Genomic DNA, 114,541 nt, shown 5'->3' with positions numbered 1-114,541 from the left:
TAAGACAAAGGTACAGCCGGAACGCGGAAGCAGGTATTTTCTGCCGGTTCAGGCTATTTTCTCCACACTTGGCAAACCAGCCTGCCTATCCTGCCAAACTTTGTTGAGCCGCGGCTGCAACACCCAGAGACCAACCGGCCAGAATAAGAACAGCAGCAATGTGCCGAAATATGAGCCAAATTCCGGTTCGCGCTGCTTCTCAATAGCAACCAAGCTCACTGCTAAAAACCAAGGGCCATGCAGCTGTGCGAAGATTATATAAAGCAGTGCTACTGCTGGTAAACCAGCCGCTTGGAAACTACGCTCATCGGTTAAGATGATAACGGCAGCCCGGGCTACAACTCCTACGGCCACATCGATGAGAAACCAGGTCAGATTATACTCAGCCTTTCGGGGCAAAAAAGGGAAAAGCGAATTACCTATCAAGGCAAGCCAAGCGGAAAAAATACAATACCCTATTGCACTTAATGTGGCCGAGGCCAACGTGGAATCTTCGATGGTCAGGTTTCCTACCAGCATTAAGAGCATAGTACCCAAAAACACCTGCCAGTGCTTGACCCGAAGCGTAAAATCACCCATTTGAATACGTATTTAAAAATAAAAGCAGCCCCAAGATGAGGCTGCTTTTTCATGCTTTACAATTCATGAAGCTTTACTTCCCTCCTGCCGTCTTGCGGTTGGCTTCGGGCCGGGTCTTGGCCTCCGGCGTGCCGGGCTTGAGCAGGGCAGCGTAGCGCGGGGCATCGTTGATGACCTGCATGGCGGTGAGAATATTCGGGTCGTCGTCGAAGCTGGCCTCGATGCTGCCTTTCTGGAAGTAGTAGCGCGACACGATTTCCTGCTCCAGTAGCTCCCGGATTTCGGGCTTAAAGCGGGTCAGGTCATTGCTCTTATTGGTCGACACCTTCTTGCGAATGGCTTCGATTTCGGCTTTCACGTCGTCGAAGTGCTTTTCCTCCTTGGCTTTTTTCACCAGGTCAGTCAGGCTCTTTTCCACGTCGGTGCTGTAGTTGATGTCCTTACCGTTGAGGTACTGCACAAACTTCTGGTAGTCGGCATCCGAAAGCTGAAACTCCCGGGCTGAGGCAATGGTCGGGTGTTCGGCCCGGTAGCGGGTGGCGAAGTCGAACAGGTAGTTTTTCTGCAGCAATACCCGGGTGATGTCAGCAATTTCCTTTTCCTGTACTTCCACGTCGGGCGCCACGCCGCCGCCGTCGTACACGATACGGCCGCTCTGGGTTTTGAAAGCCGTACGCAGCGAGTCCGGAAACTTGCCCAGCGTCCCGTCGTCGGCGCGGTGGGCATAGTCGATTTCCTGAATACAGCGGCCGCTAGGAATGTAGTATTTGGCCGTCGTCACTTTCAGCTGGGAGTTGTAGCTCAGCGGCCGGGTAGCCTGCACCAGGCCCTTGCCGAAAGTCCGCTCCCCAACCACCACGGCCCGGTCGTAGTCCTGCAGTACGCCCGACACGATTTCGGAGGCCGAGGCCGAACGGCTGCTGGTGATAATGACCACCGGAATCTGGGTATCGAGCGGAGCGTCGAGGGCCTTGTAGGTTTTATTCCACTCCGTGACTTTACCCTTGGTGCTCACCACATCGGTGCCTTTATCGACGAAGACGTTGGAGATGTTTACTGCTTCGTTGAGCAAGCCGCCGGGGTTGTCACGAATATCGAACACGATTTTCTTGGCGCCCATTTCCTTGAGCTTGCCCACGGCCATGCGCACTTCCTTGCCGGCATCCACGGTGAAGCTGCCGAGCTGGAAATATCCCACGTCGCCCGACAACATGCCGTAGTACGGTACATTGTCAACCTGAATTTTGTCGCGGGTAATGTTGAGCTCCATCGGCTTTTCCTGCCCGTAGCGGGTCACTTCCAGCTTCACGGTCGAGTTGGCCTGCCCCTTGAGCAGCTTGCTGATGTCGGAGTTGTTTTTCTTCTCCACGTTCACCCCGTTGATGCTCAAAATCTCATCACCGGGCAGCAAACCAGCTTTTTGGGCCGGGTAGCCTTCGTAGGCGCTCTGTACAATGGTTTTACCGCCGCGCTTCACCACTACCGCCCCAATGCCACCGTACTGCCCGGTAGTCATGGTGCGAAAGTCCTCAATATCGTCCTCGGGAATGTAGTTGGTGTACGGGTCCAGGGATTTGAGCATGGCGTCAATCCCGGTCTTGACCAGCTTGGCGGGCGTCACCTCGTCCACGTAAAACGTGTTTACCTCCTTAAATAGGGTCGCGAAAATGTCCAGGTTCTTGGCAATTTCGAAGTACCGCTCATTATCTGAGGCGGTCCGGAAGGAGGCGAGCAGCGCGGCGCCGCCGAGAAGCAAGCCAGTAACGGTAGTTTTACGCATATAAATGGCTAGAAGCGAGAAAAGTAGCTTACAAGACAGACCCAGCCGCAGGCGCGGGGGTTGCATCGGCTAACAAACGCTCTAGCCCTGAAATTAATTTTTTTTCTACCAGCGCGAAAGGCTTTTTTTCCTTGCCCGTGTAGATAATAGCCATCGTACCCACCGGATGCCCACCGGGAGCTTCCAACAGCCGGTACTTATTGAGCCGGTAAGCTTCGCGCATCAGGCGCTTGAGGTAGTTGCGGTCGACGGCGCGCTTGAAGCTGCGCTTGGACACACTGACGAGCACCTGCGGCGGGGCCGAGGTAGGCGCCGGGGCCGGCAGCCACACAATGCGCAGGGGGTATAAACCAAAAGAAGAACCCCGGCCGAAAAGCTCCTCAATGAGCTTTTTCCGGCACAAGTGTTCTTCTTTCGGAAACGAATATGAACGCGCCCCGGCATCTGAGCCGAGAAAGGCGACACGGCGGGCGCCGTCAGCGGGTTAGCGCTTATGTTTTCCTTCGTCAGATACGGTCAGGCGCTTACGGCCTTTGGCACGACGACGGGCCAGCACGCTGCGGCCATTAGCGGATTCCATACGTGAACGGAAGCCGTGCTTGTTGCGGCGCTTGCGCTGCGAGGGCTGAAAAGTACGTTTCATGATATTGTAAGAGACTCAGTGACAGGTATGGCCGGCAAAGGTAAGACCTTGATTTGGAAAAGGCAATGCCTTGGGCAGCTTTTTACGGTTAATTCGCAAAAAGTCAGTGCCGGACAAGGCAAAGATAGGCATCTACCCGCTGTCTTTTGTTGCGTAGAACAGATAATATAAAGCGCAGTGGTTCCCGCGCGATACCCGTAGCTTTGCACCTGTTTCCGTACTGCTTTCCATGATTCACTACTACGTCTCGTTCGAGAATCCGCTTACCTTTTACCTGCAGGTGCAAATGACCCTGGAAGTGGCCGCTACGGCCACTGGGCCCCTGGAGCTGCAGTTGCCGGCTTGGCGGCCGGGTCGCTACGAGCTGCAGAACTTTGCCCAGAAAGTGCAGGCCGTAGTAGTGGAAGACGCCGCCACCAACGAGTCCTTACCTTACCGCAAGCTTACCAAAGACCGGTGGCAGGTAACGGGCGCCGCGGGCCGCACCGTACGGGTACGCTACAGCTTCTACGCTCACCAGATGGATGCGGGCGGCTCCTGGCTCGACGAGTCGCAGCTGTACCTCAATGGGGTGCAATGCTTTATGTACGCCGAAGGTCGGCAGGCCGAAACCTGCCAGCTGCAGCTAGCCTTGCCCGACGGATGGCAGATTGCCTGCGGCCTGCCCCAGAGTGCCCCCAACACGCTTCAGGCCAAGAATTTTGACGAGCTGGTAGACGCTCCGCTGATTGCCAGCCCCACGCTGGTGCAGCAGACCTACGCCGTGCAGGGTATTCCCTTTTCCATCTGGATACAGGGTGAGTGCACGCCCGACTGGCCCCGGCTGCTGCGCGACTTTGCGGCATTCTCGGAAGAACAACTGGCTTTGTTTGGCGGCTTTCCGGTGCAGGACTACCATTTCCTGAATCAGATTCTGCCCTACAAGCACTACCACGGCGTGGAGCACATGAACTCGACGGTGATTGTGCTAGGCCCCGCCGAGTTGCTCATGACCGAAGGACTGTACAAGGAGTTTCTGGGCGTGAGCTGCCACGAGCTGTTTCACACCTGGAACATCAAGAGCATCCGGCCGGCCGAAATGCAGCCGTACGACTTTACCCGGGAAAATTACTTCCGGACCTGTTTCATTGCCGAGGGCATCACAACCTATTACGGTGAGTATCTGCTGGCCCGCAGCAACGTGCGCACGGCCGAGCAGTACTTTGCCGAACTCAACACCGTACTGCGCAAGCACTACGACGACTACGGCCGCTTTAATTTATCATTGGCCGATGCCTCCATGGACCTGTGGCTGGATGGCTACAAGCCCGGCGTGCCCGACCGAAAGGTATCGGTATACCACAAGGGCGCACTGGTAGCCCTGCTGCTGGACCTCACGCTGCGCCGCCTGAGCAACCACCAGCGCAGCCTCGACGACGTGATGCGCCGGCTGTACGAGGAGTTTGGCCTCACCGGCGTCGGCTATACCGAGGACGACTACATCCGCATCGTGACGGAAGTAGCCGGGCGCGACATGAAGACGTACTTCGACAAGTTCATTTACGGCACGGCCCCGCTGGAAGAGCCGCTCGACAAGGCCTTAAGCTTTGTGGGCTGCACCCTGCACGCCGAGCCGAATGTATCGGTGGCGGAGGGCGTGTTTGGCTTCCGGGCAGTGGTCAAGAACGAGCGGACTGAGGTTACCGACATCCTGCCCGGTTCTCCGGCTGCTGCCGCTCTGACCGTGGACGACGAAATTGTGGCCGTAAACGGGCGGCGGGTGGATATGAACCTGCAAAGTTTACTGGCTAACAATGCAACCAGCTACGAAATCAGCGTGTTCCGGCAAAACCGGCTGCTGACCGTGACGCTGACGGGCAGCCCCGAGCAACAGTTCTGGCAGAAGTATTCAGTGGAAAAGCTGCCCACGGCTACGCCCGAGCAGCAGGCCAGCTTCCGCCAGTGGCTTAAGCAGGGTTTTTAAGCGCCGCGTTTTTACCATCAAGTTCATGTTACGGCTTCGGGCCCTGCTTTTACTGGTTTCTCCGCACTTTTTGCTGTGGAGCTGTTCTTTTCGTGGCCCTACCGAGCGAATGCAACCCAGTGTGCCTACCTCGGCCCCGGTAGTGCCCCTGCCCCGCCCACGCCGCCGCGCATCTACCGCCTGGGTCACCTCGACACCCTGGTGCAATTGCCTGGGCGCGTCCTGAGTATTCATCAGGGCTCCCGCAACGTGTACGAGAAGCTGCCCTACAAAACCTGGCTGCCGCCCGAGCCCGAAACCGAAGAGCAGGAAATCGACTTGGAAGCCGAAGAGCGGCAGCGCCTGCGTACGGCCGGCCCCACGGTAAAACGAGTAGGCAAAACCCTGATTCTCCGCCCCACGGCCACCAAGCAGCCATTGCGCTTGGTCAATAATCCGGTAGAAGACTACGATAAGAACGTCAGCTACGAATACGTAGGCAGCCTGCCCGAAATCAAGCAGTGGCTGCTCTCGGTCCACCTTTACGAAGGGGGCTACTTCCTGCTGATAGACCAGCGCACCGGCCGCCGCACCCGGATCTGGAGCCCGCCGGCGGTGGCTCCGGATGGCCGCCATTTCGTGTGCGGCAATTCCGACGTGCTGGCCCGTTACGAGCCCAGTGGCCTACAGGTATGGCACGTGGACGGCCCGAAGCTGGAAAAGCTCTGGGAGCGGCAAACGGAGTGGGGCGTCACCGGTCCGCGCTGGCTCGATAATAAAACTATTCTCTTCGAGCAGGACTTTTTCGACAACGGCGACGTGGATACCCGCGTGGTGCGCATGAAGGTGGTACCATAGCAGTAGGCTAAGTTCGGCCACCGAATTCCTATACTTGCCGCATGCTATTCCCTTCTATACGCCCCTACTGGGTGTTGGCACTCGTGCTGCTGAGCAGTTGTAGCCAAGACCAACCCGCGGCCACCACTGCCGAAGCTCCGCCCGCGGCAGCACCGACGCCAGCAGCCACCCCTCCCCCACCCGCACCCGCCGTGGGGCTAACCTCGGCCGATGTAGTCAAAGCCACCGGGCACGATACGCTGCGCATGAGGACAGGCCAGGTGGTAGCCGTGCAACCCGCCAACCTAGCCACCTGGCAACAGACTAAGCCCGATGCCCTGCCTGCCCCACCCGATTCGGTGGATTCGCCCACGATGGCGCAAACCGGTGGCCGGGTTCAACGCACGGGGCTAAACCTGACGTTCCGGGCAGCCAACGGCCGCACCGTGGTTATGCAGGATGACACGACTGATAGCGAGAATGCCGTGGCGTACCTGTACTGGGGCCAATTGCCTGCTGTCCATCAGTGGGTTGTCAACGTGGGACTATGGGAAGGCCGGTACGTGGTATTGATTGACCAACGGACCGGCAAGCGCACCGACGTCTGGGGCCGGCCCATTGCGTCGCCCGACGGCCGGTACATCCTGGCTAGCAACGCCGACCTGGCCGCTGCCTTCGACCCCAACGGCTTGCAGCTGTTGCAGCTCACGGCCAATGGCCCCAAGCTTATGTGGCAGCGCGAGCTTATCAACTGGGGCCCAACCGAGGCCCGCTGGCGGCCCGACGGCACCGTCGTGGTGCAGCAGGAGTTCGGGCCTACCGAGGCCGAGGCCGACTTACCACCCCGCTACGTAACGCTCCGGCTGCCGCTAGCGCCACAACCTTAAAAACAAACAGGCCCGGTCGACATGTCGACCGGGCCTGTTTTATTCGGTATAGACTCCAGACTTACTTAGAGTCGAACTGGCTTGGGTTAGGATTATGACGAGGCTTGTTGGCCTGCGTGGTCCGCTCCTCTTCACTGTCGCCACCGCCGGGCGCGTTGCTCCGGGTATGGTTGCCAGCTTGGTCGAGGCCGTTTTGGTTTACATTCTGTACTTGAGTACCTCCGCTCTTGGAATGAGCCCGGGTTTCGGGGTCCACGGGGGCAGGATTAGCTTCTACGTTCTCGGGGCCATTTGGCGTACCGGACCGCTTTTCTGATTTCTCGGAGTTGGTAGGCGCTTTATCTTGATGCTTGCTCATGGCAGTAAGGGCTTAGGTGAGAAGGTTCTTGCTGTATTGTACCCGCCCGGCTGAGAATTGGTTGTGCTGAAGAGGACATAAAAAAACCGGCCGGTCCATGACTGGACCGGCCGGTTCTGGCAGATAATGTCGATTTGGGTAAGCTTAGGCCGGCATGGCCGACGTAGCCGGAATTACTTCCACCAGGTCCGCAAACTGCTTCTCCCGGGCTTCGATATGCTCTTTGGTCAGGTTCAGCAGACGCTCCGTGCCGAACTTCTCTACGCAGAAAGAGGCCATGGCCGAGCCGTGAATTACGGCGCGCTTCATGTTGTCGAAGCTGATGTCGTCGGTGGCGGCCAGGTAGCCGATGAAGCCGCCCGCGAAGGTGTCGCCGGCGCCGGTGGGGTCAAATACTTCCTCCAGGGGCAGGGCCGGGGCAAAGAAGATTTTGTTTTTGTGGAACAGCAAAGCGCCGTGCTCCCCTTTCTTGATAATGAGGAACTTAGGCCCGAAGCCCATGATTTTCTTGGCGGCTTTCACCAGGGAATACTCCCCGCTGAGTTGCCGGGCTTCCTCGTCGTTGATGCTGAGCACGTCCACCATTTCGATGGTGGCCAGCAAGTCGTCCAGGGCCACGTCCATCCAGAAGTTCATCGTGTCCATCACGATAAGCTTGGGGCGGTTCACAAGGCGCTGAATCACGAGGCGCTGCACCGCGGGGCCAGGTTGCCCAGCATCAGGTACTTGCAATCCTGGTAGGAATCAGGGATGATGGGGTCGAAATCGGCCAGTACGTTGAGCTCCGTAGTCAGGGTCTCGCGCGAGTTCAAATCGGTGGAGTACTTACCCGACCAGAAAAAGGACTTCTCCCCTTCCTTGATTTGCAGGCCTTCCGTGTCAACGCCGTGCTCCTGCAGCAGCAGGATGTCGGATTGGGGAAAATCGTCGCCGACAACGGCAACCAGCTTCACGGGCTTCAGCGAATAAGAAGCCGAAAGACTGATGTAGGTGGCCGCGCCACCAATGATTTTGTCGGTTTTGCCAAAGGGCGTTTCCAGGGCGTCGAACGCTACAGAACCGATTACGACCAAACTCATAGTCAGGGGAATAAGTGGGTTTTCAGCGAAATGCTGTTGGGTGCACAACGGCACAAAGAACAAAAAAGTCCCCGGAAATTTCTCTCCGGGACTTCCGTGTGGGTAAATAATGGGGCTCGAACCCACGACCTTCGGAATCACAATCCGACGCTCTAACCAGCTGAGCTATATCTACCAGGTTGGTATTGCAGTCACAAAAGTAAAGGTTGCGCGGTGATTTGCAAATAAATATTGGCGTTTTTTTGTCTTCCTCTGCCTGCCAGTTAGTTATATAATGAGTTACAGGCCGTTTGCTGGCTATATTACCCGTACCTTTGCCCTCCCATTAGGAATTTTTGCCATGTCTGATACCCCGCAGCCGCTCACTTTTGCCGATTTCAAGCTCAATAAACAGCTTCTCAATGCCGTAGCGGAAGCCGGTTTTGAGCAGCCTACGCCCGTGCAGGAGCAAACTATTCCGCTGCTGCTGGCGGGCCACGACGTACTGGGCATTGCCCAGACCGGCACGGGCAAGACGGCTGCCTTCGGCCTGCCCCTGCTGATGAAGGTAAAATACGCCCAGGGTACGCACCCGCGCGGCCTGATTCTGGCTCCCACCCGGGAGCTGGCCATGCAGATTGAGACCCACCTGAAAAAGATGGCCGTCTACACCGACCTGCGGATTCTGGCCATCTACGGTGGCCTGGGGCCCAAAACCCAGATTGAAACCCTGGCCGCGGGCGTCGATATCCTGATTGCCACGCCCGGCCGCCTGATGGAGCTTTACCTGAAGGGCGCCGTAATATTTAAGGAGCTCAAGACCCTGGTGCTGGACGAGGCCGACAAGATGATGGATATGGGCTTTATGCCTCAGATTCGGGCTATTCTGGAAGTTATTCCGCGCAAGCGCCAGAACGCGCTATTTTCGGCCACCATGCCCGAGCGGGTGGTAAGGCTGAGCGAGGAGTTTCTGGAGTTTCCGATGCGGGTGGAAGTGACACCGGCCGCCACCTCGGCCCAGAACGTGTCGCAGACCATCTACCGGGTGCCCAACTTGCTGACCAAGATTAACCTCTTGGGCTACCTCTTCAAGGATGCCGAGACCTTTAACCGGGTCATGATTTTTTGCCGCACCAAGGAGCACGCCGACAACGTGGCGCACTTCCTGGGCCGCAAAGTGGCAGGCGAAGTACGAGCCATTCATGGCAACAAGGGCCAGAACGTGCGCATCAACTCCATGGAAGCTTTCCGCAACGGGGAGCTGCGCTTCCTGGTAGCCACCGACGTAGCGGCCCGCGGCATCGATGTGCCCCAGGTTAGCCACGTTATCAACTTCGACGTGCCGCTGGTGTACGACGACTACGTGCACCGCATTGGGCGCACGGGGCGGGCCCAGCACACGGGCGCAGCCATTACCTTCGCCAACGAGGCTGAAATGCACCACATCGGCCGCATCGAGGAGCTTATCAACCAACCCATTCCGGAGCTGCCCCTGCCGCCCGATGTGAAGGTGATGGACACCATGTTTGACGAAAAGCAGAGCATGGCCCGCGAAATTGACGACCGGCGCAAGAAGCTGGACCCCGAGTACCAGGGCGCATTTCACGATAAGGTGACGCCGCTGCAGAAGGGTATTGACAAGCGCACCGGCCTACCCTACGTGGAAGGCCCGAACCGCAGCCAGAAAGGCAAGAAAAAGCGGGCCTCACCGGGCCGCAGCCAGTCGCCGGCGGCCAAGGGCGCGGCTAAGCTGCGCAACGCCCGCCGCAGCCGCTAGCACTCGGCCCAGTAGCAAATACAAAAGGCCCCAACCACTGTGGTTGGGGCCTTTTGGTTGCAATAGGATGTGGGTCGGTTAGTTGCGGACTACGCGCTTTACGATGGCGCCTTCGCTGGTTTGGAGGCGCACAGTGTACACGCCCGATTTCAAGCCGCTCAAGTCGAGCTGGGTGCTGAGCTTACCGGCCTGGGGCTGCACGCTAAAGCGCTGCACCAGCTGACCCAGGGCATTGCGTACTTCGCCGCTGGCCGCTTCAGCCTTGGCCACGCCGCCAACTTCCAGCGTAACTACGCCGCTGGCCGGGTTGGGGTACAGGGCGGTCTGGGCTTCCAAAGCCGCGTTGCGGGCTGCCAGCGTAATGGTCTGGAAGCTGGAGTAGCTGTCCTTGAAGCTATTCACATACTGACTGGTAGCATCATCGAAAGACTGCTGCACCCGGCGGAGCATGACGTTGCTGGAATTGTAAGCGTAGAAAGACCGGTTGCCGTCCATTTGCTCCCAGGCATTGTTGGTCCAGGAATCGTATGTATACGTAAGCGGATTACCCTGGCTATCATAGGTTTCCGTGGTACGACGGTAGTTAAACCACGCGTTGATATTAAATACCTCTTTAATCTCAACGTAGTTGCCGTTGGCACCATAGGTTAGGGTGTAGCGGTTTTCGTCCACGAAAGCGGTGCCATCGAAGGTCTGCTCCCGGTACGAAGCAGGACGGTTACTGGCGTAATCATACCACACGATATCCACAATACGCTCGTCATTCTGCCAGGCTCCGGCGTTCCACTCTTCGTAGAGCAAGGCGCTCAGCTGCCCATTGGTGTAGGTGTACGAAATTCGGTCGGTATTCTCGTACGCCCCGTTTTCCAGCTCCTTGAGGATGACCTGCGTAATCTGTCCGGCTGCGTTGTAGGAGTAAACCGACTGATAAGCGTTGCGGGTTACCCAGGCGTTGTTTACCCAGTCTTGGGTCTCGTACAGCGTTTCGTTGCCGTAGGAGTCGAAGGTGGTCAGGTAGCGGTTATCGTTGAGCCAGGCATTGTTGGTCCAGTCCTGACGGGTATAGCTGGTTTCCTTGCCCTGGGCATTATAGCTATACAGAGTGCGGCTGTAGGCCACTGCCGTTGCCGAATCCTGATCGACCTGCTGAGTCAGGAGGCCCTGGGAGTTGTAGGTGTTAATTCGCTTGCCACCCACTTGCCAGCGGTTGATAGTAGTATCCCAATAGTATTCTACCTCCTGACCCGGGCGCACCACGGTGGCGTTGATGCCGCGGGCGGCCGCTGCGGGGCGGTCAGCAGTCGGGTGCTTTGGGGTAAGCAGGGTCATAAGGTGGCTGCGGTTTTTGGCAGCGGCCGTCTGGGCCTGCACTTCAACAGAGGCCAGGGTAAGAAGTCCGAGTAGGCTTAAAAAAATCTTTTGCGGAGAAGTGGGCATAAGGCAAGTAGGTTTGAGAAAAAGTGCAATAGGAAAAGTCCGGAAAGACTCACTCAAACAGTTGTATTACAGCAACTCTTGAGTTAAGCCAGTCGACAAAATTACCTCGCTCAGCCTAGCCTCCGCAATACCTAGAAGTGGGTATTTTCAACCCTGTAACGCACAAAAAAGCCTTACTACCGGAGCAGTAAGGCTTTTCTTTAAAGACAGTCCACGCTTAGTGGTGAAAAAAGGGCAGGTGACTAAACCGGACCGTGAGCGTGGTCAGAATGGAGCCCCAGAACACGGCGCTCCAGAGCATGTGCAACAGGATGCGCCAGCGGGGCACGTGCAGCTGGGTGGCAATGACGGTGCCGCCAATAGGACTGAACAGGACCGGCGTCAAAAACGCAATGCCGGGCATGCCGAAGCGGCGGAAAATACTCACGATGCGGCGGCTGCGCTTGGTAAACAGCGGCTTGCCCTTCGTTTCGCGGCGCTGGCGCTGGTGCAGGGCCCACATGCGCCCCACCCCCGACACGACGACCACCGTGGTCATCATGCCCGCCACGGTCAGGCCCAGGGTTTGAAAGAAGTTGAGACCCAGCGACACGCCCGCCAGCGGGCCGCCGAAGAACTTCACCATGCTCAGCAGGAAAACGGAGGCGTATTTGGCAAAATGAGGCAACACGGCGTTTTCGGGGCTAGAAGGAAACTACTGGTGGTAAAGATACGAGGTAACCACCAGCCGGTATAGTTCCGCCAGGTTACGCGGCCATTACAATTTGCTGCCGTACGACAGGTCGCCGGCGTCGCCCAGGCCGGGTACGATGTAGGCGTGCTCGTTGAGGTGGTCGTCGACGGCCGCTACCCAGAGTGTGGCTTCGGGAATCTCGCGGGTTACGTAGTCGACGCCCTCGGGCGAGGCAATGACGGCGGCAATGTGCACCTGCCGGGGCTGACCAAAGCGCAGCATGGCCCGGTAGGTTTGCACCAGGGACTTGCCACTGGCCAGCATCGGGTCGGCCAGAATCAGCACCCGCTCGTCCAGGTTGGGCGCCGAGAGGTAATCGACCTGCACCCGCACCTGGGAGGTGCCTTCGATGCGGTAAGCCGCGGCAAACGCGCTGGGCGACTGGTCGAAGTAGTTCAGAAAGCCCTGATGAAACGGCAGGCCGGCGCGCAGCACGGTGGCCAGCACTGGAAAGTCGCGCAGCTGCTTGCTGCTGGACGAGGCCAGGGGCGTTTGCACCACTTTTTCGGTGTAGCTAAGCTGGGAGCTGATGCGGTAGGCAATGATTTCGCCCAGGCGCTGCAGGTTGCGGCGGAAGCGCAGACTGTCGCGTTGCACGTCTACGTCGCGGAGCTCGGCCAGAAAGTGGTTGGCAATAGACGGCTCGGCGCACACAATACGGACGCGGTCGGCAGAGCTTGCGGAGGGAGTGTTTAGCGTTTCCATGACAGATACCAGGGCTGGCGGGTAAGGGTGAGGGCGGCGTAGGGAACGGGCCGGGCCCCGAAGTTGGCAAAAAAACGGGCAATTGACGGAATCATGCCCCCTTCGAAGTCGAGCACGAGGCCGGGCGTGGCGGCATAGGCCTGAATCATATAGTCGAGCAGCAGCAGGGGCGCCGCGGCTTTTTTGCCGGCCGGGGAGGCTGCCGCAAACAGATAGATGATGACCCGCGGGGTTACTACGAACAAAGCCCCGGCCAACAACTCCCGGGTAGCAGGCTCCCGCACTTCCAGAACCCGAACCTGCCCCAGGCTTTGCAGATTCATTGTGAGCTGCGCCAGCTGCTGGTAGTGGCGGGGCTTCAGGCTGGCTACTTCCCCACCCTTGTGCTGCCGAAACAACTGGAGCAGCGCCTCGGCCGAGTGGGTTTCCCCAACCTGCAGCGGCTGCTCCAATTGCTGATTGATGCGCAGGCGGCGGCGGTAGTCGGCCGCGTAGCCTTTGAGCAGGGTTTCGTAGCCAGCATCCAGGGGCAGGCAGTACGTTTGCCGCCAGCTCAGGTCAAAGCCGGGCGGTGCTGCCGGAAATTCGTTGCCGCTGTTGGCCTGCAGATACAGCCGGGCGTAGCGGCCGACGGCCACAGCCAGGTACTCGGCCACGCTCCGGTATTGGCTGCTGGTAGTAGTCAGCAAGCCCAGCTGCTGGGTGAAGGGCGGCTGAAACCCCTCCCGCCCCCAGGGCCGGCGCTTCACCGGCAGCGGCAGCACCGACCGATACTGCCCCGAGGCCTCATCCAGCTCGACTACGGCGTCCCAGCGGCCTGCCGTAGCCCGTAGCCAGGCGCTCTGCGCGTACGGTACTGCTTCCTCGGCCGTCGCCACGCAGGCATCCCAGGCGGGGAGGTCAAGTTGGGTGAAGCGCAAAAAGCGAAGAACAGGCACGGACGGCTACGCAGAATGATAACGGCTGCAAAGCTAGGGGCATTCGGTGAGGCGGCGGCACTGGGCCGGCAGCCGAGCGGAGAAATCCTTTTAAAGCGCAAATTCCGTAATTCGCCAACTCCTACCCGCTTACTGCGTAGGTTTGCCCCGCCGGGCCTCCGAACGGAAGCGTAGCCTCCTGCTTGTATGAAAAAACTACTCCTTACTGTGCTCCCGGCTTTGAGCCTGCTGGCCCAGAACTCGCTGGCGCAAACTGCCCCCCCACCTGCTACTGAGCCCACCAAGGACAACGTCTGGATGATTTACGATCATCCGGTGCCCCGGCGCCGATAGAGCCCAACCTGCGCTCTGCCATGCAGGGCGTCAACTACGTGCCGCTCGATCAGGATACGTACCGGCTGATTGACCGCTATGCCATTAAGTACGGGGCCGACACCTTGCACGACCCCTACACGGCTGTGCGGCCCTACCACCGCAAAGGCGTGGCCCGCCTGGCGCAGCGCGTGCTGCTCGACAGCGGCGCTGCTTCCCTTTCGGCGGCCGACCGCTTCAATGCGGAATACCTGATGCGCGACAACTGGAACTACCTGCCCCAGGCCCAGTACGCCGATTTGAACCGCAGCAAACGGCCGCTGTTCAACACCTTTTACCAGAACCAGAGCGACTTCTACAACGTCAAGACCGAGGATTTCACCTTGCGCCTGAACCCGGTACTGCTGCTGCAGGTGGGCAAAGACAACCAGAGCGACGGTCTGCGCTACGTGAATACCCGCGGCATCCAGCTTGAGGGCACCATCGACCAGCGCCTAGGCTTTTACACCTTCCTGGCCGACAACCAGCAGGCCGTACCCCAGTACGTGCAAACCCGCATCCAGCGAGACCAAATCGTGCCGCACGAGGGCTATTGGAAGTACTTCAAGACGGAAGGCGGCAGCCAGTACGATTTCTTCACGGCCCGGGGCGGTATTACCTACGCGGCCGGCAAGCACGTGAACCTGCAACTGGCCCACGACCGGAACTTCATCGGCAACGGCTACCGCTCCCTGATTTTGTCGGACTACAGCGCCCCGTATTTCTTTCTGAAGGTGAATACCCGCGTCTGGAAGTTCAACTACCAGAACCTGTTTGCCGAGCTGACGGCCCAGCGGGAAATTGCCGACCAGGTGTACCCCAAAAAGTACATGGCCCTGCACCACCTCAGCTTCGACGTGACGCCCGACTTCAACATCGGCGTGTTTGAAAGCACCATTCTGGGCGGCCGCAACCCCGAGCCCGACACGGTGTATGCCAACGGCAAAGTTATTCCGGGCCGCCGGGCCCGGGGCTTCGAGCTGCAATACCTGAACCCGGTTATTTTCTACCGGGCCGTCGAGCAGAACGTAGGCTCGGCCGATAACGCCATCCTGGGTCTGGACTTTAAGTGGAACATCAAGCGCCGCGGCCAGATTTACGGCCAACTGGTACTGGATGAGTTTAAGATCAGCGAAATCCGGGCCGGCAACGGCTGGTGGGCCAACAAGCAGGCTTTCCAGCTGGGCGGCAAGTACATCGACGTGGCCGGCATTCAGAACCTGGACCTGCAGGTCGAGTTCAACTACATTCGGCCCTACACCTACCAGCACGAGGACAGCTACACCAACTACCAGCACTATCAGCAGCCCCTGGCCCACCCCATGGGCGCCAACCTCTACGAGCTGCTGGGCGTGCTGAGCTACCAGCCCCTGCCCCGTCTGAACCTGGTGGGCAAAGCCTTTTATACCAAGCAGGGCCTGGATAACGTGGCGGGCGTGGACCCGCAGCCCAACTACGGCGGCAACGTGCTCAAGCCCTATACCACCCGCGTGACGGAATATGGCAACAGCGTAGGTCAGGGCAACACCACCAACCTGCTGCACGCCGACCTGACGGCCAGCTACATGCTTAAGCACAACCTGTGGCTGGATGCCAAGCAGATTGTGCGTTACCAGACCGGCAACGAGGGAGCCGCCGGCAACGGCACCGAGGCCTTCACTTCGGTTTCGTTGCGTTGGAACATGCCCCAGCGCCTGCACGAGTTTTAAGCCGATTGACCAAGGCGTAAAAAGCCGGTGTAGCTATCCTGGTGGTAGGCTACACCGGCTTTTTTATTAGTCTGAATCGGTTGGCTTAGCTCGTTACGCGCAGCGTATTGCCGGTCTGCGTCACCGTGTACTTCTTCAGGGCGCGCTCCGCCGGGCCGTTGGCCACCGTGCCGTTGGGGTTGAACAGGGAGCCGTGGTTGGGGCAGCGAAACATGCTGGAGCTGGCCTGAAACACGAGGGTCGTTCCTTCGTGGGTGCAGGGCGCCTGCACGGCAATGTAGCTGCCATCGGTGAGCCGGGCCACAATTACCGCACTGTTGGCACCATACACGTAGCCTTTTTGCGGGTCGTTGAGGGCCGCGTTGGCTGGCTCGGTCAGGTCCAAGGTGAAGTCGACGCCAGTGGAGCCCGTCGGGCCGCCCTGACCGGGGGCCGGAGCCGGGTTGTCGTCTTTGCTGCCCGAGCAGCCGCCCAGGCAGCCGGTGGCCAGCACAGCGGCGGCGCCCAGGCCGAAGAGCTGGATAAATTCTTTGCGTTCCATGAAAGTGAGGCAGAAAAAGGCTGGAAAAGCCGTGGTGGAGAATAAGAGCGGTTCTGCCCCTCTACTCGCAGGCAAGCCCCCGAAAGGTTGCCTGGGCTACAACCCGAATCCGGGGTTACCTTTGCGGCTTCTACTTTCCGGCTTGCTTCGCTATGTCTGCCACTACGCTTCTCTACCGGCCCGTTAATCAGCAGGAGCTGGACTTAATTGCCGCTTCTAACTGGCAGCATTTTCCGCCCCGCTTGCCCGAACAGCCCATCTTTTACCCCGTGCTCAACGAGGAGTACGCCGCCCAGATCAGCCGCGACTGGAACGTGCCCTTCTACGGCGTGGGCTACGTAGTGCGCTTCGCCGTCGACTCGGCCTACCTGCACAAGTTTCCGGTGCAGAACGTGGGCAACCCGCAGCACAACGAGCTCTGGGTGCCGGCCGAGCAGCTGGAGGAGTTCAACCAGCATATTCGCGGCCCGATTGAAGTAATTTCCGAGTTCCGCCGTCCTGCCTAGCGTAACGCCTGCCCCGCTTCCCTGATGAAGACCTACCTCCGCATTCTGCAGTACGCCCGGCCCCTGGCCAATACGGTACCGCTCTACCTGCTCTACACCATCTTCGGCATCTTCTTCGGCATCGGCAACCTGGCCCTGGTCATTCCGATGCTGAACGTGCTGTTCGAAACCACCAACAAGCTCAGCGCCCCACTCGCCTGCCCGAGTTTGCCCTCACCCTCGACTACGTCACGGGCACGTTCAACTACTTTTTTGCCCAGGTAATTGCCGAGCACGGCAAGCTGGGCGCCTTGCTGTTCGTGTGCCTGGTGCTGATTACCTCGGTCTTTTTCAGCAACGTGTTCCGCTACCTGAGCTTACGACTGGCAGCCCGGGTGCGGGCCCGCGTTATCCGCAACCTGCGCCGCGACCTGTACCACCGCATCATTCAGCTCCAGCTGGGCTACTTTGCCTCCGAGCGGAAAGGGGACCTGATGTCGCGCTTTACCAACGACGTGCAGGAAGTTGAAATTTCGGTCGTCAACACCCTACAGGCTGTCGTGCGCGACCCGCTGACCATCGTGGGCTACTTCGTGGTGCTGTTCTATATGTCGGTCAAGCTCACGCTATTCACCCTGATTCTGCTGCCCTTGTCGGGCGGTATCATTGCGACTCTCTCCAAGCGCCTGCGCACCCAGGCCAAAACCAGCCAGAGCACCCTGGGCACCATGCTCTCGGTGATTGACGAAACCCTGGGCGGCATCCGGGTTATCAAGGCCTTCAATGCCCAGGACTACATCAAGGGCAAGTTTGAGCAGCAAAACGACCAGTACGCCCAAGCCTCCCGCCGCATCGACAACATCCGGGACCTGGCCTCGCCGTTTTCGGAGTTTGCCGGCGTGATGGTGGTGGCGGGCCTGCTTTATTTCGGCGGCACCCTGATTCTGGGCGGTACTTCCACCCTGCAGGCTGCATCCTTTATCACCTATATCATCATGTTTTCGCAGGTGCTCACCCCGGCCAAGTCCCTGTCGTCGTCGTTTGGCAACATCCAGCGCGGCCTGGTGGCCGGCGAGCGGGTGCTGAGCATTATCGACACCGAGCCCGCCATTCGCGACAAGCCCGACGCCCAGGTTTTGCCCGCCTTCCAGCACCAGATTGAGCTACGCAACCTGCAGTTCAGCTACGGAGCCGCACCCGTGCTGCAGGACATCAATCTGGTTATTCCCAAGGGCAAAACCGTGGCCCTGGTGGGTCCTTCGGGCGGCGGCAAAAGTACCCTGGCCGACTTGCTGCCCCGCTTCTATGACCCCACCGGCGGGCAGATTCTCATTGATGGCCACGAGGTGCGCGACTGTACCATCCACTCCGTGCGCGACCAGATGGGCGTGGTAACCCAGGAAAGCATCCTGTTCAACGACACGATTCTGAACAACATCCGCTTCAACACCCAGGCCACCGACGAGCAGGTCATCGAAGCGGCTAAAATCGCTAATGCTCACGAGTTTATCATCCAGGCCCCCGACGGCTACCAGACCTTTATTGGCGACCGGGGCAGCCGGCTTTCGGGCGGGCAGCGCCAGCGGCTGAGCATTGCTAGGGCCATCCTGCGCAACCCGCCCATCCTGATTCTGGACGAAGCCACCTCGGCCCTCGACACCGAATCGGAGAAGCTGGTACAGGAAGCCCTGACCCGCCTGATGCAGAACCGCACCTCACTGGTCATTGCTCACCGCCTGAGCACCATTCAGCACGCCGACGAAATCGTGGTGCTGCAGCAAGGGCGCATCGTGGAGCGCGGCACCCACGAGGAGCTGCTACGGCGCGACGGTGGCGTGTACCAGCGTCTTAATTCGATGCAAAGCAACGGTGTATTGCCGTAGCCGCGGGCTATAATCAGAGAGGGAAATATAGGCCGGGCCAACTGTAAGGGCCCGGCTTGCGTTTATGCCGACAGCAGCCGGCCGACGCCCCCGCAGGGAGCCGCCACCGGCTTTTTCCGGACTTCTAGCTCTTTCCTCCTATGCTTGCTCTCAAACGAATTGTTACCGTGCTGGTCATGGTGTATTTGCTGCTGGCCTTGCTGTTCATCTTCAGCCCCGCCACCCGCGACACCTTCGCCTCGACCTTCAACCTCAGTGGTGACGCTGGCCTGACCGCGTTTTACTACACCCTGTTCATCATTGGCGCCATCCTGCTGGCTTTGCACCTGATTACCGAAAACATGGACAGCGCCCTGCTGCGCCGCGAAACGACGGTACTCAACGGCAAAATAAACGAGCTCAAGGCCAAGCTTTACGACCACCAGATTGACCAGCGTGAGCGGGAATTTCAGCAGCGCACCGTGACTACCACCACGACTGCCGCTCCGGTAGCTCCTGCTCCTACCACGGTGTACCAGTCGGGCCCGGTAGCACCCGCCCCGGTATATATCGACTCGGCCATTCCGACCACGCACAGCGGTACGGTCACCACGGCTCACGATATAAACCAGACTGGTTATCAGCAGACTGACCCCAATCTTACGAACGCGCCGGCCCAGCGGCCGCAAAGCAGCATTCCACCCGCTTCAGCTGCCGACCTAGACAATCGTCCGACGGTGTAACTTTGCAGCGTGACTGCACTCCTAACTGACCTCATCCGCGCTGAGCTGACCGAAGCGCGCACCGTGCTCGACCGTTTTCTGGCGGACCCCGAAAACCTGTCGCGCATCGAACAAGCGGCTCGCCTGATGGCGGACAGCTTGAAGCAACACGGCAAGATCCTGAGCTGTGGCAACGGCGGCTCCCTCTGCGACGCCCAGCACTTCGCCGAAGAGCTGAGCGGCCGTTACCGCCTCGACCGACCCGCCCTGGGCGCCATTGCCCTTACCGAAGCGTCGCACATGAGCTGCGTAGCCAACGACTACGGCTATGAGCACGTGTTCAGCCGCTACGTGCAGGCCCTGGGCCGCCCCGGCGACGTGCTGCTGGCCATCAGCACCAGCGGTAACTCGCCCAACGTGCTGCGCGCTGCCGAGGCGGCTAAGGCCTGCGGCATGACCGTCGTAAGCCTCACCGGCAAGGACGGCGGCCAGCTGGCAACTCTGAGCGACGTGGAAATCCGGGCCCCGCACAGCGGCTTTGCCGACCGGATTCAGGAAATTCACATCAAGGCCATTCACATCTTGATTATGCTCATCGAGCAGCTGGTAGCCGACGAAAAGTAGACGGCAAACCCGGCGCAGTACTTTTCACTGATGCAAGAAAAAGCCAGCTCTGTTCAGGGCTGGCTTTTTCCGTGTTACGTCATCGTAACTTCTTCTATCTTAGCTCCACAATTACCTATCGACTTATTTTTATCTACTATGCTTACCAAGACGTATGGCTCGGCCGTGCAGGGCGTCAACGCCAATACCATTACCATTGAAGTAGTCGTTTCCCAGGGCACCAACTTTTACGTGGTAGGTTTGCCCGACAATGCCATCAAGGAAAGCCAGCAGCGCATCGAAGCAGCCCTGAAAATGCGGGGCTACCGCATGCCCCGCACCAAGGTGGTAGTCAATATGGCCCCGGCCGACATCCGCAAGGAAGGCTCCGCCTACGATTTGCCTATTGCTCTGGGCATTCTGCACGCCTCCCAGCAGCTGACCACCGAGCGGCTCGGCGAGTACATCATTATGGGCGAGCTAGCTCTGGACGGGGAACTGCGGCCCATTCGCGGGGTGCTTCCCATTGCCATCCAGGCCCGCAAGGAAGGATTCAAGGGCTTCATTCTACCCCGCGCCAATGCCCAGGAAGCGGCCATTGTGAATAACCTCGACGTGATTCCGGTGGAAAACATGCAGCAGGCCATCGACTTCTTCGAAGGCCGGCTGGCCATTGAACCACTGCTGCTCGACACCCGCACTGTGTTCCAAAGCACGGCCAACCAGTACGCCGCCGACTTTGCCGACGTGCAGGGTCAGGAAAACATCAAGCGGGCCTTGGAAATAGCGGCGGCCGGCGGCCACAACGTCATCATGATTGGGCCGCCCGGAGCGGGCAAAACCATGCTGGCTAAGCGCCTGCCCAGCATTCTGCCGGCCCTCTCCATTCAGGAAGCCCTAGAAACTACCAAGATTCACTCCGTGGCGGGCAAGCTTGGGGCTAATGCTTCTCTGCTCACCAGCCGGCCGTTTCGCTCCCCGCACCACACCATTTCCGACGTGGCCCTGGTGGGCGGCGGAGGCAATCCGCAGCCGGGCGAAATCTCCCTGGCTCACAACGGCGTGCTGTTCCTGGACGAATTGCCCGAGTTTAAGCGCACCGTGCTGGAAGTGATGCGCCAGCCGCTGGAGGAGCGCCGCGTCACGATTTCCCGGGCCAAGGTCAGCATTGACTTTCCCTCGAACTTCATGCTCATTGCCAGCATGAACCCCTGCCCCTGCGGCTACTACAACCACCCCGAAAAGGAGTGCGTGTGCGGCCCCGGCGTAGTGCAACGCTACCTCAACAAAGTCAGCGGCCCACTCCTCGACCGGATTGACCTGCACGTGGAAGTCACGCCCGTCACCTTCGACCAGATGGCCGAAACGCGCAAGACCGAGACCAGCGAAAATATTCAGCAGCGCGTCGAAAAGGCCCGGGAAGTGCAGACGGTGCGCTTTCGGGAGTTTCCCGAGATTCATTCCAACGCCATGATGCCTTCGCAGATGGTCAAGGAACTGTGCCAGATCAACGAGGGGGCCGGGCCCTGCTCAAGACCGCCATGGAGCGTCTGGGCCTCTCAGCTCGCGCCTACGACCGGATTCTGAAAGTGGCCCGCACCATTGCCGACCTGGGCGGCTCCGATGATATCCGGCTGGAACACCTGGCCGAGGCCATTCAGTACCGCTCCCTCGACCGGGAAGGTTGGGCCGGCTAAGCCGTTGTTCGAAACAGCGCGGTTGGGCCAGCAGCAACGAAAAACGCCTCACCTGCATGGTGCAAGTGAGGCGTTTTTCGTTGCTGCTGGCACCTTCCAGTCCCTATTTCCAGGGCTTGTCCTTAAGGGCAGCGTTATCAGCCTGTTCGGGCACAGCGTTTTTGCTTGTTTCTTGCCCCTATTCAACCATTAGCCGCCCCGTGTATTGGCCGCCTTGCCCATTGGTGGCGCGCACTACATACCACCCAGGCGCCACGTCGCGCAGTGATATGCTGGCATTGGTATCTACAGTGGTGGCATGAACAGTACGACCCACCGCATCCAGCAATTGAACCCGAGTGCCGACAGCCAGGCCAGGTAGTGTCACCTGATTTGTCGCCGGATTCGGATAGAGGCTTAATGCGGACGGCTGAAGAGCTTTAGTCGCTAGCACGGCCGTGCCCAAGGTGGCTAGAAAGGTAGAGGGAGAGAAGCGAGGCAGCGTGAGCGAAAGTGAGCCAAATCGGCTACTAGTTGCAATACGCCCCATCACGGACAGATTGCCTTGAGGGTTGAAAAACAACAGCTGCCCCTGGTCAAGACCACCCCGCCGGCTTGCTGAACCCACCGAACTTGACCCTGCGGGGTATAGGCCGCCACGGCAATGTCCCTTTCATTTGTGCTGCTCATAGCCAGAGTACCAAAAGTTGCTTGACCCTCAAAATTGCCCGTAACATAGGGAGCCCCAGCGCCATCTACTGTCACATCATACCATTTATCGCGCCCAGCGCCACCACTAGCCTGTACCCATTGCATCACTCCCTGAGCCGAGTATTTGACTAAGTAGCTATCCGTAGCGCCCGTACTCAGCGCGGAAAGCGGGCCAAATGTCGCAGAACCGGTGAAGCTGCCTACCAAATAGATATTATCGGCTGCGTCTACTGTGGCCGCATTTATCTCATCATTTCCTGCCCCGCCATATTGCTGTACCCATTCCAGAGCACCCTGCGGATTGTACTTGGCTATTATACAGTCTCTTTCGCCCCGGCTCACTAGCTCCACCGAGTTAGCGAATAGGGATTTTTGATAAAAATTACTCAAAATATACGCCGTGCCGCTGGGCGTTACGGCAAGCGTTGGGTAGGCCTTGTCCCCGTTGCCACTGGAATAAACCGAATAGGCAAAGGCATGATTTAAAGAAACCACCGCCCCGTAGCTGCCGAAAAACGAGCCAAGAATACCCCTCCCGCACCAACCCCAGGATAGATGACAGGCGGTAGAGTTGCTGAACCAATAGTTAACGTAGAGCCATACTGGCCGGTCAGGTAGACATTGCTATTTGCATCAAGAGCTAAACCCGTTCCCCCCGTATAACCTAGAATTTTGTCACTGCTCTGCTGCGCCCACTCTGGTGTACCTTGGGGCGAGTAACGGATCAGGTACATTTTCGTGACCTGGTAAGGGCCGGCTGTTAGCGTCAGATTATTGCCCAGGGATATGTCTTTTGTGAAAGAGCCCGTAACATAGGCATTACCAGCCGCATCAACCACAACGTCTGAGGCTGTATCGTCGCCGGTGGAAGCAATTTTATTTGTCCAGAGCAGCGTACCACTGGAGCTGAATTTGGATATGTACGCATCAAATCCCCATGGGCTATTACTGATATAGCCCACTTGGTATAGGTTGCCAGCTGCATCGGAGGCAGTGACCAAATTATCCGAGGAGTAGGCTGGACTAATAGCGTTTACACTTTGCCAGGACGGAGTAACTTGAGCTGTAGCGCTCAAACGAAAAAAAAGGCCGACCAGTAGCAAGCTGGCATAACGCCACACAGAAAAAGAGGGAGTACGCATAGGGAGAACAATAGAATGAAGCAGTACAATGATTTACTAAGCAGGCAGGAGGATAAAGTAATCGTCAGGCCTCAAGGCATGCTTGAAGGATTAACTGAATTCTGAATACCGTTGCAGCGCAGCAAATATATACCGTAATATACCCAACGCAACTAGTGGAGGCAGTGCGCTCCGGCTTGAAAATCAGGCCTTCTGTACAGTGTATTCTACCTGACGCCCGATGATAATCTACGGTTGATTTAAACCTGATTACCTTACCCAAAAGGCTAAAAATAAGAGAACATGTGGCGGGTCAAACAAGGGCGGGAAAGTCTAATTCCTTCGCTTGCATGAAAGTATATTCTCGGGCATATAGTGGTAAAATACACAAATTCAGTATTTGCTTTGAGTTAATAAAGCAACAACTTGTCTCCGCTAAGGATAGCATATGTAGTGCTGAGGTATTGATGAGCAGAAGCGGCGGCAGATGAATAAGGCGTGGGGCTAAAACTCTGAAAGCGGTTAAACAATAGTTAACAAATCATGTGGACCTCTTCCCGTGCGCGCTTACGCCGCCTGGAGGCAACCTAACACCAGCCGCCTTTGCCCTCCTCCCACTTCCCCTTGGTGGCCCGCTACTACGACCAGATGCAGCACGAGCCCGCGTACCACCGCCTACTACGCCCCTTTTTACCGGGTGCTCATACCCATTGTGCTGGCCAAAAAGAAGCAGCCCAGGAACTACCGCGTGGTTCCTGGGCTGCTTGCCACCGGAGAGTGGCGGCCCGCCAGCTGAGACGAGCGGAATAAAGAGCTAAAGTTAGGTTGGATTATGCTTGCAAAGCAATTGGTTACGCGAACCATAATTATTTTTTGATGGCGAAAAGAATGACAAAAGTGCTTCGTTTAGCCCGTTAGGTCGAAAATAAAATTTGAGAAAAGCGGCGCGAAAAAAAATCAACATTGCCGATGAGTTGCCGAGCGTAACAATGCCGTATTTTTGCAGCATGCTTCAACCAAAAAACTTGTTGATGAAGCGCGGGGAGTCTCTGCTCGGCAGGGAACCGCGAGTAGACCGGAAGGTCTTTGCCGCCATCGGTTTTCCCGATTTTGCCTCTGGCATTTCCGTTGTTTTTTCTAAGTGTTGCCCCGTTACCGTTTCGGATTCCGAAACGGTTTTTTTATGTCCGTTGAATTCGTCGACTGCTACCCCGCAGCCAGTTCATACCCCACCCGGACGCCAACATTCTCGCCGCCAACTGTGGCGGCTACCAGCGCCTGGACCTACTCCAGCAGCCAGTTGCTCCATCAGGGGTTATGGCCGATAAGACTTCCCATTGTCCGTTTTAGCTAGACAACCTCACTATTCCTCAACTCCGGTATGGCACGTAAAGACCTGCTCGACATTGCATCCCTTCACCGTGAGGAAATCGAGTTCCTGCTCGACCAATCCACGTCCTTTAAAAAGCTGTTCACCCACTCGGTGAAGAAAATCCCGGCCCTCGAAGGCAAGTCCGTGCTCATGCTGTTCTACGAGGCCAGCACCCGGACGCACTCCTCCTTCGAAGTTGCGGCCAAACGCCTCTCGGCGGAGGTAACGAATTTCGACGTCGCCCATTCCTCCATCACCAAGGGCGAATCGGTGCGCGAGACGATTGAGACGCTCCAAGCCATGCGCACCGATTACATCGTTGTGCGCCACAGTCATCCCGGCCTGCCCGGCATGATTGCCCGCCAAACCACGGCTTCAGTCATCAATGCCGGCGACGGGGCCCACGAGCATCCCACCCAGGCCCTGCTGGACGCCTTCACCATCAAGGAAAAATTTCCCGACCCTCGGGGCAAAAAAGTCCTCATCATTGGGGATATTCTTCACTCCCGCGTCGCGCGCTCTACCAGCACCCTGCTGCAAAAGCTGGGCGTCGAAGTCGCTTACCTGGGTCCGGGCTCCCTGGTGCCCAAGTATGTCCCGGCATCCATCCCTCGCTTCACCGACTACGAGGCGGCCATGGCCTGGGCGCCCGATGTGGTGTACCTGCTGCGCGTGCAGATGGAGCGCCAGGACGTGCAGTTTTTCCCCAGCGTCCGCGAATACCACCGGGTCTACGGCATCACCACCGCCCGGCTGGCGGAAATCCGCGACAAAGGTCTCTACATCATGCACCCCGGCCCCGTAAACCGGGGGGTTGAGCTGTGCGACGCCGTTATGGACTATGAGCGCAGCCTGATTACCAACCAGGTCGAAAACGGCATCTCCATCCGCATGGCTGTGCTCGACTGGCTCACGCCGGGCGGAGAATTCCCGCGGCAGGAATCATATGTCGCCCAACAGCAAGTCAGCTCGAAGGTGATTATGCCCTAAATGCCGGACGCGGCTGGTTCCGCCCGTCTATTTTCGTCTTCAATAGTCCGAATATCCTTTCCACTTTTGCCATTTACAGCACTCCCAAATCCATGCTCCTCCTTCAAAATGCCCGCATCGCCTCCGAAAACTCACCCGTACTGCTCGAAGGCGACGTCCTGATTGTCGAAGGAAAAATCCAGGAAATCGGCAGCAGCCTAGCCCTTCCCGAGGGTGCCCGCGCCATTGATGCGCGCGGCCGGGTTCTGATGCCGGCCATGTTTGATGCTCACGTCCATTTTCGCGCCCCTGGGTTTGAAAACAAGGAGACCATCACCACGGGTAGCGAAGCGGCCATCAACGGCGGCATTACCGGCGTGGTCATGATGCCCAATACCCGCCCGGCCCTCGACTCGGCAACTGCGGTGGCTACCGTGCTGGAAAACGCCAAGGACCGGGCCCGTATTCCGGTGTATACCTCTGGCTGCGTCACCAAAAACCGCGAGGGCAAGGAACTGGCGGAAATCGAGGGCATGCGTGAGCTCGGAGTGAAAATGCTCACCGACGACGGCGATACCACAGCCGACCCGGCAGTGCTGCTGCGGGCGATGCAGTACGCCACCGAATTCGGGATGTTTTTCGCCAGCCACTGCGAGGTGCCGGAGCTGGCCGGGCCCCGCGCCCTGAACGAAGGAGTAATGAGCTACCGGCTCGGAATCAAGGGCTCGCCGGCCTGCGCCGAGGAAATCATCATCGACCGCGACATTCGCCTAGCCCGGGCGGCGGGCGCGCACGTGCACATCCAACACGTGTCCAGCAAGCTCGGTATGGAAACCATCCGCTGGTGGAAATCCCGCGGCGATGTGAAGGTGACGGCGGAAGTAGCTCCGCACCACCTGCTATTCACCGACGAGCACATCGGCGACTACGACACCAACTATAAAATGAACCCGCCGCTACGCACGCAGGCCGATTGTGATGCGCTGCTCGAGGGGCTCAAGGAAGGTGTATTCGATATTATTGCCACCGACCACGCGCCGCACACGCCTTTTGAAAAAGCCCAGGATTTTATCAGCGCCCCCAACGGCATTACCGGCCTGGACACGGCCCTGGTGTCGCTTTATCACTTCTTCGTCGAGCCCGGAAAACTCGGGTGGGACCTGGTAGTGAAGCGTTACTCGGCGGAGCCCCGCCGCCTGATGGGCCTGCCGGTACCCACCATCGAAGTCGGCCAAGAAGTTAACTGCGTCCTGTTCGATACCGAAGCGGAAACAACCTTCACGCGGGAATTCATGAAGTCGAAATCCCAGAACACACCCTTCATCGACCAGACGTTGAAAGGCCGAGTAGACCTAGTGATTTTAGGCACGGAAATCCTGCTGGAGCGCTAACCGTTAGTTGCGCCAAGGCCTGTATTTTCAGGATTCGCCTCATATTTCGGCCAGCGCTTGTGCCGCGGTAGTAGCTTTGCGGTGGTAAAGGATTTTTATCCATTGCCCGTTTCACCAACAGCAATGCGCAGTCCAACCGCTGGCTGTCCGGACGCGGTTTTTATTGACCATTCGGGCCTGCCCAGCCCCTATACCAGATTCCAATGAGTACCCTTCTCCCCTCCGACACTCCTAGCCTGAGCACCACCCCGGTCACGCCCCTGATCGGCGTGGTGATGGGCTCCAGCAGCGACTGGGACACCATGCAGCATGCCGTGCAGATTCTCGCGCAGTTTGGCGTGGCCCACGAAGCGCGCGTGGTGTCGGCCCACCGCATGCCCGACGACTTGTTTGCCTATGCCGAACAAGCTGGCCCGCGCGGCTTGCAGGCTATCATCGCTGGTGCGGGCGGGGCGGCCCACCTGCCAGGCATGATGGCCGCCAAAACCACGGTGCCCGTGCTGGGAGTGCCGGTGGCCAGCCGCCATTTGCAGGGAGTAGATTCGCTGCATAGCATCGTGCAAATGCCTAAAGGGGTGCCCGTAGCTACGTTTGCGATTGGTAATGCCGGGGCGGCAAATGCGGCCTTATTCGCCGTCAGCCTGCTGGCCTTGCACGACCCTGGCCTGGCAACCAAGCTGCAGGCGTTTCGCGCCGAACAAACCGAAGCCGCTCGCGCTATGACCTTGCCGTTATGAGTGCCGATATGCACGTTACAGCCATGAGCCCAATTTATCCGGGCAGTGTGGACGCCGCGGGCCAGCGGGCCACCCTGGGCGTGCTGGGGGGCGGGCAGTTGGGCCGCATGTTTGTGCATGCCGCTCAGCGCCTAGGCTACTTCACCGCCGTGCTGGAGCCCGATGTACAAAGCCCGGCTGGGCTGGTAAGTCACCACCACATCCAGACCGACTACAACGACCCGGCTGGGCTGGCTCAATTGGCCCAACTGTGCCAGGCCATTACCACCGAGTTTGAAAACGTGCCGGCCCAGGCCTTGCAAACGCTGGCGCAAACCCGCCCCGTGGCACCTGGTGCGGCCGTGGTGGGCATTGCCCAAAACCGCATCGAGGAAAAAGCTCACTTCGCTGCCTGCGCTGACCTATCGGGGGTGAGTTGTGCGCCCTACGCGGTGATTGAAACGCTGGCTCAGCTGCAAGCCATTCAGACTGACCAGGCGGATTTGCTGCCCGGCATCCTGAAAACCGCGCGCATGGGCTACGACGGCAAGGGCCAGGTCCGCGTCAAAACTGCTGCTGAACTGGCTGCTGCCTGGGCGGAGTTGGGTAGCGTCGCCTGCGTGCTGGAAAAGATGCTGCCGCTAACTGCCGAGTGCTCGGTGCTGGTAGCGCGCGGCTGGGACGGGCAAGTGGTCAGCTTCGCCCCGCAGCGCAACGTGCATGTCGAGGGTATTTTGGCCGTGACCCACGCCTACGAGGGAAATATGCCAGCTGCCCTGGCAACCAGGGCCCGCGAGGCGGCTGTGTCCATCGCGCAACATCTGGACTACGTCGGGGTGCTGTGCGTCGAGTTCTTTGTGGTGGATGACGGCAGTGAGCACGGCGGCTTGGTAGTTAACGAGATGGCCCCACGCCCGCACAACAGCGGCCACTACACCCTGGACGCCTGCGACGCGTCGCAGTTCGACCTACAGGTCCATGCAATGGCTGGCTTGCCCCTGCCACAGCCGCGTCAGCATTCCCCGGCCATTATGCTCAATCTGCTGGGTGAGGTGTGGTTTGACGCCAACGGTCAACCGCAGGAGCCGGACTGGCGCTCCGTGCTGAGCCTGCCGGGCACGCACCTGCACCTGTACGGCAAGTTACAGGCGCGCGCAGGCCGTAAGATGGGGCACCTGACCATTACCGGCCCGGATGTCGACAGTGTTAAAACTGTGGCACAGCAGGCCGCTGGTCTGCTCAGCTTGCCGGGGCTGGACGCCATCTAGGCGCTATATTTCACTCTTAACCGATTGGTTATCTTATTACTATCCAGCCTAGCTTGCCCGAGGAACGCTCTAAGGGTTCAGGCACCATACTGGCCTGCGGAGTTAGCTAAGGTGTTTGCTTGCTGAAATTTACAGCCCGGAACATTACAGAAACGGGATTGAAAGACTTGGTCAAGCATTCGAATGCGCCTATTGTGCCCGGGCTATAATACCCATATGGCATTTCAACAAGCAGTGTGGCAGGCCTTGGGTACCATTCCGTACGGCTTGACCCTTCAAGCTATTGCGCTACAGCAACCGGGTGCAATTGGGCCGTGGCTATTGCCAATGACTTGAATTGGGTTACTACCGTGATACCCTGTCACCGATCATCAGCTCGGCAGGGAAATTAGCTGGCTATAGTATGGGCGTATGAAGAAAAAATAGTTGTTGGGTTCAGAAGCTCAGTATGGAGCGGGATAGTCCCACGCCTGCCGACTATAGTTAGTGCTCCCGCTGTACTCATACGTACAACAGGTGCGGTCTATGTCCAAATTGAAATGAATACAATAGTCAGGCATAAGCAGGTAAGAGCAGCGGTGTGGACTCACACGTGCAAAACACCCTTTATTGCCTGATGTGCCGATAATCGCCACCGCGCTGTATCTGTTCAGCACAACACCACTTACACCCAGGCCCTGTAACAAAAAACCTCGACTGCATGTTGCAATCGAGGTTTTTGGTGATCCCGCTGGGATTCGAACCCAGGACCCATACATTAAAAGTGTATTGCTCTACCAGCTGAGCTACAGAATCGGGACCCGATAGCGAATTGTGATTCGCGTTTCGGGGTTGCAAAAGTGGGATAAACGCGGCTATTGTGCAAGTTCTGAGCTTTCAAGTTTAGTTTTTTCTTACCTACCCAACCGTAGCCAGCTTATTATCAGGCAAATAAATTTTACAGAAAACTTATCAAACCAGCTCGGGCGGGAGGCAGTATTGTAGCGAAATAAGTAAGAGCTTTGCAGCCGGATACCTTGCGGCCTGCTATGTACAAAGCCTTGCTCAAACCCCTGCTTTTCCAGCTTGATGCGGAGCAGGCCCACCATTTTGTCTTCAATAATCTCAAGCGAAGCTACCGGCTGCCCGGCACGCCGGCCCTACTGCGCAGCCTCTACGATTTTGAGCATCCCGCGCTGGGTAGAGAGGTTTTTGGCTTGACGTTTCGCAACCCCGTGGGACTGGCGGCAGGCTTCGATAAGAATGCCGAATTGACCGACGAGCTGGCCGCCCTGGGCTTTGGCTTCGTGGAAATCGGGACGGTGACGCCCCGGGCCCAGCCGGGCAACCCGACCCCGCGCCTGTTTCGGCTCCAGCAAGACGGGGCGCTAATCAACCGGATGGGCTTTAACAACGAAGGTGCCGCGGCGGCCGCGCAGCGCCTGCGGCAGCGGCGCTCCGGCATTATTATCGGCGGCAACATCGGCAAGAACAAGGATACACCCAACGAGCAGGCCGCGGCCGATTACATTGCCAGCTTTGAAACCTTGTTTGATACGGTCGACTACTTCGTGGTCAATGTCAGCTCGCCCAACACGCCCAATCTGCGGCAGCTACAGGAAAAAGAGCCCCTGATTCGGCTGTTGCAGCAGGTGCAGGAAGTAAACCTGGCCAAGGCGAAGCCCAAGCCGCTGCTGCTCAAAATTGCGCCCGACCTTACCGACGGCCAGCTCAACGACATCCTGACCATTGCGGCCGAAACCAAGCTCAGCGGCCTAGTGGCAACCAACACCACCATTGCCCGCGACGAGCTGCGTACTTCCGCCACGCAGCTTACTTCTATTGGGGCTGGCGGACTGAGCGGCCGGCCGCTGCGCCAGCGCGCTACCGACGTCATCCGCTACCTGCACCGGCATTCTGAGGGCGCGCTACCCATCATTGGGGTAGGCGGTATTGCTTCTGCTGCCGATGCCCTGGAAAAGCTGCAGGCCGGCGCAACCCTGGTGCAGCTTTACACCGGATTCATCTACGAAGGACCGGCCCTGGTAAAGCGCATCAATCAGGCGCTGGTAGCCAATTCGTAGCAGCTGATGGCTGGCTAGCTTAAAGTTTTACGCCCAGCTTGAGCTCCACTACGTCCGCCGAGCCACGGTGCACTTTCAGGTCGGCCGCGCCCCAGAGCTGCCGGGTAAACTGGTATTTGAGCCCTATCCGTTCGTAGTAGAACTTATTGGATTTGTAGGGATTGTACACGTAAAATCCCAGGTGCGACACCACAGCCAAGCGGCCAAACAGCAGCTCGTGCCCGAAGAACACGCCGGCTTTTTTCACGTCGGGCAGCTTTTCCCCAACCCGGGTTGTATCACGCAATTGCGCCAGCAATGACCGGTCGTAGAAGCCCTCGGCCCCAGCACCAGGTTGCTTTTGCGGTTGATGCGCCGCCCGGCGGCCACCGTCACCGACTGCACCGTGTACTTACGGCGGTCCGACTCGTTGCGCTGCTTAAAGCCCAGGCTGGTGCTCAAATCCAGAAAGTTGTGGCCTACCTCCTCGGGCTCAGCCGTAGGCCCGGAGCTGAGTGGGCGGAACGGGCGCTGCTGGTGGTAATTGAGCCCCACAAACACGGTGGGCAGGTTGATGCCGAAGTTGGGCTTGGTGGTGGCACCATTCGAGTAATGGTTGAGCCCAACGCCCAGTAGCAGGCCGTACTGAGAGGCCAGAGCCACATCGTATTCCAGGCGCATCTGCAGCGTGGCATTCAGACGCGAGCTGACGATGTTGTTCTTATGATTGGTGGCCTGGTCGAAGCGGATTGGAAAAAACCCGACGCCGGTACCAATGCGGAAATTCAGCTCCTGCCGGGCCGAGCGGTAAAAGGGCTTGTTGAGGTAGATAGTAGCCGCGTACGACTTGCCCAGTATCGGATTATGATAATCGTAGTACACTAGGGCCAGGCCTACTTTGGGGTATTTATACCAGGCGTGCCAGGGCTCCCGCCCGTTGGTTTGCCGCTGCAGATTCAGCTCCAGGCCGGTGGGATGCGAGGCGACCAGGTGCTTTACCGAAGGCGTGTGGCCGATAATGAAGCTGCCCTGCGCGTAGGCGCCCAAAATCAGCGGGGGCCGGGCATCGGTGGCCACGGGCTGCTGAGCCCAGCCGATGGTACCACGGAGTAGTAAAGCTCCGAGCAAACCGTAGCGAATCATCATAGAAAAGGTATAGCCAAGCTCCTCCAAAAGTAGCTAAACCCGAGCAAGCTCCGATGGAAACGTCGGATTATTCTGTGGCCCGCAACAACCTGACCCCGTTGAGTTTTCCCGGAAACGGATTAATTATCATTGGGTTAATTCTAAAGTAATTCTGGGCTCGGCCGCAACAAACCTAGTGGCCTTTACGCTATTAGGCCTATATCACCATTTTTCAAAGCGTGTTTTTCACTTGAAACCACACTCTTTCCACCCCACCTTATTCGTCTCTCCTGCCATGAAAAAGTATCTAACCATTGCCGCTGTTGCTCTAGCCGCTACTTCTGCCACTCAAGCCCAAGATTCCGGTGGATTCCGCCTCGGAGTTAAAGTAGGTGGTACCTATTCTAATATCTCAGGCGACAATGTGTCGCAAATTACGGGTGCTGGCTACAACAGCGAATTAGGTAGCTACAAAGTAGGCTACAACGCCGGTATCAGCGCCAGCATTCCGCTGAGCAGCGACGGGTTCTTCTCCTTCGCTCCCGAACTGCTGTATAACCGCAAAGGCTACGAAATCGAGACCCAATCGACGGACGGCGCTACGCTGGCTGCCTACCCCGGCGCTACCAAAGTAGAGCAGGAGCAGCAGCGCGTACTGCACTACCTCGATGTGCCCCTGTTGGCTAAAATCAACGCCGGCGGCCTATTCTTCGAGCTGGGCCCGCAGGTAAGCTACCTGTTTGGCTCCAAAACGAAGTCTCAGACGACCATCAAGTATCAGGACGGCACTAAGAACAAGACGGACGACGCCAACCAGGGCTTCCTGGACTACACCGGCCTGTCCCGCGACGAGGCCGACAAGTCTGACCTGGCTCAGTTCGACATCAGCGGCGTGGCCGGCCTGGGCTACCAGAGCGAAGGCGGCCTGAGCGTAGGCCTGCGCTATGCCCGTGGCTTCAACTCCCTGATTGATTCGAAGGACACTAAGAACGAAGCTAAGGCCTTCAACAACGCCTTTACCCTGCAGCTGGGCTACTTGCTTCCCCTGGGCAAATAAGGTTTTGTTAACCGCTTGAAAAAGTGGCTGTCCAGCTTGGGCAGCCACTTTTTTTGTTTGTATTCCAGCCTTACTGCGCACTTTTGCGTTTCAGGGCACATTTCGGGGTTGCTAACGCAGCCTTACTGCTCTACTCCTAACTCTTCTGCTGCCATGAAAAAGTCATCCTCCCTGCTGCTTTCCCTTCTGCTGGCCACCGGCCTGACTACTGCCGCCCAAGCCCAGATTCGGGTTGGCGTTAAAGCCGGCGTAAACCTGTCGAATTTTTCGAATCAGTCGACCCTGGATAACGGGGGCCTGGAGTCCAAGTACCTGCTCAACGGCTTGGGCGGCGTGATGCTGAACGCGCCCCTCACCAATGATGGCTTTTTCTCTATCCAGCCCGAGTTGCTGTACTCGGGCAAGGGCAACAAAGTAGAAGGACCAACCGGCAACGCTACCCTACGGATGCACTACCTCGACTTGCCCATCCTGGCCAGAATCAACGCCAGCGGCCTGATCCTCGAGGCTGGCCCACAAGTGAGCTACCTGCTGGCTGTGAAAGATGAGCGCAACATAGGGAACCTGGGCGTGACCAACACCAGCCTGGATGGCTACAACCGCACCGAGCTGGGCTACGTGGTGGGTTTGGGCTACGAGTTGGAGAGTGGCCTGGGCCTGGGCATCCGCTATAATGGCGGCCTCTCGAAAGTGGTTCAGGAGTCGGCTACCCAGGTGCGTAGCAACAAGCTTACCTCCGTGATTCAGTTTCAGGTAGGCTACCTCTTCTCCCTCGACTAACGAACTCAGCGCTTTAGGAAAAGCCTCGTTTCAACCCTGGAACGAGGCTTTTTGCGTTATCTGATTTCGCAGGCTCAACCATTCTGGCATATTTTTCGCCTGGGCTGAACCAACAAGTTCCTTGTACCTCAACCCTTACTTACCATGAAAAAGACCGTAATTGCCTTAGCATCTTTGCTATCGGTCGCGACGATTAGCGCTTCCCGCGCCCAGGGTGTTCGCCTGGGGCTCCGGGCTGGTGCCAATTACTCCAACCTCGCCGGCGACGTCCAGAACGAAAGTACCTACAACAACAAGATTGGCTTTCTGGGCGGTGTAATGCTTAACGCGGCCCTGAGCGACGACGAGTTCCTGTCGGTGCAGCCCGAAATTCTGTTTTCCCAGAAAGGCTTCGAAAACAAGCCCACTGAATATAAAAGCATCACGAATTCCATGCAGAAGCGTGAAGGCAAGGTAAACTACAACTACCTCGACGTGCCGGTGCTGTTCAAGATCAACGCCAGCGGCTTGGTGTTCGAGGCTGGCCCGCAGTACTCCTACCTGCTTAGCGTGAAGGACGAAACGACGGTAACTACTACCTCAGGGCTTACCGGCAACACGAGAACGACTACAACGCACGATCAGAAGGACCTCAGCAACCTGAACCGCAACGAACTGGGCTATGTGGCCGGCATTGGCTACCAGGCTGAGAATGGGGTAAGCCTAAACCTGCGCTACACCGGAGCCTTCAGCGACTTCGTGAAGAGCGACGACGGCAAGTACTTCGAAGGCGACCTGAGCAATGCCCGCCAGTCGGCGGTGCAGCTTTCGCTGGGCTACCTGATTCCGAGTAAATAAACCGCTTCCTAACGGCTTAGGCCCGGCTTTTTCTCGGAAAGGCCGGGCTTTTTCGTGGGCCCGGCATGCACCCGGGGCCAAACTCTGCTTAGCTTTACTCCCCTGCACCGGGCCCGGGCACAGCCGATTCTACTTCTCGTCCATGAATAAAGCTTTTCTGATTGTCTCCACCCTGCTGCTGGCAGCCGGCACCAGCCAGGCCCAGGTGCTGCGCGTCGGGCTCAAATTTGGAGGCAACGTGTCGAATGCCGTGGGCTACGACGCTAATAAAAGCAACTGGCGGGTGGGCGGCCACGGTGGCCTGATGGCTCAACTGCGGCCTAGCTTCTTGCCCAAGTGGGGCCTGCAAACCGAAGCCTTGTACACCATGAAGGGCGACAACTCGCTGCAGAACGGCCCCAGCCTGATGACCCACCTCGCCTACCTCGATATACCGGTGCTGCTGCAGTACCACTGGGACGATATTTTCTTTGAGGCCGGGCCCCAGGCCAGCTACCTGCTCAGCGCCACGCCGGCCAACCCCACGCTGAAACTGCTGGGCACGTCGAGTTTTCAGCAGTGGTGCTACGGCTTTGCGGCGGGCTTTGGCTATCAGGATAAGTCCGGGGTGCAGATTGGCTGGCGCTACAATGCCGACCTGACGAACGCGCGCAAGCGGGAGCTGCTGCAACTGGACGCCGGCGCCAACGGTGAACCAGCTGCCGAAGCCAGACAGGTGCGGCTGCGCAACAGCGTGATGGAGCTGTATCTGGGCTACAATGTAGGCACGGGCCAGCTGGGTGGTGCCGTGGTCGATGCTGGCACGGGTATCGGGCGCGGACTTAAGTTTGTGTTCTTCACCGGCCCCCGCCGACTGCTATTTGGTAGGAAAAAGTCAGCCGCGCCCGCCGAAACCCCGGCTGCTCCGGCAACGGCGCCGGCTCCAGCGGCTTCGCCGAAGCCAGTCACGGCGCCGGCAACTACGCCCAAGCCCTAGGAAGCGCAGCCTTGGCCATCCATCCTCTAAAATGTGCGGAGTGTTCTAAAGTAAAAAGCCCTTTCTCGTCGCAACGGGAAAGGGCTTTCTGGTAAAAGGCAACTTTGTGCTGCGAAGAGGACGGATTGCTTCGGCATACGCCTCGCAATGACACAAACTCCTTAAATCAAAGTCTCACCATTTCACAACCTCACCATCTCACTACTTCACCATTGCGGCGGCGTAGTTGCGGTAGAAGTGCGGGATGGTTTCGATGCCCTTCAGGAAGTTGAAGACGCCGTAGTGCTCGTTGGGCGAGTGAATGGCGTCGGAGTCGAGGCCGAAGCCGAGCAGTACCGTGTCCAGGCCCAGCTCCGACTTGAACATGGCCACAATCGGGATGGAGCCACCGCCACGGGTGGGGATGGGGCGCTTGCCGAAGGTGGTTTCCATGGCATCGGCAGCAGCTTTGTAGGCTACCGAGTCGGTGGGCGTTACCACGGGCTCGCCGCCGTGGTGAGGCTTTACCTTCACCGTTACGCTGGCCGGGGCAATGCTTTCGAAGTGCTTCTGAAACAGGGCCGTGATTTCGTCGGAGGTCTGGTGGGGCACTAGGCGCATCGAGATTTTGGCGTAGGCCTTGGAGGCAATAACGGTTTTGGCACCTTCGCCGGTGTAGCCGCCCCAGATGCCGTTGACGTCCAGCGTGGGCCGGATGCTGACGCGCTCCGGGGTGCTGTAGCCCTTCTCGCCGTGGATGTCGGTCAGGCCGATGCTTTGCTTGAACTCGTCGTCGGAGTGCGGAGCCTTGGCCATTTCGGCGCGCTCCTCGGCCGAAAGCTCGTCCACGTTGTCGTAGAAGCCGGGAATGGTAATGTGGTTGTTCTCGTCGTGCAGGGAGGCAATCATCTTGCACAGGATGTTGATGGGGTTAGCCACCGCCCCGCCGTAGAGGCCCGAGTGCAGGTCGCGGTTGGGGCCGGTTACTTCCACTTCGTGGTAGCTCAGGCCGCGCAAGCCCACCTCAATGCTGGGCGTGTCGTTGGCAATCATGCCGGTATCCGAAATCAGGATGACGTCGGCTTTGAGCTTCTCCTTGTTTTCGCGCACGAAGATGCCCAGGTTGTTGGAGCCAATTTCCTCTTCGCCCTCAATCATCACCTTCACGTTGCAGGGCACGCCGCCTTCCTGCATCAGCACTTCGAAGGCCTTCACGTGCATGTATACCTGGCCTTTGTCGTCGCAGGCGCCGCGGGCGTAGATCTTGCCGTCCTTGATAACGGGGTCGAAGGGGCCGGACGTCCACAGCTCATAGGGGTCGGCGGGCTGCACGTCGTAGTGCCCGTACACGAGCACCGTGGGCAGGCTGGGGTCAATGATTTTCTCGCCGTAGACGATGGGGTTGCCGGCCGTCTGGCACAGCTCCACGTTTTCGATACCCACTTCTTCGAGGCGGGTTTTGAGGTATTCGGCGGCGCGCAGCACGTCGCCGTGAAACTTAGGATCGGCCGAAACCGAGGGAATACGCAGCCAGTCGAGCAGTTCGCTCAGAAAACGCTCTTGGTTGCTTTCGAGGTAAGAAGCCATGCAGGAAGGATTAGACAAGATGGGATGGTGACGTAAAAGTAACACGCCCGCGCTGGAAAGCGGCAAGCTCTGGCGTCAGGCAAACTACTGCTGACCACCGGCCCGTAAACGAACTAACAAACACTAGTATTTTTACCCGACGAGCTTGTATTTTAGCTCGTTAAAAGGCTAAAATACCTCGCCCAAAGTTGCCGTATCACGTACTCTTACTGAGAGCTACGTCATTACCTTCCTCAACCAGCCACCGGTTTATCCAGCCTTGGTTCTTAAGCTGGACCGTTGAGCGGAGGTACTGAGAGGTTGGTTTCACCAGGCCCGCTCCGGGCGACGCTTCACCGTTAATCCCCTCTGCCATGATCCGGCTTATTTTAGTTGACGACCATAAAATCATTCGCGACGGACTGCGGTCCCTGCTGGCTGCTGAGCCAACCCTGGACGTGGTCGGCGAAGCCGGCGACGGAGCCGAGCTGCTCAGCCTGCTGCCCACCACTGCGGCCGACGTAGTGCTGCTGGACGTGAACATGCCCATTCTGGACGGGTATGCCACGGCCGCCCGCTTGCGTGAGGAGTATCCCGAAATCCGGGTGCTGGCTTTGTCCATGCTCAACGATGAAAACCACGTGGGGCGCATGCTCGACAGCGGGGCCCACGGCTACGTGCTCAAGTCGGCGGGCAAGCTGGAGATATTCCAGGCCATTGAGGCCGTAATGGCCGGTGGGCGCTACCTGGGTTCCGAAATCGGGATGAGCCTGCTTACTAAGGCCCTACAGGCGCCCACGGCCCCGGAAGCGCCCAAGTCGGGCGGGCTTTCAAAGCGGGAGCTGGAAGTACTGCAGCTTATTGCTGATGGAATGACCAATGCCGAAATTGCCGACAAGCTCTTTACCAGCAAGCGCACCATTGAAACCCACCGCCAGAACATCATTGAGAAAACCCAGGCCAAGAACACCGCCGCCCTGATTCGGTACGCCGCCCGCAATGGCCTGCTGCAATAAGCCACCCTCAGTGCCCCAGTACCCCGCCCCCATTGCCTCCTTTCCCTGCAACAAGCCCTAACCCCAGCCGTGGCCCACACCTATGAGCGAACTGGATTTGACCTGGCCTTCAAGTTCCGACCACCGCGGCACTCCCCTGCGTGAAGCCCAGGGGCGGCAGCTCCTTACCCAAACCACCGACGGCAAGACCCCAGAGCAGGTACAGGAGCTGGTGCAGCAGCTGCAGGAATATCAGCTGGAGCTGGAGCAGCAGAATCATGAGTTGCTCCAGGCTCAACAGGAAGCCCAGACCGCCCGGGCCCGCTACGAAAACCTGTATAACGTGGCGCCCCTGGGCTACGTGACCCTCGACGAGCAGGGCCTGATTCAGCAGCTCAACCCGCGGGTAAGCCGCTACTTCCGGACCCAGGCCGAGGAATTGCTGGGGCGGCGGTTTTTGGTATTTGTCGTGGAAAGCTACCGGGCCGCCTTCCAGACGTTTTTTCAGGCCACCTTGGCCAGTGCCCCCGACGTGAACCACACGCTGAAGGTGCAGCTGCACGCGGCCGACGGCACCGTCTTCGATGCCCGCCTCGACGCCATGGCCGCCCCGATGCCCACGGCCAGCCCGGCTGCCGCATAGCCCTGGACGATATTTCAACCCTGCAGCAGGCCATCCGGCAGCGGCGGGAGCACCAGGAAAGCTTAAACCGGGCCCTCACGGCCAGCCAGCAGGGCGTTTGGGAATGGAGCTTTGCCAGCAACGAGCTGCGCTGGGACCAGCGGGCCCAGGCCTGTTTTGGCCGCACCCACGACCCCAACCCGGTGCCGTTTGACGTGCTGGCTCAGGCCATCCACCCCGACGACCGGAGCAGCGTGCGCCAGGCTTTGTACGCCTGCGTGCACCACCACGCCCAGCTCGACCTCACCCACCGCGTGCTGTGGCCCGACGGCTCGGTGCACTACGTAGCGGCCTACGGCCACGTGGTGCCCGATGCCCTGGGCCGGCCGCTGTGCCTGAGCGGGCTGATGCACGACGTGACGGCCCGCTACGCCGCCGAGGAGGAGCTGCGCCAGGAGCGCAATTTCGTGCGCAGCCTGCTCGACCACAGCACCGACGGTATCCTGTCTTTCGACCAGCAGGGCCGCATTACGGCCTGGAACAAGGCCATGGAAAAGCTCAGCGGCCAACCTGAGGCCCAGATGCTGACCCAGTACCTGTTCGACCATGTGCCCTTCCCGCCCGACTCGGCCCCGGGCCAGGTGATACAGCAACTGATGGCCGGAGAGGCCGAGCCCGCACCCACCTGTCGTTTACCCCCGCCGCCCCGAGCACCAGCAGTACGACATCACCGCCATTCCACTGCCCCCGCCACCCGAGTCGACCGGGGCGGCCTGCTGATTCTCCGCGACGTGACGGAGCTGAACCGCCTGCAGGCCGCCGCTACCGACGCCCAGCTGCGGCAGCAGCGCGAGGTACTGCGGGCCGTGCTGGTAGCTCAGGAAGAAGAGCGGCGCCGCATTTCGGAAGCCCTGCACAACGGTATCGGCCAGCTGCTATTTGCCGCCAAGCTCAATCTGGAGCACCAGCTGCTCACGCCCGCGGCCCCCGACAAAGTGCTGCCGCTGCTCAACGAAGCCATCCGGGCCACCCGCGTGGTTTCCTTCGAGCTGACGCCCATTGTGCTGGAAGATTTCGGGCTGCAAACGGCCTTGCAAAAGCTCACCCAGCACCTGCCGCCCAGGCAGCTTCAGCTGTATACCCACCTGCAGGGCCTGGAGCAGCGCCGCCCCCACGAGCTGGACCTGGCTATCTACCGAATTGTACAGGAGCTGGTCAATAACACGCTCAAGCACGCCCGTACTACTGAAGCTACCCTACACGTGGCCCACGAAGATGGACAAGTGTACCTGAGCATGGAAGACAACGGCGTGGGCTTCACACCGACGACTACCACGGAGCTGCCCAAAACCCTGGGCCTGGCTACCATCCGCAACCGGGTGGCGCTGTTTGGGGGCACCATGCAGCTAACCTCCCGCCCCGGCTGGGGTACCATCGTTACTGTTACGCTGCCGGTGCAGTAGTAGCGAGGTGTCGTTGTAGGCCGCTCCGAGGTGCCGCTGAGCCAATATAGGGAAGTGAATCCTGAACCTACCCACAGCACGCACACTAGTAGCTCATCTGCTCAAGAATAAATGAGTTAATGATTTGGTTTCAGCCAAGCTGTGACGTGGGGTTGTCATGGCCGGTTTACGACGGGGCTTTACCACACGTCCTGCGACGCATACCCCAGCCACACCACCAGGCAAGTAATAAGCAGAGCCAGCACGCTACGGTACTGGCCGCGGATGCCGGCCAGCACGGCCAGCCCGCCCACGGGCAGCAGGTAGAGAGCCGCCAGCCGCCCCAGATTCACGACTTCGTAGCTCCAGGTACCGGGGTCAAAAATAAGCAGCAGGCCCAGCCAGACAGCATTGAACAGTAGCCCCAGCAAAACAAGCCCCACCACTCCCTCGGGGGTGCTCCCTCTACTTTACTGGTCCAGGTGGTAGCTCCCAAAAGCCCCGTGAACAAGACAAATGCCAGTGGTCCGCCCACAATCAGGCCGGCTGCCTGGGGAATCACGGAGTCGCCCAGCGCGTAAGCCGAGTGGCAGGCCCCGAGCAGAAAGGCAGTAGCAAGCAGACGCCGAACGGGCGTTGGGCTGAGCATCTAGTCAGCTTTATTTGCGCCCAAACAGCGGCACGCGGCTCTCGGTGCCGGCCCGCAGGCGGCCGATGTTGGCGCGGTGGGTGTAAATCAGCAGCACGGCCAGCACGAAGCCGAAGCCTAGCAGCAGGTTGTTATCGGGCCGGAACGGGGCAGCAGCTGCAGGAAAGCAAAGGCTACCCCAGCCGACATGGAAGCCAGGGACACGTAGCGAAACAAAAACAGCATCAAGAGGAAGACCAGGATGCAGACGCCTACCGTGCCGGGAGCAATGGCCAGCATCATGCCCAGCACCGTAGCCACGCCCTTGCCCCCGCGAAACTGGGCGAAGACCGGGTAAATGTGCCCTATGACGGCCAGGGCCCGCAGGCCAGCTGGAAGTACAGCAACTGGTCGGGCCGGATGGCACCCTGGTGAAGCATCACAGTGGCCATCATGGTAGCGGCCCAGCCCTTGAGCACGTCGATGGCCATGACCACCGAGCCCGGCTTTTTGCCCAGCACCCGGAACGTGTTGGTGGCACCGGCGTTGCCCGAGCCGTGCTCCCGGATATCGAGGCCGAAAAAACGGCGGCCCACCCAGAGGGCGGTAGGAATAGAGCCGAGCAGGTAAGCGGCCACAAGCAGGGCCAGAACGAGGGGTAGATTCATAGGAAAAGGGCGGTGCGGCCAAATATAAGAGGCTTCTGCAGGCTTCTACGCAATTCTTCGGCGGGGCGCTGCTCAGCTGGCCGCCCCAAAATCCCAAAACGCCATGTCGAGCGGAGCGAGACATCTTGCGTGCTGATGGCTGATTGGTAACTCTACGTCGGCACGCGAGATGTCTCGCTCCGCTCGACATGACGTTCCAAAACCTTCGTTCTAAAAAACAGCCCCGCGCCGGAGACCGGGCGGGGCTGTGGGTAGCAGTAAGAGCAGGGAAGCTTAGGAGTCGCCGAAGGGGTCTTCTTCGCCCTTTTTCTTCTTTTTCTCGGCCTCTTTGGCTTTTTTCTCTTCCTCTTTCTTGAGTCGTTCGGCTTCTTTGGCTTTGGCCGCTTCCTCTTTCTTCATCTGGGCGGCCGTCTTGCCTTCATCTACCGGCGCATCGGTAGGAGCCGTAGCTGCCGCATCGTCCTTCTTCTTCTTTTTACCGGTATCCTCAGCCGGAGCGGCTGCTGGGTCAGTGTCGGTATCGAAGGCGGCGTCCTTCTTTTTCTTCTTTTTGCCAGTATCTTCTACCGGAGCATCGGCCGCAGGCTGGCTACCCTCATCAAAGGCGGCCTCATCCTTGGCTTTCTTTTTCTTCTTCTTGTCTTCCATGAAGTCGAAGCTTCCTTCGCTTACCGGGCGAGCTGGCGCGGCCTTGGGTTTGCTGTTGTCGCCGAGGTAATCCTTGCGGAAGTGACGCACGAAAAGGTCTTTTTCCTGCTCGTCGCCGAGGTAGAAGCCGTACTGGGTGGCCGTGTTGTAGTCGCCCTTGGCCTTGAAGCCGATGATTTCGTCGTAGGAGCCGTGCTGGGCTTTAGTCAGCAGTACGTTGTTGGAGTAGCGGATGTGGTACCAGGTCTGGGGTTCGGCCTCCAGGTACATTTCTACCGCGTCGCCGGTGGTTTCCTTCTTGATTTCGATGTAGCCGTCAATCTGGGCGTTGATGTCCTTCTTGCCCACGCTCACCAGGCCAATCTTGCCCACCGAATACCAGGCCTTGAACTTCTCCGACCAACGCAGGTCTACCTTGCTCAACACCAGCGTGTGCAGGAACTTCGGCGACACTTTCTGCAGGGGGTGTAGCCACCCTTACGGTCCATGTAGCTCTGCACGCCCTTGCTGCCAATAAATTCGCCCATCTTGTACATCAGAGCCGGGGAGCCGTCCAGGGCTTCGGTCAAGCCCTTGGTGTTGGTGGCCATATCGGTGCCCATAGCCTCCACCGCCTTTTCGGGCATGTTGATGTCGAAGGTCATGAACGTGTCGAGGCGGTAGATGCTGCTGTCGGGCTTGGCATAGCCCACGGCCGCCGACTGCACGTTGTAGTCCTTGTTGGAATTGAGCAGCTGCACCTTGCCACGGAAGTCGAAGGCGCCAGTGGAGTCGTGCAGAGTCAGTACGCTGCCTTCGTACACGTTGGGGTCGGCCAGGTCGTTGCGGGTGATGGTGTAGTTGCCCTTCTTGGCGTCGAAGCTCAGCGTACCGTCCACCTGGAAGATGTTCATGTCGGTAATGCCGGGCTTAGCGGCCACGAACAGCGGGTACACCTTGGCCGTAGCGTCGGATAGGAACAAGCCGGAAAGCATCGGCGTGCCGTCGTCAGTTTTGGGCGACATGAGCTTGATGCGAATGCCCTTGGGGTCAATACTATCCTGCACGGCAAACCACTCAGCCGACGCCGCATTCTTGCTGAACTCCAGGCGGCTCTGCCCGTCGAAGGTAAAGCCCCGCTTCTGCGAGTTCAGGTTCACGGCCCCGCGGTAAGCAATGCGGGGGCGAGGTGGAACTTGTCGGTGGCCTGAATGGTGGCTACGGCCGTGGTGGGCGGTGCGAACGGGGTGTTGCTGTCGTCATCTTTCTTCTTCAAGATGCTTTTAGCGCCTCCCTTGCCTGCCAAAGCCTTGCCCCGGCCGCCCAGTACCGCCGCCGAGTCCACGGCGAAGTTGGTAAACTTGATGGCGAAGGAGTCGGCTGAGGCGTTCTTGTAGCTGTACAGCGCATTACCCACGAAGGACGTGCGCGACTGAACCTTGATTTCGCCCTTGTACAGGTTGTGGTACTTGGCCAGGGTGTCCATCGTGATGCGCGCGTTCTGGAAGGCCCGCATCTGGGCGCCGGCCATTACGTACACCTTGTTGCTGTCGGGCTCAATCCAGGCGTCGGCCGCGGCAATGTAGGGCACGCCACCGGCAATGAGGCGGTAGCGGTTCAAGTCGTACTGACCGGTGCTGGCCCGGAATTTCAAGCCTTTCTGCTCGGGCTTGGTGGAGTAGAAATAGGAGCGCGAGGAGTCGGCCCCGGCGGCTACGCGCATCTGCACGATTTTCTTCTTGAAGTCCCACTTACCGCCGCTCAGCGTGGTGCGGTACTCCGAATACGGCAGGTCGATGCTGGCCTTGCTGCCTTCCTCGCGGGAGAAGTCGGCGTAGCCCTGCTTGATGTTGTACTGGAAGGCTACCTCGTTGGCCGTCAGGGCGGGCTTATTGGCCTCCGCCGACTTAATGCTCAGCGTTGACTTCTTGCCCGAGTAGCTGGTAGGCTTAAACAAGAACTGGCGGGAGCGGATAAACGACTGGGGACCGTCCATGCGGCCGTCGCCAAACAGGCCGGTCGGCGTCAGAATGGCGGTGCCTTTGTAGTTGTAGTCGCCGGCGTAGAACTTCATGGCCTGACCGTCGCGCGGGGTGCTCAAGTACATGGAGTCGGCTTTTACCACCCACTTCATCTGGTAGCCGGGCAAGAGCGAAACTTTGGCATATTCAACCCCATTGAGCGGGCCCTGGGCAATGGTGGCGGTTTTACCCACCGTCACGACCGAGTCTTTGTAGAAGATGAACTGGTCGCTAAACAGGTCGCCGGTCAGGTATTTCATTTCGCCCACGCCCTGAATACCGCGGTTGCTCATCGTGACTTTGTTGAACAGCCGGGCCTTGCCGCCATACACGGGGAAGCCTTCCTTGGGCACGTCATACACGAAGCCCAGGGAGCCGTCGTCCTGCAGGCTCAGCTTGGTCTTGAATTGAGGCATAATGTTGCCCGACACGAAGGTGCCCTTGAAGCCCACGGCCGAGCGGTTCTTGTTGTTCAGGGAGTCAATCTTGAACGGCGGGATGTCAAAGTAAATCGTCGTATCGTAGGCGCCGCCCAGTACTTCGGGCTTGTTGAAGAACACGTAGGCGCCGGTTGAGGCATCGAACGAGGGGAAGGCGCCCAGCTTCTTACGGCCCGACTTGTTGTTGGGCGCGTTGATGTAGAGGCGGCCGGCCGAGTTGCGGTTCTTGTTGGTCAGGGTGAAGTCGGTTTCCTTACGAGCCTTCATCACCGAGCCCTTGGTGCCCTTGCCCTTCACAATGATGGAGTCAATCTTGACCAGATCCACGTAGAAGCCGTCGTAGTCGAACTTAAACTCCTTGCCTTTGAAGATAAAGGCAGATGCCACCACGGTACCATTAAAGAGCACCCCGCGGTTTTTCTGAATCCGGATGATGCTGCTGTCGGGCTTCACAAACACCGTCACCGAGTCGTCGGAGAAGTTGAAGCGGTCCACGCCGCGCACAATCAGGTCGTTGGTAGCCAGGTTGAGCGTAGCGTTCTTGCCCGAGGGCGACAGGGAGCGAATGGCAATGTGGTCATAGTCCTTGCGGCCCCGCGACGAATTGACGTAGTGCATGGCCTTGGGCAGGAGCACCACCTGTTCGGTTTGGGGTTCCACTGCACATAGCCGTCCTTGGCCAGGCCAGCCACGGCGGAGCGCACGTTGGGCACTTTCACCTTCATGGCGGTGGCCACATCCTGCACCGTAAAGGTTTTGGCGTTGCCGTTCTGCTGGCTGTAGCCCACTACCATTTGCAGCGGGTGGAGCTTGTTGATGCCCTTGATCTGCTGGTAGCGGGTATTGGTGTAGAATTCGCGGGACTCGAAGTTGGCCGTCACCTGGTTTTTAGCCGTCAGGATGGCCAGGTTGATGTAGGGCGTCTTGAGCGGCCAGGTCAGCAGCTCCGTCGCAATTTCCATCTGGTGGTAGGAGTCCGTATAGGGCGTGGTTTTGTAGAGGCCGTCTTCCCGGGCCAGCTGCAGCACCTGCCGGGCTTTAGAATAGCGCAGCTTCACGCCCGGGTGGGTCAATGAGTCGCTCTTGTCCTGGAAGATGGTCACGGCGGCGCGGTCGGCCGAAATCAGCGTGTCGCCCAGCAGATAGGCCCGCGACGAGGCCCGGAACTTGGTCTTCCCGTCCACGTCCACGATAATGCGCGAGAGGCTGCCATCGAGCGAGGCGCTGAGCGTGCGGGCCCCGGCCAGCGAGAAGCCCCGAAGTAGCGGATATTTTCGCCGATGTTCTTAACGCGGGCATCGTTGGTGAGGGAAATAAAGCGCGGGTAGCCGGTATCGGCAGCCCCCGTTTTCTTTTTGATGCTCTTGTAGGCAAAAGCGCCCCGGATAGGCGCCTCCAGCACCGCCGGATACGTCAGGGTTACGGGCTCAGCGGTAAATTCCGCCTTGGTCATATCGAAGTCGTAGTTGACGAAGTCGGCCGTCACCAAGTTCTGCTTGATGGACCACACGTATTGCCCACCCCGCCCGATAAAGCGGTTGGTGCCGGGTACTACTACACCGCTGGTTTTGCGGATAAAGATAGAGTCGCCGGCGGTGGCCATAAACAGGTCAGCATCCTTGAGCAGCAGCACCGGGCCGCGGGTGGTAGGCGCTACATAGTTGTCGTAGTAGACCGGGGCGGGCTCATTCGTGGGCTCAGGCTCGGGCGCTACGGCAGGAGCCGTGCCTTTGGCGGCGGGAGCTTTGGCCACCGGCTTTTTCTTGGGCGTACCCCAGCCGTCGTCGGCGCCGGTGTCCCATACCGAGCCGGTGTCCCAGCCGTCGCTACTTTTCTTCTTGGGCGCCGGCTTAGCGGCGGGCTTGGCAGCCGGGGTGGTTGTATTCAGGGCCGGCCCCGTTACCACGGCCGCGGCAGGAGCTGCCGGGCTGGGCGCGGGTTCGGGCTGGGGCATGTCGGTTTCGTTGTAGGCGAAGCTAAACGTGCCGCCCACCGCACGCAGGGTGCTATAGCGGGAGTTGTACAGCGTTTTGGTGTCCAGGAACTGGCCCGCACTCACCAAGAATTTCTCGGCATTGCCCAGCTGTTCCCGGTTCACGGTTTTCACCACTACTTCCAGGAACTCGTCCATCTGCTTGTCGGAGAAGCTCTGCACGGTGGCTCCACCCACAACGCCCTGGAAGAAGCCGCTGATGGCCGGGTAGGGCTTGTATTTGCGCAGCAGCATTTGCTGCGCAATTTCCACAATGCGCCCCTGCTGGGTGGCTGTGAGCTTGTTGCTGGCCCACAGCTGCTGCAGCTTGGCCCCAATGGCTTTGGCCTGGGCATTGTTGGCCGCCACCATCATCGACTGCACGTCGATGATGAACTGCTCGGGCTCCTTGGACAGCTTACCCGTGAATTTGGGCAATACTGGGGCAGCCGGGGCGGTAGCCGGCTGCTTGGAGGGAGTTTTCGGTTGTTGGGCCCAGGCGGGGGTACTCAGCCCCAACACCACCGCGCATAGCCACCCAAAAGCAAGTTGCTTCATACTTTTTCCGTCAAGACCTACTAAGACGGCTACAATTTCGTGAAAATCGCCGAAACCCAGTTATTCTTGGTTCGGTGTGATTGATAGACCAATGCGTGTTTCGTCGCTTCGGCTTCAATCTTGGATAAATCCTCTTGGTAAAAACCACTGAATAAAATAGGACGCCCCTGCGGCAGCAAGGCTGCATAAGCGTGCATATCCTCCAGCAGGACGTTGCGGTTAATGTTGGCCAGAATGATGTCAAACGGCGCTTCACCTTCCAACACCTCTACTCCGCCCAGGCGGCACTCAATATTCGTGCAGTTATTTTCGGCGGCGTTGTCGGCGGCATTTTCTACGGTCCAGGGCTCCACGTCCACGGCCAGCACTTCGGCGGCACCCAGGTGCACGGCCATGATGGCCAGAATGCCCGTGCCGCAGCCCATATCCAGCACCCGCTTGCCATTATGGTCAATGTCAAGCTGGTTTTCAATCATCAGGGCCGTGGTTTCGTGGTGGCCGGTGCCAAAGGACATGCGGGGCATAATCACGATTTCGTATTCCAGGCCCTCGGGCTTCTCGTGGAATGGGGCCCGCACCGACACCCGGTCGGCAATAATCAGGGGCTGGAAATTCTTTTCCCACTCGGCATTCCAGTTCTGGCGAGTAATGACGCGGTGGTCGTAGCCCAACTCGCCCAGACCTTCGTAGCGCGACATTACTTCGGCCACGGCATCGGGGTTGAAGTCGCCCTCACCGATGTAGGCGCAGAACCCTTCGTCGTTATCCTCGAAGGTGTCGTAGCCGACTTCGGCCAGTTCAGCTACCAGAATATCAGCAAGTTCACGGGGGCTTGTACGCGTACTTCTACAAAATCCATCTTATTGAGTTGTTGAGGCAGGAAAAGCCGAAAAGGCTTTGGTGAATAAGATGGCAAGTTCGCACGAAAAAACCGGTGCGCCGCAACCAAGCTCCTTATTACCAGTGCTGGGCAACAGCAAAGGCGAGCTGATGGGTTCCGTCGGGCCATACGCACCGGGGCCACCTAATTTTGCCCTGTCATATTTAGTAATATAAATACTCGTTTATTTACCACGCCATTTCCCGGCAGCCATGTTCCATTCCTTTCCATTCACATGAAACGCACTATCCTTTCCGTAGCCTGCCTCACCTTGGCGGGCAGTGTGGCCTTATTCGGCTGCAAGGCCAAAACCGCCGAAGCCGACGCCACCGACGCCGCTGCTACCACCGAAACAACTGCCACTGCTCCGACGGAAACTACCGCGGCGGCTCCGACAGAAGCTGCCGCTACCACCGCGGCGGGCACCTTCGACATTAATACCGTACCGGTTACCAGCGCCAATCTGGGCACCTGGCCCTACCTGAGCGCCCTGAAGGGCTACAAAACCAACTACGACAGCGACAGTGTCGGCTTCGACTTTGACCGGGCTTATGTGTATGACGGTAAGAACATTGTAGCGGTAGAAGGTAAGATTGTAAGCCGCCGCTTCCGTCCCGCCGACTCTGATAAGCCCGCCTCGGAGCTGATGATGCAACGCAACTACGAAAACCTGGTGAAAAGCCTGGGCGGCACGAAGGTCTTCTCGGGAGAAGTACCCGAGGATGCCATCAAAAAAATTGGCGAGACTGAGTACCTCAAGCACGATAACGATATTACCCGGGCAGCCGACACCTACGTTATCCGGCAGAAAGACAAGGAGGTATGGGTGCAGGTGCAGCCCACCGGCTCTGACTACGTGCTAAATGTCATCGAAAAAGCCGCCATGCCCCAGCAGGCCGGCGTGGTGGGAGCCACGGAGCTAAAAAAAAACTAGATACCGAGGGTAAAGCCACCATCTACGTCAACTTCGATACCGACAAGGCCAGCATCAAACCCGAGTCGGAAGCCGCGGTGGCGGAGGTGGTAAAGCTGCTGCAGCAAAACCCCGCGCTGCGGCTCTCGGTGGAGGGCCACACGGATAACACCGGCGCGGCAGCTCACAACCGGCAGCTGTCCGAAGCCCGGGCCCAGGCCGTGGTAGCCGCCCTGACCAGCCAGCAAATTGCCAGCAGCCGCCTGCGGGCCGCTGGCTTCGGCCCCGACAAGCCCATTGCCGACAACGGCACCGAGGCGGGCAAAGCCCAAAACCGCCGGGTGGAATTAGTGAAGATTTAGGCTTTTGGGCCAACTAAAAAGCCCGTTCCAACTGCTTGGAACGGGCTTTTTTGGTTTATACCAACTTTACTTACTGCTTGCGGCAGCCGGCAAACGACCGGGACTTGGTGTAGTAAATGTAGAAGTCGGCCAGGGCGCGCTTGTCGGTTACGAAGAGCACGTAGTCGGCGAAGTCGCGGGTGGGCGTCTGGTACCAGAAGCCGGCCTTATCGGCAAACAGCTTGTTGTCCTCCTGATACACCAGCAAATCAGCAAAGGCTTCGTCGGGCTCCAGATACACCGTGGCAAAACAGTAGCTGCGGCGGTTGGGGTCGGTTTCGAGGTAGATGGAGCCGTAAATCCGGCAGGGGTCAATGGAGCCGACCGGCGCTGCCGCCGGAGCCACAAAGGGCACGGGCAAAGCCGGGCGAAACGGATTCAGGGCCAGCAAGCCGGATAGCAGCAGGGAAGCAAGCATAGGGTGAGAGCTGAGAAGACAAAGCCTAAGACGGAGAAGCAGCCGTAAGCCAGAAGCGTGCCGCTACAACCACCCGAACGGTAGTCTAAGTTCTAGGCTCTGACTTCTCAGCTCTAAAGCCTTTAGAACGACTTGATAATCTCGGTGAAGTCGCGGGACTTAAGCGAGGCGCCGCCGATGAGGCCGCCGTCCACGTCGGGCTGGCCGAACAGCTCCCGGGCGTTCTGGGCATTGGCCGAGCCGCCGTACAGGATGGTCGTGTTCAGAGCCGCTTCCGCATCGTAGGCGCCGGCAATTTGCTCCCGGATAAAGGCGTGCACTTCCTGGGCCTGCTGGCTGGTAGCCGTTTTGCCGGTGCCAATAGCCCAGATAGGCTCGTAGGCAATGACGACCTGCGCAAACTCTTCGTTGGAGAGGTGAAACAGGCCATTTTTGAGTTGGGTAGCCAGAAAGTCGAAAGTCTCGTCGGCCTCACGGGTTTCCAATGACTCGCCGATGCAGAAGATGGGCTTCAGGCCGGCGGCCAGCACAGCTTTGAGCTTCTGGCTGAGCAGCTCGTCGTCCTCGTGGAAATATTGGCGCCGCTCAGAGTGGCCCAGAATCACGTACTCCACTCCTACCGACTGCAGCTGCTTGGCCGATACTTCGCCGGTAAAGGCGCCGCTTTCCTTCTGGTGGCAGTTCTGGGCGCCCAGGTGAATTTTGCCGCCCTCAGCCAGGAGCTTACCAATGGAATGCAGAAACGGAGCGGGGGGCGCAATAACCACTTCCACATTGGCGCCCAGCGTCTCGTCGGCTACCATATTGGTGATTTCTGAAACCAGGGCGAGGCCGTCCTGGTAGGTCATGTTCATTTTCCAGTTGCCGGCGACGATATTCTTGCGCATAAATCAGGGTTGGGAGAGGAATGAATCGTTTGCCTGCAAAGAAACGATAATTGGCGGAGCAACGAACCGAGTGGGGTAAGGGCCGCTCCGGGTTTAGAAAGTCTTAGTGGAAGTGCTCCCCGTTTTATAGCCTCCCCGCCGACTCACCTTGCGCAGACTCAGGGCCACTCCGCCTACGGCCACAATGCTGGCCCGGCCAACGCCGCCCATCCCAGCTCCGGATACGAGGCCCGCTGAGCCACCCAGATACCAAGTAGCGCCCAGGCCACCACCAAAGGGAAAACCGAATCCCGGAAGGCGCTACTGACGGCCAGCCCAATACCAACTACCGCCGCCAGCAGCAGCAGCGTGAGCATCACCGAGATGCCCGTATCGGCGCGCCACAGGTGCTGCTGCAACCCAATGGTCACGTTGATAACCGTAGCTACCGATATCCAGCCCAGATACAGGGAAAAGGGAATGCTGGACCAGCGGGGCGCTTTCCGCTCCAGTACCAGGCGCCGGGCCCGGCCGTACACCATAATCAGGGTGCCCAGGATGATGAGCATCACCAGGGCACTGATTTCGATCAGCTCATAGGCAAAGAGCACAACCCAGGCAGCTGTAGCGACGCTGGCTACGGTGAGCGGACGGGAAATGTAGCCGGGCAGATACAGGTTGCGCTGGGCCGGCAGCAGCTGCCATACCGCATAACCGGCCAAAGCCAGAAAGATCAGGCCCCAGATGCTGAAGGCATAGCCCGCCGGGGTAAGCAGCGTCGGATACTGAGCCGAAACGGCCCCCATCGTCTGCCCATTAAACGGGTGCGCATTGGCCCAGTAGTTCAGCCCAATGTTGCCCACGATGCTCAGAGCAGCCAGGCACCGCCACGTTGAAAGGGTGAACCGGGAAGAGACTCGCACAGCAGAACCTGAAATTTCCATAGAGTATCGGAGCCATATGCCCGGTAGGAAGTGAAATGGTAGGAAACTTACGAAATATTAATCTACTCAGATTTAAGACTATCTGGACCAATTCTAAATATTATTTGTAATTAGTCTAAATAACCTTGCATTACCAGATTTCCCTGCGGAGTTTTGCAACGTTCTACTCAATCATTACCTGCATGCAACCACTACTTGTGCAGCCAACCCGACAGTTGGCACTGACCATATTTACTCTGCTGCTTTCCCTGCTGGCCCTTACGGCCCAGGGGCAAAACGCCATTATCCAGGGCCGCGTGACTACGGCGGCGGGGCAGCCAGTAGCTGGCGCCGGAGTGGGCGTTAAAGGCACGGCGCTGGGCGCTAATACCGATGCAGAAGGCACCTTTCGGCTCGACAACCTGGCGGCTGGTACCTACTCGCTGCACGTGCGGCTGGTAGGCTTTGGAGCGCAGGAGCGGCGCGTGAAGCTGGCCGCGGGCGAGACCAGCACCCAGAACTTCGTACTTACCGAAAGCACCGAGCAGCTCAGCGAAGTAGTGGTAGAAGGTAGTAAGACCAACAAGTTTGCCCGCCGCGAATCCAATTTCGTGAGCAAGATGCCGCTGCAGAACCTGGAGAACCCGCAGGTGTACGCCACGGTGAGCAAAGAGCTGCTAACCGAGCAGCTGGTATTTTCGGTGGATGATGCCATGCGCAACGCGCCCGGCATTCAGCGGATGTGGGAGTCGACGGGCCGCAGCGGCGACGGGGGCAGCTTTTACAACACCCGCGGCTTCATCGTGCAAAGCCAGCTCCGCAACGGTTTGGCGGGCAACGTTTCAAGCGCCATCGACGCGGTAAACCTGGAAAAGCTCGAAGTTATTAAGGGCCCGTCGGCCACGCTCTTTGGCAGCGCCCTGACGTCTTATGGCGGCTTGGTAAACCGCGTCACGAAGCGCCCCACGACAAGGTGGGCGGTGAAATCGGGTTGGCAGCTGGAAGCTATGGCCTGCACCGCGTGAGTACCGACGTGAATTTGGTGGACCCCAACACGCCGGCCGACCAGCCCAAGACCCTGGCTTTCCGCCTGAATACGGCTTACAATTACGAAGACAACTTCCAGAACGCGGGCTACGCCAAGAGCATTGCCGTGGCCCCTAGCCTCACCTACCGCCCTACCGACCGGCTGACTATCAACCTAGACGCCGAGTTTATGAAGGGCCGCAGCATAGGCCGCCAGATGTTTTTCTACCTGTCGAACAGCCTGGGCGTGTCGCGGGCGGATGAGTTGCCCTTGGACTACCGCAACTCCTACATGGGCGGCGACCTGGCCCTGGACTCGCGCAGCACCAATCTGTTTGGCCAGGTCAACTACCAGATTGCACCGGGCTTCAGCTCCTCTACCAACATTACCAGCAGCCACAGCTACTCCGACGGCTTCGGCGCCTACTTCTCTCTGGGCCGCGAAGCGGACGGACGTTACTCGGTAACCCGGGCCGACCAATCGACGGACAATAGCACGGTGGGCGTAGTGGAAGTGCAGCAGCTCTTCAACGGCGACTTTCAGCTGGGTCGCCTGCGCAACCGCGTGGTGCTGGGTTTGGACTACCTGCACATCGACTCTGACCAGCACTTCTTCGGCAGCACCTACGATAAGCTGCCGCTGGGATTAGCGCCGGAAGCCTACGCAGGTTTCAACGCTACCAACCTGCAGGCCCGCTACGACGCCGGCAAAATCGACTTCGTGTACCCCGTTGTCAACAAGCGCAACGTGTACAGCGCCTTTGCTTCCGACGTGCTTAATCTGACTGACCGTCTGAGTGTGCTGGCGGCCCTGCGCGTAGACCGGTTCAACACCCAAGGCACCACCGGCAACGCCGCCGACGACTACACCCAAACGGCATTGTCGCCGAAGTTTGGCCTCGTGTTTCAGCCAGTGAAAGACCGGGTTTCGGTGTTTGCCAACTACCAGAACAGCTTCAACAACCGGGGCGTGTACAACGCTTACGACGTTACGGACGCCGACAGCGTGGCCCAGCGCACTGCCCGATTGGAGCAGGCCAATCAGGTTGAATTAGGCATCAAACTGGAAGCCTTCGCCGGCAAGCTGAGCGCCACGGCAAGCTACTACGATATTCGGGTGAAAAACCTGCTGCGTACTTCCCCTGACCCCATCGGTGCCGCCAAGTTCACGCAGGTACAAGACGGCACCCAAAACAGCCGGGGCGTGGAGCTGGACATCGTGGCCAGCCCTTTCACGGGCTTCAACGTGGTGGCGGGCATGAGCTACAACGATTCGAAGTTCACGCAGGCATCGGAAGAAGAAAACGGCCGCCGCCCCAGCACCGCCGGCTCGCCCTGGCTGGGCAACTTGTGGCTGAGCTACCGCCTGCCCGCTTCCGCCCTGCAAGGCCTGGGCTTCGGGGTGGGCGGCAACTACGCCAGCGACAACCGGATCAAAAATCTGAGGAGCGACGTGTTTACGCTGCCCTCCTACACCGTGCTGAACGCCTCAGTTTTCTACGACCAGCCCAAGTACCGCCTCTCGGCCAAAGTTGACAACCTGACCAACCAACAGTACTGGAATGGCTATACCACGGCAAATCCGCAGAAGCTGCGCAGTATCGTGGGCAGCGTAGCCTACAAGTTCTAAGTGCCAGCAGCGTCATGCTGAGCTTGGCGAAGCACCTTTATTGCTGCCGCAACTACGATTAGTTTGGCAGTAGTGGGATGCTTCGACAAACTCAGCATGATGCTTTTTGTTAAAGTACACTGCTTCCGTTATGACCACCTTCAAAAAAGTCGTTGGCAAACTGCACCTCTGGCTCGGACTCTCGTCCGGGCTGGTTGTGTTTATTGTGAGCTTAACCGGGGCTATTTTCACCTTTCAGGATGAAATCCGGGATGCTACCCAGGACTGGCGCAAGGTGGAAGTACCGGCCCAGCCGACCGAGTTTCTGCTGCCCTCCCGTTTGCAGGCCATTACCAAGACGAATCATCCGGAGCTGAAGCCCGCCTTCTTTATGTATATGGGCCCCGACCGGTCGACGGTGCTCTATACCACGGACAAGCAGGGCGAATATTTTGCTACCGCACTGAATCCCTATACGGGCCAGGAATTAGCCCACCTCGACCTGCACCGCGACTTTTTCAGCATCATCCAGGATTTGCATATGTACCTGCTGCTGCCCGAGGAAATTGGGGGAGAAGTGGTGGGCGTGGCTGTGCTGGTGTTCGTGGTGATGCTCATAACGGGCATTGTTCTGTGGTGGCCCAAGCGCAAAACCGACCGAAAGCGCAGCTTCACTATCAAGTGGGGGGCCCGGTGGCGGCGCGTAAACTACGATTTGCACAGCGTGCTGGGCTTCTACGCGGCCACCATTGCCCTGCTGCTGGCCTTGACCGGCCTGATGATGAGCTACGAGTGGGTCTTGAAGTCGGTGTACTTCGTCAGCAATGCCGGCCACGACTACCCAGCCGAGAAAACGCCGCCCACGGTAGACACCCTGCAAGCCGTAACGGCCACGCCTATACCCGTAGCCGACTTTTACTACCAGCAGATTCGCCGCAGCTCCCCCGCTGCCAAGATGATTTTCCTGGGCCTACCGGCTTCGCCCAAGCAGCCCGTGTACAACATTGCCTACGAGCGAGCTTTGTATTACTATCACCGCGACGAATACTACTTCCACCCCGTATCGGGGCAGTTGCTCAAAGCCATTCCGCACGAGAGCAAAAGCAATGGGCAGAAGCTAGCCGACGTGAACTACGACCTGCACACGGGCCAGGTGCTGGGCCTGGGCGGCAAGATTCTGGCGTTTCTGGGCAGCTTGGTTTCGGCCAGTTTGCCGGTGACGGGCTTTCTGATGTGGTGGGGCCGCCGCAAGAAGCCTAAGAAGCAGCGGGGCCGGGAAGTGGCCGTGGCTGTTTAGGCGGCGAAGTACTTCTCGACCAGCTCGTCGGTCAGCTCCCGGGAGCCGGTTTGCCCGTTTTTGGCGGGCGGAAAGGCGTTGCGGCAAAAGCCCATCTGCCGCTGAAAGTCGTACAGCGCGTGGCAGTAGCCGGCAATAATCAGGGCCGCCGTGGTCTGGGCCACGTCCCAGAAAACCTGCACCGTGACCGGCGTTTCGCGGTCCTGCACGTCGGCCACGTTATAGATGTGCAGAGCATCCAGGATTTCCAGTTCGTCGCCGTTGCGCAGGGCGTAGAGGTAGCCGGTTTCGCCATCGTCCTCGAACATGACTTCAAACTCGTGGCCGGTGGCGGTGCTGCTGATGAGCTGGTTTTCCTGCCCGGGCTCGGGCTGCCCTACTTTGATTTGTTCTTCGGCGCCTAATATCATAGTCGTTCTACGTAAAAAAGAGCCGCCTTACGGGCGGCTCTTTTGGTTTTTACGGCAAACCCGGGCAGTTGGGCTTACAGCTTTTCGGCCAGGAAACGAGCCGTGTGGTTGGTGTCCTTATGGGCCAGCATGTCCTCGGGCGTGCCCTCAAACAGCAGGTGGCCGCCGTTGGTACCGCCCTCGGGCCAAGGTCAATAATCCAGTCGGCGCACTTGATGATGTCCATGTTGTGCTCGATAATGAGCACCGAGTTGCCTTGCTCAATCAGGGCGTTGAGGGCCTTAAGCAGCTTGGCAATGTCGTGGAAATGCAGGCCGGTGCTGGGCTCGTCGAAGATGAACAGGATTTTGTCCTGTTGCAGGGTGGCGCCTTTGGTCAGGAAGGAAGCCAGCTTCACGCGCTGGGCTTCCCCGCCCGACAGGGTATTGGCCGACTGCCCCAGGCGGATGTAGCCCAGGCCTACATCATCCAGCGGCTTGAGGCGCTCGGCTACTTTGGGCTGGCCTTTGAAAAACTCCACGGCGTCGGCCACAGTCATTTCCAGCACTTCGTCGATGCCCTTGTCCTGGAATTTTACGTCCAGAATATCCTGCTTGAACTTGCGGCCGCCGCAGCTTTCACAAGTCAAATAGATATCGGCCATGAACTGCATTTCAATCTTGACCTGACCTTCGCCCTGGCACACCTCGCAACGGCCGCCCTCGATGTTGAAGGAGAAGTGGGAAGGTTTCAGACCCCGGGCCTTAGCTAAGGGTTGATCCGAAAACAGCGTCCGGATGGCATCGTAGGCCTTCACGTACGTCACCGGATTGGAGCGGCTGCTTTTGCCGATGGGGTTCTGGTCGACAAACTCGACGTGGGACACCTGGCCCTGCACGCCCATCAGGCGGTCAAACTTGCCGGTGGCCTCCCCTGCCCGCCGCCGAGCTGCTTAGCTACGGCCGGGGCCAGAATGCGCTTCACCAAGGTCGATTTGCCCGAGCCCGACACGCCGGTTACCACGGTCATCACGCCCAGCGGGAACTTGGCGTTGACGTTCTTCAGGTTATTCTCCCGGGCCCCGGTTACCTCCAGCGCGTTGCGCCAGGGCCGCCGGATCTGGGGTACTTTCACCTCCATAGCCCCGCTGAGGTACTTGCCGGTATAGGTGGTCGTGTTCTTGAGAATCTCGGGATACGTGCCCTGGAACATCAGGTGGCCGCCGCCGCTGCCGGCTTCGGGCCCGATGTCGATGATCTGGTCGGCTTCCTCCATCATCTTCTCCTCGTGCTCCACCACAATAACGGTGTTGCCGAGCTTCTGCAAGGAGCGCAGCACGCCAATGAGCTGCTCGGCATCTTTGGGGTGCAGCCCAATGCTGGGCTCGTCTAGAATGTACATGGAGCCCACCAGGGCCGAACCCAGCGAAGTTGCCAGCGAAATACGCTGCGACTCGCCACCCGAGAGCGTGCTGCTCAGGCGGTTCAGAGTCAGGTAGCCCAGGCCCACGCGGTTGAGGTAGCCGAGGCGGTTGGTGATTTCCGTGCTCAGGCGTTCAGCCACCTTCATTTCGTGCTCCGTTAGGGCCAGATTCTCGAAGAAGTCCAGCGCCTTGGTGATGGGCAGCAGCACGATGTCGGTGATGCTCTGATCCTGGATTTTAACGTACTGGGCATCCTTACGCAGGCGGGTGCCACGGCAGTCCGGGCAGGTGGTGCGGCCCCGGTAGCGACTTTGCAGCACGCGGTACTGAATCTTATGGGTTTGAGTAGCCACCCACTTAAAGTACTGGTCGAGACCCTCGAAGTACTTGTTGCCTTTCCAGAGCAAGTTTCGCTCGGCCTCACTCAGCTCGTTATAGGGCCGGTGGATGGGAAAGTCGAAGCGGATGCCGTTTTTGAGCAGGGGCTTCAGCCACTCGCTCTGCTTGTCGGTGCGCCAGGGGCAATGGCACCCTCGTACACGGTCAGGCTCTTGTCAGGGATGACTAGGTCCTCATCAATACCCAGCACCGAGCCGAACCCTTCGCAGGTCTGGCAGGCGCCGTAAGGGTTATTGAAGGAGAAGAAGTTGACGTTGGGCTCCTCGAACACCATGCCGTCGAGCTCAAACCGGTCGGAGAAGGTGCGGGTTTCGTTGTCCAAGCGGACCAGGCAGGTGCCGTGGCCTTCGAAAAACGCCGTTTGCACCGAGTCCGACAGGCGGAACTGCAGGTCTTCGTCGCCGGGGCGGATAACGGCCCGGTCAATCATGATGTAAACCGCGCCCTTCACCTCGGGCTTGCCTTCGCCAATAAGGTCCTCGATAAAGGCGGTTTCGTCGTCGTTGATGACCACGCGGCTGTAGCCTTTCTGCAGGAGCAAATCCAGCTCCTTGCTCATAGGCCGGCCTTCCTCGGAGGGCAGCAGCGGGGCCAGAATGGTAGCACGGGCGCCGTCTTCCAGTCCAAAGAGGTAGTCGACTACGTCGGCCACGGTGTCTTTGCGTACCTGCTCGCCGCTGACGGGCGAAAACGTGCGGCCCACCCGGGCGAAGAGCAGCTTGAGGTAGTCGTAAATCTCGGTGCTGGTGCCTACCGTGGAGCGGTTATTCTTGATGCTGACCTTCTGCTCGATGGCAATGGCCGGCGAAATACCGCGGATATAGTCCACGTCGGGCTTGTCCATGCGACCCAGAAACTGCCGGGCGTAAGAGCTCAGACTTTCCACGTACATGCGCTGCCCTTCGGCGTAGAGCGTGTCGAAGGCCAGGCTGGACTTGCCCGAGCCCGAAAGGCCCGTGACGACGATAAACTTGTTGCGCGGCAGCGCCACGCTGAGATTTTTGAGGTTATGCACCCGCGCATTCTTAATCAGAATGAACTCGCGGGGGTCGAGCTGGTCAATCGGGTCGGCCGCGGGGGCGGCTACTTGCAAAGATTCTTTGGCCATAGAAAGCTTAAACAGCCGAAGCAACCGGGAAGGTTTCCGCCTCAGCAATTAGACCTGCGAAGGTACGGCGGATTAGGACCCCAAGGCCAGTGCCAGACCGAAATTACTTCCAACTCTACATCTATAGGTTCGGCAGAAGCTTACCAAAACGCTTATTTAAACCAGCCCAACAACTGCATGCCAGCCCAGGCAGCAGGAGTAGCCCTTGCTTAGGCTAAGCCAAGTGCCCTTGTTGCTGACCGAGCCACCACGAAGCCGAGCTACTGCCCTGAAGCAGGCTTTCCATCCAGTGAGCCGGAGCTGATTTTGTTTAGCCTGCTGCCCAATCACTTGCCTGACTGCCGCACTATTTAATACCCTGGCCAGGCAAGCAGCAGATAACGACAACAAATGGCCTTTTCAGGGGCAAAGCGCAAGACTTGCTTACACTTAATCTAATAAACTAGCTTATAATAATACAATACCCACATAGCTCATTTGCAGCATTCAAACCAACCATTCAAGGCATAAAAACCTTTTTAAAATTATTTAAAACGCCTATTACTACTGATAACTAATGTGATACGACACAGCAAGCAGGTTAATTATATCAGCATAGTGCAAAAACAAAAAACAACTTCTACCTTTGCGGCCCCTTAAAAAAAAGGGATTTTTCAAATAACCGCTTACTTATGAGTAACTTACGATTACGCCATTTAGTGTTGCTGTTCCTGACGCTGCTGTCAGTGCGGTTGGGCATGGCGCAAAGCACTACCGCCGCCATGAGCGGCAGCATCACCGACAAGGAAGGGGCCGAGCTCCCCGGGGCAACCATCATTGCCATTCATGCTCCTACCAATACGCAGTACATTGCCCCCACCAACTCGGAAGGGCGCTACAACCTGCAGAACATGCGCGTCGGCGGCCCTTACAGCGTCCGTGTAACCTACATCGGCTACAAAGACATTACCCGGGAAGGCGTGTACCTGAGCCTGGGCCAGAACCTGCGCCTCGACATCAACCTGAACGAAGCTACGGAGCAACTGAACGAAGTAGTGGTTAGCGCCCGCCGCGACGGTATCATGAACGCCAGCCGCATGGGCTCGGAAACCCGCATTTCGCGGGAGCAGCTCCAGCGCCTGCCCACCCTGAACCGCTCGTTGAACGACTTCGTGCGCCTCACGCCCCAGGCCAACGGCGGCGGCAGCAGCTCGATTGGCGGCTCCAACAACCGCTACAACAACATCACCATCGACGGTGCCGTGAACAACGACGTGTTTGGTCTGGCTCCCAGCGCTACGCCCGGCGGACAGGCCGGCACCCAGCCGATTGCCCTCGACGCTATCCAGGAAATCCAGGTAGTCGTGTCGCCTTACGACGTGATGCTGGGCAACTTCACCGGCGGCGGCATCAACGCCGTAACCCGCTCGGGCTCGAACGATCTGTCGGCTTCGATTTACGGCTTTGGTCGTAACCAGAACACCATCGGCAAGAGCGTAACTGAACCCCGCACCAAGGCCGACAAGTTCTCGAACTACCAGACCGGCTTCCGCATTGGCGGCGCCGTGGTGCGCGACAAGGTCTTCTTTTTCCTGAACGGCGAAATTGCCCGCGCCAGCACCCCGCTGGGCTTCACGCCCGGCACCTCGTCCTCGAGCATCAACCCAACGACCCTGGCCGGCATTGCCGCCTACGCCAAGCAGCGCTACGGCTACGACGTGGGCAGCACCGACGAGGAGATTCTGCGCACGGAAAGCAACAAGGTGTTTGGCCGTCTGGACTTCAACTTGTCGACCAACCACCAGCTCACGCTGCGCCACAACTACGTGGAGGCCTTTGCCGACAACATCACCCGCACTTCCATCAACTTCCGCTTCGGCAACAACGGCTACCGCTTCAGCAACGTGACCAACAGCTCGGTAGCTGAACTCAACAGCCGCTTCGGCCGCTTCTCCAACAAGTTTTTGGTAAGCTACAGCCGCATTCGGGACCGTCGGAACACGCGCGGCACGTTGCTGCCGGCCTTCAGCATTGCCGACAACGGCAACACCTACCTCTTCGGTACGGAGCGTAGCTCGGCTCTGAACAGCCTGAACCAGGACATCGTGGAAGTAACCGACAACCTGACCGCCTCGTTTGGCAAGCACACCGTCACGCTGGGCACGCACAACGAAGGCTTCAAGTTCCGCAACCAGTTTATTGCCGACGGCAACGGGGCTTACACCTTCACCTCGCTGCAGAACTTCTACCAGGACAAGGCCACCCGCGTGCAGGCTTCCTACGCTACCAACGGCAGCGACGGGGCCGCCGCTTTCAAAGCCATGCAGTTGGGCTTCTACGTGCAGGATCAGTACTCCGTGCTCGAAAACCTGCGCCTGACGGCCGGCCTGCGTCTCGACGTACCCATCTTCCTGGACAAGCCGGTGTATAACCCCTGGTCGACAACCAGCCCGCTTTCGACAAGTACGGCGACATCAACACGCAGAACGTGCCCAACGGCCAGCTGCTGTGGGCGCCCCGTCTGGGCTTCAACTACGACCTGAACAACGACGCCAAAGTGCAGCTGCGCGGCGGTACGGGTGTTTTCACGGGCCGTGTGCCGTACGTCTGGATTGCCAACAGCTACTCCAACAGCGGCATGATTCAGGGTAACCTCGACATCAACAACACGGCGAACAACACCAACAACCCGAACAACCCGAAGTACCTGTCGACAATTGAAACCAACGTGGAGCGTATCCCGACCACGTACAGCGCCGGTGCTTCGAAAACGGCTCAGATCAACGTGCTGGCCAAGGACTTCAAGCTGCCCCAGGTGTGGCGCTCGAACTTGGCCGTAGACTTCCGCCTGCCCGGCGACGTTATTGCCACACTCGAAGGCATGTACTCGAAAACCCTGAACGACATCTACTATCAGGATGCTAACCTGGCTGGTCCCATCGGCAACCTGGTGGGCCCCGATAAGCGCCCGGTATACGCCAGCGGCGCCGCCCGCCGCATCGATGCCAACTTCACGAACGTATACATTCTGAAGAACACCGACCAGGGTTACCGCTACAACCTGACGGGTCAGCTCCAGAAGCAGTTTGCCGATGGCCTGAACACGATGGTGGCCTACACCTACGGTAAGTCGAAGGAAATCAACAGCGGCTTCAACACCACGGCTTCCTCAAACTTCGGCTTCAACCAGATCATCACCGACCCCAACAACCCGAGCTGAGCTTCTCGCTCAACGACCGTCGTCACCGGGTACTGGCTACGGCCGGCTACACCTTCCACTACGCTTCCGACAAGCTGGCTACCACCATCTCGGCCGTGTACGAAGGCTTGTCGGGTCAGCCCCTGACGTATGTGTACGGTAACAGCACCGACCTGAATAGCGACGGCAACACCGGCAACGACCTGATCTATATTCCCCGCGACGTGCGCGACGCCAGCGAAATCAAGCTGGTAACGACCGATACCCGCACGTTGGCCGAAGTGCAGAATCAGCTGGAAGCCTTCATCAACAACGACCCCTACCTGCGCAGCCACCGTGGGCAGTACGCCGAGCGTTTCGCAGCCCGTCTGCCCTGGACGCACCAGGTAGACCTGCGCGTAGCCCAGGACTTCAACTTCCAGGCTGGCGGCAAGAAGAACACCATCCAGGTAACCTTCGACGTTATCAACGTAGGCAACCTGCTCAACAACGACTGGGGCCACCAGTACTCGGTGCAGAACAATGCCCTGGAGCTGCTCCGCGTAGAGTCGACCGGCGTGAACACGCAGCCGACCTTCTCGTTCCCCAGAAGCGTTGCCACCCGGACCAACCCCTGGGACGTGACTTCGCTGACCTCGCGCTGGCAGGGCCAGTTGGGCGTGCGCTACATCTTCAACTAAGCGCGGCCTGACAGCCAGATTTTCTCAGGAGCGGGCGGAGTATTTCTCCGCCCGCTCTTTTTTTGTCCAGGCATAATCAGCCTCCCGCTTACTCCTTATTAATATGGTGCAGCCTTGCCCTGGGGGTGCCGGGCCTGGTGGGCCGGGAAGATGCGCCGGAGCAGGATCGGGTGCGCAGAATTGTGGCAGAATCGGCGAAAAGAGGCAGCCAAGCTTAATATATAAATTTTACAATATCATCTTCCTCCGCTTGCCCATGCTCTTCACGGACAAGAAGCTGCCTCTACTAGCCACCGACGCCCACGTATTGGTAGGGCTGAGCTCCTGAATCTTCTACGGCAAGTCTGACGTAAGTTTGGTATTTTCGAAGCCTGTTGCCTCTGCAACAAGCTCATTGCCGCCCCATAACAGGACTTTATGAAGAATTATTTACACACAATTTTTGTCACTCTACTGCTTCTTGGGGTTTCTCTACTGCCCGCAGTCAGCATGGCAGCTGGTGGTGAGCCGACGCCCCTGAGCGGGCAATGGAAGGGTCCCTTGAAAGTACCCGGCGGCAGCCTGGAGCTCATCATTACCATCGTACCCCTAACGGGCGGCACCTACTACGCGGCCCTGGATGTGCCCAAGCAGAAGGTGAGCCGCATGCCCGTGGACATGAGCCTGACCGACAACGACGTGCTGCTCAAGATCGAGCAGGCCGGCAGCCGCTTCACCGGCAAGCTGAGCAAGGACCGTAAGTCGATGACGGGCACCTGGGAGCAGCCGGGGTTGAAGGAAGAGGTCAAGTTTGTGCAGGACGCGGCCCCGGTGGTCAGCGCCCCGGTTTTCAAGCCTGCCCAGCCCTACAAGACCGAGCAGGTGATTATTACCAACGACAAAACCGACCTCTGCCTGGGTGCTACCATCACTATGCCCAACGGCAACGGCCCGTTTCCGGCCGTGGTACTCGTGTCGGATTCGGGTCCGCAGGACCGGGATGCCGCCCAGCAGGAAGATTACCGGATGTTTGCTATTCTGGCCGACTACCTGGCCCGGCACGGCATGGCTGTGCTGCGCTACGACGACCGGGGCGTGGGCAAGTCGGGCGGTAAGTACGCAGCAGCTACCACCGCCGACCAGATGACCGACGCCGAAACGGCCATGAACTATCTGCGCACCCGGCCCCGCATCGACAAGAAGAATGTAGGCATGATTGGGCACGGCGAAGGAGCCAACATTGCCCTGCTGGCCGCTACCGAGCCCAAGGGGCCTGACTTCGTAGTGTCGCTGGCCGGCTACGGCCTGCCCGGGCGCGACATTCTGCGGCGGCAGCAGGTTGAGATTATGCGCATGATTGGCGGCAACGCTACCCAGGTGGATGCGGCCCTGAAGCTGCACGACAAGATGATCAACATCATCCGCCAGACGCCGAACAGCAACCAGGCCCGGGGCAAGCTCGCGGCCATGATTCGGATGAACAACGTGGACATTGACCCCAACATGGCCCGGGCCCGCGCTGCCCAGCTTACCTCGCCCTGGTACCGCTACTACCTCGATTTCGACCCCAAGCTGAAGCTGCCCGCCGTGAAATGCCCGGTACTGGCCCTCAACGGTGTGGAAGACCTGCAGGTAGCGGCGACCAAAAACCTGGCTATTCTGAGCAAGGGTCTCAAAGCCGGAGGCAACCGGCGCGTGAAGACCTACAAGCTGGCCGGGGTAAACCACGCCTTCCAGCCCGACGAGGCCGAATGGCCCCTGGTAAACGGGGAGCAGCAGCCCACGTTCTCGCCCAAAGCTCTGGCCCTGATGCAGGACTGGTTTGAGGAGTACGCCAAGCCCAGCGTAAACCGGATGACGCCCCGCTCGAACCCCAAGCCTGAGGTAAAGAAAGTTTCCAGGCCGACGGCACAGAAATAGCGCCGGTCATGGCCCTGATACCAAGCAGCCCCGCTGGCATTTCCGGAAACGGAACTTGTCGGCGGGGCTGCTGCTTATAGCTCTTCCATGCCCACCCTGCTCACCGACCTTGAGGATTTGCTCGGCTTCGGAATGCTCAGCGCCCACACGCTGGATATTCTGCAGCACAAGTATGGCGTGAGCGAAGGGGAGCTTTTTTCGGCCGTAACCAAAGTAGTGCGGGCCCGGCGGAGCACCACGGAAATGCCCGAGATGCTGCGGGAGCTGCAGCAAAAGCGGCAGGCCATGCTCACCGATGCCCGCATTTGCCGGCACTGCGGCGAATCTATTGCGGCTCGCGCCGCGGTGCGCCACCTCTGGCAGGTACACGACATTATTGCCCGCACCACCTGGCCGGCGCACTACTCCGACTCAGCCTTTGCCATGCCCGGCAGCGCGGGTCCCGATACCGACGACCCGGTGAAGCCGGCCAATGCCCGCCGCTACCTGGTGCGCAGCCGCGGCTACACCATTATGATTATGAGTGAGCGGGGCCTGAACCACCGCTACCGCACCGCCGACCTGAAGCGCGACAATCAGCGCCAGGGCTTTCGGCAGTGCCTGCGCGGCACGTTTATTCTGGTGCCTATGCGGGCCTAGCTCAGCTTGTCTTGTAGCTGACTCTACTGCTGCACGGTGTTACCTATATTGTTGGTAAGCCCAGTTCGGGTAGCATTTCAGTAGCTGAGCCGATGGCCTGCATCAATAACTACTTCTAGAAGCGCAGCCCAACTTGCCCGCCGAGCCACAGCCGTACCAGGGTTTTACCCGTCGTGGTATCGAGGAACAGGAGCTGGTTCTTGCCAAATTCTGACTTGGTACCGCTCCCGTCGTTTTCGTACAAGCCCAGATTGAGCGTGGGAGAAATGACTAGTCCTAGACGTCCCTGGGGCTCAATCTGCCACACCAACGATGGACGTAGCTGCGTGTACGACAACAATGTGCCTTCCGTGCCGGGCTGCTTGAGCAAGTACCAGTCGAGCAAGTCCAGGTTCCAGCTAAAGCGCCCGTGAGGCCTGCTGGCTGTGCCAATGCCGAAGCCCGTGGCCCAGTGCACCCGGCTCCCGAAAGGCTGGGAGGCTACCGAAAGTATACTGTAGTAGCGCGTCACGCCCAGTTTCAGGGCCGCATTTAGGGGCAGGGTTTCACTGGTCCACACTTCGCCGTGCAAGTAGCCGTGCCGCACGATGTTGATGAGGCCCAACGACACGCCATCCACCGAATCGGCCACGTTTATCAGCCCGAGCTGCACGCCCTTAACGTGCTTGGCCACATTCACCAAGCCGAGCTGCAACCCCGCCACGCGCCGGGCAGAGTTCAGTAGCGGAGCGGTTTGCAGGCCGCGGATATCGGTGCCAGTCAGGTTGACCAGACCCGCAGCCTGCACTAAAGGGCCGGGCAACGACATGGCACTAGGCGCAGCCAGGTGTTGCGCCGTTGGATCGGTGGCCAGTAGACGGGGCAAGCCCAGCAGCCGGCGGGCCTGAGCCGGGCGACCGTCGTTGTGGCGGGTGCGGGCCGCTCCACCCACAATATTGACCAAGCCGGCCACCTGCAGGCCCCGGGCATCGTCGCGCACCAGATTGACCAAGCCAGCCAACTGGGCACCGCGCACCGAGCCCCCGGTTACGTTGAGCAAGCCGGCCACCTGCGCGCCCTGTACTTCGGTACCCGTCACGTTAAGTAGGCCAGCTGCTTGTCCACCCCGCATTGTGTCACGCACCACGTTCACCAAGCCGCCTACTTCTACTCCCGCACCCCGGCCGCATAGCCGGCCAGCACGTTCAGCGAAATATCATTAACGCTGCGGCCACTCCGCAGCCAGTTGGAGCCCAGCGGCCCCACGAAGGAGACTTGCCACTTGTGGTAGTCATAGGTTTTGCGAGCCTCAGGCGCGGGCACCGGTACGGTGGTTAGCACCGTGTCCCGACCAGGCAGCCCGCTTTGCACCTCTACCGCGCGCCCTGCCAGCGGGCCCGACAGCTTGCTTTCCAACAGCCGGCCGGCTTTGCGCAACGGCTCCCTTAGCTCGGTAGCAGCTACGGCCACGGTGTCGAGCACCGATTTGGCGCCGCCCGCCACCTGTTTCACCCCCTTGCCTACTGTGCGGCCGGTTTGGCGGGCCGTGCGCGTCAGGGCCCCGGCTGCGGCCTGCGTAGCCGCCCGGGCTTTGCGGCGCAAGCGCACCAGCGCCGTCTGTGCCTCCTGGGTAGTTGTGTCAGAGCTCGTTGAGCTAGCTGTCGAAGTAACTGGGGCGGGTACTGCTGGCGGCAACGCTGCTGGCAGCGGCAAGGGCGCAGCCGACGGGCGCGAGCTATTAGCCTTCCCCACGCTGGCCGTCGCCGGGCCGGGCTTGGCCGTTGCGCGAGTTTTATAGCTCAGCGAATTTGTTGGTTTTCCAGCTCCAGAACCCGATGTGGGCAGCTGCGCAACGGTGGTCTTGCGGTTTGCTGCGGGCGGTACCGCGGAGGCAGCACGCTGCATTGCCGCCTCTTTTTTCCCAAACGCCACTTCCTTTGTGGGCGTTGCGCTTACTGCCCGGGGCTTACCCGGTACTGGCACGGCGAAAGGCGGCTTTTCTCCGGTGCGCCACAGCACGATTTGCCCACCGATAACCTGATAGGAAACGCCCCGATTCTCAAACAGCTGGCGCAGTACCGCCCCACCGGCTGCCGGCCCTGGGTTTGTAGCGTCACTCGTTTCTGCAGCGGAATAAAGGTGCTGCTGTAGCTAAAAGGAATGCCGCTTTGGCGGGCAATGTCACGCAGAACCTGCTGCAGGGGCGCATCGGTAGCGGCCACGCTCACCCGCCGGGCCAGCAACGTGGCCGGCTGCTGGGCTCCCACGGAACTAGCCAGCAGCCCGAGACAGAAAATCAGAGCAGACAGATACCGCATAGCCGCGGGAAAAAGTGAGGCCAAAAGTGAATCGGCGGGGCCGGCTAACCGCCGCCTGTAACTAAGTAGGATGCTGAAGCGGCCAGGCCGGTTGCCTGCCAGTTATTCGCAGCCTTTGCCGCCCAGAATAAACCCATCGGTGGCGTCACCGGTCATCGTAGCATTGGTGGCCACGCTCACTACCTGCAGCACCTGGGTTGGGTCGGGCTGGCGGAAAGTACCGGTGAAGCGGCACTTCAGCAAGGTTTTATCAGCCACGGTGATGGTGGTACCGAACGTGGTGCGCAGCGTGCGGATAACATGCGCCAGCGTGGCGTTATCGAAGGCCAGCTCCCCGGTTTGCCAGGCCCGGAAGTTGGCATCGGCGGTGGCGGTTTGCCGCACGGGCACCGGAATTTCTGCTTCGCCCCGGGCCAGCAGCACGCCCCGCATTCCGGAGGTAAGCAGCACCGAATCCTGGTGGCTGGTGCGGCTGGCAAAGGCTACCTTACCCGTCACCACCGACACTTCAACCGAGTCTTCGGCGGCGTAGGCTCGCACGTTGAACGAGGTGCCCAGCACCCGGGTACGTGAGGCAGCCGAAAGCACCGTGAAAGGATTTTCGGGGTCTTTCTGTACCTCAAAGAATGCCTCGCCCGTGAGCGTTACTTCCCGGCCGCTGCCGCCGCTGAAGTCGGCGGCGTATTCCAGGGTTGAGTGGCGGTTCAGCCATACTTTACTGCCGTCGGGCAGGGCCAGCAGGCGCTTTTGCGGGCCGGCCGTCACTACGACGGGCGGCGTAGGCAGCAGCTCGCGCCGGTAGCTCTGAAAAGCATACACGGCCCCAATCAGCAGCAGAATAGTGGCAGCAATGCGCAGCAGCGAAGGCAGCGGGTTGGGCCGCATCGGAATTACCTTGGCTTCGGGCGCTTCGGTGGCCGGTGCTGCCGGCTCTTGCCGAACTACCCGCAGCGGGCTTTCGGCGGCGGGGCGGGCTCCGGTCATCTTGGGCCGGAACCGTTGCCAGGCGGCTTCCACATCGGCGTCGGTAAAGAGGCCAGCCACGGGAGCGGCGCCGGTCCGCTCCCAGGCCCGGGTAGCGTCGGTAAGCAGGCCCAGGCGCTGGGGTCGGCCGATACCCAGCGGCGCAGTTGCTCCAACTCGCCGGGCGTGGCTTCGCCAGCCAAGTGTTTGGCCAGCAAATCCCAGGGCGCCTCGGCTTCAGGCTGGAGCATGGTGGTTTTTGATTAGTCGTTTTTGGGTTTGGGCAATGCCCAATTCACTATTCAGCTTGTGGACAGTCACGCAAAGATGTCACTCATTCCAGAAGAACTCTATATAGAGCTTGTATTTGCTTATCTATAACCCACGTTTCTACTCAATTACAAGTGAATCGGCGCGCAGCGTGTGCCCGGCAAAGTAGCCCACGGCCACCTTTTCGGAGCCGGGCTGCACGTTGCGCACATTGGTCCGCACGTTGGCCGGCGGAGTAGCAAACAGGCCCACGTTGTTGATCTGGGTTTCCATTTCGTTGAGAAAGTAGAAATAGTCGCGGGGGATGGACATTATTTCGACCCGCACCTTGTCGCCTTTCTTGAAGGGTACCCCGCCTACCCCTTCCTCATCCGTGAGCTCCACGCCGTTGATGTAGCTGCCGTCCACCATTTCATCGTTGGTCACAATAAGGTCGCCGGGCTGGTTGAGCTGCCGGCCGTTGTGGTGCACGGTAAAGCGGTAGTAGTCGCCCACGCCGGGTGTTTCCTTGCCGTAGTACAGGATGTAGTAGCCCTCGTCGTCGGTGGGCGACTTGGCCCGGAACTCGGCCCGGATGCTGTCAATTTCGGGGGTGCGGCGGATTTCGGTTTCGGCCCGGTACTCCTCCCCTTCCGCCTTGATGGTCAGCACGTACTGGTTGCCGATTTTGCCCCGCAAGGAGCTGGTGGCGTAGCGGCCCGGGCTGACTTCCTTCAGGGTTTCGCGGTTGCCTTCATTGTCTTCCAGCGTTAGCACGGCCCCGCTTACCCGCGGCAGCTCAGCCTCGTCGAAGTAGGGCGCTGTTTTGGTAAGCGTGACGTAGTAGGGGCCGGGCTGGTCGGTAATTGCGCCCTCCACGGCCAGTAGGGGCTTGCCTTCGGGAATTTCCACGTCCACCACGTCGACGCAGCTAGAGAGGGACAGCAGGCCGGCGGCCAATAGAAAAGTGATGATGCGGTTCATATGCTGGATATCGTTACGGCCGAAGCTTAGAAATTGAAGTTGTAAGACGCCGAGGGCAGGATGGTGCCAAACACGGCCAGGCGCACGGCCTCCGTTTTGGCCGGGTTGTCCTCGTTCTGGCGGAAATAGATGCTGTAGGGGTTGCGGCGGCCGTAAGCATTGTAGATCGAGAAGGTCCAGCTGCTGTGCCAACGCTTATTCGGGTCAACTTTGCCTTCCCGGGTGGCGGCCAGGTCGAGGCGGTGGTAGGCCGGCACCCGGTAGTTGTTGCGCACGTCGCCGTTCACGTTGGGAATCACCAGGCCCTGGTACACGTAGCGCGAGTCGGGGAAGGTGGTGGCAATGCCGGTGCTGTAGCTGAAGGTGCTCGACACCGTCCAGCGCGGCGACACGGTATACATGCCCACCACCGAGAGGTAGTGCGTCTTGTCGTACTTGTTGACGTACCAGTTATTGTTGTTGATGCCGTCAATCTGCCGCTCCGAGCGGCTCAGGGTGTAGCTGATCCAGCCGGTCATCTTGCCCTCGTTCTTTTTCGCGTAGAACTCGGCTCCGTAGGCCCGGCCCTGACCGTAGAGCAGCTCGGCCTCCAGGTTCTTGTTGAGCAGCGTATTGGCCCCGTTGATGTAGTCAATCTGGTTGTCCATGCGCTTGCCGAATACCTCTACCGAGGCCTCGTAGGCGTTGTCCTGGAAGTTGCGGAAGTAACCCAGGGCAATCTGGTCGGCGTGCTCGGGCTTGATGTTGTTGGTGCTCGGCGTCCAAACGTCCAGGGGCGAAGAGGCCGTAGTATTAGACACCAGATGGATATACTGCACCATGCGGTTATAGCTGGCTTTTAGGGAGCTGTTATCGGTCAGCACGTAGCGCAGCGAGGCCCGGGGCTCCAGGTTCGGGTAGCGCTTGATGATTTCGCCGCTACTATACTGCTGGGGGTTCACTGGGTTCTTCTGGCGGCCGTTGGGTCCTTCGTACTCATACACGGTACCGCCGCCCAGGTAGTCGAACATGCTCAGGCGCAGGCCATACTGGGCCGACAACCGGGGTGAAAACGTCTGCTCATTGTCGATATAAGCGCCGTACTCTACGGCCTGCTGGTTGTCGAGGGCAATGGGGCGGAAGATGGACGTAGCGCTCAGTGGCGTTACCTGCCCGGGCAAAAAGGTATAGTACACCGCGCTGGCGCCGAAGTTGAGTGTGCTCTGGGGCGTGCGGTAGTAGTTGAAATCGGCCTTGAGGCTATAGTTGACGATGTTGGACTTCCACTCAAACGACTGGTTGCCCTCGGGCACGCCCAGGCCGTAGTCGTACTTGCTCACCAGGGCCGTAGCGTTGGCAAACAGCCGGGAATTGAACACGTGGTTCCAGCGCACGGTGCCGGTGCGGTTGCCCAGGGTGTTCTTGAAAGCCTTGCCAAAGGCAAACACGTCCCGCCCCAGGTAGCCCGACACGTAAAGCCGGTCCTTTTCGCCCAGAGTGTAGTTGGCCTTGGCCGAGAGGTCGTAGAAGTAGGCCTGGTTGTCTTTCTGGTCGGGCACAAACTTGAGGAACAAGTCCCCGTAGGAGCGCCGCCCGGCCACGATAAACGAGCCTTTGTCTTTCACAATCGGAGCTTCCACGGCCAGGCGCGACATAATCAGCCCCACGCCCCCCGATACGCCCAGACGCTGGGAGTTGCCTTCCTTCATGCGCACATCGAGCAGGCTGGAAAGCCGGCCGCCGTACTGGGCCGGAATGCCGCCTTTCACCAGCTTGATGTCTTTCACGGCATCGGGGTTGAAGGTCGAGAAGAGGCCAAACAAGTGGGACGCGTTATAAATCGGGGCCTCGTCGAGCAGAATCAGGTTCTGGTCCACGCCGCCGCCGCGCACGTTGAATCCCGAGGCGCCCTCCCCACCGTGCTGATGCCGGGCAGGAGCTGAATGCTGCGAATCACGTCGACTTCGCCCATGAGGGCCGGCATGAGCTTCACGGTTTTCATATCGAGGCGGGTGGTGCCCATTTCCGTGCTTTTCACGTTCTCGTCGGGCTTTTTACCCGTTACTACCACTTCGCCGGTTTGCACGCCCTGGGCCCCGAGGCGTATCGAGCGGGTCACGTTTTCGCTGAGCGTGAGCGTCACGTTCTGGGCTCGTAGCCCAGAAAGGTGTAGGTAATGGTGTAGCTGCCCTTGGGCAACGTCAGGGAGTAAAAGCCGTACTCGTTGGCCGTGGCGCCCACGCCCAGGCTTTTTACTACCACGGTAGCGCCCACCAGGGCCTCGCCGTTGGCGGCATCCTTGAGGTAGCCGCTCACGGTTACCTTGCCGGAAGCAGCCGTACCCGACGACTGCGCCCGGGAGGTTACCGGTGCCAGCAGCAGAAATAAGAGGGAGAAGAAGGCAAAAAGACGAAGCATATAGACACGTAGGTTAATAGAGGCAAAAGAGTAAAGCGTAGCAGTTGCACCCGGGCAGACGGCCCAGGCCCGACAATACCGGGCGGGCCGGCAAAAAATCGTCCCGTCCATTTTCGAAAGTCCGCCGGAATTGCAGGAAGAATCCCGGCGGATTTCGGGTAAGGTCCTGCCGGCGCTTAGTTGGCATCCACCACACGGCCCGAGCCGGAAGTGCGCACCGTGATGGTGGGACGACCTTTGTAGTACACCTTGCCCGAGCCGCTAATGCTGGCATTGAGCGTTTCGGCAGCCGTAACCTGGGTGCTGCCCGAGCCGCTAATGCTGGCGTCGGCGGCCTGCACGGTCAGCGGAAAGGTTTCTACTGCGCCCGAGCCGCTCAGGTGCATCTCGTGGCGGGCGGCATCACCGGCCAGGCGCACGGTGCCCGAGCCGGAGATGTCGGTGCGCAGGTTGCGGGCTCCTACTACCCCAGATTAATGCCGCCCGAGCCCGAGAGGCTCAGCCCCAGGTCGTCGATGCGCCAGGCATTCTGCCCCACCACGCTGCCCGAGCCCGACACATGCACGCTGCTCAGGTTTGGCGTGGTGATGTACACCCGGATGGGCTCGTGGCGGCGCACGTTTACCCGACCATAGTTGATGGCCAGCCGCTCGCCGCTCACGTTGGTTTGCAGCACGTTCAGAATGTTTTGCTGAGCTTCTACCCGCAGCGAGCGGCTGGAGCCCTGAGTCAGGAACACCTCGGCATTCACCGAAAGCTCCAGGCGGGAGAAGTCGGTCACGGTCCGGTTCTCGGTCACTACCGGGCCGCTGCCGGTTACTTTGTCGGGGAAGACGTCGTCGCAGTCGCAGCTGGTCAGGCCGAGGGTGAGGGTTAGGAAGCCGAAGTAGAGAAGGTTTTTCATAGCCGTAGCGTAAGGTTTCGGGTCAGAGAAAATGTTGCTTTCCTCTCTTTGATCCACGACCCGGACCTTACCCCTACGCCCCATCAAAAAATATTTTCTAGCGGGCCTTACAGCAGGAAAGAATACAGATTCTTGAGCAGGCCGCTGAGCTGTTGCCGCAAAATGCGCAGGGCCTTGCCCATCTGATTTTCGACAGTTTTGGGGGAAATTTCGAGGGCATCGGCTATTTCCTGGTAGCTCATTTCCTCGTAGCGGCTCATGGTAAACACGGTCCGACACTGGGGCGGCAGGTGAGCAAGGGCCGCTTCCACCGAATCCTCCGCTTCCTGCTGGTAGAGCGTGTGCAGGGCATTATCAACGCGCGGCTCGGCTGTGGCGGGAGCGTCGTCCCAGGCTACCTGGCGCTGGCCCCGCTCCTGGTAGCGCAAAGCGGCGTTCAAGGCTGCCCGGTACAGGTAAGCCCGGTACGTGGTGCTGATAACCAGCGTGTCGCGCCCGTTCCAGATGCGCAAAAACACGTCCTGCAGCAGGTCTTCGGTGGCTTCCTTGTCTTTAACGACCCGCTGAATAACCGTGCCCAGGGGCCGGTAGAATTCCCGGAACAGCACCTCCATAAAGGCTTCCGCGTCGGTAGCCCGCAGGTGGGCAAGCCGGACTTCTAAAGCATCTGTAGCATCGGAAGTAGCCATAGCGCGGGGCGGCCGCAAAGCCATAATCTGCCAAAAGCGGCCTAATTCAAGCGCAAAGCTACAGTATATAGTGTTTCCACTACGCTCTTATCACATACTTATGCTATATAATTTGGGCCTAGGCCACTGGTTCGGGCTCCGGCTTCTTGGGCGTCATGTCCAGCGTGCGCAGCTTATCGGCCCGCCAGGTGGTGAATAAGACCACGATAATGGTCATGATGCCGCCGAATACCACCGAGGGCACCACGCCCATCAGCTTGGCCGCCGCTCCCGACTCAAAGGCCCCTATTTCGTTGCTGGAACCGATAAAGATGTTGTTGACGGCCGATACGCGCCCCTTCATGTACTCGGGCGTAAAGGTGTGAATCAGCGTGGAGCGCACAATCACCGACACCGAGTCGAAGACGCCGGTCAGAAACAGCAGGCCCAACGACAACCAGAAGTTGGTAGACAAGGCAAAGGCAATGGTAGCGGCCCCGAAGCCCGCCACGGCCCACAGCAGCTTGCGGCCGGCGTGCCGCTTCAGGGGGAAATAAGTCAGGGCCACGGCCATCAGTACTGAGCCTACAGCGGGTGCGGCTTCCAAATGACCCAGGCCGGCGGCTCCCACGTGCAGAATATCCACCGCAAACACTGGCAGCAGGGCCACGGCACCACCGAAGAGCACCGCAAACATATCCAGCGCCAGGGCCGCCAGCACGAGCTGGTTGCTGAAAATAAACTTTAGTCCGCTCAGCACACTTTCTTGCAGGCTCAGCTTCTCGCCCTCGCGCGGCGGCAGGGGCCGCGACGCAATGCCAGCAAACTGCACCAGGGCCAGCAGCAGCAACCCAGTGGCCACAGCGTAGGAGTTGGCCACGCCCAGGTGGGCCACCAGGTAGCCGCCGATGGCCGGGCCCAGCACCGCCGAAGCTTGATAGGTGGTGCTGTTCCAGGTAATGGCGTTGGCCAGCTTATCTCGGCTAGGCAGCAGCTGGGGCATAAACGAGAACAAAGCCGGCCCCAGAAAGCCCCGGGCAATACCGCTGATAAAGATGACCACGTAGAGCGGCAGCGTGTACAAGGAGCCTTTGGCCAGCAAGGGCAGCCCCGCCGGCGACGACAAAGCCCACAGTGCCGCCGCACACAGCAGCAGCACCGTCACGGTCACGATGATGATGTTCTTGCGCTTTACCGAGTCGGCCACGTGCCCCGCGTAGAGCGACACGCCAATGCTGGGCAGCGCCTCGGCCAGCCCGATAAAGCCCAGCGCCAGCGGGTCGCCGGTGAGCCGGAATATCTGCCAGGCCACCACCAGCCCCTGCACGCGGGTAGCCACCGTAAAACACACCCGGGCCGAAATAAGCCGACGAAAATCAGGAATCCGTAGCGCCGCGTACGGGTCGTGGGGCGTGAGCGAGGTATCAGCAGCCATAAAGCAGAAACAGTGGAAGGAAGCAGGGCAAAGGTAAACCGAAACCGGGGCCCGAAGTCACAGCTCAGGTTGGGAACTAGCCGGCAGCCGGCCGATTCAACGGTCTTAAAACCGCGTTACAACCAATACAGCAGCTGATTGCCGGGTTTGACAAAATTCCCCGATTTGTTTATCTTACTTCCCTGTGCCGCCTGGTTTTCAGACCCATCCACTCCTTTAGCCGCTGCCCGTGCCAACCGTTACTGCCGTTGCCGATTTTGTGGAGCTTACCCTGCGCGAAGACCTTGGCACGCTGCTGGGCCGCTGGTTGCGGCAGGTAAGCCCCGCCGAAGTGCAGCAGGGCTACGAAGCCACGCTACGCGTAGCGGCTCCCCAGAAAGTGCGCTACTGGCTGCTCGACCTGCGCCGCCGTGGTACCATCAGCGAAGATTCCACCCAGTGGGTGCTGACCACCTTTCTGCCCCGGCTTACGGGCCTGCTTGGCGGGCGCGTGTACCTGGCGTTTCTTATGTCGCCGGCCCACCTAAGCAACGTGGATCAGGAGAATGGGGCACCACTGGTTTCCAACGCCGACTGCCACGTGCGCCTGTTCAGCGACGAAGGCCTGGCCGCCGATTGGCTGGCCCGGCGGCGCGCCCATGAATCCCACGCGTAACCTTCCCGGGCAAAGCGCGTCAGCAGCAGTACCGGCAGCCGTGGCCGGTTTTCCGGACCTTCTTCCTACCCCACCCCATGCACTACGCTCCGCTTGCCTGCCTTGCCCTTGCCAGCCTGCTGCTACCCGCGGCCCCCGTCCTGGCCCAAACTACGCCGGCGTCGACCGCCACAGCTTCTGCATCAGCCCCGGCGCTGAAAGACGGGGTAGCCCGCCGCAATGGCCTTACCATGCGGATTCAGGCCGGCCAGATGTCGCGCTTGTCGGCTCCGGTCACCATGGACAATGGCACCGTTGTACGTCCCGACGGGATTATGATCAGCAAGGACGGCACCCGGCAGATGCTGCCCGAGGGCAGGGCGGTGAACCTGCAGGGTACCATCGTCAACTTCACCGACGACATGATGTCGGCCCCGCTATTGAGCAGCGTGCCCGGCAAGTAACCGGCCAGCCCACCGAAACCCAGCTGCCCGCTACGGCCCTGCCCTGGTACCGCAGCGGCTGGCCACCGAGCTGCGCCGTACCGAGCAACGCATGGTCTTGCTTCAGCAACTCTCCGACCGCCTGGCCGAGCGCACCAAAGCCGCTGTCGGCCAGAATCCGGCCGCCACTTCTATCGACACCCAGCTGCAAACCATCGATTCTCAGCTACGGCGCTGAGCCAGAATATAACTCGTGTAAAAGCCCGCAAAAGCGGGCTTTTTTTATGCTAAAACGCCCGCGCTAACGAATGAAGGAACAATAAATTTTTTCGTTAGATCCTTCAATTTGAAATAGTTGATATACGCTATTGAATGATTTGTTTTAAAAGACAAAAATTATTTTGCTTTTGAAGCAACCATGCATTGCGAATGGTGTTGCCGTTTTCTACATTTGGAAACTTCATCTGCTCTTCAGAAACTTTCTCGATTTCACCGGCAACTGCACTCTATGGCCTAAAGCTCTACGTTCCTCTAACCCGTAGCCTTTATGGACACCTTGCAGCCGAGCGATTCCGCTCTCATATCCCTTTACATTGCCGGTAAGGAAGATGCCTTTGCCCTATTGCTAGATCGGCACAAAAGCCGCGTTTTCACCACGATTATGCTAATCGTGCGCGATGAGGACGTAGCCGAAGACCTGCTGCAGGATACCTTTATCAAAGCTATCCACACGATGAAGAGTGGGCGCTACAATGAGGAAGGAAAATTCTCTTCCTGGATTTGCCGTATCGCTCATAATCTGGCGATTGACTTCTTCCGCCGCGAAAAACGCAGTCCTTTATTGAATCTTGACACAACAAGTCATGCATTCAATTCGTTGTCGTTGGCAGAAGAGGGTGCGGAGGCTACCATCACCCGTGAGGAAACCCACGCCCGTCTTCGGGAGCTAATCCAGGACCTGCCCGCAGTGCAGAAAGAAGTGCTCATCATGCGTCACTACGGCGACATGAGCTTTCAGGAAATTGCGGACGCGACGGGGGTTAGCATCAACACAGCGCTGGGGCGTATGCGTTACGCGCTGATTAACCTGCGGAAGAAGATGGCCGCACAACCCGTTTTCTATGATCAAAACCTTTACCCACGAGAAACTGCTCCGGTACGTATACAACGAATTGCCGGCTAATGAGCACCAGGAAGTAGAGCGCGCCCTGCTCCACGACGCCGAACTGGCCACCGTGTGCGCCGACCTCCTCTTAGCCCAGCGCTGCTTGGATGGCCTCAAAAGTGCCCCTAGCAAGCGTACCACCGATTCGATTTTACAGTACTCCCGCACCTTTCTCAAGGCTGGGTAAAGATTACTCCTCGTCATCCTGAGCTTGCAAGCCCGCTTGCTGTTCCACGCTTCCACTCTCAGAGTGGTCAGCCGACAGTAAGCAGAGCGTGTCGAGCTCAGGATGACTTTTTTTGGCGTTATTTTGCCGCTCTTCCAGTGCTTATTTGCTTCCAGCCATGCGCAAGCCCGAGCGGTTCCGTCGGTTCCTCGACTACTTCACCACCCACTTTCCCGAGCCCAAAACGGAGCTGCACTACGGCAACCCCTACGAGCTGATTGTGGCCGTGGTACTCAGTGCCCAGTGTACCGATAAGCGCGTCAACCAGATTATGCCGGCTCTGCTGGAGCAATTTCCGACCCCGGCCCACTTGGCGCTGGCTTCGGCCGACGACATCTTTCCCTTTATTCGTAGCGTCTCCTACCCCAACAACAAGGCCAAGCACCTAGCGGGCCTGGGCCGTTTGCTAGTGGAGGAATTTAACTCTGAAGTGCCCAGCACGATTGAGGAACTACAGCGCCTACCGGGTGTGGGCCGCAAAACGGCCAACGTAATTGTATCGGTTATTTACAATCAGCCCGCTATGGCCGTCGACACGCATGTGTTTCGGGTGTCGCACCGGCTGGGCTTGGTGACGCAAAAGGCTACAACGCCCCTAGCCGTGGAAAAGGAGCTGGTGCGGTATATACCCGAGAAGCTGATTCCGAAAGCCCACCACTGGCTGATTCTGCACGGCCGCTACGTATGCGTGGCTCGCACGCCCAAGTGCGGAATTTGCCCGCTTAAGGACTTTTGTAAGTACTACGCTTCTCACTTCGGCAAGCCCAGCGCAGCAGATTTAGATCCGGCTACTACTGTGGAAATCTGAGTACTGCAGCCGAATCAGTACAACTTAGTATAAAACTAGTTCTCCAGGGTTTAAACTTCAGCGCTCCTTTCGAGGATTCCTTGTATTGTTTGCGCAATCTGTTGCCGGTCAAACTCCTTAACCGCTACCTCTTGGCCACGCAGGCCCGCATCTGCTAAAAGCTGGGGCTGAGTCAGCAGTTGAGCCAGCAGTTCAACCAACGCCGGGGCATTGCCAGCGGGGAGTACCAGCCGCATCCGTGCTGTTCTACCAGCTTTTTCGTCCATCCTTGGTTTGTGACGACTACCGGTGTACCTACGGCCAGACTATCATAGAACTTGGCCGGGGAATTGGCGTCCAGCACGGGAAGGTCGAGGAAGGATACGACGGCAACATCGGCCAGCTTAAACCAGCTAAATACGGCATGCCGGGCTGGGGCGGCACCAGCCGAATGGCAGGACACCGCAAAGCAGCAGCCCGCACCAGGGGCTCATGAAACCCAAGACCCATAAACAGCCATACTGCCTGGGGATGAACCAGAGCCAGGGCTTCGGCCGCTGCCACCAGCGTTGGAATATCGTTGGCCCGCCCAAAGGTACCGGCGTAGAGAATTACTTGCTTGCCAGTCAAGCCCAACTGGGCCTGCAGTTTAGCTACGGCTGCCGGCGTGGCCTGGGCGGCCAGGTCCAGGTCGGTACCGTTTAGCACAGTAGTAATTTTGCTCGTCGGAAAGCCCAACTGCTGCACGTAGCGCGTCATATCCGGCGACAGAGGCAAAATATGCTGGGCACTCTGGTACAGACTTTTTTCGAGGGCAAACAGGCGGTTCTGGGCCCAACGGGTGGGCACCGCGCCCATGGCAATGGGAAAGGACGGCCACAGATCCTGCACCTCAAACACCCAGGGAATTTGACGCCGCTTGGCCACTTGCGCGGCAGCCCAGGCAGCTGTCAGCGGGGTGGAAATTCCCCAGATGACATCGGGCCGCTCTAGTTTCAGGCCTTCCCGCACAGCGTAAGCAGCATACTGCCCAAACGACAGCACCCGCCGAGCCACACCCATCCTGTTTTCGTAGGGCACCTCGGCGGCCCGCATTTCCACGCCTTCCGGCAGCCACGGATACTCCTGCGTCAGGCGCTGGCTTTCCCAAGTGCGAGTGGTAATGAGCGTGACGCGGTGCGACTTGGCCAGGTGCGCCAGCAAGGAGTAATGGCGGCTCGTTGCCGGACAGTCAGGGTTGGTGTGGTACTGGCTGAAAACGGCAATGTGCACTGGGCAGTAATTAGGAATTAGCAATGACGAGTTAAGAATTCATTCTCCAACTCTGAAGGATCGAAACGCCGACTGGGTCGCCGTTTATTTCCCTGGTACCTACTTCCGCCGCGGCCGGTACCGCGACTCATTCAGGATGCGCTGCGGGTCTTTCTGAGCCATCAGTTGGGCCAGCGTCACGTTGGGGTGCTCAGCCATATACTTGCGCACAATCTGCCAGCCGACCCAGGCTCCCACCCGGCCGGGGCAAGTTTTGTCGATTTCGGGCACATTGGGCCGTTCCCCGATATACTTCTGAATGGTAAACGGGCTGGTGTTGTAGAGCAGATTTTTCTCAATAAAGTGGGCCCATACCTTGCCTTCGTTGAACTGCAGATTAGCCATTTCCGGTCCCGTAAAGCCAATGAGCAAGGTATCAGCGGTGCAGGGCAGCACCTTTTCGGCGAAGTAAAGCGACTTACCAAACTGCACCATCTCGCTCAGCATGGTCTGGTCGGTGAGCTTCTTCTGGTTGTACTTGCTGGAAATAGCCAAGGCCGCGGTAGGAATCATATAGGCCGGCTCGTAGCGGCGCAGGATGTATTCGGGCACGTTGGGCCGGTAGCTGGCCTTGGCACCGGCAAAAAAGTCGATGCTGAGCACCATCAGGCTGTCGTTCACGAACAAGTCCTGGCTGAGCCCGCTCACGAAGGTCTTTACCGGGGGCACCGAAAAATTCGGAAAATAGTAGCGTACATGCTGAAACAGCTGCTTAAGTTGACTCTGCAGCGCGTTGGTGTCCTTAAAGGCAGCTTCCGAATCCTTCCCCAGTTTCTGCAAGCCCTGGTTGGTGGACAAACTCACCAATTTCTCCGCTAGGACATCCTCCGACGGAAACTGCTTCCGTCCCAGGAAATAGGTAGTGAAAGTAGGGTTCTGACGCATGAACTGCTTAGCTTCCGCTGCATTCTTGATCTGAAAGAATGGCTGCTCTAACCGTTCCATCTGCACCGTAACCGGCACTTTGGCCACTTCCGGGTCGGCCGAGCAGGTTTCGTTGGATGTGCAGCTGCTGAGCACCAGACTGGAGCCCAGAAAACAGAACAGTATAAGGCGGAGGTAGGCAGGAATGTAAGTCACGCTTCTATCTTTAGGGCGAAAATAGCCAAAACGAAACGCCGCGGGGCTGTCTTTCGTCTAAAGCCTGACTCTTTTCCTCTTCATTATGAAAAAATTGCTTCTCGCAATGCTGGTGCTGGGTGCATCAGCCGGCACGGCTTCCGCTCAGGTAGAAATTGGCTTGAAACTGTCGCCCTCCGTTGCGTACATGCGCGCTGATGGTCCCACGGCCTATAACTTTCAGAACGCAAAAAGCAAAGTGACCCTGGGTGGCGGCCTGGTAGTCGACTACTTCTTTGGCCAGAACTACGCTTTCAGCTCCGGCTTATGGCTTACTGGCAAGGGCGGCACTATCTCCTATATGGATGTCAGCTCTCCGGGTGGCTCTTCGATGGTAACCAAGGAACAGAAAATCGGCCTGCAGTACCTGGAAGTGCCGGTTACCGTCAAGCTGTTTACCAATGATATTGCCACCGATACCAAGCTCTATTTCCAGCTGGGCGGTACCCTGGGCGGCGCTATTGCCAACCGCATCAATGGAGAGAAGCGCTATACGGATGCCGCCACGGGTAAAGAAACCGAAGCTTCCAAGCACTTCATCGTACCCGATGCCTCGGCTCTGATTGGGGCCGGCGTCGAATATCAGCTCGGCCAGAGCACCAAGGTATTCGGTGGCTTCTCCTACCACCGCGGCCTGTTCAACATCGACAAGTATTTCGAAGACGAGCGGGGCTTCCAGGAAGTAACGCTCAAAAACAACGAAATAGCCCTGGATTTAGGCCTGAAGTTCTAAGGTCAACTACCGCACCCCACATGAAAAAGCCCCCGCTGCTCTTGCCGAGCAACGGGGCTTTCTTCTTATCAGGAAGGTTTTCGCAGAAAAACCGTCAATCAGTAATTTCTTCCACCTCCCGGTCCTGGAGGCGGCTCATGGCGGCGGCGGGGGAATGCAACTCGATTTCCTCGCCCCGCTCATCCTCGATGCGGTAGTCGGTCAAGCCCAAGGACGTATCCTTCATGATCTTGACCCACTTATAATACTTCAAATACCACTTCATCTGCTTCGACACCAATCCCTTGGTGTAATAAGCGTGCAGGAAGGGGTGCACGTACAGCGTGATGCCCGACTGGTTTTGGGTAACCAGCAGGTCCTCAATGCTGTTGTCGATTTCGTCCGTTACGAGGATAGAGGCCGAAATCTTGCCCGTGCCGCCACAGGTGGGGCACACTTCACCGGTCACAATGTTCTCGGCGGGGCGTACGCGCTGCCGCGTAATCTGCAGCAGCCCGAATTTGGTAATAGGTAGAATCGTGAAGCGCGCTTTGTCGTTCTTCATGATGTCCTTCACGGCATCCTCCACCTTTTTGCGACTATCGGCACTCTTCATGTCGATAAAATCGACGACGATGATGCCGCCCATGTCGCGCAGGCGCAGCTGCCGGGCTACCTCTTTAGCCGCCAGCATGTTGATCATGAGAGCCGTAGCCTCCTGGTCACTTTCCTGGTTGCTCTTGTTGCCCGAGTTGACGTCGATAACGTGCAGGGCTTCGGTGTGTTCAATCACCAAATAGCCCCCGCCGGGCACTGTTACGGTCTTGCCAAACAGCGTTTTGAGCTGCTTTTCAATTCCCACGTGCTCAAACACTTTCACCTTACCGGTGTGAAGCTTGAGCAAGCCGAGCTTGTCGGGCGCAATTTTCTGGAGGTAGCTGCGCATCTCCTCATACATCGGCGCCGAATCCACGGTAATGGAGTCGAAGCTTTCGTTGAGCATATCGCGAATCATGGAACTGGTGCGGCCCAGTTCACCCAGCACCTTGTCGTTCGGCTTAGCCGCGCGCAAGGACTGGAAGAGCTGTTCCCAGTTGGCCGTCATGCTCTGCATATCCCGGTCGAGCTCAGCCACCTCCCGGCCTTCGGCCACGGTGCGGATGATTACGCCAAAATTGTCGGGCTTGATGGAGGCAATGAGCCGCTTGAGCCGCTCCCGCTCCGTCTTGCTGACGATTTTCTTGGATACGCTAATCGTATTCGAAAAAGGGACCAGCACCAGATACCGGCCCGCCATGGAAATATCCATGCTTAGGCGCGGCCCCTTGGTGGAAATTGGCTCCTTCACAATCTGAACCAGCAGCTGCTGGCCCTTCTTGAAGACGTCGGCGGCCTTGCCGACTTTGTCGAGCTGCCCTTCGAACTGAAAGTTCTTGAGCGCCCCGACGGTAATTTTCTGCGATTGTACGCCTCTGCTCCACTTCAGCAGCGAAGGGAAGTTCTCCCCTAGGTCGCCGTAGTGCAGAAATGCGTCTTTTTGATACCCAATGTCGATGAACGCGGCGTTCAGACCGGGCATAACTTTCTTGACCGTGCCCAGGAAGATGTCACCAACGGAGTAGTTGGTGTCGTTGCGGTCAAAGTGGTATTCAATGAGCCGCTTATCCTGGAGCAGGGCAATCCGTTCTCCTTCCTGAGTAGAATTAATGACTAATTCGTTACTCAATGGGTCAGATAAGTTAAGAGAGCACCAAGTTTAGCCGCAGCCGTATCCCCCGAAACCGGCAAAGGGAAGCCAGTGCGCAAGGCACCAGCTTCCCTTCTTAGCCACGGGAAAAGCGAACTTTTAGCCACTCTCGAGATACTCTACGTGAGAGATAGACGGCCTTTTATTGGTTAAAGCGTTTAACCGGCCGCCAGCAAACCCGGAAAGGGCTTACTTCTTCTTGTGACGGTTCTTGCGCAGACGCTTCTTCCGCTTGTGAGTGGCAATCTTATGACGCTTTCTCTTTTTACCGCAGGGCATGTTTGATGAGGTTAGGGTGTAAAAAAACTTAATTCAATTTCTGCAACTGCTCGTCCACGGAGGCGGTAAAGCCGGGGTCCGTGCTCAAGCTTTTGGCCTTGGTAAAGGCCTTCCGGGCATCTTCTTTGGCACCAGTCAGCGCCAAAGATACGCCCAAGTAGAACTGTCCGTTGGCGTTTTCCGGATTTACCACCGTCAACTCCCGGAACCGCTCCACTGCTTTGTCGTTCTGATTGCTCCGCAACGAGAGGATACCCAGGTTATAGATAGCCTCTTCGTTTTTGGGGTCAGCGGCCAGTACCTCGCGCAACAGGCTCACGCCCGCTACTGGATTGTCGCTGGCCATCAGAGCCATACCCAGGTTGGTTTTGGCCTTCAGGTTGTCGGGGTTGTTCTTCAACACCCGCTCGTACAACTCCCGGGTTTTGGCGCCCAGCATCTTAGCCCGCTCCTCAGTCGTAGCAAAGCTGAACGCTTCGTAATACGCATCGGCCGCGCGCTGCAAAGTTTGTTCACCGGGCCGGGCCACGGCAATCTGCTCAAGGTAGTAGCCAGCGCTGTCGAACTTCTCGACGCCGCGGTACTTGGCGGCCAGATCGGTAGCCAGGCGCAGCTTAACGCCCGGGTCACGCTCGGCCGAGTACTTGGCCAGCAGGGCACTGATTTCGCGGCGTTGCTCCGGAGCTACCGCCATATGCGGCTGCTCTGGAGTAGCGCCGGCCGGCATGCCGCCTTCTACGGAAGAAGTAGAGGGAGCGGCGGCACCGTTGTCGCGATTGGCGGTGCGAGCCGCCGTCTGCTGGTTCAGCTCGTTTTTGCCTTCCTTGGGTTTTACGATTCCCTTAGGCAGCAAAAACAGGCCAGCCACCAGCGCTAGGGCGACGGCCAGAACAAGAAGTTGATGCGAAGAAGGACGTGTAGCCATGTGGAAAAAGCAGGCCGCCGGGCTCCCAAACTTGGAATCCCCGGCGGCTCGGCCGGCAATGTTACGAAGAAAGAAAATTAGGCCTGAGCCGTCTCTTTGATCTTCTTGCTGTTTTTGATCTTACCGATGAAGGTCTTCGACGGCTTGAAGCTCGGGATGAAGTGCTCGTCGATGATGATCGAAGTGTTTTTTGAGATGTTACGAGCCACTTTCTTTGCCCGCTTCTTGTTTACGAAGCTACCGAAGCCACGCACGTAGATATTGTTGCCATCGGCCATCGAATCCTTTACCACTTTGAAAAATGCTTCAACGGTAGCCGATACGTCGGTCTTCTCAATGCCGGTCTTGTCGGCGATTTCGGCGATTACTTCTGCTTTAGTCACGCTGGTATGTGTACTAAGGTGTGAAAAATGTATGCTGGGCAAAACTCCCGATTCAACACGTAAGCCCTTGCCCGGTAGGCTGTTCGCTTAAGAATTCGGGCCACAAAGGTAGCCCCCTTTTTTGGTTTTGCAATACTTTTTCCGCAATCCATTTAGCGTCCCATTTCTTCTTCAAACCACTATATATCAAATCTTTGCCTCTTTCCGTTCTTGCCCCTGCTCACCCCTATTTCGCCCAGGCCCTCTTGGAATGGTACCCGCGCCACCGCCGCGACCTGCCCTGGCGTCACACCCGCAACCCGTATGCCATCTGGCTTTCAGAAGTTATCCTGCAGCAAACTCGGGTAAAGCAGGGCCTGCCGTACTATCTGGACTTCATCACAACCTACCCCACCGTGCAGGACCTGGCGGCCGCGCCCGAGGATGAAGTACTCAGGCACTGGCAGGGACTGGGCTACTACTCCCGGGCCCGCAACATGCATCACACGGCCCAGCAGGTAGTGCGCGAGTACGAAGGCGTGTTTCCCGACACCTACCTCGACCTGCTCAAGCTGCGCGGCGTGGGCCAGTACACGGCGGCGGCTATTGCTTCTTTTGCCTTTGGCGAGAAAGTAGCCGTGCTCGATGGCAACGTGTACCGGGTGTTGTCGCGCGTGTTTGGAATTACCTCCGACATTGCCGCCCCCGCCACCCGCAAGGAGTTCCAGGCGCTGGCCGATACGCTGATTCCGGCCGCCGCCCCCGACGAGTTCAACCAGGCCATTATGGAGTTTGGAGCTATTCAATGCACCCCCATAAAGCCTGACTGCCTGTTTTGCCCGCTGCAAAGCCAGTGCTATGCTTTCCAGCACGGCATGGTGCAGGAACTGCCAGTAAAGAGCAAGGCCAAAGCGGGCCGTACCCGCTACTTTCATTATATAGTGCTGCGTCACGGCGATACGCTGTATTTGAAAAAGCGCACCGCCAAGGATATATGGCAGGGACTGTACGATTTTGCCCTAACTGAAACTGAGGCTGCGGAACTCCCGGCGGTGGAGTTGGCTGCTACGGTAGCGGATCTGGGCGGTAGCATTGCCACTGACCGGGCCGAGGAGCCTGTTCTGGCTTTGCGCCACGTGCTAAGTCACCAGAAGGTGGAGGCTCGGTTTCATCCGGTGTGGCTGAAGCAACCTTTACCGGCGGCTTCCTTAGCCGCCTCTGGCTTGGCTCCTTTCACAGCTGAAGAGGCGCATGATTTGCCTAAGCCCGTGCTAATTGCTAATTATATTGACAAAACCTGGAAATAAAAGCTAAAATATTTGGTTATATAATCAGTATTGGCTATTTTTATAAGAGATAAAGATATTTTATCCAACCCTCTTAACTACTTAACAACCAAGCAATGGCTGGCATCAACAAAGTAATTCTGGTAGGCAACCTGGGCAAGGACCCCGAGGTTCGGCATTTGGAAGGCGGCTCGAGTGTAGCTCACTTCACGCTGGCCACGAATGACTCCTACAAAGACAAATCCGGTAACCGCGTGGAGCGGACCGAATGGCATAATATTACGGCCTGGCGCGGTTTGGCCGAAATGGCGGAGAAGTACCTCAAGAAAGGTCAGCAGATCTACGTGGAGGGCAAGCTGCGCACCCGCCAGTACCAGGACAAGGATAATCAAACCCGCTACATCACCGAAATTGTAGCAGACGAAATATCCATGCTGGGCGGCCGGCCGCAGGGTGATGGTCAGGCCAGCAGCAACGGGCAGGGCAACGAGCAGCCCGCCGAAGCTCAGACCTTCCGCCAGGAGCCCGAAATTGACCAACTGCCGTTTTAAAGGTCTTTAAACGCGTGTTTTTGCAAAGCCTCGGCACGTCGCCGGGGCTTTTTGCGTTGCTGCTAAACCCAGTAGTGTTGCTGCTTACCTGGCAGCTGTTTCTCCCGCTGCATGCGTAGCCGATTCTGGTTACCTTTGAACAGTAAACCTGCATTGCGCTAAATGCCCGATTCCTTCTTTCTACGTGGTCTGAGTACCGTTCTTGGCTTTGGCCTGCTGCTCAGCAGCTGCTCGTCGCCGGCTGATTATACGCCCAAGCCCAAGGGCTATAACCGGATTGACTTGCCCGCTGCCACCTACCAGCAGTTGGGCCCGGGCCACCCGTACACGTTCGAGTACTCGCAGCAGGCTAAAGTATTGCGCGACTCGTCGTATCTGGCCCAGCCCCACTGGATTAACATCTATTATCCCCGGCTGCAGGCCAACGTGCAGATTACCTACATGCCCATCAAGCAGGATAAGAAGCTATTCAATAAGCTTCTTGAAGATGCCCGCAAGCTCACGGCCAAGCATCAGATTAAGGCTTCGGCCATTGACGAAAGTGTAATCAAGATGCCTGGCGGCCTGCGGGCAGCGGTTTTTGAGCTGTCGGGCGAGGTACCCAGCCAGTTCCAGTTTTACACCACCGACAGCACCACGCACTTCTTCCGCGGAGCTTTGTATTTCCGCACGGCCACGGCCAACGACTCCTTGGCTCCTGTCATCGACTACGTGAAAAAGGACGTAGTTCACATGCTCAACACCCTGAAATTCCGCTAGCTTACGGCTTGCTAATAAGCAGCCACGCCAGCCAGCAGCTTCTGCATGAGTAGCTTTTTTAATACTAAAATCGAGAGTCTGCGGGGCGTGGGCACCCAGCGCGCCACCCTGCTGCAAAAGGAGCTGAACATTTTCACCTACGGCGACCTGATTCAGCGCTACCCGTTCCGCTACCTCGACCGCACCCAGTTTTACAAGATTGAAGACCTGACCGAGGATTTGCCCTACGTGCAGGTCAAGGGCGTATTGCGCAACCGCGAAGTCATTGGGGAGGGACCCAAGAAGCGGATTGTAGCTAAGGTGTCGGATGGCAGCGCCGAGCTGGACCTGGTATGGTTCAAGGGAGTGAACTACCTGGAAAAGGTGATTAAGAACCACCAGGAGTACATCGTCTTTGGTAAGCCCACTGTGTTCAACGGCCGGCCCCAAATGGCCCACCCCGATCTGGAGGAAGTAACGGAGGCTAAGGCCGGGCAGAGCTACCTGCAGCCGGTGTATAACACTACTGAGAAGCTCAAGAACTACCACCGCATCGATAGCAAGGCCATAGCGCGGATGACGAGCGACCTGCTCAAGATTGCGCTGCCCCACGTGCAGGAGTCCTTGTCGCCGGACCTGATCCGGCAGTACAACCTGATGGGCAAGGCTGAAGCTTACCACCAGATTCACTTTCCGCAAAGCACCGAGCTGCTACAGGCCGCCCGGTTTCGCCTCAAATTCGAGGAGCTGTTTTATGTGCAGCTCAAGCTGCTGCGTCAGCGCGACCAGCGCAAAGTGACCCTGGCCGGTCAGATTTTCAAGGAAGTACCGACGCTGGTCGACTTCTACAAAAACCACCTGACGTTTGACTTGACCGGCGCTCAAAAGCGGGTAATCCACGACATTTATAAGGACTTCTGCGCTGGCAAGCAGATGAACCGCCTGCTGCAGGGCGACGTGGGCTCGGGCAAAACCATTGTAGCCTTCATCAGCATGCTCATGGCCGCCGACAACGGGGCCCAGAGCTGCCTGATGGCGCCCACCGAAATTCTGGCCGACCAGCACTATGTGGGCCTGAAAGCCTACGCTGACCAGCTTGGTATTAAGCTCGGCAAGCTCACAGGCAGCACCCGCACCTCCGAGCGGCGCGTGCTGCACGAGCAGCTGCGCGACGGCACCATGCACATGCTGGTAGGAACGCACGCTTTGCTAGAAGATGTGGTGCAGTTCCGAAACCTGGGTTTGACCATTATGGACGAGCAGCACCGCTTTGGGGTGGCTCAACGCTCGAAGCTGTGGCAGAAAAATCCCCACGTCATTCCCCACGTGCTGGTGATGACGGCAACGCCCATTCCGCGCACCCTAGCCATGACGCTCTACGGCGACCTGGACGTATCGGTGATTGATGAGCTACCGGCCGGCCGCAAGCCTATTGTGACGGTGCACCGCTACGATGCCAACCGGCTGAAGGTCTTCCAGTTTCTGCGCGACCAGATCAACCTGGGTCGGCAGGTATACATCGTGTATCCGCTGATTGAGGAATCGGAAACAATGGACTACAAGGACCTGACCGATGGCTACGAAAGCGTAGCCCGGGCCTTTCCCGAGTTTGAAATCAGCATCGTGCACGGCCGGATGAAAGCCGAGGAGAAAGACTACGAGATGCAGCGCTTTGTGAAGCGCGAAACCCAGATTATGGTGGCTACTACCGTAATTGAGGTCGGCGTAAACGTGCCCAATGCATCGGTAATGGTGATTGAAAGCGCCGAGCGGTTCGGCCTCTCCCAGCTGCACCAGCTGCGAGGCCGCGTGGGCCGGGGCGCCGACCAGAGCTACTGCATCCTAATGACCGGCTACAAGCTCAGCAAAGACAGCCGCATCCGTATCGAAACCATGGTGCGGACCAACAACGGCTTCGAAATTGCCGACATCGACTTGAAGCTGCGCGGCCCCGGCGACTTGATGGGCACCCAGCAAAGTGGTGTGCTCGACCTGCTCATTGCCGACCTAGCCAAAGACGGCCGGATCCTGACCGAGTCGCGGGCGGCGGCCCAGCAACTGCTAGCGGAAGACCCCGGCCTGAGCCTGCCGCAAAACCAGAACATCCGCCGGCATATTGAGTCCTTGCCCGCTACGGCCGTCAACTGGAGCCGGATCAGCTAGCAGGGCTATGGTTGAACTCAAACGTTTGCACTGGGCATAAAAAAGGCGACTTAATAAAGTCGCCTGCCGATATTATTCGAATGATTCCGCGGAACGGGAAGAGGAGGTAGGGGCTGTAGCTTGCCAGAGCCGGCTGCCACCACCATGCGGTGTATTCTCTAGCCTTACCTGTCGAGCAAAGAAAGAAGCTGCCTGCACGGGCGTCTCGGACTGAACACGCTTAGCAGTTGCAAGTGGCGAACCAGACTCTTTAGCCAACTTACCAACGACAATTAAGGCGAAAAGCAGGACGAATTTGAGTAGAAATTTCATAGTGTTGGGAGCTATTCAATAGGCGGCGCCAACAAAACAAATTTGGTGCCAAGAAGAGGAAAAAGCAGAACAGGAAGTTGTTTTTTTACTTCTGTGAGTTGTTCAGCTAGAGAAACCATTGTATTTGAATTTTACAATATTCCCTAGGCTCTTTAAGGATGTTGCTCTCCGTTATTTTCGGCAAAGTTACGAAGGCGACACCTTGAAAACGACTATCAAAACGTTATGATAGCATGAACAAATCATGAGTACCCAGGCCGGTTGCCGTTGGGGAGCGTGGCCTTTACGAGAAGCAGCCGGAGTTGGATACCTTTGGAGAGTACATTTTTTTGTTCATTGCAACTTTTCACCCTTAACTATCTTTTTCCGTGCGGTTTACATTTTTCCTCTCCGTTGGGGCCCTGGCACTCGGTCTGCTGACCGCTCCCACGGCCGCCGTAGCTCAAAAAGTGAAGTCAGTATCGTTCAGCTACCTGCCCGAACAGGCCGAAGACCGTTATAATCAACGGGTAATGCGCAAAATGCTCCCCGTAACCGGGGGCGGCTTTGTCATTTTGGCCCATAAGTCGGCCACGCAGTACGCTGTGGAGCGTTACGACGCCGAACTCAAGCAGCAATGGACGGCGACTATTCCCGTGGCCGACGGGGAGAGCGTGGAAGCTTTCGGCCACGGCTCCGAACAGGCCTTCGTGATAATACACCAAAAAGACAACGCCAATCAAAGCCTTTCCGCCGTCCTCGTCGATTTGCGCAACGGTCAAAAAACGGCCCCGAAAAAGCTGCTTGATGCCGCCGCCCGCGACCGGCGTCCCGGGGTATCTATTTCCCCGGACGGCTCCAAGCTGGTTGCCTTCCGCTACCTCACCCGCGACGTACAGATCCGCGCCATCAGCGCCACCGTCTACGACCAGAAGCTTACCAAGCTCAAGGACCGCACCTACGACTTCCACGACCTGGGCGACTTCTTCTCCCCCACCGTGCACATCGGCAACGATGGTACCCAGTACGTGGCCCTCATCAGCGACCAAATGAAGAAGCTCACCGTGCGTCGCTACCTAAATGATAAGCCCGAGACTAAGATTATGTCGGTGGCCGTGGGCGGCACGTTTGGCGGCAAAGCCGTGACGGTGTTCGATGCTAAGTTTGGGCTTCAGCCCGACAACACGCTGTACGCCGCCGCCATTTGCACCGAGCGGGAAAGCGGGCAGTACTATAGCCTGAAGGTGGTCAAGTTTGACTTTGCTGGCGAAGGCGACATGAAGTTTGCCCCGAGTTCCGCTTTACGCCCGAGTACCTGGCCGAGGTCAATAAGGCTGGGCAAACCAGCGCCAAGCGGTTGGAGGACGTCTACCTCTCCGAACTGCTGCTGACCGAGGAAAAGCAGCTGGTCGTTATTGCTGAGAAGAAGTACGAGGAAGGCGGTGATGAGTCGCCGGTGCACGCCCGGGAGCTGCACGTGTTCGGCTATAATGAGTTTCAGAGCCCAACTTGGCATACCATTATTGCCAAAGACCAGGTAGCCCCGCCGACCGAGTCGTTTACGGGCATTGGCTTTCGGGCTGCCGTATTCGGTCCTGAGGTGCAGATTCTGACCCAGGAGAAAATCAAGGGCAAATCGGACCTGTACGTGCGCCGCGTGAATGCCCAGACCGGTGTGGTAACCCCGGCTAAAGGCCTCGGCCTGAGTGTAGCCAGTGACCAGAACCTGGCTTACGTGAAGGACTTCACCGGCTGGATTGATGCTAAAACCATTATCGGGGTGAGCCGCCCGAGCAAGAAATCGGCGGCGCTGATGCTGAACAAGATTGTAGTAAAGTAGAATGCTGACTTTCCATAGCATAGCCGACGACAAGCCAAACCCGAGGCCCTCGGAGCTACTTGACTTATCTGTAGCCGGACAGCTGTCAGAAGAAGATTTTGAATATTTGCAGCAGCAGCGCATTATTGAAAGCCGCTTGAGCTACTATACTGACTTCCGCTGGAGCAGTACTCTAGTCAAGATGAAGCTGCAGCTTTTGCTGCACCAACAGCCGACGCTACCATCTACGCCGGAAGCCATTAGCCCGGAACAGACTTTCTTTTTTATCCTGATGAACGCCTCCGCCCAGCAGGCCGGCCTTGTGGCAGTAGCCGGTTGAAAAGCATCCCCATCAAAGGCATAAAAAAAGCCGCTCCTGATATAGGAGCGGCTTTTTTAGTAAGCTCAATTCGATCCTGCGGTACTAGAAGCTGTACTCGTTGGCGGCAATCAGCACGTCGGCTACGCGGCGGCGAGCTTCCTTGGCGTTGTAGAGGTCAGCCTTGGTGAAGCGCTTCAGGCCCATGGCCAGCAGCTTCTGCTCGTCGCCTTCAGTCATGGTGCCGATGGCGTCTTTGCCGAACTTGTTCACTTGGTCTACCGTGTCGTAGAGGTAAATACGGGCAATGTCGATCTGGGGAGCTACGGCCTCCTCGCCTTTCACAGCAGCCTCTTTCTCCACGCGCAGAATGGTGCTTTCGGCGGTGTAGACCTTGATGGCCATGTCGGCAATGTTCATCAGCACTTCCTGCTCTTTGGCCAGGGAATTCATGTACTTCTGCACAGCCGTGCCAGCTACCATCAGGATGGCCTTCTTCAGCTTGGCAATGGTCTTCTTTTCGGTGGCGAACAGACCGGTTTCTTCCTCGACGTTGAAGTCAGGAATAGCCATCAGCTCCTGCTGCACGGCCTGGGCGGGGCCCATCAGGTCCAACTCGCCTTTCAAGGCCTTCTTCAGGATCATGTCAACGGCCAGCATGCGGTTGATTTCGTTCGTGCCCTCGAAGATGCGGTTGATGCGCGAATCCCGGTACGCGCGGTCCATGGGGTAATCGGCCGAGAAGCCGTAGCCACCATACACTTGCACGCCTTCGTCCACCACGTAGTCGAGTACTTCCGAGCCTTCTACTTTCAGGATGGCGCACTCCACGGCAAATTCGCGGGCAGCACCCAGCAGGGCTTCGTTGTGGCTCTGGCCTTTGCTGAGCAGTTCCTGCTCCATGCGGGCAATGTCCATACCGGCGCGGTAGATGGCCGACTCAACGGCGTAAATGCGCACGGCCTGCTGGGCCAACTTGTACTTGATGGCGCCAAACTTGGCAATCGGCATCTTGAACTGCACCCGCTCGTTGGCATACTTGATGCTCAGCGTCGAGGCCATTTTGGTAGCCCCCAGGCAAGCCGCCGCCAGCTTGATGCGGCCAATGTTCAGAATGTTGAAGGCAATGAGGTGCCCCTTGCCGATTTCACCCAGCACAGCCGACTTCGGCACTTTCACGTCCGACAGGAACACCTGGCGCGTGGAAGAGCCTTTGATGCCCATCTTGTGCTCCTCGTTGCCGAGGCTCAAGCCAGGCGTGCCTTTCTCCACGATGAAGCCGGTGAACTTGTCACCATCCACCTGGGCGAATACCACAAATACGTCGGCGAAACCACCGTTGGTAATCCACATTTTCTGACCGTTGAGCACGTAATGCTCACCGTCTTCGGTCAGGATGGCTTTGGTTTTGGCACCCAGCGCGTCGGAGCCCGAGCCGGGCTCGGTGAGGCAGTAGGCGCCCATCAGCTCCCCGCTGGTCAGGCCGGGCAGGTACTTGGCTTTCTGCTCGTCGTTGCCGAAGTACAGAATGGGCAGCATGGCAATGCCGGTGTGGGCCGCAAAAGCTACCGGGAACGAGTGGCCACCGCCCACACCTTCCGTCACGCGCAACGAGGTCGGGAAGTCCATGTTCAGTCCGCCGTACTCCTCGGGAATGCTCACCCCAAACAGGCCCAGCTGACCGGCTTTTTCCATCAGGCCGCGCATCAGGCCTTCTTCGTGGTTGTCGAGACGCTCCAGCAGGGGCTGCACTTCTTTTTCCACGAAGTCCAGCGCAGTCTGGTGCATCATGTTCTGCTCCTCCGAGAAGTCGGCGGGGGTGAATACGTCTTGGGCGTCGGTTTCCTTGATGATGAATTCGCCGCCTTTTACAAGCTTTTGGGATACTTCCATGGCCAGGGTGAGAGTTGGGTTAAGGAATGTTTTATGTCGAAAGTCTGAGGGCGAAGTGCTCGGCTTGCCTACTATTTATAACGTAAAGTGGCCCGAATACATTCGTACCGAAATATACGAAATTATGTTATGCTTGCCGAGTACTTTGCCCGAAAAAAGAAGCCCCAGCGCACTGAGGCTTCCAAATCCACTTATTTACTGGTCGCGAAACGGGCCGTAGTAGGCGTCGGTTAGCTCGGAGCTGGTAGCTTCGGCTACCTCGGGCCGGGCCTGTAGCCACTGCTGGAGTTGGTCGCGCTTTTCCTGGGCCTGGGCTTCGGTCAGGCGCTTCACGGGCGTAGCGGCAAAATCGTCGAGGGCCCCGCCGATAATCAGCTCGAAGGTTTCAATCTGCTCGAGCAGCACGTCGGAGAAATCCAGGTAGCTGTCGGGCTTGTCGTCAGTGAGACGGTAGGACACGTTCCAGCTGAATTCCTTGAATTCCTGGCGGTGGGTTTTCTTACGCAGGCGTTTTTTCATGACCTAAGCTAAGCAAGAACTTCGACTCGGACCGGGCGCGGCCTGAGTTTTCCGGTGGAGAAGCGCTGCCACGCTTTCCGACCAGCACCCGGCCCGGGTCGAAGCTGGGAAAGTTATTTCAGCAGCTCGTAGATGCCGGCTACGCCCTGGCCGCCGCCCACGCAGGCGGTTACCATGCCGTACTTCTGGCCCCGGGCCCGTAGCTCGTGGAAGAGCTGGATGCTGAGCTTGGCACCCGAGCAGCCCAGTGGGTGGCCCAGGGCAATAGCACCGCCGTTCACGTTCAGCTTGCTTTCGTCGATGCCTAGCTCCCGCACTACGGCAATAGACTGGGAAGCAAAAGCTTCGTTGAGCTCAAACAGGTCGATGTCGTCGAGCTTCATGCCAGCCTGCTTCAGCGCCTTCGGCACGGCCTTGATTGGGCCCATACCCATGATGCGCGGGTCGATACCTTCGGTGGCGTAGGTAACCATGCGGGCAATGGGCTCCAGGTTCAGCTCCTTCACCATGCGCTCCGACATCACGATAACGAAAGCTGCACCATCAGAAGTCTGGGACGAGTTGCCGGCCGTCACGGTACCGTTGGCGGCAAACACGGGGCGCAGCTTGGCCAGGGCTTCTACCGAAGTATCAGCACGGGGCCTTCGTCAGTATCGACTACAAACGAGCGAGTTTTCTTCTTGCCTGAAGCTTGGTCGATATAGGTTTCCTCGACCGTAATCGGCACAATCTGCTCCTTGAACTTGCCGGCCTCAATGGCTTTGATGGCCTTTTGGTGTGAGTTGTAGGAGAAAACGTCCTGGTCTTCGCGCGAAATCTTGTAGTCGTTGGCTACAGCTTCGGCGGTCAGGCCCATGCCCAGGTAATAGTCGGGGTGCTTTTTGGAGAGGTTGTAGTTGGGAACCGTCTTCCAGCCCACCGTGGGCACCATGCTCATGCTTTCGGTGCCACCGGCCACGATGCAGTCTGCCATGCCGGCGGCAATTTTACCGGCGGCCATGGCAATGGTTTCCACGCCCGAGCCGCAGTAGCGGTTCACGATGAGGCCCGACACGTTCATGGGCAAAGCCAACAAGGAAATCAGTCGGCCCATCTGCAGGCCCTGCTCGGCTTCCGGCACGGCGTTGCCCACAATCACGTCGTCGATGCGCGTGGGGTCGAGGGCGGGCACGGAGGCTACCAAGTGTTTGATGACGTCCGCGGCCAGGTCGTCGGGACGGGTGAAGCGGAAACCGCCACGGGTGGCTTTACCAACGGCAGTGCGGTAACCGGCTACGATATATGCATTCATTGTAGTGAAGTCTTAGAAAGAGGTGGGTTTTAAAACCGGCTCGTCATGCAGAGGCAGAGCCGAAGCACCTCGCGGGCAATGCTATTCAGATTACTCTGGCAACATCAGCACGCGAGATGTCTCGCTTTGCTCGACATGACCAATAATTACAACGCTAGTTCCGCAGCGGTTTGCCGGTGGTCAGGATGCTCTGGATACGCTCCAGGGTTTTCCGCTCACCGGTCAGGCTCAGGAAGGCTTCGCGCTCCAGATCCAGCAGGTACTGCTCGCTCACGTTGGCCGGCGACGACAAATCCCCACCAGTCATGACGTAGGCCAGCTTGTTGGCAATCTTAACATCGTGGTCGGAAATGTAGTTGCCTACCCGCATGGCGTGCACGCCGGTCAGGAACATGGCTAGGGCCCCTTTGCCGTGCACCTTGATGTCGGTTTTCTGCACAGGTTGAGTGTAGCCGGCCTCGGCCATGGCAATGGCTTCGGCCTTAGCCGTGGCAATGAGGCGGTTGTTGTTGACCACCACTTCGTCGCCGCGGCGCAGGAAGCCCAGGTCGAAGGCTTCGGCGGCCGAGGTCGACACCTTGGCGGTGCTGATGGTCACGAAAGCGTTGCGGAGTAGGTTGAACTCGGGCTCCCCTTCCTCGTACTTGGCGGCCGTGCGCAAGGTCATTTCCTTGGTACCACCCCCGGCCGGAATCAGGCCCACGCCGAATTCCACCAGACCCATGTAGGTTTCGGCCACGGCCACCACCTTATCAGCGTGCAGATTCAGCTCGCAACCACCGCCCAGGGCCAGACCGTGGGGCGTGCCCACCACCGGAATGCTGCTGTAGCGCATGCGCATCATGGCATTCTGGAACTGGGCAATCATCATGTTAATCTCGTCGTACTCCTGGTCGAGGGCGTACATGTACACCAGGCCCAGGTTGGCACCGGCCGAGAAGTTGGGCGCGTCGTTGCCGACCACCAGGCCGCGGTAGCCCTGCTCGGCCATATCCACACCCTTCATCAGGCCCTGAATTACGTCGGAGCCCAGGGTGTTCATCTTGGAGTGGAACTCCACGTTCAGGATACCGTCGCCGAGGTCGATAACCGAAGCACCGACGTTTTTCCACAGGACTTTGCCCGTAGCGCGCAGGTTGTCGAGGATGATGAAGTTTTCCACGCCGGGAATGGCCTGGTAGGACTTCGACTCCACATCGTAGAACTGCTTTACGCCCTGCTCACTCACCTTGTAGAAGGTAGAATTGCCGGCGGCCAGCATTTCCTCAATCCAAGGAGCTACATTTTTGCCATGGGCCTGCGCCAGCTCTAAGCCTTTCTGCACGCCCAGAGCATCCCAGGTTTCAAACGGACCCAGCTCCCAGCCGAAGCCGGCGCGCAGGGCGTCGTCAATCTTGTAGAGTTGGTCGGTGATTTCCGGAATCCGGTTCGAAACGTAGGCAAACAGGCTGCCGAAGCTCTGGCGGTAGAAGTCGGCGGCTTTGTCCTTGCCGGCCACCAGTACCTTGAACCGGTCGGCAACCTTGTCAATGGCCTTGGTAGCTTCCAGGGAAGCAAACTTCACCTTCTGGCTGGGCTTGTACTCCAGCGTATTCAAATCCAGGGCGTGGATTTCGGACTTGCCGCCCGCGCCCTTCACTTTCTTGTAGAAGCCCTGGCCGGTTTTGTCGCCCAGCCACTTGTTCTCGCCCATTTTCTTGACGAAGTCGGGCAATACGAATACGTCCTTGGCTTCGTCGTTGGGCAGGCCCTGGGCCAGGCCGTTGGTGACGTTGATGGTTGTGTCCAGACCTACCACGTCGGAAGTGCGCAGCGTGGCCGACTTGGCGTGGCCGATAACCGGGCCGGTCAGCTTATCTACTTCTTCCACCGTCAAACCCAGGCGCTGCATGGTCTGCATCACGTCGAGCATGGCGAAAACGCCCACACGGTTGGCAATGAAGCCGGGCGTGTCTTTGGCCAGTACGGTGGTTTTGCCCAGGTACAGGTCGCCGTAGTGCATCAGAAAATCCACCACCGACTGGTCCGTTTCCGGCGTCGGGATAATTTCGAGCAGCTTCAGGTAGCGGGGCGGGTTGAAGAAGTGCGTACCGGCGAAGTGTTTACGGAAATCCTCCGAGCGGCCTTCGGCCATCAAATGAATCGGAATACCCGAGGTATTCGAAGTAATCAAAGTGCCGGGCTTGCGGAACTGCTCGATACGCTCAAACAGGCTCTTCTTGATGTCGAGGCGCTCAACTACGACCTCGATGGTCCAGTCGCAAGAAGCAATGTCCTTGAGGTTGTCGTCGAAGTTGCCGGTCTTGATGCGCGAGGCGTCGGCCTTGCGGTAAAGCGGCGAGGGGTTCGACGTAATGGCCGCCTGCAGCGAGGCATTCACGATGCGGTTTTTCACCGCCGGCGCGTCGAGCTGCAAGCCCTTCTTTTCCTCGTCGGGAGTCAGCTCCTTGGGAGCAATATCGAGCAATAACACCTGCACGCCGATGTTGGCGAAGTGCAGCGCAATGCGCGAGCCCATCACACCGGAGCCCAATACGGCTACTTTTTTGATAATACGATTCATTCGGGAAGGAATGAGGTGGGTGAGAAATGAAAGATTCAGGTGGAAATCCTGGCGCTCAACTACTCGTCATGCCGAGTTAATCAAAGCACGAAGGCACGCTACTTGGTTGGCTATCAGAAAGCAAAACACTCCGAGCCCGCGCCATTAGGCGGCCGGTTCGGAGCGTAGGGTTTCAGCTTAAAATCGTCGAAGAGGGTTTTGCCCTCAATCATGCCCGTAATCTGGCCCACGACCTTGAACATGACTTCCAGCTGGGCCTGGGGGATTTTTTCCCGCACCTTCTGGTTGAAATGCCGCACGGTCTGGCGGGAGACTTCCTTTTTGCGCAGGCCTTCCTCGGTCAGAAAAATGCGGACCGAGCGTTTATCCTGGGTATCGGCTTGCTTGTAGATCAGGCCCTTTTCCTCCATGCTGCGCAGAATGCGGGTCAGGCTGCGGGTTTCGAGGCCCAGCAGGGGCGCAATTTTGGTAGCCGGAGTACCGAGTTCCTGGTCTATATTGAGCAGGACAAAGCCGATGCTGGTGGTAATATCGTGCTTGGCAGCCTGCGTATTATACATGCGCGAAATGGCGTGCCAGGCAACTTTGATGTTATAATCGACGGTTTCTTCCGGTGTCATGGGTGTGGCGAAGTCCGGTAAACATACAAAGAATATGTTATGCTTGCATACTAAATAACGAGAAAAAAGTTTGGGGCAACCACCCATTTCTGCCTTAGAAACGGCCGGTAACCCAAACTCTTTTGGTTGCTCCTTACCGCTTAGCGGTGAGCTTCCTGGTGGTAGAGGCTCTCAATGAGGTCCTTGTTGTTTTCGGTGATAATCTTGCGCTTCACCTTCATGGTGGGGGTCATTTCACCGGTTTCTACCGTCCAGTGGTTGGGCAGCAGCACGATTTTCTTGACCTGCTCCCACTGCGCAAAGCTCTGGTTGTACTTCTTCACCAGGTCCTCGTACATCTGCACCACCTTCTCGTTCTTAATGAGCTCTTCGTTGGAGCAGTTGCAGTCCACACCATTGCGCTTGCACCAGCCTTTCAGGTCGTCGAAAGAAGGAACGACCAGAGCGGCGGGAAACTTCTGGTCGGCGCCCACCACCATGCATTGCTCTACCAGCGGCGACTCTTTCAGCTTGCCCTCAATAACCTGCGGAGCAATGTACTTGCCGCCCGAGGTCTTGAACATCTCCTTTTTACGGTCGGTAATCTTGAGGAACTTGCCGTTGACAAACTCGCCGATGTCGCCGGTGTGGAACCAGCCGTCGGCGTCGATTTCCTTGGCGGTCAGCTCGGGCTTGTTATAATAGCCCTTCATCACGGAAGCCGACTTGGTGAGGATTTCGCCGTCTTCGGCAATTTTCACCTGCATGTTGTCGATGAGCGGGCCCACGGTGCCAATCATGTTGTTTTCGGGCTCAAAGCCGCCCACGGCAATAACCGGCGAGGTTTCGGTCAGGCCGTAGCCTTCCATCACCCGAATGCCAGCGGCCCAGAACACCCGGGCCAGGCGGGGCTGCAGAGCGCCGCCGCCGGATACGATACACTTGAGGTTACCGCCCAAAGCTTCGCGCCACTTATTGAAGATAAGCTTGTTGGCCAAGGCCAGCTGGGTATTGTAGAAGAACCCCTGGTCTTTCTGGGTGTCGTACTTCAAACCTAAGTCCAGAGCCCAGAAAAACAAGTTTTTCTTGACGCCTTCCAACGTATGGCCTTTGGCGACAATCTTGTCGTAGACTTTCTCCAGCAGACGGGGTACGGTGGTGAAAATCTGGGGCTTTACCTCGCGCAGGTTGTCGGCAATTACCTCCATGCTTTCGGCGTAGTAGATACTCACGCTGTTAATCATGTAGAGGTAGGTTACCATCCGCTCGAAGATGTGGCAAAGCGGCAAAAAGCTCAGGGCTGTATCGTCCTTGGTGACAGGCACGAAGGGCTGGGAGTTACGGCAGTTGCTCAGGATGTTGTCGTGGCTGAGCATCACGCCTTTGGGGTTGCCGGTGGTGCCGGAAGTGTAAATCAGCGTGAGTAGGTCGTCGGGCTGCACGGCGGCCTTCAGGGGCTCAAGCGTAGCAGCATCCCCTTTCTTGCCCATTTCCAGCAGCTCGCTGAAGTGGCGGGCGCCAGCTACTTGGTCGAAGGTGAAGACGTGCTTTACCTCGGGCAGCTCGGCGGTGGCTTCCTTTACCTTGGCGTAGAGCTTTTCATCGGCTACGAATACAGCCTTTACGCCGGCATCGGTGAAAATGTATTTGTAGTCTTCAACCGTGATGCTGGGATACATCGGTACCGTCGTGGCCCCGATTTGGGCAATGCCGAAGTCGGCAAACATCCACTCGGGCCGGTTCATCGAAATGATGGCCACTTTATCATCCTTTTTCAAACCCAGCTGCAGCAGGCCGAGACTAACCAGGTTGACCTGGTCGAGGACGTGCTGGGTGCTGAACTTCTGCCAGGAGCCGTCAATCTTAGCGGCCAGGCAGTCGGTTTTGGGGGCAGTAGCAAGTTGGTGCGACAGAATGTCAAACGAGCGGCGGACTTCCATGGAGAGTGGGATACTAAGGGTGGGAAACGCGGGAAACGAGCAAAAAGCCTGCTTCTGTAACGTTGGAGAGGGCAAAGGAGTCCCGAACAAACGGCCAAGACAGCTTAAATAAATAGATTTTTTGGCGTAAAGCCTATTACGGACCAGTTCGGGGCGAAGGTTGGCACCGAAAAACTGGACGGGGTGGCTGGTTTTGCTTAGTTTTGTCTGCCTGCACTGTCCGCGCCCGATGAATCTGGCCATCTTCTTTGACCCCCTCCGCGAGGAGCTTACTGCCGCCTCGGCAGCTTCTACCACGCTAGCTAATTACGCGACGCGCTTTCTGGACACGTTTCCGGATTGGCGGGTGGCCGACTTGGCTCTAATCGGGCTGAACGAGTGGCGGGGCAGCGCCGGCGGGGCACCAGCCGTGCACGGGGCCGATGAGGTGCGCCGCCGCTTCTACCAGCTTCAGAAAGGCACCGGCAGTTTGCGCCTGGTAGACCTAGGCAACCTGCGCCCCGGCCTGACACTGGAAGACACCTACCTGCGCCTGCGCGAAATCGTGGCCGCGCTGCTGGAGCAAAACACCGTCCCGATTCTACTCGGCGGCAGTCAGGACCTGGACTACGGACAGTTTTTGGCCTACGAAACCCTGGAGCGGCCGGTAAGCTTTGCCATGGTCGATTCGCGGGTGGACATGGCCGAGCACGACACGGCCCCGGCCGAGGACTCCCACCTGCGCCGCATTCTGATGCACGAGCCCAATTTCGTGTTCAACTTCGCCCAGCTGGCCCACCAACAGTACCTAGTAGCGCCCGACGTGCTGGCGGCCCTGGAAAAACTTCACTTCGAAACCCTGCGTCTGGGTCAGGTGCGCGACGATATCCGCCAGGCCGAGCCCCTGCTGCGCCAGGCCGATTTTGTGAGCTTCGATGTGGCGGCCCTGCGCTGGAACGATGCTCCGGCGTACTATCCCGCCAATCCGTTTGGCCTTACCAACGAGGAGGCAGCCAAGCTGGCCTGGTACTCGGGCCACAACGACCAGCTCAGCTCCTTTGGCCTCTACGGTTACCGCCCCGACCACGATACCCACGGCCTGGCGGCCTGTGCGCTGGCTACCATGCTGTGGTATTTTATTGAGGGATATTACCACCGCCGCAACGAAACCGATTTCCAGAGCCGCCGCTTTATCCGCTACGCCGTGGGGCTGCCCGGCTCCCCGGCCAAGCTGGTCTTTTATAAAGCAAAGCGTACCGAAAAGTGGTGGCTGGAAGTGGAGAGCTTGGCTGATAGTGCCGTCAAGCGCATCGTACCCTGCAGCTACGAGGATTATTTCAAAGCCGCCCAGGGCGACCTGCCCAACCGTTGGATTCTTACTCAGGCGCTACTGGGTTGATTGGGATGGTTCGTTGTTTTTTGTCCCTGCTTCGCGGCAGTCTTACTTCTCGAGTCAGTTGATGAACACCCCAACACCCGAACCAAACAAGCAGCCAGAAAATAATTCACTTCCCGAATACACGCTGGCTCAATTGGCGTTGCGCAACGGGCAGGACCGGGACGAAATCTGGGTGGGCTACAACGGGCTGATTTACGACGTGACTCGCTCCCGCCTCTGGCGCCGCGGCAACCACTACGAGCACTGGGCTGGGCAGGACCTGACCAAAGAATTACACAAAGACGCGCCCCACACCGAGCACGTCTTCGACAAGTTCCACGCCATCGGCCGCCTCAAAACGCCCACTTCTTCCGTCTCCTAACGTTATAGTGAGTTCAGAGCGAAACTCACCATCTCACCACTTCACCATCTCACCTTGGGTACCACCGAAAGTCCTTCCCAGTTCAATAACCTCGAAACCCTCTCGACGCGCGAATTGCTGGCCGGCATCAACAGCGTGGACCAGACGGTGCCCCAGGTCGTAGCCAAAGCCCTGCCGCAGATTGAGGCCCTGGTGGAGGCAACCGTGGAACGGTTGCAGCGCGGCGGACGGCTATTCTACATCGGAGCCGGCACGAGCGGGCGGCTGGGCATCCTGGACGCCTCCGAGTGCCCGCCCACCTTCGGCGTGCCCCAAGGGCTGGTTATCGGCCTCATTGCCGGCGGCGACACGGCCATTCGCCAGGCCGTAGAAAACGCAGAAGACGACGCCCAGCAAGCCTGGCGCGACCTCACAGCCTACGACATCAACGACAAAGACATGCTCGTGGGCATTGCGGCTTCCGGCCGTACGCCCTACGTCATTGGTGGCATGGCCATTGCCCGGCGCCACGGCATTGCTACTGGCTGCATCGTCTGCAACCCCGACTCTACCATTGCCGCCCTGGCCGATTTTCCGGTCGAAGTTGTGACGGGCCCGAGTTCGTGACGGGCAGCACCCGCATGAAGGCCGGCACAGCCCAGAAGCTGGCGCTCAACATGCTCACCACCGCCACTATGATTCGCCTAGGCCGGGTGAAAGGCAACAAGATGGTCGACATGCAGCTCTCCAATCTCAAGCTCGTAGACCGCGGCGAGAAGATGATTATGGACGAGCTAGGCATCGAGCAGTCCGAAGCCGCAGAGTTGCTCAAGAAGCACGGCTCGGTGCGAGCCGCCATTGAGGCCCACAAGTAATATTCCGGTCCCAAGGGCCCAACGCAATTATGGGCTTAGCGTTAGAATGGGTAGTTGCCCCGGAGCTTTTTTGGCCGGTGGTTGTTACCTCTCTACCCATTCATTCCAACCGCTGCTTGCCCGTGCATACCATCGAGCCTCATTACAACTGGATTGAGCAGTATTCCGCTTCCGAAGACCCTCGCTCCCCGCTTTTCGAAGCCGAAAACAACCTCAACGCCTTCACCAATACCATCTACGGGTACTACATTCATCCCCAGTGGGACAGCCTCGAATCCGACACGCTGTTCCTCAAAATCCTGTTCGTCGATTACGACGAAGGCATTGCCATCATCGAGTTTATCGGGGAGTGGAATGATGCCATCGAAAACGACATCATGAGCCTGAAACGCAACATCATTGATTTGATGGTGCACGAAGGCATCCGCAAGTTTATCCTGGTCGGTGAAAACGTATTTAATTTCCACGGCTCCGACGATTCATACTACGAGGAGTGGTTTGAGGACGTGGAAGACGGCTGGATTGCGGGCATCAACTTTCAGGAGCACGTTATCCGCGAAATGCACCAGTTCAATGTGGATAACTACGTGAACTTCGGTGGACAACTCGACGAAATGCCCTGGCGCACTTACGAGCCCCGACGCCTATTTACTACCGTCGACGGCATCCTGCGTCGCCGCCTTGGTTAATCAGTAAGCCATACAGCCTGTGTGCAATGAGCTATTGCGCAAAAAAAGAGGCTCCCCGGATTGGGGAGCCTCTTTTTTGCCTTATGCAGGCAGAGCAATTACTGCTGGGTCGTGGTAGCGCCGGCAGCGGGAGCAGGCGTAGCCTGGCTAGCACCAGCGTCAGCGGCATCTTCCATTTTGTCAGCCTGGGCTTCGGTAGCGTTTTCTACCGAGTCAGCACCGGCTTCGTTGCCAGCATTCTCCATAGCGTCAGCCTTAGCTTCGCCAGCTTCTTCTACTTGCTCAGCAGCGTTTTCGTTAGCGTTTTCAGTCTTGCTGTCGCACGAAGCGAAGGTGAACGAAGCAGCAGCCAGGGCAAGGAACAGAACCTTTTTCATGGTCAAGGAAATAAAGGGGGTTGTTGAAAAATCAATTCAGAGTACAGAATCCTGCTTCGAGTGCCAGGCAGCTCGTCGCTAGATTCGGGGCTTTATACTCACCTCCCCAGAAGGTAACCCGACAGTAGAAAAAATTATTCTGTTGGCCTGCGCCCCTAATTCTACGGCTTACTTCTTGCGGAAAATGATGCCGATGGGCACGCCCGTGAAGTCGAAATGCTCACGCATACGGTTTTCGAGGTAGCGGGTGTACGAGTCGCTCACGTACTGCGGCAGGTTGCAGAAGAAGGCAAACACTGGGTTGTGCGTGGGCAGTTGAGTCACGTACTTGATGCGCACCATTTTGCCCTTCGTGGACGGCGGCTGATGCTCCTCAATCATGCGCAGCATCACTTCGTTCAGCTGGGAAGTCGGGATTTTCTTGGTTTTGTTCTCGTACACCTGAATGGCCGTTTCAATGGCCTTGTGTACGCGCTGCTTGGTAACAACCGAGGTGAAGATGATAGGTGGATAGGCAATAGGCGCAATCTTTTCCCGGATTTGCTCCTCAATTACCTTGGTTGTGTTCGTCTCCTTATCCTCCACCAGGTCCCACTTATTGACCAGAATCACAATGCCCTTACGGTTCTTGTCGGCCAGGGCAATGATGTTCACGTCCTGGGCCTCAATGCCGCGGGTGGCGTCGAGCATCACGATGCAGACGTCGGACTCTTCCATGGCCCGGATGGAGCGGAGCACGGAGTAGAATTCAATGTCCTCTTTCACCTTGGTTTTGCGACGCAGACCGGCCGTGTCAATCAAAATGAACTCGTTGCCGAAGGCGTTGTAGCGCGTCTTGATGGCGTCGCGGGTGGTGCCGGCAATGTCGGTTACGATGGTCCGCTCCTCGCCCAGCAGCAGGTTTACCAGGCTCGACTTGCCCACGTTGGGACGGCCGACCACGGCAATCTTGGGCAGGTCCGTCTCCGTAACCTCTTCCCACGGATCCTCGAAGTGCGACACCACCGCGTCGAGCAAGTCGCCGGTGCCGGAGCCGCTCTGGGAGGAAATAGTGAAAATGTCGCCGTCGCCGACGCCCAAGGCGTAGAACTCGCCGGCCGCGTGGGCCCGGGCGTTGGTATCGGCCTTGTTGCCGACCAGATAAATCGGCTTTTTGCCCTGGTAGCGGCGCAGTACGTTGGCAAACTCCTCGTCGAGGCCGTGCATACCGGCGTCCACGTCGACCATAAACAGCACGACGTCGGCCTCGTCAATGGCCAGCTTTACTTGGCGGCGGATGCTTTCCTCAAACACGTCGTCGGAGCCGTGCACGTAGCCACCGGTGTCGATAACGGTGAAGTGCTTGCCGATCCACTCGCCGTAGCCATAGTGCCGGTCGCGGGTTACGCCGCTTTGGTTGTCCATAATAGCCTTGCGGTGACCCACGAGGCGGTTGAACAGGGTGGATTTGCCCACGTTGGGGCGGCCCACAATTGCAATAGTATTCTTCATGCGTCTGACTCCAGCCGCCGGCCCGACCAAATTCGGCAGTGCCCGGAGTAGTTAAATGAGTGTGAGGTCGGAGATTCTGAGTAGTGAAATAGTGAGATGGTGAGTTTGATGTTCAAGCTGCGCGGATTTGCGCGAATAGAACGCCAACTCACTATTTCACCATCTCACCTATTGACTGTACCCGAAGCGGTTGAGGGCTTTGGGGTCGGTGCGCCAGTTTTCGTTGACTTTGACGTGGGTTTCGAGAAAGACTTTCTTCTGGAAGAACTTCTCCATTTCCTCCCGGGCCCAGGTGCCCACTTTTTTCAGCGCGTCGCCTTTGTTGCCGATGATGATGCCTTTCTGGCTGGCCCGCTCCACGTAGATGGTGGCCCGGATGCGGATGATATCCTCTTCCTCCTTGAATTCCTCAATGCCGACTTCGCAGCTGTAGGGGACTTCCTTTTTGTAGAGCTTGAAGATTTTCTCCCGAATTATCTCGGCGGCGAAGAAACGCTCCGGCTTGTCGGTGAGTTCATCTTTAGGGTAATACGCTGGGTGCTCGGGCAGGTAGCCCAGAATCAAATCCAGCAATTCGCCGGTACCGAACTTTTCCAGGGCCGAAATAGGCAGCACACGGGCCGCGTTGGGCAGTTGCTCGCGCCAGTAGTCAACCTTGGCTTCCACTTCGGCCTGGTCGGCCTGGTCGATTTTGTTGACTAGCAGCAAAATCGGCGTGTTTACCATTTTGCGCAGACGCTCTACAACCGGCTCCTCGTCGTGCTTTTCGTAGATGTCCGTTACGAACAAGACGACATCAGCATCTTCCAAGGAGCTGTACACGAACGACATCATAGCGTTGTGGAGCTCGTACTTGGGCTGAATGATGCCGGGCGTATCGGAGTAGACGAGCTGAAAGTCTTCGCCGTTGAGGATACCCAGGATGCGGTGGCGCGTAGTCTGGGCCTTGCTCGTGACAATGCTGAGCCGCTCGCCCATCAGGGCGTTCATTAGCGTCGACTTGCCCACGTTGGGTTTGCCGATAATGCTCACAAAGCCAGCGCGGTGCGGTTTAGGTTCGGGATTCACAGGATTTTCTAAATAAGTCTGCAAAGGTACCGCTTTATAGGCAGATGCACATGGTTTAGTCTTAAATCAGACAACCAGCCTTTTAGCTCCTGACTCGACTCTTGCTCTTTTTAGCTGCTACTAGCGGAAAAATACGGGCTTCCTCCCAAACCCTGGAGGCCCTACCTTTGTCTATGACGGACGACCGTTCTTTTTCTATGCCAACTCCCGCCTCTCCGCAGCGCCGTATCGGCGTGCTCCTCGTGAACTTGGGTACGCCCGACTCACCGAAAACGCCTGACGTACGCCGCTACCTCAACGAATTTCTCACCGACGGCCGGGTTATCGATATGCCCGCCGCCGTGCGCTATCCACTCTTTCAGGGCCTTGTAGTACCACTGCGCGCACCTAAGTCAGCCAAGATTTACCAGCAGCTCTGGGATGAGCGGGGCTCTCCCCTCCTCTACCACGGCCTCGACTTGCAGAAGCTGGTGCAGGAAAAGCTCGGCAAAGACTATGTGGTGGCCTTTGGTATGCGCTACCAGAACCCCAGCATCGAAAAGGCCCTGGAAGAGCTGCGCGCCGCGGCCGTCGACCGAATCATTGTGTTGCCTCTGTTTCCGCAGTATGCGGCGGCCAGCACCGGCTCGGTGCAGGAAAAGGTAATGGAGCTGGTGAGTAAGTGGTGGGTAGTGCCCAGCATTTCGTTTATCAGCACCTTCACCGACGATCCGGGCTTTATTGGCACCTTCGTGACCTTGGGCAAGGAGGAAATGGCCAAGCGCAAGTATGACCATGTAGTGTTCAGCTACCACGGCATTCCGGAGCGCCACGTGCTCAAGGGCAGCCACAACAACTATTGTAAGCTGGGCACCTGCTGCAGCAGCTATAATAAGAATAACCGCTACTGCTACCGGGCCCAGTGCTTCGAAACTTCCCGGCAACTAGCAGCCGGCCTGGGCTTAGCACCCGAGCAGTACACCACCACTTTCCAGAGTCGCCTGCAAAGCCGCTTGCGCGACCCGTGGCTGCAGCCTTACACCGACGAAGTGCTCAAGGAGATGCCGGCCAAAGGCATCAAGAACGTATTGGCCTTCAGCCCCGCTTTCGTAGCCGACTGCCTGGAAACGACCATTGAAGTAGGCACCGAATTCCGCGAGATGTTTGAGGAAGCGGGCGGGGAGCACTGGCAGCTGGTACCCAGCCTGAACTCGCACCCGCAATGGGTAGAAGGCGTTGTGAATATGATTCACCGCAACTAGCAGCAGTTGCCTATAGTCTTTACATGCAGAAGGCGGTGACTATGGTCACCGCCTTCTGCTTTTTACTAGCGAATCCTAGCTGCTCCGCCGGCGCAGACCTTCGTTGGCTTCTGGGCGGCGGTTCTGATAGAAGCGCTGCTCGTTGTAAGAGTCCTGGTCGTAAAAGTTGGCGGGGCGGGCTTCGGGCAGAGGCAGCTGCAGGCTGCGCAGCATGGCCTCTTCATACTCCCGGGTAATCTGGATTTCCTCGAAAGGCGGATAGTCCAGCACCGATTCCTTATTCAAAGACGGCACAAACACATTGTCGCCTTCCTCATCCAGGGCAGCCACCCCTACCGGCACCAAAATATGACGCTCGTGGCGGTTCACGTTGAGCGACGAGTCCAGCTCGATGTCGAGGTAGCGCACCTTTAGGGCTTCTTCTTCCACAATCAACTCGTATACGTCGCCAAACTTGTGGCCGTCGCCGCCCCGCACAGCCCAGCCGCGCACGTCGGGGCTGCCGTCGGCTACTTCAAACTCGGTCAGGTCGCGCAGGCGGCGCAGGTGCATGCCTTCGGCGGAGGGTATGGGGAAGTCGGCTCCATGAGTCGGATTGGCAGGTAAGTGAAACAGGAAAACAAGTTGGGCCCGGCGTGCTACGGCGTAGGCTCCTCCAACGTCTGCATAACGCGGGCCGCCTTCGTGAAAAACGACTGTAAAGCGGGCTGGTCGGCGGGTGTGGTGCGCCCCGACAGCGCCCGGGCCTGCTCCCCAAGTTCGGCCACAGGCTTTTCCAGGTCGGGATACGCTTTTTGCTGAATGGCTTGCAGCAATCCGGCCACGGCCACAAAGCCTGGGCGCAGGCTGGCGTTGGGCTCGGAACTGCGGCTGATGGCACTGGTCAGATCATTGCGCCGCTCACTGATGGTTGCGTCCCCGCGCAGGTCGTCACGGTCGGCCAGGGAGCTGAGGGCCGAAGTGAGCATTTGCAGGCCCCGGCGGCCATAGTCGGGACTATCAGCTTCGGCGGTGGCAAAGGTATCCAATTCATCAGCGGTGGCGGGGGCTTCCTCGGTGGCCATATCGGCCACTGAGGCCCCAGTACCGGCATCGGCGGCATCGGCGGGCGGCGGGGTTACCTGGGCAGTATCGTCCGAGGCAGCAGCTACAGGTGCCGGGCTAGTAGTAGCGGGCACAGCCTGCTCAGCCGGTTCATTGGCAGAAGCACGGAACAGAAAATAACCTAATATTCCCAACGCAAGGACCACCAGTAAAACCAGGAGCCAAGGACTCGGAGAAGACTTTTTACGCTGAATATTGATATCGGCCATGGGAGTCAGAAACTACTTTTGCCAGTGAGTACGCAAGGATAGCAAAATAGATAGGCTGGGACTATATAGGAACTACGCTTCAAGCCCTGCTTAATGCTGATTCAAGTAAGGCCTGCCCCACAAACGCAAAGCCCCGATTCGGCTCCGCCAGAAATCTGGCTCAGCTGAATCGGGGCTTGGCAATGGCCGGAAAAGCCTAGGCGGGCACCTTACGGTACATTTTGGCCAGCTGCTCCACGGCGTAATCTACTTCTTCAGCAGTATTATACTTGCTCATCGAAAAGCGGATAGCGCCCCGCTGCGGGTCACAGCCCAGGGCCGTCAGCACGTGCGAGCCGGCATCGGCCCCACTGCTACACGCCGAACCACCCGACACCGATACCCGGCTAATATCCAGGTTGAAGAGCAGCATCTCGCTCATAGCCGAGGGCGGCAAACTCACGCTCAGTACCGTGTAGAGGCTCTGGTCGGCCTGGGCCGAGAGGCCATTGAACTGTACATCCTCAATTTCGGTGGTTAGCCGCGCAATAAACCGGTCTTTCAGGCCCTGGATATGCTCCCGGTGGGAATCCATGTCACGGTAAGCTATTTCCAGCGCTTTAGCCAGACCAATGATTCCGTACACATTCTCGGTGCCGGCCCGCACGTTGCGCTCCTGCGAGCCACCATGAATCAAGGGCGACACGTGCACCTCGGGACGGCGGTAAAGGAAGCCTACTCCTTTCGGGCCGTGAAACTTGTGCGCCGAGCCTACCAGAAAGTGGTTTTTCAACTTCTGCACGTCGTGGCGGTAGTGGCCCATCGTCTGCACCGTATCGGTGTGGAAAATGGCCTGGTGCTGCTGGCAGATGTCGCCAATAGCCACGATGTCGTTCAGGTTGCCGATTTCGTTGTTGGCGTGCATTAAGCTCACAAACGAGCGGCTGTTAGATTTTAGCAGCTCTTCCAGGTGCTCCAAGTCTAGGCGGCCCTGCTCGTCGTGATGCACGTAGCTGAGCGTGATGTCGCCGCTCTTTTCCAAAGCCTGCAGCGTGTGGAGCACAGCGTGGTGTTCCAGTTTGGAGGTAACGGCATGACGCAAGCCCAGCGTGCGGATGCTGCCGAAAGCCGCGTAGTTGTCGCCCTCAGTGCCGCCCGACGTAAAAGAAATTTCGGCCGGCGCAGCATTAATCAGGTGGGCAATGGTCTTACGGGCATTTTCGATGGCGGCCCGCACCTTGCGGCCGTGGCCGTGAATGCTGCTGGGGTTGCCGTAGTGCTCCCGTAGAAAAGGCAGCATGGCGTCCAGAACTTCCGGATCGAGAGGCGTGGTCGCCGCATTGTCAAAATACACGGTCATGGGTGTGGCCGTGGATGCGTGCGAATCGGGGTGGAGAGGCATACGCGCAACTAAGGTGGAGAGGTGGATGGCTACGAGAGAGAATATAGCCACACAAAAATAAAGGATTCCAGCTTGGCAGCCGGAATCCTTTACTAGTTAGGGCAAAAAGGGTCTTAGCTCTTCTGCGAGATAATCTCCTTGATGTCAGCAATAATCTTGTTGGCCAAGTGGTCGGCCGTGGCATTCGAATCCGATTCGGCGTAGATGCGGATAATGGGCTCGGTGTTGGATTTGCGCAAGTGCACCCACTCCTTGTCGAACTCTATTTTCACCCCGTCGATGGTGTTTACCGGCTGTTTGGAGTAGCGCTGCTGCATTTGCACCAGCACCTGGTCGGTATCAATTTCGGGAGTAAGCTCGATCTTGTTTTTGGAGATGAAGTAACCCGGATACGAGGCCCGCAGCCGGGTCATGGTTAGGTTCGACTTGGCCAGGTGGCTCAGGAAAAGCGCAATGCCTACTAGTGAGTCGCGGCCGTAGTGCAGCTCGGGGTAGATAATACCGCCATTGCCTTCGCCGCCGATAACGGCGTTGGTTTCCTTCATCTTGGTCACCACGTTCACCTCGCCCACGGCGGCAGCGGCGTAGCTACCACCGGCCTTCTCGGTCACGTCGCGCAGGGCGCGGGTGCTGCTCAGGTTGCTGACGGTGTTGCCACCTCCGTTCTGTTGCAGCACGTAATCAGCTACGGCTACCAGGGTGTATTCTTCGCCGAACATGCTGCCGTCCTCGTTTACCAAAGCCAGGCGGTCCACGTCGGGGTCTACCACGATGCCCAGGTCATAAGAGCCTTTCTCCAGCACCCGGGCAATGTCGCGCAGGTTTTCGGGCAGGGGCTCGGGGTTGTGGGCAAAGTCGCCGGTAGGCTCACAGAACAGCTTTTCCACTTTCTCCACGCCCAGAGCTTCCAGCAGCATAGGCACCACAATGCCACCGGTGGAGTTTACGCAGTCAATAACGACGCGAAACTTCTTGGCCTTAATGGCTTCCACATCGACCAGCGGCAAAGCCAGAATGGCTTTGATGTGCTTCTTAAAGAAGGTGTTGTCAGTGGAATACTGGCCCAGCTTATTGACCGGAGCAAAGTTGAAGGCTTCATTGTCGCCCAGAGCAAGCACGGCCTGGCCTTCCTCGTCGGAAATGAACTCGCCTTTGTCGTTGAGCAGCTTCAGTGCGTTCCACTGCTTGGGATTGTGCGAGGCCGTCAGGATGATGCCGCCGCCGGCTTTCTTGGCGGGCACGGCTATTTCCACGGTGGGCGTCGTGCTCAGGCCCAGGTCAATAACGTCGATGCCCAGGCCGCGCAGGGTGCCTTCCACCAGCTTGCTGACCATCTCGCCGGAGATGCGCGCATCACGGCCGATGACAATCGTGTTGTTCTGCGTTTTCTCCAGTACCCAGGTGCCAAAAGCAGCTGCATACTTCACTACGTCAATGGGGGTCAGGCCTTCGCCTGCCGCGCCGCCGATGGTGCCTCGGATGCCGGAAATTGATTTGATCAGTGCCACAAGCAATGTTTGTTTTGAAGTGCAAAAGTAGAGAAATGGCCCTGCTTTTCTACGAAAGTATTTCGTAGCGCCCCGTCAGCCGGGTCTGCCTCGTTTCTACATACGTATAGCCCGCCCGGCCTGGGTGCCGTATATTTGACGTAATGGAAACACAACCCTCAATGCCCAACCGGCGCGCCGAACAGCTGGCCGCCTTCGGCCGTCTGCTCGACGTGCTGGACCGCCTGCGGGCCGAATGTCCGTGGGATAAGAAACAAACCATGCAGAGTTTACGTCATCTCACTATTGAGGAGACGTACGAACTCTCCGACGCCATTTTGCGGGATGATCTGGCGGATGTAAAGAAGGAACTTGGGGACGTGATGCTTCACCTCACGTTCTACGCCAAAATAGCTTCCGAGACGGGCCATTTTGATATTGCGGATGTTCTTAACGCCCAGTGTGAGAAACTCATCTTCCGTCACCCCACATCTATGGCGACACCACCGTGAACGATGAGGAAGACGTGAAGCGCAATTGGGAACAGCTGAAATTGCGGGAAAAAGGCAACTCCTCCGTCCTTGGCGGCGTACCGACTTCACTGCCTGCTCTGGTCAAGGCCATGCGAATTCAGGAAAAAGCCCGCGGAGCCGGTTTCGATTGGGAAAAGCCCGAACAGGTCTGGGAGAAAGTGCAGGAAGAGTTAGGAGAATTCGGAGTTGAGTATGCCCACACTAACCCTGAAGAGCGAAATCAGGAACGGGCTGCCGCTGAGTTTGGCGACCTGCTCTTTTCCTTGGTCAACTTTGCCCGGTTCGCGGGCATCAACCCGGAAGAAGCTCTGGAACGAACCAACCGCAAGTTCATTCAGCGCTTCCAATACCTGGAAACGGAAGCGGCCCGGGATGGGCACCGCCTAGCCGATTTGAACCTGGCCCAAATGGACACGTACTGGGAGCAGGCTAAAAAACTGAACTTAAATCAGCAAGAAACCGGAGAGCAGAAATAGCCTTTTTTTAAGGCCCTACCCGTTTTAAAGCGTTTAAACGCATTTTCCATTTGGCAGCACGTAGGTTTTTATTTAGGTTTGCCAAGGATACTCCGAATTCCTAACGGCCCCGCGCACGAGCAGACCCACACTTTCCGTTCTCCGAACGGGCCCAGTGTGCGGGTGAGCGGGGCGCTGCTGTCTTCAGGGTATTCACGTTTAAATTTCTTCACTTTTTCACCTTCAAAGTTCAACCTTTCACCACCAACCCACTAATTCTCCGGAACAATGGAACAAAAGAATGCCATGAATAAAAACGTGCGGCCCACCGCTCCCGCTGCTCCCCAGGGTGAAGCGAAAGGCGGTTCCGCGTTTGCCGCCATCGTGATTCCACTGGCGTTGATCGTATCGATTATCATTTACAAGTTTGTTTTTGGTAGCCCCGGCAACTTCCAGGGCGGCAATCCTGAAAATAACCCCTGCCCGGTAACTACCTCGGCATCATTTACAAGGGTGGTGTTATCGTACCCATCCTGCTGACGCTGTTCTTGCTGGTAATCACCTTCTCGATCGAGCGTTTCCTGACCATTAGCAAGGCTAAAGGCTCGAAGAGCATTGAAGCTTTCATCCGCAACGTGCGTCAGAAGCTGAACGTGAACGACATCACCGGTGCTCTAGCCGCCTGCGACCAGCAGAAAGGCTCGGTAGCTAGCGTGGTAAAAGCTGGCCTGGGCAAATACCAGGAGATGGCCCGTGACCGCAGCCTCGACAAAGACTCGA

109 protein-coding genes, 2 tRNA genes and 9 pseudogenes (2 of these 120 cut by a window edge) are annotated in these 114,541 nt (G+C 58.2%); 55 read left to right on the top strand and 65 right to left on the bottom strand.

Annotated features, from left to right (window positions below; genetic code table 11):
• The 5 genes and pseudogenes from tsaB to rpmH all read right to left on the bottom strand — a co-directional run.
• On the bottom strand, position 1 holds a 1-nt sliver of the coding sequence (tsaB, locus tag MUN79_RS08275; RefSeq protein ID WP_244677238.1) for a tRNA (adenosine(37)-N6)-threonylcarbamoyltransferase complex dimerization subunit type 1 TsaB. 692 nt of this gene lie to the left of the window's left edge; just 1 of its 693 coding nucleotides falls inside the window; its start codon straddles the left edge of the window (only 1 of its three bases is visible, at position 1); its stop codon lies off the left edge, out of view.
• Between the two features lie 47 nt (positions 2-48).
• On the bottom strand, positions 49-579 hold the full coding sequence (locus MUN79_RS08270; RefSeq protein ID WP_244677237.1) for a hypothetical protein: 531 nt from the start codon (positions 577-579) through the stop codon (positions 49-51).
• 73 nt (positions 580-652) lie between these two features.
• Positions 653-2,359 carry a S41 family peptidase gene (locus MUN79_RS08265; RefSeq protein ID WP_244677236.1) on the bottom strand — a complete coding sequence of 569 codons (1,707 nt, stop codon included), beginning with the start codon at positions 2,357-2,359 and terminating at the stop codon, positions 653-655.
• 28 nt (positions 2,360-2,387) lie between these two features.
• Positions 2,388-2,768: pseudogene (locus MUN79_RS08260) on the bottom strand (ribonuclease P protein component); the annotation flags it as partial.
• 75 nt (positions 2,769-2,843) lie between these two features.
• Positions 2,844-3,002, bottom strand: coding sequence for a 50S ribosomal protein L34 (gene rpmH / locus MUN79_RS08255; RefSeq protein ID WP_129919558.1), 159 nt, complete (start codon positions 3,000-3,002; stop codon positions 2,844-2,846).
• A gap of 229 nt (positions 3,003-3,231) precedes the next feature.
• Here rpmH and MUN79_RS08250 point away from each other — a divergent pair, with 229 nt between their 5' ends.
• The 3 genes from MUN79_RS08250 (at position 3,232) to MUN79_RS08240 (ending at position 6,668) form a co-directional block, all read left to right on the top strand.
• Positions 3,232-4,965: a M61 family metallopeptidase gene (locus MUN79_RS08250; RefSeq protein ID WP_244677234.1), complete on the top strand. Its 1,734-nt coding sequence runs from the start codon at positions 3,232-3,234 to the stop codon at positions 4,963-4,965.
• 75 nt (positions 4,966-5,040) lie between these two features.
• Complete coding sequence (locus MUN79_RS08245; RefSeq protein WP_244677233.1) at positions 5,041-5,802, top strand: hypothetical protein; 762 nt, start codon at positions 5,041-5,043, stop codon at positions 5,800-5,802.
• 41 nt (positions 5,803-5,843) lie between these two features.
• Positions 5,844-6,668, top strand: a complete 825-nt coding sequence (locus MUN79_RS08240; RefSeq protein WP_244677232.1) for a hypothetical protein — start codon at positions 5,844-5,846, stop codon at positions 6,666-6,668.
• 61 nt (positions 6,669-6,729) lie between these two features.
• On the opposite strand, the gene MUN79_RS08235 is transcribed toward MUN79_RS08240, so the two are convergent.
• From MUN79_RS08235 to MUN79_RS08225, 3 genes and pseudogenes are all read right to left on the bottom strand, one after another.
• On the bottom strand, positions 6,730-7,026 hold the full coding sequence (locus MUN79_RS08235) for a hypothetical protein (RefSeq protein ID WP_244677231.1): 297 nt from the start codon (positions 7,024-7,026) through the stop codon (positions 6,730-6,732).
• A 144-nt stretch (positions 7,027-7,170) separates the two neighbouring features.
• Positions 7,171-8,105: pseudogene (locus tag MUN79_RS08230) on the bottom strand (PfkB family carbohydrate kinase).
• Between the two features lie 101 nt (positions 8,106-8,206).
• Positions 8,207-8,280 (bottom strand) — tRNA-His (locus MUN79_RS08225).
• A 165-nt stretch (positions 8,281-8,445) separates the two neighbouring features.
• Between MUN79_RS08225 and MUN79_RS08220 the strand changes: the two genes are divergently transcribed.
• Positions 8,446-9,861, top strand: coding sequence for a DEAD/DEAH box helicase (locus MUN79_RS08220; protein ID WP_244677230.1), 1,416 nt, complete (start codon positions 8,446-8,448; stop codon positions 9,859-9,861).
• 78 nt (positions 9,862-9,939) lie between these two features.
• On the opposite strand, the gene MUN79_RS08215 is transcribed toward MUN79_RS08220, so the two are convergent.
• From MUN79_RS08215 to MUN79_RS08200, 4 genes are all read right to left on the bottom strand, one after another.
• Positions 9,940-11,298 carry a T9SS type A sorting domain-containing protein gene (locus MUN79_RS08215; protein ID WP_244677229.1) on the bottom strand — a complete coding sequence of 453 codons (1,359 nt, stop codon included), beginning with the start codon at positions 11,296-11,298 and terminating at the stop codon, positions 9,940-9,942.
• 217 nt (positions 11,299-11,515) lie between these two features.
• The gene (locus MUN79_RS08210; protein WP_244677228.1) at positions 11,516-11,968 is read right to left on the bottom strand and encodes a hypothetical protein; all 453 of its coding nucleotides are present in this window, start codon (positions 11,966-11,968) and stop codon (positions 11,516-11,518) included.
• An 87-nt stretch (positions 11,969-12,055) separates the two neighbouring features.
• On the bottom strand, positions 12,056-12,736 hold the full coding sequence (gene upp / locus MUN79_RS08205) for a uracil phosphoribosyltransferase (protein ID WP_244677227.1): 681 nt from the start codon (positions 12,734-12,736) through the stop codon (positions 12,056-12,058).
• A complete protein-coding gene (locus tag MUN79_RS08200) occupies positions 12,724-13,674 on the bottom strand; it encodes a GNAT family N-acetyltransferase (protein WP_244677226.1) in 951 nt (316 codons plus the stop codon). Before MUN79_RS08200 ends, upp begins: the two co-directional genes overlap by 13 nt.
• A 186-nt stretch (positions 13,675-13,860) precedes the next feature.
• Here MUN79_RS08200 and MUN79_RS08195 point away from each other — a divergent pair, with 186 nt between their 5' ends.
• Both MUN79_RS08195 and MUN79_RS08190 read left to right on the top strand, forming a co-directional pair.
• Positions 13,861-14,007, top strand: coding sequence for a hypothetical protein (locus tag MUN79_RS08195; RefSeq protein ID WP_244677225.1), 147 nt, complete (start codon positions 13,861-13,863; stop codon positions 14,005-14,007).
• A 20-nt stretch (positions 14,008-14,027) separates the two neighbouring features.
• Positions 14,028-15,734: a capsule assembly Wzi family protein gene (locus MUN79_RS08190; protein WP_244677224.1), complete on the top strand. Its 1,707-nt coding sequence runs from the start codon at positions 14,028-14,030 to the stop codon at positions 15,732-15,734.
• A gap of 85 nt (positions 15,735-15,819) precedes the next feature.
• On the opposite strand, the gene MUN79_RS08185 is transcribed toward MUN79_RS08190, so the two are convergent.
• On the bottom strand, positions 15,820-16,275 hold the full coding sequence (locus tag MUN79_RS08185) for a QcrA and Rieske domain-containing protein (protein ID WP_244677223.1): 456 nt from the start codon (positions 16,273-16,275) through the stop codon (positions 15,820-15,822).
• A gap of 152 nt (positions 16,276-16,427) precedes the next feature.
• On the opposite strand from MUN79_RS08185, the gene MUN79_RS08180 reads away from it, so the two are divergent.
• From MUN79_RS08180 to MUN79_RS08160, 6 genes and pseudogenes are all read left to right on the top strand, one after another.
• Positions 16,428-16,781, top strand: a complete 354-nt coding sequence (locus tag MUN79_RS08180; RefSeq protein ID WP_244677222.1) for a hypothetical protein — start codon at positions 16,428-16,430, stop codon at positions 16,779-16,781.
• Positions 16,782-16,805: 24 nt separating this feature from the next.
• Positions 16,806-17,045: a hypothetical protein gene (locus MUN79_RS30750; RefSeq protein WP_311136684.1), complete on the top strand. Its 240-nt coding sequence runs from the start codon at positions 16,806-16,808 to the stop codon at positions 17,043-17,045.
• Positions 17,046-17,080: 35 nt separating this feature from the next.
• Entirely contained in the window at positions 17,081-18,643 is a 1,563-nt protein-coding gene (locus tag MUN79_RS08175) for an ABC transporter ATP-binding protein (protein ID WP_311136763.1), read from the top strand.
• Positions 18,644-18,783: 140 nt separating this feature from the next.
• Positions 18,784-19,365, top strand: coding sequence for a hypothetical protein (locus tag MUN79_RS08170; protein ID WP_244677221.1), 582 nt, complete (start codon positions 18,784-18,786; stop codon positions 19,363-19,365).
• A 9-nt stretch (positions 19,366-19,374) separates the two neighbouring features.
• Complete coding sequence (gene lpcA / locus MUN79_RS08165; RefSeq protein WP_244677220.1) at positions 19,375-19,968, top strand: D-sedoheptulose 7-phosphate isomerase; 594 nt, start codon at positions 19,375-19,377, stop codon at positions 19,966-19,968.
• 138 nt (positions 19,969-20,106) lie between these two features.
• Positions 20,107-21,644, top strand: a pseudogene (locus MUN79_RS08160) (YifB family Mg chelatase-like AAA ATPase).
• Between the two features lie 178 nt (positions 21,645-21,822).
• On the opposite strand, the gene MUN79_RS31745 reads toward MUN79_RS08160, so the two are convergent.
• From MUN79_RS31745 to MUN79_RS08150, 3 genes are read right to left on the bottom strand one after another with little or no spacing between them, the layout of a single operon-like run.
• Entirely contained in the window at positions 21,823-22,173 is a 351-nt protein-coding gene (locus MUN79_RS31745) for a T9SS type A sorting domain-containing protein (RefSeq protein ID WP_375378214.1), read from the bottom strand.
• Complete coding sequence (locus tag MUN79_RS08155) at positions 22,173-22,829, bottom strand: hypothetical protein (protein ID WP_244677219.1); 657 nt, start codon at positions 22,827-22,829, stop codon at positions 22,173-22,175. The genes MUN79_RS31745 and MUN79_RS08155 overlap by 1 nt, the downstream gene beginning before the upstream one ends.
• Positions 22,817-23,476, bottom strand: a complete 660-nt coding sequence (locus MUN79_RS08150; protein ID WP_244677218.1) for an NHL repeat-containing protein — start codon at positions 23,474-23,476, stop codon at positions 22,817-22,819. Before MUN79_RS08150 ends, MUN79_RS08155 begins: the two co-directional genes overlap by 13 nt.
• Before the next feature lie 1,360 nt (positions 23,477-24,836).
• Between MUN79_RS08150 and MUN79_RS08145 the strand changes: the two genes are divergently transcribed.
• From MUN79_RS08145 to MUN79_RS08130, 4 genes are all read left to right on the top strand, one after another.
• Positions 24,837-25,817 (top strand): aspartate carbamoyltransferase catalytic subunit, encoded by a 981-nt coding sequence (locus tag MUN79_RS08145; protein ID WP_244677217.1) that lies wholly within the window; start codon positions 24,837-24,839, stop codon positions 25,815-25,817.
• 92 nt (positions 25,818-25,909) lie between these two features.
• Complete coding sequence (locus tag MUN79_RS08140) at positions 25,910-27,187, top strand: dihydroorotase (RefSeq protein WP_244677216.1); 1,278 nt, start codon at positions 25,910-25,912, stop codon at positions 27,185-27,187.
• Between the two features lie 203 nt (positions 27,188-27,390).
• A complete protein-coding gene (purE, locus tag MUN79_RS08135) occupies positions 27,391-27,924 on the top strand; it encodes a 5-(carboxyamino)imidazole ribonucleotide mutase (RefSeq protein ID WP_244677215.1) in 534 nt (177 codons plus the stop codon).
• On the top strand, positions 27,921-29,171 hold the full coding sequence (locus MUN79_RS08130) for a 5-(carboxyamino)imidazole ribonucleotide synthase (protein ID WP_244677214.1): 1,251 nt from the start codon (positions 27,921-27,923) through the stop codon (positions 29,169-29,171). The genes purE and MUN79_RS08130 overlap by 4 nt, the downstream gene beginning before the upstream one ends.
• A 719-nt stretch (positions 29,172-29,890) precedes the next feature.
• On the opposite strand, the gene MUN79_RS08125 is transcribed toward MUN79_RS08130, so the two are convergent.
• A tRNA-Lys gene (locus MUN79_RS08125) sits at positions 29,891-29,966 on the bottom strand.
• Positions 29,967-30,199: 233 nt separating this feature from the next.
• Here MUN79_RS08125 and MUN79_RS08120 point away from each other — a divergent pair.
• Entirely contained in the window at positions 30,200-31,234 is a 1,035-nt protein-coding gene (locus MUN79_RS08120; RefSeq protein WP_244677213.1) for a quinone-dependent dihydroorotate dehydrogenase, read from the top strand.
• A 19-nt stretch (positions 31,235-31,253) separates the two neighbouring features.
• Here the strand turns inward: MUN79_RS08120 and MUN79_RS08115 are convergent, their stop codons facing one another.
• The gene (locus MUN79_RS08115) at positions 31,254-31,520 is read right to left on the bottom strand and encodes a hypothetical protein (protein ID WP_511177071.1); all 267 of its coding nucleotides are present in this window, start codon (positions 31,518-31,520) and stop codon (positions 31,254-31,256) included.
• Entirely contained in the window at positions 31,478-32,359 is an 882-nt protein-coding gene (locus tag MUN79_RS08110; RefSeq protein WP_244677211.1) for an acyloxyacyl hydrolase, read from the bottom strand. Before MUN79_RS08110 ends, MUN79_RS08115 begins: the two co-directional genes overlap by 43 nt.
• A 274-nt stretch (positions 32,360-32,633) precedes the next feature.
• On the opposite strand from MUN79_RS08110, the gene MUN79_RS08105 reads away from it, so the two are divergent.
• The 4 genes from MUN79_RS08105 (at position 32,634) to MUN79_RS08090 (ending at position 35,988) form a co-directional block, all read left to right on the top strand.
• Positions 32,634-33,395: a porin family protein gene (locus MUN79_RS08105; RefSeq protein WP_244677210.1), complete on the top strand. Its 762-nt coding sequence runs from the start codon at positions 32,634-32,636 to the stop codon at positions 33,393-33,395.
• A gap of 153 nt (positions 33,396-33,548) precedes the next feature.
• Complete coding sequence (locus MUN79_RS08100; RefSeq protein WP_244677209.1) at positions 33,549-34,175, top strand: porin family protein; 627 nt, start codon at positions 33,549-33,551, stop codon at positions 34,173-34,175.
• A 144-nt stretch (positions 34,176-34,319) separates the two neighbouring features.
• Positions 34,320-35,012 (top strand): porin family protein, encoded by a 693-nt coding sequence (locus MUN79_RS08095; protein ID WP_244677208.1) that lies wholly within the window; start codon positions 34,320-34,322, stop codon positions 35,010-35,012.
• Positions 35,013-35,154: 142 nt separating this feature from the next.
• Complete coding sequence (locus MUN79_RS08090) at positions 35,155-35,988, top strand: porin family protein (protein WP_244677207.1); 834 nt, start codon at positions 35,155-35,157, stop codon at positions 35,986-35,988.
• 201 nt (positions 35,989-36,189) lie between these two features.
• Here MUN79_RS08090 and MUN79_RS08085 read toward each other — a convergent pair whose 3' ends face one another.
• On the bottom strand, positions 36,190-37,554 hold the full coding sequence (locus MUN79_RS08085; protein ID WP_244677206.1) for a dipeptidase: 1,365 nt from the start codon (positions 37,552-37,554) through the stop codon (positions 36,190-36,192).
• Between the two features lie 353 nt (positions 37,555-37,907).
• Between MUN79_RS08085 and MUN79_RS08080 the strand changes: the two genes are divergently transcribed.
• The 3 genes from MUN79_RS08080 (at position 37,908) to MUN79_RS08070 (ending at position 40,613) form a co-directional block, all read left to right on the top strand.
• A complete protein-coding gene (locus MUN79_RS08080) occupies positions 37,908-38,549 on the top strand; it encodes a response regulator (protein WP_244677205.1) in 642 nt (213 codons plus the stop codon).
• Positions 38,550-38,631: 82 nt separating this feature from the next.
• On the top strand, positions 38,632-39,171 hold the full coding sequence (locus MUN79_RS08075) for a PAS domain S-box protein (RefSeq protein WP_244677204.1): 540 nt from the start codon (positions 38,632-38,634) through the stop codon (positions 39,169-39,171).
• A complete protein-coding gene (locus MUN79_RS08070; RefSeq protein WP_311136762.1) occupies positions 39,168-40,613 on the top strand; it encodes a PAS domain-containing sensor histidine kinase in 1,446 nt (481 codons plus the stop codon). Before MUN79_RS08075 ends, MUN79_RS08070 begins: the two co-directional genes overlap by 4 nt.
• Positions 40,614-40,792: 179 nt before the next feature.
• Here the strand turns inward: MUN79_RS08070 and MUN79_RS08065 are convergent, their stop codons facing one another.
• From MUN79_RS08065 to prmA, 9 genes are all read right to left on the bottom strand, one after another.
• Positions 40,793-41,038, bottom strand: a complete 246-nt coding sequence (locus tag MUN79_RS08065) for a hypothetical protein (protein WP_244677202.1) — start codon at positions 41,036-41,038, stop codon at positions 40,793-40,795.
• 320 nt (positions 41,039-41,358) lie between these two features.
• Positions 41,359-41,541: a glycerol-3-phosphate acyltransferase gene (locus MUN79_RS30745; protein WP_511177070.1), complete on the bottom strand. Its 183-nt coding sequence runs from the start codon at positions 41,539-41,541 to the stop codon at positions 41,359-41,361.
• Positions 41,542-41,585: 44 nt separating this feature from the next.
• A complete protein-coding gene (locus MUN79_RS30740; protein ID WP_311136683.1) occupies positions 41,586-41,888 on the bottom strand; it encodes a glycerol-3-phosphate acyltransferase in 303 nt (100 codons plus the stop codon).
• Positions 41,889-42,161: 273 nt separating this feature from the next.
• Complete coding sequence (locus MUN79_RS08055) at positions 42,162-42,989, bottom strand: hypothetical protein (RefSeq protein ID WP_244677201.1); 828 nt, start codon at positions 42,987-42,989, stop codon at positions 42,162-42,164.
• On the bottom strand, positions 42,956-43,675 hold the full coding sequence (locus MUN79_RS08050; RefSeq protein ID WP_244677200.1) for a hypothetical protein: 720 nt from the start codon (positions 43,673-43,675) through the stop codon (positions 42,956-42,958). Before MUN79_RS08050 ends, MUN79_RS08055 begins: the two co-directional genes overlap by 34 nt.
• Positions 43,672-45,594: a hypothetical protein gene (locus tag MUN79_RS08045; RefSeq protein ID WP_244677199.1), complete on the bottom strand. Its 1,923-nt coding sequence runs from the start codon at positions 45,592-45,594 to the stop codon at positions 43,672-43,674. Before MUN79_RS08045 ends, MUN79_RS08050 begins: the two co-directional genes overlap by 4 nt.
• Positions 45,483-46,166, bottom strand: a complete 684-nt coding sequence (locus tag MUN79_RS08040) for a hypothetical protein (protein WP_244677198.1) — start codon at positions 46,164-46,166, stop codon at positions 45,483-45,485. Before MUN79_RS08040 ends, MUN79_RS08045 begins: the two co-directional genes overlap by 112 nt.
• Positions 46,100-47,506 (bottom strand): hypothetical protein, encoded by a 1,407-nt coding sequence (locus MUN79_RS08035; protein ID WP_244677197.1) that lies wholly within the window; start codon positions 47,504-47,506, stop codon positions 46,100-46,102. The genes MUN79_RS08040 and MUN79_RS08035 overlap by 67 nt, the downstream gene beginning before the upstream one ends.
• Before the next feature lie 29 nt (positions 47,507-47,535).
• Positions 47,536-48,303 (bottom strand): 50S ribosomal protein L11 methyltransferase, encoded by a 768-nt coding sequence (prmA, locus tag MUN79_RS08030; RefSeq protein WP_244678293.1) that lies wholly within the window; start codon positions 48,301-48,303, stop codon positions 47,536-47,538.
• A gap of 318 nt (positions 48,304-48,621) precedes the next feature.
• On the opposite strand from prmA, the gene MUN79_RS08025 reads away from it, so the two are divergent.
• Both MUN79_RS08025 and MUN79_RS08020 read left to right on the top strand, forming a co-directional pair.
• Positions 48,622-49,320: a hypothetical protein gene (locus MUN79_RS08025; RefSeq protein ID WP_244677196.1), complete on the top strand. Its 699-nt coding sequence runs from the start codon at positions 48,622-48,624 to the stop codon at positions 49,318-49,320.
• Between the two features lie 20 nt (positions 49,321-49,340).
• A complete protein-coding gene (locus MUN79_RS08020) occupies positions 49,341-49,661 on the top strand; it encodes an OmpA family protein (protein WP_262923050.1) in 321 nt (106 codons plus the stop codon).
• 70 nt (positions 49,662-49,731) lie between these two features.
• Here the strand turns inward: MUN79_RS08020 and MUN79_RS08015 are convergent, their stop codons facing one another.
• The 3 genes from MUN79_RS08015 to MUN79_RS08005 form a co-directional block, all read right to left on the bottom strand.
• A complete protein-coding gene (locus tag MUN79_RS08015) occupies positions 49,732-50,118 on the bottom strand; it encodes a 7(1) septoil knot domain-containing protein (protein WP_244677194.1) in 387 nt (128 codons plus the stop codon).
• Between the two features lie 122 nt (positions 50,119-50,240).
• Positions 50,241-51,005: a triose-phosphate isomerase gene (gene tpiA, locus MUN79_RS08010; RefSeq protein ID WP_244677193.1), complete on the bottom strand. Its 765-nt coding sequence runs from the start codon at positions 51,003-51,005 to the stop codon at positions 50,241-50,243.
• Between the two features lie 173 nt (positions 51,006-51,178).
• Positions 51,179-51,907 carry a TspO-related membrane protein gene (locus tag MUN79_RS08005; RefSeq protein WP_244677192.1) on the bottom strand — a complete coding sequence of 243 codons (729 nt, stop codon included), beginning with the start codon at positions 51,905-51,907 and terminating at the stop codon, positions 51,179-51,181.
• Positions 51,908-52,110: 203 nt separating this feature from the next.
• Between MUN79_RS08005 and MUN79_RS08000 the strand changes: the two genes are divergently transcribed.
• From MUN79_RS08000 to MUN79_RS07990, 3 genes are all read left to right on the top strand, one after another.
• Positions 52,111-52,932: a carboxypeptidase-like regulatory domain-containing protein gene (locus MUN79_RS08000; RefSeq protein ID WP_244677191.1), complete on the top strand. Its 822-nt coding sequence runs from the start codon at positions 52,111-52,113 to the stop codon at positions 52,930-52,932.
• Entirely contained in the window at positions 52,929-54,563 is a 1,635-nt protein-coding gene (locus MUN79_RS07995) for a TonB-dependent siderophore receptor (protein WP_244677190.1), read from the top strand. The genes MUN79_RS08000 and MUN79_RS07995 overlap by 4 nt, the downstream gene beginning before the upstream one ends.
• Positions 54,564-54,693: 130 nt before the next feature.
• A complete protein-coding gene (locus MUN79_RS07990) occupies positions 54,694-55,839 on the top strand; it encodes a PepSY-associated TM helix domain-containing protein (protein WP_244677189.1) in 1,146 nt (381 codons plus the stop codon).
• Here the strand turns inward: MUN79_RS07990 and MUN79_RS07985 are convergent.
• Entirely contained in the window at positions 55,836-56,249 is a 414-nt protein-coding gene (locus MUN79_RS07985) for a DUF2251 domain-containing protein (protein ID WP_244677188.1), read from the bottom strand. The two genes, MUN79_RS07990 and MUN79_RS07985, sit on opposite strands and share 4 nt — an antisense overlap.
• Before the next feature lie 74 nt (positions 56,250-56,323).
• Positions 56,324-59,158 (bottom strand): annotated as a pseudogene (uvrA, locus tag MUN79_RS07980) (excinuclease ABC subunit UvrA).
• Positions 59,159-59,829: 671 nt separating this feature from the next.
• Between uvrA and MUN79_RS07975 the strand changes: the two are divergent.
• From MUN79_RS07975 to MUN79_RS07955, 5 genes are all read left to right on the top strand, one after another.
• Entirely contained in the window at positions 59,830-61,680 is a 1,851-nt protein-coding gene (locus MUN79_RS07975; RefSeq protein WP_244677187.1) for a TonB-dependent receptor, read from the top strand.
• A complete protein-coding gene (locus tag MUN79_RS07970; RefSeq protein WP_244677186.1) occupies positions 61,626-62,357 on the top strand; it encodes an outer membrane beta-barrel protein in 732 nt (243 codons plus the stop codon). The genes MUN79_RS07975 and MUN79_RS07970 overlap by 55 nt, the downstream gene beginning before the upstream one ends.
• Before the next feature lie 95 nt (positions 62,358-62,452).
• Positions 62,453-63,016, top strand: coding sequence for a hypothetical protein (locus MUN79_RS07965; RefSeq protein ID WP_244677185.1), 564 nt, complete (start codon positions 62,453-62,455; stop codon positions 63,014-63,016).
• A 489-nt stretch (positions 63,017-63,505) separates the two neighbouring features.
• Positions 63,506-64,915, top strand: coding sequence for an alpha/beta hydrolase family protein (locus tag MUN79_RS07960; RefSeq protein WP_244677184.1), 1,410 nt, complete (start codon positions 63,506-63,508; stop codon positions 64,913-64,915).
• A gap of 87 nt (positions 64,916-65,002) precedes the next feature.
• Positions 65,003-65,554, top strand: a complete 552-nt coding sequence (locus MUN79_RS07955) for a hypothetical protein (RefSeq protein ID WP_244677183.1) — start codon at positions 65,003-65,005, stop codon at positions 65,552-65,554.
• A gap of 115 nt (positions 65,555-65,669) precedes the next feature.
• Here MUN79_RS07955 and MUN79_RS07950 read toward each other — a convergent pair whose 3' ends face one another.
• The 13 genes and pseudogenes from MUN79_RS07950 to MUN79_RS07895 form a co-directional block, all read right to left on the bottom strand.
• A complete protein-coding gene (locus MUN79_RS07950) occupies positions 65,670-66,632 on the bottom strand; it encodes an LA_2272 family surface repeat-containing protein (protein ID WP_244677182.1) in 963 nt (320 codons plus the stop codon).
• A 68-nt stretch (positions 66,633-66,700) separates the two neighbouring features.
• Positions 66,701-67,141 carry a hypothetical protein gene (locus tag MUN79_RS07945; protein WP_244677181.1) on the bottom strand — a complete coding sequence of 147 codons (441 nt, stop codon included), beginning with the start codon at positions 67,139-67,141 and terminating at the stop codon, positions 66,701-66,703.
• 344 nt (positions 67,142-67,485) lie between these two features.
• A complete protein-coding gene (locus tag MUN79_RS07940) occupies positions 67,486-67,851 on the bottom strand; it encodes a hypothetical protein (protein WP_244677180.1) in 366 nt (121 codons plus the stop codon).
• Positions 67,852-67,953: 102 nt separating this feature from the next.
• Complete coding sequence (locus tag MUN79_RS07935) at positions 67,954-68,895, bottom strand: FecR family protein (RefSeq protein WP_244677179.1); 942 nt, start codon at positions 68,893-68,895, stop codon at positions 67,954-67,956.
• Positions 68,832-69,065, bottom strand: coding sequence for a hypothetical protein (locus MUN79_RS07930; RefSeq protein ID WP_244677178.1), 234 nt, complete (start codon positions 69,063-69,065; stop codon positions 68,832-68,834). The genes MUN79_RS07935 and MUN79_RS07930 overlap by 64 nt, the downstream gene beginning before the upstream one ends.
• A 139-nt stretch (positions 69,066-69,204) precedes the next feature.
• On the bottom strand, positions 69,205-70,047 hold the full coding sequence (locus tag MUN79_RS07925; RefSeq protein WP_244677177.1) for a DUF4249 domain-containing protein: 843 nt from the start codon (positions 70,045-70,047) through the stop codon (positions 69,205-69,207).
• A gap of 26 nt (positions 70,048-70,073) precedes the next feature.
• Positions 70,074-71,918 (bottom strand): TonB-dependent receptor plug domain-containing protein, encoded by a 1,845-nt coding sequence (locus MUN79_RS07920; RefSeq protein WP_244677176.1) that lies wholly within the window; start codon positions 71,916-71,918, stop codon positions 70,074-70,076.
• Positions 71,888-72,169 (bottom strand): hypothetical protein, encoded by a 282-nt coding sequence (locus MUN79_RS07915; RefSeq protein WP_244677175.1) that lies wholly within the window; start codon positions 72,167-72,169, stop codon positions 71,888-71,890. Before MUN79_RS07915 ends, MUN79_RS07920 begins: the two co-directional genes overlap by 31 nt.
• Positions 72,166-72,444: a carboxypeptidase-like regulatory domain-containing protein gene (locus MUN79_RS07910; RefSeq protein WP_244677174.1), complete on the bottom strand. Its 279-nt coding sequence runs from the start codon at positions 72,442-72,444 to the stop codon at positions 72,166-72,168. The genes MUN79_RS07915 and MUN79_RS07910 overlap by 4 nt, the downstream gene beginning before the upstream one ends.
• A gap of 176 nt (positions 72,445-72,620) precedes the next feature.
• Positions 72,621-72,896, bottom strand: a pseudogene (locus MUN79_RS29930) (GIN domain-containing protein); the annotation flags it as partial.
• An 11-nt stretch (positions 72,897-72,907) separates the two neighbouring features.
• Positions 72,908-73,348, bottom strand: a complete 441-nt coding sequence (locus MUN79_RS29925; protein WP_262923010.1) for a GIN domain-containing protein — start codon at positions 73,346-73,348, stop codon at positions 72,908-72,910.
• A 107-nt stretch (positions 73,349-73,455) separates the two neighbouring features.
• Complete coding sequence (locus tag MUN79_RS07900; RefSeq protein WP_244677173.1) at positions 73,456-74,037, bottom strand: RNA polymerase sigma-70 factor; 582 nt, start codon at positions 74,035-74,037, stop codon at positions 73,456-73,458.
• A gap of 118 nt (positions 74,038-74,155) precedes the next feature.
• Positions 74,156-75,451: an MFS transporter gene (locus MUN79_RS07895; RefSeq protein WP_244677172.1), complete on the bottom strand. Its 1,296-nt coding sequence runs from the start codon at positions 75,449-75,451 to the stop codon at positions 74,156-74,158.
• A gap of 229 nt (positions 75,452-75,680) precedes the next feature.
• Here MUN79_RS07895 and MUN79_RS07890 point away from each other — a divergent pair, with 229 nt between their 5' ends.
• From MUN79_RS07890 to nth, 6 genes are all read left to right on the top strand, one after another.
• Positions 75,681-76,106 (top strand): hypothetical protein, encoded by a 426-nt coding sequence (locus MUN79_RS07890; RefSeq protein WP_244677171.1) that lies wholly within the window; start codon positions 75,681-75,683, stop codon positions 76,104-76,106.
• Positions 76,107-76,183: 77 nt separating this feature from the next.
• A complete protein-coding gene (locus tag MUN79_RS07885; protein WP_244677170.1) occupies positions 76,184-76,549 on the top strand; it encodes a DUF6799 domain-containing protein in 366 nt (121 codons plus the stop codon).
• Between the two features lie 91 nt (positions 76,550-76,640).
• Complete coding sequence (locus MUN79_RS29920; RefSeq protein WP_262923009.1) at positions 76,641-76,766, top strand: hypothetical protein; 126 nt, start codon at positions 76,641-76,643, stop codon at positions 76,764-76,766.
• Between the two features lie 309 nt (positions 76,767-77,075).
• Positions 77,076-77,711 (top strand): RNA polymerase sigma factor, encoded by a 636-nt coding sequence (locus MUN79_RS07880; RefSeq protein WP_244677169.1) that lies wholly within the window; start codon positions 77,076-77,078, stop codon positions 77,709-77,711.
• On the top strand, positions 77,650-77,880 hold the full coding sequence (locus MUN79_RS07875) for an anti-sigma factor (RefSeq protein ID WP_226187072.1): 231 nt from the start codon (positions 77,650-77,652) through the stop codon (positions 77,878-77,880). The genes MUN79_RS07880 and MUN79_RS07875 overlap by 62 nt, the downstream gene beginning before the upstream one ends.
• A 157-nt stretch (positions 77,881-78,037) precedes the next feature.
• Positions 78,038-78,727, top strand: a complete 690-nt coding sequence (gene nth, locus MUN79_RS07870) for an endonuclease III (RefSeq protein ID WP_244677168.1) — start codon at positions 78,038-78,040, stop codon at positions 78,725-78,727.
• Between the two features lie 294 nt (positions 78,728-79,021).
• Here nth and MUN79_RS07865 read toward each other — a convergent pair whose 3' ends face one another.
• Positions 79,022-79,978, bottom strand: a complete 957-nt coding sequence (locus tag MUN79_RS07865) for a glycosyltransferase (RefSeq protein ID WP_244677167.1) — start codon at positions 79,976-79,978, stop codon at positions 79,022-79,024.
• A gap of 99 nt (positions 79,979-80,077) precedes the next feature.
• Entirely contained in the window at positions 80,078-81,097 is a 1,020-nt protein-coding gene (gldB, locus tag MUN79_RS07860) for a gliding motility lipoprotein GldB (RefSeq protein WP_244677166.1), read from the bottom strand.
• Positions 81,098-81,182: 85 nt separating this feature from the next.
• Here gldB and MUN79_RS07855 point away from each other — a divergent pair, with 85 nt between their 5' ends.
• Positions 81,183-81,869: a porin family protein gene (locus MUN79_RS07855; protein WP_244677165.1), complete on the top strand. Its 687-nt coding sequence runs from the start codon at positions 81,183-81,185 to the stop codon at positions 81,867-81,869.
• Positions 81,870-81,963: 94 nt separating this feature from the next.
• Here MUN79_RS07855 and MUN79_RS07850 read toward each other — a convergent pair whose 3' ends face one another.
• The 3 genes from MUN79_RS07850 to MUN79_RS07840 form a co-directional block, all read right to left on the bottom strand.
• The gene (locus MUN79_RS07850) at positions 81,964-83,574 is read right to left on the bottom strand and encodes an Rne/Rng family ribonuclease (protein ID WP_244677164.1); all 1,611 of its coding nucleotides are present in this window, start codon (positions 83,572-83,574) and stop codon (positions 81,964-81,966) included.
• 328 nt (positions 83,575-83,902) lie between these two features.
• Positions 83,903-84,799, bottom strand: a complete 897-nt coding sequence (locus MUN79_RS07845; RefSeq protein WP_244677163.1) for a tetratricopeptide repeat protein — start codon at positions 84,797-84,799, stop codon at positions 83,903-83,905.
• A 77-nt stretch (positions 84,800-84,876) separates the two neighbouring features.
• Positions 84,877-85,182 (bottom strand): HU family DNA-binding protein, encoded by a 306-nt coding sequence (locus MUN79_RS07840; protein ID WP_100338688.1) that lies wholly within the window; start codon positions 85,180-85,182, stop codon positions 84,877-84,879.
• Between the two features lie 185 nt (positions 85,183-85,367).
• On the opposite strand from MUN79_RS07840, the gene mutY reads away from it, so the two are divergent.
• From mutY to MUN79_RS07805, 7 genes are all read left to right on the top strand, one after another.
• Complete coding sequence (gene mutY, locus MUN79_RS07835; protein WP_375378243.1) at positions 85,368-86,468, top strand: A/G-specific adenine glycosylase; 1,101 nt, start codon at positions 85,368-85,370, stop codon at positions 86,466-86,468.
• A gap of 95 nt (positions 86,469-86,563) precedes the next feature.
• Entirely contained in the window at positions 86,564-86,998 is a 435-nt protein-coding gene (locus MUN79_RS07830; protein ID WP_244677161.1) for a single-stranded DNA-binding protein, read from the top strand.
• 162 nt (positions 86,999-87,160) lie between these two features.
• Entirely contained in the window at positions 87,161-87,757 is a 597-nt protein-coding gene (gene gldD / locus MUN79_RS07825; RefSeq protein ID WP_244677160.1) for a gliding motility lipoprotein GldD, read from the top strand.
• Positions 87,758-87,802: 45 nt separating this feature from the next.
• On the top strand, positions 87,803-89,899 hold the full coding sequence (gene recG, locus MUN79_RS07820; protein WP_244677159.1) for an ATP-dependent DNA helicase RecG: 2,097 nt from the start codon (positions 87,803-87,805) through the stop codon (positions 89,897-89,899).
• Positions 89,900-90,579: 680 nt separating this feature from the next.
• Positions 90,580-91,581: a hypothetical protein gene (locus MUN79_RS07815; RefSeq protein WP_244677158.1), complete on the top strand. Its 1,002-nt coding sequence runs from the start codon at positions 90,580-90,582 to the stop codon at positions 91,579-91,581.
• Positions 91,548-92,030, top strand: coding sequence for a hypothetical protein (locus MUN79_RS07810; RefSeq protein ID WP_244677157.1), 483 nt, complete (start codon positions 91,548-91,550; stop codon positions 92,028-92,030). Before MUN79_RS07815 ends, MUN79_RS07810 begins: the two co-directional genes overlap by 34 nt.
• Positions 92,031-92,166: 136 nt before the next feature.
• A complete protein-coding gene (locus MUN79_RS07805) occupies positions 92,167-92,349 on the top strand; it encodes a hypothetical protein (RefSeq protein ID WP_244677156.1) in 183 nt (60 codons plus the stop codon).
• Positions 92,350-92,433: 84 nt separating this feature from the next.
• On the opposite strand, the gene MUN79_RS07800 is transcribed toward MUN79_RS07805, so the two are convergent.
• From MUN79_RS07800 to MUN79_RS07775, 6 genes and pseudogenes are all read right to left on the bottom strand, one after another.
• Entirely contained in the window at positions 92,434-94,221 is a 1,788-nt protein-coding gene (locus MUN79_RS07800; RefSeq protein ID WP_244677155.1) for an acyl-CoA dehydrogenase FadE, read from the bottom strand.
• Between the two features lie 195 nt (positions 94,222-94,416).
• Entirely contained in the window at positions 94,417-94,740 is a 324-nt protein-coding gene (locus tag MUN79_RS07795; protein WP_244677154.1) for a 50S ribosome-binding protein YggL, read from the bottom strand.
• 113 nt (positions 94,741-94,853) lie between these two features.
• Positions 94,854-96,031, bottom strand: a pseudogene (locus tag MUN79_RS07790) (acetyl-CoA C-acyltransferase).
• A 154-nt stretch (positions 96,032-96,185) separates the two neighbouring features.
• Positions 96,186-98,594 (bottom strand): 3-hydroxyacyl-CoA dehydrogenase/enoyl-CoA hydratase family protein, encoded by a 2,409-nt coding sequence (locus MUN79_RS07785; RefSeq protein WP_244677153.1) that lies wholly within the window; start codon positions 98,592-98,594, stop codon positions 96,186-96,188.
• A 113-nt stretch (positions 98,595-98,707) separates the two neighbouring features.
• On the bottom strand, positions 98,708-99,214 hold the full coding sequence (locus MUN79_RS07780) for a MarR family winged helix-turn-helix transcriptional regulator (RefSeq protein ID WP_244677152.1): 507 nt from the start codon (positions 99,212-99,214) through the stop codon (positions 98,708-98,710).
• A gap of 140 nt (positions 99,215-99,354) precedes the next feature.
• A complete protein-coding gene (locus MUN79_RS07775) occupies positions 99,355-101,133 on the bottom strand; it encodes an AMP-dependent synthetase/ligase (protein WP_244677151.1) in 1,779 nt (592 codons plus the stop codon).
• Positions 101,134-101,362: 229 nt separating this feature from the next.
• Here MUN79_RS07775 and MUN79_RS07770 point away from each other — a divergent pair, with 229 nt between their 5' ends.
• The 4 genes and pseudogenes from MUN79_RS07770 to MUN79_RS07755 all read left to right on the top strand — a co-directional run bounded on the left by MUN79_RS07770 (position 101,363) and on the right by MUN79_RS07755 (position 104,415).
• Positions 101,363-102,511, top strand: coding sequence for a formimidoylglutamase (locus tag MUN79_RS07770; protein ID WP_244677150.1), 1,149 nt, complete (start codon positions 101,363-101,365; stop codon positions 102,509-102,511).
• A 61-nt stretch (positions 102,512-102,572) separates the two neighbouring features.
• The gene (locus MUN79_RS07765) at positions 102,573-102,872 is read left to right on the top strand and encodes a cytochrome b5 domain-containing protein (RefSeq protein ID WP_244677149.1); all 300 of its coding nucleotides are present in this window, start codon (positions 102,573-102,575) and stop codon (positions 102,870-102,872) included.
• A 54-nt stretch (positions 102,873-102,926) separates the two neighbouring features.
• A pseudogene (murQ, locus tag MUN79_RS07760) lies at positions 102,927-103,726 on the top strand (N-acetylmuramic acid 6-phosphate etherase).
• A 122-nt stretch (positions 103,727-103,848) separates the two neighbouring features.
• The gene (locus tag MUN79_RS07755; RefSeq protein WP_244677148.1) at positions 103,849-104,415 is read left to right on the top strand and encodes a hypothetical protein; all 567 of its coding nucleotides are present in this window, start codon (positions 103,849-103,851) and stop codon (positions 104,413-104,415) included.
• Between the two features lie 98 nt (positions 104,416-104,513).
• Here MUN79_RS07755 and MUN79_RS07750 read toward each other — a convergent pair whose 3' ends face one another.
• From MUN79_RS07750 to era, 3 genes are all read right to left on the bottom strand, one after another.
• Complete coding sequence (locus MUN79_RS07750; protein ID WP_244677147.1) at positions 104,514-104,792, bottom strand: hypothetical protein; 279 nt, start codon at positions 104,790-104,792, stop codon at positions 104,514-104,516.
• A gap of 168 nt (positions 104,793-104,960) precedes the next feature.
• Positions 104,961-106,283, bottom strand: coding sequence for a ribosome biogenesis GTPase Der (gene der / locus MUN79_RS07745; protein ID WP_244677146.1), 1,323 nt, complete (start codon positions 106,281-106,283; stop codon positions 104,961-104,963).
• Between the two features lie 168 nt (positions 106,284-106,451).
• Complete coding sequence (era, locus tag MUN79_RS07740; protein WP_244677145.1) at positions 106,452-107,351, bottom strand: GTPase Era; 900 nt, start codon at positions 107,349-107,351, stop codon at positions 106,452-106,454.
• Between the two features lie 173 nt (positions 107,352-107,524).
• Between era and hemH the strand changes: the two genes are divergently transcribed.
• Entirely contained in the window at positions 107,525-108,592 is a 1,068-nt protein-coding gene (gene hemH / locus MUN79_RS07735) for a ferrochelatase (protein ID WP_244677144.1), read from the top strand.
• Positions 108,593-108,667: 75 nt separating this feature from the next.
• Here the strand turns inward: hemH and MUN79_RS07730 are convergent, their stop codons facing one another.
• The 4 genes from MUN79_RS07730 to glmM form a co-directional block, all read right to left on the bottom strand.
• Complete coding sequence (locus MUN79_RS07730; protein ID WP_244677143.1) at positions 108,668-109,144, bottom strand: PRC-barrel domain-containing protein; 477 nt, start codon at positions 109,142-109,144, stop codon at positions 108,668-108,670.
• Positions 109,145-109,230: 86 nt separating this feature from the next.
• On the bottom strand, positions 109,231-109,770 hold the full coding sequence (locus MUN79_RS07725) for a hypothetical protein (RefSeq protein ID WP_244677142.1): 540 nt from the start codon (positions 109,768-109,770) through the stop codon (positions 109,231-109,233).
• A 331-nt stretch (positions 109,771-110,101) separates the two neighbouring features.
• Positions 110,102-111,244, bottom strand: a complete 1,143-nt coding sequence (locus MUN79_RS07720; RefSeq protein WP_244678292.1) for a cysteine desulfurase family protein — start codon at positions 111,242-111,244, stop codon at positions 110,102-110,104.
• A 155-nt stretch (positions 111,245-111,399) separates the two neighbouring features.
• Positions 111,400-112,794, bottom strand: a complete 1,395-nt coding sequence (gene glmM, locus MUN79_RS07715) for a phosphoglucosamine mutase (RefSeq protein WP_244677141.1) — start codon at positions 112,792-112,794, stop codon at positions 111,400-111,402.
• Positions 112,795-112,937: 143 nt separating this feature from the next.
• Here glmM and mazG point away from each other — a divergent pair.
• A pseudogene (gene mazG, locus MUN79_RS07710) lies at positions 112,938-113,782 on the top strand (nucleoside triphosphate pyrophosphohydrolase).
• 285 nt (positions 113,783-114,067) lie between these two features.
• Positions 114,068-114,541: pseudogene (locus tag MUN79_RS07700) on the top strand (MotA/TolQ/ExbB proton channel family protein); it runs 380 nt beyond the window's last position.

Source organism: Hymenobacter cellulosilyticus, assembly GCF_022919215.1.
GTDB lineage: Bacteria > Bacteroidota > Bacteroidia > Cytophagales > Hymenobacteraceae > Hymenobacter > Hymenobacter cellulosilyticus.
This window is presented reverse-complemented; position numbering and strand designations above follow the sequence as displayed.

Coding starts and splice junctions, on each gene's coding strand:
- MUN79_RS08270 (WP_244677237.1), bottom strand. CDS start 579: ATGGGTGATTTTACGCTTCGGGTCAAGCACTGGCAGGTGTTTTTGGGT.
- MUN79_RS08265 (WP_244677236.1), bottom strand. CDS start 2,359: ATGCGTAAAACTACCGTTACTGGCTTGCTTCTCGGCGGCGCCGCGCTG.
- rpmH (WP_129919558.1), bottom strand. CDS start 3,002: ATGAAACGTACTTTTCAGCCCTCGCAGCGCAAGCGCCGCAACAAGCAC.
- MUN79_RS08250 (WP_244677234.1), top strand. CDS start 3,232: ATGATTCACTACTACGTCTCGTTCGAGAATCCGCTTACCTTTTACCTG.
- MUN79_RS08240 (WP_244677232.1), top strand. CDS start 5,844: ATGCTATTCCCTTCTATACGCCCCTACTGGGTGTTGGCACTCGTGCTG.
- MUN79_RS08235 (WP_244677231.1), bottom strand. CDS start 7,026: ATGAGCAAGCATCAAGATAAAGCGCCTACCAACTCCGAGAAATCAGAA.
- MUN79_RS08220 (WP_244677230.1), top strand. CDS start 8,446: ATGTCTGATACCCCGCAGCCGCTCACTTTTGCCGATTTCAAGCTCAAT.
- MUN79_RS08215 (WP_244677229.1), bottom strand. CDS start 11,298: ATGCCCACTTCTCCGCAAAAGATTTTTTTAAGCCTACTCGGACTTCTT.
- upp (WP_244677227.1), bottom strand. CDS start 12,736: ATGGAAACGCTAAACACTCCCTCCGCAAGCTCTGCCGACCGCGTCCGT.
- MUN79_RS08195 (WP_244677225.1), top strand. CDS start 13,861: ATGAAAAAACTACTCCTTACTGTGCTCCCGGCTTTGAGCCTGCTGGCC.
- MUN79_RS08190 (WP_244677224.1), top strand. CDS start 14,028: ATGCAGGGCGTCAACTACGTGCCGCTCGATCAGGATACGTACCGGCTG.
- MUN79_RS08185 (WP_244677223.1), bottom strand. CDS start 16,275: ATGGAACGCAAAGAATTTATCCAGCTCTTCGGCCTGGGCGCCGCCGCT.
- MUN79_RS08180 (WP_244677222.1), top strand. CDS start 16,428: ATGTCTGCCACTACGCTTCTCTACCGGCCCGTTAATCAGCAGGAGCTG.
- MUN79_RS30750 (WP_311136684.1), top strand. CDS start 16,806: ATGAAGACCTACCTCCGCATTCTGCAGTACGCCCGGCCCCTGGCCAAT.
- MUN79_RS08170 (WP_244677221.1), top strand. CDS start 18,784: ATGCTTGCTCTCAAACGAATTGTTACCGTGCTGGTCATGGTGTATTTG.
- MUN79_RS31745 (WP_375378214.1), bottom strand. CDS start 22,173: ATGGGGCGTATTGCAACTAGTAGCCGATTTGGCTCACTTTCGCTCACG.
- MUN79_RS08150 (WP_244677218.1), bottom strand. CDS start 23,476: ATGCGTACTCCCTCTTTTTCTGTGTGGCGTTATGCCAGCTTGCTACTG.
- MUN79_RS08145 (WP_244677217.1), top strand. CDS start 24,837: ATGGCACGTAAAGACCTGCTCGACATTGCATCCCTTCACCGTGAGGAA.
- MUN79_RS08140 (WP_244677216.1), top strand. CDS start 25,910: ATGCTCCTCCTTCAAAATGCCCGCATCGCCTCCGAAAACTCACCCGTA.
- purE (WP_244677215.1), top strand. CDS start 27,391: ATGAGTACCCTTCTCCCCTCCGACACTCCTAGCCTGAGCACCACCCCG.
- MUN79_RS08130 (WP_244677214.1), top strand. CDS start 27,921: ATGAGTGCCGATATGCACGTTACAGCCATGAGCCCAATTTATCCGGGC.
- MUN79_RS08120 (WP_244677213.1), top strand. CDS start 30,200: ATGTACAAAGCCTTGCTCAAACCCCTGCTTTTCCAGCTTGATGCGGAG.
- MUN79_RS08110 (WP_244677211.1), bottom strand. CDS start 32,359: ATGATGATTCGCTACGGTTTGCTCGGAGCTTTACTACTCCGTGGTACC.
- MUN79_RS08105 (WP_244677210.1), top strand. CDS start 32,634: ATGAAAAAGTATCTAACCATTGCCGCTGTTGCTCTAGCCGCTACTTCT.
- MUN79_RS08100 (WP_244677209.1), top strand. CDS start 33,549: ATGAAAAAGTCATCCTCCCTGCTGCTTTCCCTTCTGCTGGCCACCGGC.
- MUN79_RS08095 (WP_244677208.1), top strand. CDS start 34,320: ATGAAAAAGACCGTAATTGCCTTAGCATCTTTGCTATCGGTCGCGACG.
- MUN79_RS08090 (WP_244677207.1), top strand. CDS start 35,155: ATGAATAAAGCTTTTCTGATTGTCTCCACCCTGCTGCTGGCAGCCGGC.
- MUN79_RS08085 (WP_244677206.1), bottom strand. CDS start 37,554: ATGGCTTCTTACCTCGAAAGCAACCAAGAGCGTTTTCTGAGCGAACTG.
- MUN79_RS08080 (WP_244677205.1), top strand. CDS start 37,908: ATGATCCGGCTTATTTTAGTTGACGACCATAAAATCATTCGCGACGGA.
- MUN79_RS08075 (WP_244677204.1), top strand. CDS start 38,632: ATGAGCGAACTGGATTTGACCTGGCCTTCAAGTTCCGACCACCGCGGC.
- MUN79_RS30740 (WP_311136683.1), bottom strand. CDS start 41,888: ATGAATCTACCCCTCGTTCTGGCCCTGCTTGTGGCCGCTTACCTGCTC.
- MUN79_RS08045 (WP_244677199.1), bottom strand. CDS start 45,594: ATGCACTACGTCAATTCGTCGCGGGGCCGCAAGGACTATGACCACATT.
- MUN79_RS08035 (WP_244677197.1), bottom strand. CDS start 47,506: ATGAAGCAACTTGCTTTTGGGTGGCTATGCGCGGTGGTGTTGGGGCTG.
- MUN79_RS08025 (WP_244677196.1), top strand. CDS start 48,622: ATGAAACGCACTATCCTTTCCGTAGCCTGCCTCACCTTGGCGGGCAGT.
- MUN79_RS08015 (WP_244677194.1), bottom strand. CDS start 50,118: ATGCTTGCTTCCCTGCTGCTATCCGGCTTGCTGGCCCTGAATCCGTTT.
- tpiA (WP_244677193.1), bottom strand. CDS start 51,005: ATGCGCAAGAATATCGTCGCCGGCAACTGGAAAATGAACATGACCTAC.
- MUN79_RS08000 (WP_244677191.1), top strand. CDS start 52,111: ATGCAACCACTACTTGTGCAGCCAACCCGACAGTTGGCACTGACCATA.
- MUN79_RS07990 (WP_244677189.1), top strand. CDS start 54,694: ATGACCACCTTCAAAAAAGTCGTTGGCAAACTGCACCTCTGGCTCGGA.
- MUN79_RS07985 (WP_244677188.1), bottom strand. CDS start 56,249: ATGATATTAGGCGCCGAAGAACAAATCAAAGTAGGGCAGCCCGAGCCC.
- MUN79_RS07975 (WP_244677187.1), top strand. CDS start 59,830: ATGAGTAACTTACGATTACGCCATTTAGTGTTGCTGTTCCTGACGCTG.
- MUN79_RS07960 (WP_244677184.1), top strand. CDS start 63,506: ATGGCAGCTGGTGGTGAGCCGACGCCCCTGAGCGGGCAATGGAAGGGT.
- MUN79_RS07955 (WP_244677183.1), top strand. CDS start 65,003: ATGCCCACCCTGCTCACCGACCTTGAGGATTTGCTCGGCTTCGGAATG.
- MUN79_RS07940 (WP_244677180.1), bottom strand. CDS start 67,851: ATGCGGTATCTGTCTGCTCTGATTTTCTGTCTCGGGCTGCTGGCTAGT.
- MUN79_RS07930 (WP_244677178.1), bottom strand. CDS start 69,065: ATGCTCCAGCCTGAAGCCGAGGCGCCCTGGGATTTGCTGGCCAAACAC.
- MUN79_RS07925 (WP_244677177.1), bottom strand. CDS start 70,047: ATGAACCGCATCATCACTTTTCTATTGGCCGCCGGCCTGCTGTCCCTC.
- MUN79_RS07910 (WP_244677174.1), bottom strand. CDS start 72,444: ATGCTTCGTCTTTTTGCCTTCTTCTCCCTCTTATTTCTGCTGCTGGCA.
- MUN79_RS29925 (WP_262923010.1), bottom strand. CDS start 73,348: ATGAAAAACCTTCTCTACTTCGGCTTCCTAACCCTCACCCTCGGCCTG.
- MUN79_RS07900 (WP_244677173.1), bottom strand. CDS start 74,037: ATGGCTACTTCCGATGCTACAGATGCTTTAGAAGTCCGGCTTGCCCAC.
- MUN79_RS07895 (WP_244677172.1), bottom strand. CDS start 75,451: ATGGCTGCTGATACCTCGCTCACGCCCCACGACCCGTACGCGGCGCTA.
- MUN79_RS07885 (WP_244677170.1), top strand. CDS start 76,184: ATGCACTACGCTCCGCTTGCCTGCCTTGCCCTTGCCAGCCTGCTGCTA.
- MUN79_RS29920 (WP_262923009.1), top strand. CDS start 76,641: ATGGTCTTGCTTCAGCAACTCTCCGACCGCCTGGCCGAGCGCACCAAA.
- MUN79_RS07880 (WP_244677169.1), top strand. CDS start 77,076: ATGGACACCTTGCAGCCGAGCGATTCCGCTCTCATATCCCTTTACATT.
- MUN79_RS07875 (WP_226187072.1), top strand. CDS start 77,650: ATGATCAAAACCTTTACCCACGAGAAACTGCTCCGGTACGTATACAAC.
- nth (WP_244677168.1), top strand. CDS start 78,038: ATGCGCAAGCCCGAGCGGTTCCGTCGGTTCCTCGACTACTTCACCACC.
- MUN79_RS07855 (WP_244677165.1), top strand. CDS start 81,183: ATGAAAAAATTGCTTCTCGCAATGCTGGTGCTGGGTGCATCAGCCGGC.
- MUN79_RS07845 (WP_244677163.1), bottom strand. CDS start 84,799: ATGGCTACACGTCCTTCTTCGCATCAACTTCTTGTTCTGGCCGTCGCC.
- MUN79_RS07830 (WP_244677161.1), top strand. CDS start 86,564: ATGGCTGGCATCAACAAAGTAATTCTGGTAGGCAACCTGGGCAAGGAC.
- gldD (WP_244677160.1), top strand. CDS start 87,161: ATGCCCGATTCCTTCTTTCTACGTGGTCTGAGTACCGTTCTTGGCTTT.
- recG (WP_244677159.1), top strand. CDS start 87,803: ATGAGTAGCTTTTTTAATACTAAAATCGAGAGTCTGCGGGGCGTGGGC.
- MUN79_RS07800 (WP_244677155.1), bottom strand. CDS start 94,221: ATGGAAGTATCCCAAAAGCTTGTAAAAGGCGGCGAATTCATCATCAAG.
- MUN79_RS07795 (WP_244677154.1), bottom strand. CDS start 94,740: ATGAAAAAACGCCTGCGTAAGAAAACCCACCGCCAGGAATTCAAGGAA.
- MUN79_RS07785 (WP_244677153.1), bottom strand. CDS start 98,594: ATGAATCGTATTATCAAAAAAGTAGCCGTATTGGGCTCCGGTGTGATG.
- MUN79_RS07780 (WP_244677152.1), bottom strand. CDS start 99,214: ATGACACCGGAAGAAACCGTCGATTATAACATCAAAGTTGCCTGGCAC.
- MUN79_RS07775 (WP_244677151.1), bottom strand. CDS start 101,133: ATGGAAGTCCGCCGCTCGTTTGACATTCTGTCGCACCAACTTGCTACT.
- MUN79_RS07770 (WP_244677150.1), top strand. CDS start 101,363: ATGAATCTGGCCATCTTCTTTGACCCCCTCCGCGAGGAGCTTACTGCC.
- MUN79_RS07765 (WP_244677149.1), top strand. CDS start 102,573: ATGAACACCCCAACACCCGAACCAAACAAGCAGCCAGAAAATAATTCA.
- MUN79_RS07750 (WP_244677147.1), bottom strand. CDS start 104,792: ATGAAAAAGGTTCTGTTCCTTGCCCTGGCTGCTGCTTCGTTCACCTTC.
- der (WP_244677146.1), bottom strand. CDS start 106,283: ATGAAGAATACTATTGCAATTGTGGGCCGCCCCAACGTGGGCAAATCC.
- hemH (WP_244677144.1), top strand. CDS start 107,525: ATGACGGACGACCGTTCTTTTTCTATGCCAACTCCCGCCTCTCCGCAG.
- MUN79_RS07730 (WP_244677143.1), bottom strand. CDS start 109,144: ATGCACCTGCGCCGCCTGCGCGACCTGACCGAGTTTGAAGTAGCCGAC.
- MUN79_RS07720 (WP_244678292.1), bottom strand. CDS start 111,244: ATGACCGTGTATTTTGACAATGCGGCGACCACGCCTCTCGATCCGGAA.